A 115,343-nucleotide genomic window follows, 5' to 3' on the forward strand; every position below is an offset into this window, starting at 1 on the left:
ATGTCTTACGAGGATGTCTGCCGCGAGTTGAAAGCATGCTATGACGGCTACCACTTCGTGGAAAACTCAATCGGTATCTACAACCCTTTCAGTCTGTTAAACACCTTCCTGAAGATGAAGTTCGGCAGCTACTGGTTCGAGACGGGAACCCCCTCCTACCTGGTAGAACTACTCAAACGCCATAATTACGATCTATACCGTATGGCACACGAAGAAACAAATGCAGACATACTGAACAGCATCGACTCGGAGTCGACCAACCCTATCCCCGTGATCTATCAGAGCGGATACCTTACCATCAAGGGGTACGACCCTCGTTTTGGAATGTATCGCCTGGGCTTTCCCAACCGGGAGGTGGAAGAGGGATTTCTCAAGTATTTGATGCCCTTCTATGCAAATGCTGATAAAGTAGACTCGCCCTTCCAGATACAAAAGTTTGTAAACGAAGTGGAAACAGGCCAAGTCGACGCCTTCTTCCGCCGTCTTTCCTCTCTGATGGCCGATACGCCTTATAAGCTGGTGCGCGATCTGGAGCTTCATTATCAGAACATACTCTTTATCGTCTTTAAGCTGGTGGGCTTCTACGTCAAAGCGGAATATCATACCAGTGAAGGCCGCGTAGACCTGGTGTTGCAAACGGATAAATACACCTATGTGATGGAGTTTAAGTTCGACAGCACGGCCGAAGAAGCTCTTCGACAGATCAATGAGAAACATTACGCACGCCCCTTTGAAGCCGATACGACACGCACACTCTACAAAATAGGCGTCAACTTCAGCTCTAAGACTCGTAATATCGAGAAATGGCTGGTAGAAACAGTCGATCCGGCAGTTAACGGCAATCGAGACAGGGGCAAAGGTGACGGAGAGAGTAAAGAAATAAGATAAAAAGAATATTCACATAATTTAAGGGGGAGTATGACTACGATAGATCAGTTCTTGTAGAACTAGGTTAATAATGCTGACAAAGATAATGATAATAACCGAATTTACATGGGGTAAAATGTAATTTAATAAAAAACCTAAAACAATACTATAATCAGTCCTATATTACTTTTTACTTAATTTTCAAAGCCTTGAATTGCCATAGTTCTACAAGAACTAATATCAATTCAAGCCTATGCAAAACGTATTAAAAGGCTGGCTCATCGACAATACGGTGACCACAGATGATCTGAATGACAAGATCTTACAACTTGAATCGGCAGGTAAAGCAGACTTCGACGACATCATCGACGAGATGTTAAAGGAAGACACCGGACTGCGTATCGAAACACTTCGACACTCTGTTTCACTCTACAACCGCGTTGTTGCCCGCCTTATCCTAAGCGGATACAGCGTGAACACCGGGCTCTTCCGTGCCGTAGCAAAATTCCTCGGTGTCGTGGAAGGTGGCGTATGGAATAAGGAGAAAAACTCTATTTATGTCTCTGTCACACAAGACAAAGGACTGCGCGAAGAAATTGCTCAAACGTCAGTCAGCATCCTGGGTACGAAATCAAATGTGATGTACATTCTTGAAACAGAGGACCGCAAGACCGGACTCAAAGACGGTACGGCTACATCCGGACGTAACCTGATCGTGCGCGGTGCCATGCTAAAGATAGTTGGCAGCGATGCAGCAGTAGGCGTATCGCTGACCAACAGCGAAGGAGTCGTTACAAAGCTCGATGACGACATGATTGCTTCCAACAAACCGTCGGAACTGATGCTTCTGGTCCCTCCCGGACTTGCCAATGGCGAATATACGCTAACAGTAACTACACAATATTCTACAGGCACCACTTTAAAAGCTCCCCGCAGTACCACCACTTCCCTTTGGATAGGCGGTAAATCGGGTGGTGATGGTGGCGATCGTCCTGAGATAGAATAACAAAGACGGTCCAAGCCAAAGAATCAACACTCTATTCCGGGCGGGATGGAGTGTTGATCGCGACCGGAATAAGGTGTCAATCGCGGGCGGGATGGCCTGTCGATCGAATAACAATAACAACACTAATCATTAATATGAGTATAAAAGAATTTTTACAAAAAGGCATGGCACCCAGATTACAAAGTCTCTTGGTTGCTTTTTTTATGATGGTCACTGTGCAAGGAATGGCACAGAAAAACAATTCGTCGGGTGGTTCGTCTGCCGAAAGCAGAGCCGATTTGACAGTATCTAAACCTGTATTGCCGGTAAAAAAGCAAACGAAAGTCCCGCTTGAATCTTCCGGACAAAAGATTCTGACCCGCAGCGAAGGGGGGAATATCCTGAAAATAACTTCAGAAGGAACCAATACAGAATATGCCGATTGGCAGACGGCTATGGAGGCATTGAAGAGTGGAGACGAAATAACGTTATTGTCAAAAGTAATACTCTATGAAGCCTCCGGAGATAAGATGCCGGATAAATCTTGTACAATAAATGGAGATGGCAAGACTTTGGAGTTTAATACGAACGGTTTTGTAGGTAGCTGTAGTCTGCAGGAAGATGTTACATTTAAGAATATACATTTGGAGGCTGGGAACATTACTGCCAACGGGAAAAAGGTTGTGTTCGATAGCGGCGTAATCGTGAAGGATAATTGCGATGTATATGGAGGCGGAGGACTTGGAGTAGATGTTGAAACTACCTCCATAACCATCAAAGACGGAGCAACCTTGAGTTGGGTATATGGAGGTGGCTACGCTGGAAAAGTGACAGGCAATACGAATATCGTTGTTGAAGGAGGAACTGTAACTGCTATTTTGGGAGGGGGATATAATACCGAAGCCATAGTCGAGGGCAGTACGAATATAACAATCAATAATGCAACTTTTATTTCTACCGTTTACGGGGGAGGCAATAATGCTCCGGTAAAAGGAACTGCTAATATAAAAGTCGAAAACGGTAATGTAAATTATATAATAGGTGGTGGTCATAATACATCCGCAATATGTAAAAACACGAATCTTGAGATAATAGGCGGAACCTTCGGAAAAAATGATGAATATAGGTATAACGTGATGGGCGGAGGTTATTCAGCTCCCGTAGAAGAAAAAGCTACAGTTACGATAAGTGGCGGAACGTTCAATTGCTTTGTAACTGGTGGAGGCGGTTTTGATAACGAAACCACTGCCACCTGCGGCAGTACGGAACTGAACATAACCGGCGGAACATTTAACAAATGGACGTATGGTGGCGGTTGGGAATCGCTGGTGTTGGAGACAGCTACGGTGAAGGTGAGCGGAACTCCAAGTCTAGCTACTTTGTGCGGGGGAGGTGCACGGTCTACAGCTTCCTGCCAAAATACGGATGTACAGGTAAGTTCGAATATTGGTGGTTGGTTATTCGCTGGTGGTGAAACAGGATCTGTCAATGGTACAGCCAAACTTACAGTAACAAGCGGAAGTATAACAAAAAATATTTATGGAGGAGGTGCATCGGCGTCCTGTAACAAAACAGAAGTGACACTTTCAGGAGGAGAAGTCTCAGGCAGTGTTTTTGGCGGAGGTGAAAGTGGCGATGTTATCGAAGAATCTCATCTTACAATCTCCGGAACACCCACTATATCCGGAGATGTTTTTGGAGGAAGCCGAAATTCGGGAACAACCGTAGGAAGTACCCGTGTCGAAATATCCGGTGGTACTTTGGGATATATCAATGGTGGAGGATATCAGGGTGATGTCAACGGAGAATGTCATCTTACAATCTCCGGAACGCCTACTATATCCGGAAATGTTTTCGGAGGAAGTAACCAACTGGGAACAACTGTAGGCAGTACCCGTGTTGAAATATCCGGAGGTACATTTCAATATAATATCTTTGGCGGAGGTTGGGGTGTAATGTGCAGGGGGATACCCATGTTTCTGTGACAGGTGGAGCAATCTCATTTGATGTTTTAGGCGGAAGCTCGCAAGGGCAGGTATTTGGCAGCACGAATGTCGTATTTGACGGCGGAACTATAACATCCGGCAATATTTTCGGCGGAGGCTGGGGTGATAGTGATCTGGATGACGGATATAGTCCTGACAATGGTCGTGTTGGAAGTGTTAATGTAACGATTAATGGTAATCAGAATGAAGTTCTGTATGTATATGGTAATGGTTACTGCTCAAGCGTCACCAATGATATTAATATAACCGTTAATAGTGGCGATAATATCAATGTGTATGGGCTTTACTCTGACCAAAATTATGCTTTGCAAGCAGGCGGAGATGTAAACATCAAACTGAACGGAGGAGAAATCAGTATGGCAGGTTTGGTTGTAAATAATCTTATGGCAGAAAACACGATAGGAGGGAAAGCCTGCATAACGGTATCGCCCGATATTGATGCCACTAATTTGTCGGAGATCTGTTCAGGAAACCCCAAAACAGGTGTATTAAAAGATGCCACTTTCATTTTCAAGGATTGCGGAACCGCGGATAATCCGTTCGTAATGCCCTATAACTTGCAAGGCTTTACTACTGTCGAACTTAACAACTCGTATGTGAAAAGCCAAATTAATACAAGTCCCAAACGCAATACCGCTATCTGTCTGGATATAAACAAACCGAATACTTTGTTAAGTGACGGTTGGAGCCAGCCGGTTAAAATAGCCCCTTTCTCTGATAAGGCTATCACGACACTAGAAGACATGACGACACTGTTTGTAATAAAGGATGCGACTGAGTTACCCGACGGGAAGGTGTTCGAAGTCGATCCCAGTTCTCTGAGTAGTTACGGTTTCTTTCGGGTAGGTGATACATATCGGGTGATGTCGGGCGTTGCCGGAAATGATTTCTTACGTAGTGTTACTGTTGATCCTGCTATTTCCGGCGGTTCCTTATCTGTCAGTTGGAAGGAAACGAAGTTGTTTAGCGGCGATAAAGTACCGTTCCGTGATACGAACAATACGTCGATCGATAGCGAATTAACCATTGAAGTCGAGTCTTCAGAAGGCTATCTTCTGAAGGAGGGAACGCTGAAAGTCTATAAGACCGGTGACGAAAGCACGTTAGTGGCAGTAAACGATAATAAGTTTATTTTACCAGACTATGATGTAACGGTTACGGCAGAGTTCGCAAAGATTTCCCACCAAATAACTATTTTGCCTGTTGATAATGGAAGCATTACGGCTTCTCCGGGTACGGAGGTTGCAGAAGGTGTCGAGGTGGCTTTGACCGTCTCTCCTGCCGATGGTTATCGCCTGAAAAGTGGTTCTTTGCAAGTATATAAAACAGGGGATGCAAATACAACTGTGGCCTTATCCGGAACCTCATTCAATATGCCAGCTTATGGCGTAACGGTTACAGCAGAGTTTGAGCAGATCCCTCATCAGATAACAATTTCTTCTATGGAGAATGGAAACATTACGGCTTCTCCGAGTGTAGATATAACCGAAGGAGTCGAGGTGGCTCTGACCGTCTCTCCTGCCGATGGTTACCGCCTGAAAAGCGGTTCACTGAAAGTTTATAAGACCGGTGATGAAAATACAACTGTAGCCTTGTCCGGAACCTCATTCAATATGCCAGCTTATGGCGTAACGGTTACAGCAGAGTTTGAGCAGATCCCTTATCAGATAACAATTTCTTCTATGGAGAATGGAAACATTACGGCTTCTCCGGGAACGGAGGTTGCAGAAGGTGTCGAGGTGGCTCTGACCGTCTCTCCTGCCGATGGTTATCGCCTGAAAAGCGGTTCTTTACAAGTATATAAAACAGGGGATGCAAATACAACTGTAGCCTTGTCTGGTAATTCTTTTCGTATGCCGGCCTACGACGTGACCGTCATGGCTGAGTTTGAAGGAATACCAGCTCCACTCCCCCCTGTTTATTATACAGTTACTCTTCCGTCCGTAAAGGGAGCCACGACCGATCCGGCCCCAGGTGACTATGAGGTTGAATCGTCAGAGAACTTCCGTTTTTACTTGACATTGGATGAGGATTATAACCAATCCGAACCAATCGTCACGACCGATCGGGGAGAAACAATTACACCGCAGAGCAGTGACGGAACTTATATCGTGAAGTATATCCGTAGCGATGTCGAAATCTTCATCGACAGTGTGGTAAAAAATCCCGATCCGGTTGCCAACGAGACAGTCGATACCGGCGGTATCAAGATTTATACCGCCAACGGCTATCTACACATACAGGCTCCTCAGCCGGAACAGGTCCACATCTTCACCCGCGACGGACGCTTGCTGAAAGCTTTCCGGACTTCCGGCAATGAAGAACAGATAGCATTGCCAAAGGGTATTTATCTGATACGGGTAACGAATCAGTGTGTGAAAGTTGTTTTATAATAAAAGACAAACCTATAAAAAAGCCTCAGACCAAAAATCTGAGGCTTTTCTATTTATGAATAAATCGTTCTTATACCAATTTATGGATAACCAGTCCTGACCGCAATTTAGGTTCAAACCAAGTTGTCTTAGGAGGCATGATATTTCCGGTATCGGCTATATCCATCAACTGCTTCATTGTTACAGGATATAGAGCTAATGCCACTTTCATTTCTCCACTGTCTACACGGCGCTTCAATTCGCCCAATCCACGGATACCTCCGACGAAGTCTATACGTTTATCCGAACGCAGGTCTTTAATACCCAAAACTTCGTCCAAGATCAGGTTGGAAGAGATCGTCACATCTAGTACACCGATAGGGTCATTATCGTTGTACGTACCAGGTTTAGCTGTCAATGAATACCACTTACCATCCAGGTAGAGGGAGAAGTTATGCAGTCCCGTTGGTTTATATATATCCGTACCTTTTTCTTCTACGGTAAAATTCGTTGCCACTTTGGAGAGGAACTCTTCCTCCGTCAGTCCGTTCAGGTCTTTTACAACACGGTTATAGTCGATAATCGTCAACTGATTAGCCGGGAAGCAGACAGCCATAAAAAAGTTATATTCTTCATCCCCGCGATGGTTCGGGTTTTGTTTAGCCTTCTCCGCTCCTACCAAAGCTGCCGCTGCCGAACGGTGGTGACCGTCTGCTATATATAATGAAGGCATTTCTTCGAATAGTTCGGTGATGCGGGCAATATCTTTCTCTTCATCGATGATCCAGAAAGTATGACCGAAACCGTCCAATTCTGCCACGAAGTCATATTCCGGTGCATTAGCCGTATATTTCTTTACGATAGCATCCAGTTCGGAATTGTCAGGATAAGCAAAAAATACCGGTTCGATATTGGCATTGTTCACACGAACATGCTTCATACGATCCTCTTCCTTATCACGGCGTGTCAACTCGTGCTTCTTGATGTTGCCTTTCAGATAATCATCCACATAAGCGCATACGACCAGGCCGTATTGTGTATGTCCATTCATAGTTTGTGCATACACATAATATTGTTCTTTCTGATCCTGAACCAACCAACCTTTATCCTGGAACATCTGAAAGTTCTCGGCAGCCTTTTCGTAAACGGCCGGATCATGTTCGTCTGTTCCCACCGGGAAATCTATTTCCGGCTTGATGATATGGTATAAAGACTTTTCGTTGCCTTTCGCTTCTTCACGTGCTTCTTCAGAGTTCAACACATCATAAGGACGTGATGCGACATCTTTTATTAAATCTTTAGGGGGACGTATACCTTTGAATGGTTTTATTTTTGCCATGGTAGTAAATCTATTTGGTTATTATACATTCATATAGTAGTGAATGACACACCCCCTACCCCCTCTCGAGAGGGGAATTAGTTACTCTTTGTTTATACAATCTGGTGGTAACCATTCCCCTCTCGAGAGGGGGCAGGGGGTGTGTTATACTCCTATCTTATAAGAAACTTATTTATTAACTCTAAACTTCTCGTTACCGTTCTGCAGGAAGTCAACAATCTGTTTGGCAGCTGCGATACCTGCATTGATATTCGCTTCAGCAGTCTGGGCACCCATCTTTTTCGGTGTACCGAAATAGCGGTCCGGATATTTGGCAGCCAGGTCTGCATCGATAGCCGGCTTGATATCCGTGATATATTTAAAGTCAGGACGTTCTTCCAGCATCTTTGCCAGACCGGCTTCGTCGATCACCTCCTTACGGGCCGTGTTTACTACGATAGCGCCTTTAGGCATAGAGTTCATCAATTCAAAATTGATAGAACCTTTTGTTTCGGCTGTAGCCGGAATATGAAGAGATACGATCTGGCAAGTCTTGAACAGGTCGGCAGTGGAAGCAACCGCTTTTACACCATCCTTTTCAATCACTTCTGCCGGACAGAATGCATCATAAGCATATACATCCATACCGAAACCTTTTGCAATACGGGCTACATTACGTCCCACATTACCATAAGCCAGGATACCCAGCTTCTTGCCCATCAATTCTGTTCCGGAAGTTCCGTTATAGAAGTTTCTGACAGCATATACCAACATACCGAAAACAAGTTCGGCAACCGCATTGGAATTCTGTCCCGGCGTATTCATTACACACACATTGTGGGCAGTGGCAGCAGCCAGATCCACATTGTCATAACCGGCACCGGCACGAACCACAATCTTTAATTCCTTGGCAGCATCCAACACCGGAGCATCAATGATATCACTACGGATAATCACCGCATTGGCATCTTTCACAGCATCCAGCAATTGAGCTTTGTCCGTATATTTTTCCAGAAGAGCCAGTTCGTAACCTGCACCTTCAACAACTTCACGGATACCTTTCACTGCTATCGCAGCGAAAGGTTTATCGGTAGCAACTAATACTTTTGTCATAATCAATGCTGTTTTTCAAATTCTTTCATTGTAGCAACCAACGCTTCCACACTGCTCTTCGGCATTGCATTATAAAGAGAAGCACGGAATCCGCCTACTGAACGGTGACCTTTGATACCTACCATACCGGCAGCAGAAGCAAATTTATTGAATTCGTCTTCCAACTCCTTATATTCATCGTTCATTACAAAGCAAACGTTCATGATAGAACGGTCTTCTACGGCAGCAGTACCTTTGAACAATTTGTTACGGTCGATTTCATCATACAGGATAGCTGCTTTTTCAAGATTCATCTTTTCAATAACAGCAACACCACCTAACTCCTTATACCATTTCAATGTCTGCAAAGCGGCAAAGATCGGGAACACAGGAGGCGTGTTGAACATAGAGTCCTTCTTGATATGTGTATTGTAATTCAACATTGTAGGAATAGCACGGTCTACATGTCCCAAAGCATCTGTACGGACAATAGCCAATGTTACACCAGCAGGAGCCAGATTTTTCTGTGCACCGGCATAAATTACATCATATTTAGAGATATCGATCGGACGGGAGAAAATATCAGAAGACATATCGGATACCAGACGTACATTCAGATCAGGATCATAACGCATCTCCGTACCATAGATCGTATTATTAGATGTAAAATGGAAATAGTCTGAATCTTCTGCGACTGCATAACCTTTCGGAATATAAGTATAATTAGCTTCTTTTGAAGAAGCTACAACATCAACTTCTCCGAATAATTTAGCTTCCTTAATCGCATTAGAGGCCCATGTCCCCGTATCCAGATAAGAAGCTTTTTTGTTCAACAAGTTGAAAGGAACCATACAAAACTGCATGCTGGCACCACCACCCAGAAATACAACCTCGTAACCAGCCGGCACATCCAGTAACTCTTTGATCAAAGCTCTGGCCTCGTCGTTTACTGCAACAAATTCTTTACCTCTATGAGATACTTCAAGAATTGATAACCCTGTACCTGCGAAATTTTCAACAGCTGCTGCTGCATTCTTAATCGTGTATTCGCTCAGAATAGAAGGTCCTGCAGAAAAATTGTGCTTCTTCATATCAATTTCTTTTTAATGTTATATATTATTTAAGTAACGTGTTTTTCGAAAACAGGCGGCTAATGTACGAATTTAATTGAAATTTGAAAACTGAATAGTGAAAATTATTAGCAAAAAGCCACTTTTTCCACCCATCCGACAACTTTATTCCAGTTAATCATCAATTTTCAATTATTAATTGTCAATAATCAAAACCGGTCTCCCCATAATTTCCTCATATGTTCGACCAGTTTTTGCTCAGCCGGATTATTTTGCCCTTTCCAAAAGTGCTGATCCTGTACTTCCTTAGGCAAATAGACCTGTTCAACAAAGTTGTTTTTATAATCATGTGCGTACTTATATTCTTTCCCATAGTCCAACTCCTTCATCAAAGTCGTCGGAGCATTCCGCAAATGAAGCGGAACCGGGAGGTTTCCCGTACGTTCAACCAATGCCAATGCATCATTTATCGCCATATAAGCCGAATTACTTTTAGGGCTGCAAGCCAGATAAACCGTAGTTTCCGCCAATATAATCCGTCCTTCTGGCCAACCGATCTTCTTCAGGGCATCAAAACAGGCATTCGCCAGCAATAACGCATTCGGATTAGCCAATCCTACATCTTCCGAAGCAGAGATAACCAACCGGCGGGCAATAAATTCAGGGTCCTCCCCTCCTGCCACCATACGGGCCAGCCAGTAAATAGCTCCATCCGGATCGCTCCCCCTGATCGATTTGATAAAAGCTGAAATAATATCATAATGCATCTCTCCGCCTTTATCATAAGCTGCCGGATTTTCCTGTAACCGGTCAACGACTTTTTGATCCGTTATCTCGATCTTATCCGTTTCTTCTGCCGAAATAACCAGCTCCAGTATGTTGAGCAGCTTCCGGGCATCTCCGCCGGAATAACGCAGCATGGCATCTGTCTCTTTCAGGACAATATCTTTATCCTTCAGTACGATGTCCTCTTTGATCGCCTTATTTAATAATGTAAGCAAATCATTTTTATCCAATGATTTCAGTACATATACCTGACACCTGGACAAGAGCGGACGGATCACTTCGAAAGAAGGGTTTTCCGTTGTAGCTCCAATCAACGTCACCACACCCGTTTCCACTGCATTCAGCAAGGAATCTTGCTGGGATTTGCTGAAACGATGTATTTCATCAATAAACAAAATAGGAGATACCGTATTGAAAAAGCGATTACTTTTTGCCTTTTCAATCACATCACGCACATCCTTCACTCCCGAACTGATAGCGCTCAATGTATAAAAAGGTGCCTCCAGTTTATTGGAAATGATCTGTGCCAGTGTAGTCTTACCCACACCCGGCGGTCCCCACAGAATAAAAGAAGGGACACGACCTGCATCTATCATTTTCCTTAACACGGCTCCTTGCCCTACAAGGTGCTTCTGTCCGATATAATCATCCAGTGTTTTCGGACGTAATCTTTCTGCTAAAGGTTGATTCATCATGCAGACAAAAGTCGGATATTTTATTTACTTTTCAAAGTATAACCAGCTGAAAAATTCACTTACAAATAAATGTTTGAGAACAGAATTTTACAACAAAAGGAAAGCCACAGGGAGTCAAAACCAGAGCGACGCCCCATACAGGCTAACATTTTGTCAATAAAATATTAGAGAACCCAGAAAATTCCCCATAATATCCCCACGTTCCCTAATGCCATTATCCTATATCATTTAATACTTGACAAACTCGAAAGATCACGTACTACTGTCATATCCATAATATTACTGTATATCTCCGTCGTACGTACACTTTTATGCCCTAAAAGTTTCTGCACTGTTGTTATATTCGCGCCATTATATAATAATAATGTAGCATTCGTATGACGGGCAGTATGAAAAGAAACTTTTTTGTCTATATTCGCCATCTTACAAATTCGACGGAGTTGTTTGTTCACATTCGAATTTGAAGAAGCCGGCATATCGAACAAGGTCCATGGATTATTCTTATAACGTTCATAAATCGGAAGAGATTTTCCGTCAAACAATAAGAATAAGGGCAAACGAACATTAACATCCGTTTTGATGGATGAATAGATCAACCAAACCTTATCATCAATAATGAGGAAGTTCTCTCTCGTGATACTGACTATATCCGAAAAACGAAGTCCGGTATAGCAACTGAACAAGAACATATCCAATGTTCGTTGCAGCGTACGGCGGCCTCTCAGGTTAAGGCTTTCCAGCTGTTCCAATTCTTCCGGTGTAAGATGAGTTCGCTTGCTTTCCATATACTTGATCTTGTACTTACGGAAAGGATAGCGATGCAAATCAAACAGATCTTTATTGATTGCCAGATTGATGTAACGCTTCAAATGCTTCATATGTTTGGCAATCGTATTCCGGTGATATTTATTTACCAACATATAATGCTCAAGATCGCAAAGGAAATTAAAACTCAGATCATTAAAACTCACATCTGTTTTAAATGAGGAAAGAACCTGCAATGTCGAAAAATGATTCTTCAACGTTGACGGTTTCAGATTACTTTGAGTAATCTCATTTTTCATAAACAGAGAAAAAGAAGTCTGACCTGCTTCAGGTTTCTCTTTCAGATCATTCAACGAAAATTCCTTACCGGTATGTACAATTTCCAGTTCCAGCTGTTCTAATTCTGCAATAAAATTAGCCAGATACTGATTTAAAGAGTCCATATTAGGATGGTTCTTCACTGCTTTTCTCTTTGCATCCCACTGAAAAGGCTTGACATAGACCTTTGTCGAAAAATACTTTTTCTGCTTATTCAAGTACGCTTCTACCTGAACCAAAGCTTTACCTTCTGAGTTTAACTGCTTTTTGCGGTTAAATACCAAGTTATAAATTACTTTTTCCATGATATATATTTATTTTCTGAATGAAACACGAAGGAACAATAATTAGTTCTTTCTTATGTCTAAGACAAATTAAAAATTTGTTATTACTTATTTACCGGAGTTCCAAAGAGACAAAATCCCCACCTAGACTTGCCTTAAAAAACAATTGATCCGAATAACTCATTTCTACTATGAGTCTGCAAAGATAAAAGAGACTTACTAATCATAAAAAACAAAAAACAAGAAGAAGCTTTCCGAAATGGATACAAAAAAGCCTTTTTTACTTAATCTGTTCAGAAAGTGAAACACAAAGAATCTATTTTTTTGATGATTGAAAGAAAAAATAAAAAGTGTAGCGTTTACCAATATCCCCATTAAAGAAAACAGTTTTAGCCAAGTTGACAGCCGTGAGTGAAGTATTGAAGAAAAAGAGGTAGAACCACTCCTCTATACAGAGGATAATCAAAGAGTAAGAGTCAAAAGATGAAGAATGCATAAAACATAAATTTGTATGAATAAGCAGGAAATGAGAAACTGGTAGGCATCCGTTCGCCATACCTTGCCTATCCGTTGGAAGATAAGCGTATGTTTTTTTCCAAGAATACGTACGGCTTTTTCCCAGACTTAGCTGCGCTATCATGCCAGTACTACTATGTCATCTTGCTAGCGTAGTAGTGTCAATACCATTACCCCGGACAGATTGAGAGATGAATGTAAAAAGAAAGGCTGTACCGTAAAACATAATTACGACACAGCCTCTTATAATTTGTTACCAGTAATTTTATTTACTTATGATTCATTTTTACCGTTCAATCTTCAAAAAACCGATTCTGTATATTCTATCATATTCATAATATCCAAAGAGAATCCTTTATCGGATTAATATTGCGGATTCTGAATCAAAATAGAAGGAGCTAAGTCTATCTCTGCTTGCGGAATCGGTAATATTGTACGATAATCATTATATTTGATTTCTCCGACATATGGATTGACGACAGACTTTTTATTTCTCCAATAATCGAATGACATACTATTTTCTGCCATTAATTCAATACGACGTTCGAACAATATATCATCCAATGTTACACTTTTTACTTCTACATAATCTGAAATACGATTTTTACGCAATGTATTTACATACGAAACTGCATCCCCGTTGGTTTTCAATGCCGCCTCTGCTGCAATCAGGTAAACCTCGGATAAACGTATGATCTTAGGATTGTTTACATAAATATTATTGTCACGTCCCGGATATTTGGCTGGATATACTCCAGGGTTTGCACCCTCTTCTTGATTATCGATCAAACCAGAACGAATATCTTTAGGATTCGCAATCAAATATTTATACAAATCGCTGGATTCTTCAAAGGCACATTCTCCATAACCATCAGAAGAACAATAATAACCAACAGCATTACGCTGTGCATTATAGTTGGTAGTGATAGTCATTTCAAACAATGATTCGGTTGTGTAAGTCAATCCCCATGATTTCAAATAATTATCAATTGTATAAAGAGAGTATTCTTTACAAGCGATAACCTCGTTTGCATCTTTCAATGCCGCTTCGTTGTTTCCATAATAAAGATTTGCACGAGCACGAAGAGCCAGCGCAGCCCAATAGTTGATATGCCCGTTGTTTGCTTCTTTTGTCAACAAAGGAATAGCCGTATCAAAATCTTTCAAAATCTGGTCGTATGTTTCTTTCAATGTTGTACGTGGAGCAACATATCCAGGTTCATACACTTCAAGAGACAACACAAGCCCCGTATTACCTGCATTAATATCATCGGATATTGTCGGAATCTGGCAAAACATACGAGCCAGATCAAAATGAAGTAATGCGCGCCAAGCATACAACTGACCTTTATAATCATTGAATGTAGCCTCATCTTCTTCTGCCACGACTAAAGCATCGGCTGCAGCTAAAGCCTTATTTACATTAGCGATTGCTTTGTAAAAATAATAATAAGCCCAATCAGGAATATCATCTTTTTGAGTAATCGTGTAACGAGATAACGGACCAGCTTGATTGTTATTACTTAATGCTTTAAAATCCGAACCTCTCAAATCGGCATAGATCGCAAAATCGGCACTGTATGTCATACGGTCTTCTGACATCAAATAATAAATTCCATTTACAGCATTGCCAAAATCATCTAATGAAGTAATTGCCTCTTCAACAGGTAGAGATGTTGATGGGTTTTTCTCCAAGAAGTCGCTGCAAGATGTAAATATACTACTGATGAAAGCACCTATTAATAATATCTTTTTCATATACATTTCTTTCTTTTTAATTATAATTCAAAGTTCAAGCCAAACATAAATGATCTTGTCGGCGGTGTATCGACTTGCCGATAACCATTCACATCTACATCCGGGTCAATATAATCGCTTGCACAATAAATCAAGAATGGATTGTTGGCTTTAAAGAATACACGTAGGTTATTGATGTATTTCTTGGAAACAGGAACCTTATAACCGAATGTGATATCACGCATACGAATATTGTTTGTTGATTTAATTGTACGCGAAGAGAAGCGGTCTGACCGATATGGGTTGTTATATATCGGTCTCGGGTTGTCTACTACATCACCAGGAGCTTTCCAATAGTTTCCTGCAACCTCTTTTGACACACTGAAGTTTCCGATACGCATACCATCACTCTGTGACAAGAAATAAGCCGGATAATCAAACAAGCTCGCACCGGTTTGGAATGAAATCATAAAAGATAAATCAAAATTCTTATAGACAAACGTATTTGTCATACCACCAATCCAGTCCGGAATAGCTTTCCCAACAATCGTATTTCCGGCTTTTGTATAATAGTTCGTCACATTGCCATCTTTTACAACCTGACCGTCTACTACCGCATCACGGCTGTTTAATGAAGGATCAATGTAGAATTCTCCTAAACCAGTTTCCGGATTAACACCTAACCACTGTGGCAGATAGAATGTGTGCATAGATTCTCCTTCGCGGAGCAGATACATGTTACCATCACCATACATGATGTCATTACCTTCTGGCAGCGACTTTATTTTATTATTTTGTTTAGTTACGTTGAAATCGGTAGTCCAAGTAAAATCTTTTGTCTGGATATTGGTAGAACCAATTGTAAGTTCTACACCGTTATTTTTGATTTTACCAAGATTTTGCCAGTTAGTACTGAAACCGGTAATATATGAAGTCGGTACTCTAAAGAGCAAATCGGTTGTTGTCTTGTCATAATATTCAAGAGACACATTGACACGATTATATAAGTTCCAGTCAATGCCGATATTGAAGTTTTTGGATTTTTCCCAACCTAGATTAGAGTTACCTGCACTACCCCAATAAATAGCACTGGCATCACCATAACCGCCACCAAAAGAGTAAGTAGCCAAATTGGCATAATAGTCGCTGGGTAAGTTACCATTTGTACCAAAAGAGGCACGTAGTTTCAAATCACTGAATAGAGGATCGTCAGACAAAAAGTCTTCTCCACTAATTCGCCATGCACCAGAAACAGACCAAAAGTTAGCCCAACGGTTATTCTTTCCTAAGCGAGAAGAACCGTCACGACGGAAACTTCCAGACAGATAATATTTATTGTCGAAATCATAATTTACATTGGCTAGTACAGACATGATAGACGAACCGTATGTCGAACTTGATACGTTATAAGGTTGTCCGTTTGCCAATTCCGGAAGTTTGTCTGTCGAATATGATTTGGCTGAAGCCACGGTCAGCAACAGACTACGGTCTTCAATTTCGTAACCAACCAATGCACGGATGTTGTGTTTGTCGAAGTTGCCATTGTAATTTAAAGTGGTAGAGGATGTCATTGTCTTATTCGTATAGTCTGTTCGGTATCCTAAACCATTCAAAGAAGCCCCATTTACACTACTCGGCGCCCAAAATTCACGTTCCTTATTATCAATATAGTCATAACCAAAGATAGTCTTGGCAGAGATTCCATAAGGAAGAGAAACTTCCGCTTCAAAATTTGTCATACTTCGTAACATTTCAGAAGTAACCGTTTCTGCGTTAGGACCAGTTGATTCGCCTAACATCAGGTTGGGATTTGAAATATTTGATTTCAAACCAGCATTCGGATTATATGAACCGTCTTCCAATTTGTTTACAGCTGTTGGATCCATAGAATACAAGATAGAAAGAGGAGAGCTTGTTCCCATTCCTTGCTCCTGGTCATTTTGGTCGCGAAAACCATTGGTATTTGTGAATGATAACATTTGACGGGCGTTAACGCGTAGCCAATCGAAAGCCTGGTGGTCAATATTGATACGTCCGCTATAACGTTCAAAATCACTGCCGGCAACGATACCTTTCGTCTTATTGTATCCGAAACCGGTGTAGAATTTTGTTTTCTCATTACCACCGCTAATAGCAACTTGGTGGTCTGTGATCATGCCGTTTCTATATACTTCTTTTTTCCAATCTGTATCAATATCGGAATCATAATTCCAAAAGAAATCAGGCGTATTTTCGTCAGAAAAGGCATTAGCGTCTGCTTCGTTCATGCCGCCTCTGAATATTGCATAGTTCTTGATGCCTTCCCAATAGTATTCTTTTAATTCGGCTGCATTCATCAGGTTGTATTGATTTTTTACTGCCATATTGGTCCAGCCGGTTTCCATATTGTAGGTAATTTTTGTTTTACCTTGTTTACCCTGTTTAGTTGTAATGATTATTACTCCGTTGGCAGCACGGGATCCATACAAAGAAGCAGCAGCGGCATCTTTCAGTACCGTTAAGTTTTCAATATCATCCGGATTGATGGATGATAATACGGATTGAGATTTCAACCCGGAAGTCACATCATTGTTTACAATAGCAACCCCATCAATGACATACAGAGGCTGGCTGGAAGCACTGATCGAACTGATACCACGGATTTGGATTCTTTGGTCAGCACCAGGATCACCGGTTGATCCTCCGACACGAATACCTGCCACTTTCCCTTGTAAAGATTTTACAAAAGACTCTTTTTGTGCTGACAAATCCTCAGATTTGACAACAGAAGCAGATCCGGTAAAAGAAGCCTTTTTCGTAGTACCATACGCAACCACCATCACTTCATCAAGCTGTTGGTTATCACTTTCCAATACAATTTTTAATATTGGCTTAATTACAACCTCTTGGCTTTTCATACCGACATACGAAATCACCAGAGTCTTTGCAGAACTCAGTCGGTTATAATGCACTGATTAATAGCTATTTACAAATAGTAGACAATTCGGTTATTTTTGCTATAATAAGCTTATTCAATCTCTTTTTATCAAACAAACATATTATAAAATATCTGATTACCAGTTGTTTAATATTTTTATATACAAAAACAGGTAGAATTTGATATTATAAAACTAATACTCAAATTCTACCTAAAAAAGATAGGAATATCTAATTCCTGTATATAAATCGATAGAAAAAATTACTTGAATTCTCGTAAAAACTTCCGTATTGGAATTTGTTTTATTCCTTCATAAGAACTACCCTCCAGTTCATCCATTGTAATAACCATTTTGGGATAATTGTCTTTAATAGCCAATAGATTTCCGAATTCTCTTTCATGAGTTTTTGGGTCCATAACAGAGTAGGCTACCTGAACGTATATTTTTTCACCATCTTTCTCACCGACAAAATCAATTTCTCTATCTCCATCTCTTCCGACCGAAAGATTATAACCATTGACAAGAAGGTGATGGCAAACGATATTCTCCAATACTTGTCCTATATCGTTAGGTCTGAAAGGACGTATTGCGTGTCGTATGCCCAAATCTTCAAAATAATACTTTTCTCCGATTTGGAACTGGCGTTTTCCTTGAATATCAGCAGGTCGTAATCTTTTTACAAAATAAGCATTGTTTAAATAGGTTAGATATTCTAATATCGTCTTTGGAGGTAAATCAACACGTTGGGATTTAAGATATTCACTTATTTTATTTGCAGAAAACAGATTTCCTATCGTATCAGCCAGATATATGGTTAAGTCTTGCAATTGTCTGACATTTCTGATGTTATACCTATTTACTACATCTTTAAGAATAATCGTATCATAAATACTTCTGAGATAATCTGATACTAATAACTCATTGAAAGGGAGATTGATCAGATAGGGTAATCCTCCAAATTTGTAGAACTTCGTAAAAGAGTCAGAACTATCTTCCAGTTTGTGGAACTGTAAAAACTCGTTATAAGTAAGGCTGTATACTTTAAATTCAATATAACGGCCACTTAAATAAGTAGCCAACTCACCGGAAAGCATGTTCGCATTACTACCGGTACAATATACATCATAACTACCTTCCGCAAAAAAATGCCGTAGTGCTTTCTCAAAGTTTGTGATATCCTGCACTTCATCAATAAATAGGAAACATTTATCATTCAGATTATTACGTTTTTGAGTTACATAATTTACCAGATCAGAATAATCTTTTAAACCATCAAACTCGAATAATTCCTTATTGATATAAATAAAGTCTGAAAAAGGATATGACAAACGTATATAGTCCATTAACTGGAATATAAGAAAACTCTTCCCGACACGACGTTGTCCGGTCAGCACCTTTATCATCTGCGTATTTACAAATGGCTTGATACGATCAAGATATAACTCTCTTTTATAAAACTCCGGGATCTTCATAACCTATTACTTATAAGTAAAACTTTTTGCAAAAATAGTGATTTTATTTCGTATAAGGAATAAAAAGATTTCTTTTGAACAGAAAATAAAAAAGCGAGAATGTCATATAGTCATCCTCGCTTTTTATTAAATTATAATATAGATTATTTATCAAACCACATCGCATCCCATATTTTAGGTGAATCTTTTGGAGCATTCGGATTTGTGCTTAATTCGTCTGGAGAATATTCCCAACGACGAATCAAATCTTTAGATGATGCTTCTGCTGGTACAGTCAGAGCAGGAACTTCATTGCCTTGTGTACCGGAACGACGCCATTGAACAAACGCTTCAAGAGGTCTGTCCATCAAATCAATCCACTGTTGCATATGAATTTCGTAAAGAGCTTCACTTTCTGATAATTTAGACAAATCTGGTAATTTAGATAAAAATGTTTTTGTTGCTTCTGTATCTGCTTTATAATAGTTACATGCCGCCTGCACACCAGCCTGGAATAATTCATTCGCTTTAGCCAAATCTTTAGTTACACCGATACCACGGGCATACACTTCTGATTCCAAAAGTAATTGTTCCTGATAGGAATAAAGAACATCCGGACAATCTTTTCTATATAGATAGGAACTGATAGCTGATGAGTAAATATTTCCGTCTTCGTCATCTTCTGCATCCTGACGGGTGTCAAGAGCTCTGAATACACCATCATGTCCCGGATCGAAATAGCGTGGAATACGTGAGTCTGCGTATTTTTCCATTGGTTTAAATACATTGTTATGTGCAAAAAACATAGTATTGATACCTCCGGTATACTTTGCCAGAATTCCATATTTAGGATTTTCATTTCCTGCTGTTTCGGAATATTGGAATTCCATATTTCCTGCTGCAGAAGTGATCATTTTCTTTTCATCCATCATCTTTTTGATATCATCGGCTTTGCTGGGATCTGCATCCACCATAACCATTAATGTACGGAATTTAAAAGAATTAGCAATCGCTATCCATTTGGACATATCTCCCTTAAAATAAGGGTCATATTCGTCAATGCAGTTTTTATCATTGATATCAATCATTGCCAGTGCCTGGTCCAGCATATCAATAACACCATTTAAGACATCTTTCTGATCATCGAATTTCGGATATTTAATTTCTTTCTTCCATGCTTCAGAGAAAGGTACATCTCCATATATCATAGTTGTTTCATAAACCTGCATAGCTAACAGTATTAAACACTGTGCTTCTGCATTTTTATTTTCCGGAACACTATTTTGTGCTTGTTGTATGGCCAATTGAAGGTTGTTACCACATACGGAATAGTAACTAACCCATGTGTTTCCTAAGCTATACGTGCTGATAACATAATAAGCTTCGCCCCAACCACCATAATTGTCACCTCCGTCAGCTTGCGACTGAATGGATTGTGAGAAAGGAATGTAAGAGTCACCTCCAATACGATTACCGGACCAGTTAACAGCAGCATAGTTGAACAAATACCCTGCTTCCACTTTCTCTGCTGTATTCGGATTATTGTTTACATCTAACCAATCACTGCAACTGCTGAGTGTACTGCAAACAACCAGCAATAGAAGTATATATATATTTATTAGATTTTTCATTTTATTTACTGTTTAATTTTAGTTGAAATAATGAATTAATTACAACGTCAGTTTCAAATTAAATCCGAAGCTACGTGTTGCAGGAATACTGTTGAATTCTACACCTTCACCAATTTCAGCCGTACCAAAGAAGTTCGCTTCCGGATCAATATGGGGAACATGAGATTTGATCAACCATAAATTACGACCTTCAAATCCTAGATCCAAAGATTTGATAAAGAAATCCTTAAACCATTTTCTGGGTAATGAATAGGAGAACGTTAACTCTCTCAGTTTTACATAAGAAGCATCAAAAACACAGCCTTCTGTATTAGATGTTTTTGCCATATGACTCCAATAGTCCTGCATATTTTTAACAGGGACATCATTTGGACGGCTAGTTCCATCCGCATTCATAATAACTCCTGATTCAATGTATTGATCTTCACGTCCTACAGCTGTTTCAGCAGAGAGACCGAGTGATCTTAAAGAAGAAACTGTTCCTGAATAAAGACTTCCACCCTGGCGAATATCAATTAGGAAGCTAAGGTTGAATCCTTTATAAGAAAGACTATTATTGATACCCATTGTAAAATCAGGATAGATATCACCTAAACGAACATTGTTTTCTGTTTCACGTAAACCTGTTTTTTCGTTGATAATAAAGTTTCCCTGGTCATCACGTTTCCATCCTGTTCCATACAATCCGAATGACTCGCCAACCTGTGCCTTTACTTGTAAACCACTCCATCCGGAAGTCAATGTATAGTTTGTCATTCCTTCAGCCAACTCATTTACAGTTTGTTTATTAGATGCAAAGTTTATGTCCAAATCCCATTTCCAGTCACGTGTACGGACTGGGGTTAATCCAAGACTGATTTCAACACCATTGTTCGTTAATTTACCAGCATTGATATTATTTGTAAAATAACCGGTGGAACGAGGTACATCTATAGAAACAATCTGATCTGTTGTTACATTACGGTAATAAGTAGCATCTAAACGTACACGATTGTCAAAAAATCGTAGATCGGCACCAATTTCAAATGCAGATTGATTTTGAGGCTTCAGATCTTCCAGAGGGAAAATACGCGGTCCGGTAAAACCAACTAAACCATTATGTGGCAAAGTGTTTACAATACTATACTGCAAAAAATATGTGTTTACAGCTTTATACTGGAATGCCAACTGATAAGGTTTTTCATCGCTACCAACGTTTGCATAGTTTATACGGAATTTACCAAAGTTCAGGATGTCTTTATTTTCCATTAACTCTGTAAAAACAAAAGCGGCACTTACTGAAGGATAGAAATAAGAACGATTGTTGACAGGTAAAGTAGACGACCAGTCGTTACGTCCTGTTACATTTAGGAATGCCATACTTTTGTAACTGAAGCCCAAATCGAAATAAATACCCATAAGGCGTTTGATTTCGTAGTAGTTTACGGGACTTGTTGCTTTTGCATTTGTATAAGTATAAAGACCATCGACGATCAAACCATTTGCCAATGTATTGTTATTAGTCCATTCGCGCTGATTGATATTATGTCCGAAAATACCTTTGATTCCGAAATCATCAAATGTCTTTTCGTATGTAACCATCAAGTCGTTATTAACAATTCTATTAGCCAAGTCCCATGTTTGGAATTTACCTTCCATTTCGCCAACAGTTCCTTTTGCATATATTTTACGTCTGGTTTCGTTATAGAAGTCAGTTCCGGCATTGTTTGAGATAGTCAATCCTTCGAAAGGCTTATATGTCAAAATGATATTGCCGATGACACGATCCATTCTTGTCGTATATTTATTTTTGTTGATAATCCAATAAGGGTTATTACTTTTTCCGTCAGGATCCAGAGTAATTTGTTTTCCGTATTCGTCCACCCAATTGTTTTTAATATCGCGTGTATCAACAGTTCTTGGCAATCCATTTACCAGAGGCACTAACAAGTTCGGGTCGTTTGAACCTTGTGCGGCACGTCCTTTGGAATCATTACGTACGTATTGCGCAGAGACACGGGCTGAAAATTTTGAGTTGAAATCCATTCCGGCATTTACAGAAAAACTATATTTATTATAATCAGACTCCGGTATAATACCTTTCTGGTTAACAGAAGAGAAGCTGGTTCTAAAATCTGCTTTTTCACCACCACCGGCAACAGATACGTTATTGATATAACTCATACCTGTTTGGTAAAAGTCTTTTACATTATCCGGATATGCTTGTAAAGTTACTTTTTCTCCTTTATAGTTATTATATTGCATACCGTCGGCAGCAGCTTTAGCAATGTTCGGTCCCCAACCGTTCAAACTCTTAACGTTGTATTCTCCGTAGTTACCTTGAGCATATTCATTTTGGAATTCAGGTAATTTAGCTACGTTCTCAAATCGCGTAGAAGAATTTACGGTAATGAATGTCTTCATGTTCTTGCTACCTTTTTTAGTTGTGATAACAATTGCACCATCTTTTGCACGTGCTCCATACAACGCTGTTGCAGCTGCCCCTTTCAGGACATTGATAGACTCAACATCATCTGAACTGATGTCGCTGGCACGGTTACCGGCATCGACGTTTCCTGTGATATCATCAGGATTATAAGCGCCATTATCAATAGGTAAACCATCAACAACAAACAAAGGTGAAGAGTTCGTACCAATAGAGGAAGCTCCGCGAATTTGAATTTTTGCAGCTCCGCCCGCAGTACCAGAGGACTGTCCGATACGTACACCTGCAACTTTTCCGGATAAAGCATTTACTACATTACTTTCACGCGCTTTGGTAATCTCTTCTCCTCCTACGCTCGACACAGCATAACCCAATGATTTTTCAGAACGTTTAATACCGATAGCTGTTACAACAACTTCGTCTATATTTTGAGTATCAGAATTTAATCTGATATTCAAAACAGCCTGAACAGCGACTTCCTGAGTCTTCATACCCACGTACGAAATTACCAGAGTCTTTGCAGAACTTAGTTATTTATAACTGTCTGATTATCAACATATTAGTTTTAAATGAAATGTTTATTTTTCTGACAGTAAACTCCGATTTCAACAATGAAATAAATTGCACAACCAATACATATGTCTATAATACAGATTCTTACAGCTCCTGTATATTCAAAAGGTAGAATTTGATATTATAAAATATAATACTCAAATTCTACCTTTTAAATAATGAATTTAACTAAACTAACTAATGTTTTACAAGTCGTTCTTTATCCTTTAAATAGGTATTTTATTATCGTGAGGTTGTATAAATATTTTTCAACCAATACTCAAAAACAGGGTCCTGTATTTCTATTACGTTACCCGGAAGAATATCGATTAAATCTTTTTCCAAGGTGGCTTTTTTTAAGTTTTTGATATTTGCTGAAGTACCTAATTTATATTTTGCTAATACATCTTTGGATGAAAAGTTGACAACACTGTCTGCCACAGCTAATAAAAAGTTTATCTGTTTAGAACTCAACGTGTCTATTATATTTGCAAATAGCAGACTTAATTGACCTGTCAAACTTGAAAAAGATTCACTGATGATAGCTTCAGTACATATTTGGGGAGTTCTGAGCCAAACCTGCTGGCTTAGCTGCTGGACATAATAGGGGTGGTCTTTTACCTTGGCTGCTATGCTGTTACATAAATCTTCAGATATGCTTTTACCCGTATCTGTAAAGCGTGTAGAAATAAACGAAACCCAATCGGCTCTACCTATTTTGTGCAAAAACAGAATATCTCCGAATTTGTAAAAAGGCATGCTGTAATCATTAAAAATATCCAGCAACATATGCCGTTTGCTTCCATAGAGGCAATAGCAGACAGATGTCTGTTTTTGCCAATGAGCGCGTAACTTGCGCTGAAAAGCCAAAGGATCTTCATATTCGTTGATATTCTGGAATTCATCAATACATACGATTATTTTTTTTCCAGAGTCATTAGCTATGGCTTGCGGCAAATCCAGTATTTCATCATAAGTTAATTTATTATCCTTGAAAGTTATGCCAAATGAAAGTTCATAAGTCTGACTGGTATCTGATAATGAAATGATTGGAGCCAACTTTCCCAGATATCTTTTGACACCGGATACAAATTCTTCCCAAGCGGAAGTCGATACCTTTAACAGCGCATTTGCATAAGCAAGATAAAATTCTTCCTCCGTCCGACAATTGAAAATATCGACATGACAGATATAATAATCCTTACTTGAATTCAGTAACAACTGTGCTGTTTTATTGACTAAAGAAGTTTTTCCCCAACGACGGGGAGATATAATGACGGTATTAACCAGGCTGTTAAAATTCTGAGTAAGCAGTTTGACTTCTTGTTCCCTGTCTGTAAAATTTTCTTTGTCTGCTATGCGACCGTAAACAAATGGAGTATTCATATTGCTTCTGTTTTTGTGAACAGAACAAAAGTAATAGAAAAACATCTAATTAACTAATTTGAAATCGATCTATTTCAAATCAATTGATTAGATGCGGACTTTCTTCTCAAAAGTATCCTGTCTATTGGTCAATTTATCCCTATGTCTCTTTGATTACTATGCATACTAATTTAAATTACATCGGCAGGTAATCAATGGTTGATAACCATCAACCGATTGGTTCATAATTATCGGCCGATTGGCTCACAATTATCAACCATACGGCCGATAATTATCAGCCGCTGATTTCGTCAGCTTCCAATATAAGAAATAAAGCAATAAGTTGTTCATAAGCAAAGGAATAAATAATAATGTGTTACAATAAAAAAATAGGGCGTATCGTAATCGCCGATACACCCTATTCCTGTCTTTATTACTTTCTATTCTCAACGGCTTCCGCCTGCCCACCAAACGGGTTCAATGTAAACATATTGTCCGTCACCAAAAGCTGTTTTTATAGCCGGGTTGGCAAGAACATCGTCTGCACCGTATCCGAAGCGATACGGGAATCTGTTGGTATTTAACGGGTTCTTCAGTTCAACGAATTCTTCACCGGCGCCTTTCATACGGCGGTAATCGCAATATGCTTCGGTAGACTCGCCTGACGCTCCGAAGAATGACAGGTATTTCTGAATCATTGTTTCTTTCAGAGGATTGACTGCGAACAGAGGTTTTACGCTTTTTTCGAAATAATCTTCTGCAACATCTGCGCCCAGGTTTACTTCGCCGCCTACCCAATTCTCAGTAGCATCTATCAGCATGTTTTCTGTATTTGCAAATCCGGCAATTACTGCTTCTTTCAATGCTGCTTCCGCTTCGTTTTTTCTTCCTAACCGGCAAAGTGCCTCTGCTTCAAGGAATTTCACTTCGTGATAACTGATTAACTGCGTAGGAGTAGTGATTGCCCATAAGGCCATAGACATACCATAAATATTCTGTACTTCATCCGGAGTCCCGTTGGGTGCGAAATTGATACTTTCAATATCAGTAGCCTGGTCTCCACCGTATCCGTAAACAATATATCCTGTCGGGTCCGGTTCGATAAATGCCTGAGGTGCTCTCGGGTCATTTCTTTCTACGAACTTGTCTATCAGGCTTTCGCTGGCTGCAAAACTGTTACGGCTATAGCTGAAACCCCATAATGGGTTTACCTGAGAATCTCCATCGTAAATAGTTAATTTACATTCTTCGGCAGCAGACTTGAATGAGTTGTTTACATAAGTAAGAATATCTTCCAAATCTTTTGTCTTATTACTGCTCTTGTTAAGCAGACGCATTGTATAACGTGCTTTCAACGCATTTGCGGCCTTGTACCATGCACTGGCTTTACCGGAATAAATATAGTCTTTTGAACCGACTGCACCTGACAGACCTTCATCTTTGGCATTACCGCCGTCCAGAAGAGTGATGGCTTCGTCCAGATTCTTATGAATTTCAGTGTAAATAAACTCCTGTGTATCTATTTTCGGCTGCATATAAGCCGGAGTTCCGTCAGGATTCAAGATACCGGTTTCGGTGAAAGGTGTATCACCGAAGAAGTCCGTAACAATGGCTGCATTGTAGGCCAGATAAATTTTAGCAATAGCTTCAGTCACCACATTTCCTTGTTCGGAAGGGTCTTCCTGGCATTTCTGAATGGCTATTTTAGCATTTTTAATATTGGAATAAACTGTTCCCCAGACATTGTTATAGGTCGTTGCGATAGTCGGTTCCCCTGTGCGTACTTCCGCTCTGTACATCTGATTGCTGATGCCTGTTTCATGTTCCATGTAAACAGACGAGTAAAGAGAGAAGTCTCCGCCAACTACACCAAATCCGGTACTGACTCCCAGGTCTGTAATCAGAAACTTAGCAGGAGCATCTGTCGGGTTATTCGGGTTGTTATTAACCTTGTCCATCGCATCTTCCGTACAGGAAGTAATGCTGAATGCAGTCAGGAATGAAAAAGCTAACAGCTTTCCTATTTTATTTATTTTCATTTTGCGTACGAATTAAAATTTAACATTGACTCCAAAACCGTAACTGGCTGTTTGAGGCATTGAATAGTCTTCAAATGCACCAGACATGTTGTTGTTACCCTGACTGGCCTCCGGGTCCAAATCAGGAACCTGTGCCCAGATAAGGACATTTCTTGCAAAAACATTCAGAGTAACCTGCATCCAATTGCTTTTGAATACCGGATAACTTACTGCTACTTCGCGAAGTTTAATGAATGAATTATCATAAATTGAAGATTCATCAATATTATTCAGGATACTATAATATTCTTGCTGCGCATTTGCACCTGTAATGCCAATATCATTTTTTGTACCGTCTTCTTTATAACCATCAAAAATGATAGTTCCTTCACGATTTTCAGTTCTCTTGCTTACACCGTAGTAGTCTGCCAGACCGGATGTTCTGCTATACATTTGTCCGCCTTGCTTCCAGTCAAGTACTGCACTGATTGTACAATCCCACAGACGTAATGTCGTGTTGAAACCCATAATGAAGTCAGGCGATACTTTACCGATAACCTGTGCTTCACCGGCAATAGGAAGACCGTTTTCATCAACCAGACGATTGCCGTTAGCATCTCTCTTATAACCGACACCGTATATTACCGGATATTTTTCGCCGGCAGCAGCACGTACCTGCGGAGTTACATAACCTCCCAGGCTGATATTTTCCACACCCGGAGCAAGTTCGTCAACGTAATTGTCTATTTTTGTCCAGTTGAAACCGAAGTCCCAGTTTATGTCTCTCGTTCTGATCGGATTAAAAGACAAAGTGATTTCATGTACGTTCGTATGAAGTTTACCACCATTTGTCACTAGCTTGCCGGCTCCGGTCGATGAAGCCAGAGGCACATCGAATATCTGGTCTTTTACATTCTGACGAGAGAATGTATAATTTAATGTTACCAGGTTGTCGAAGAGACTCAGGTCTGTCCCCAGTTCATAAGAACGTGTATTCTGAGGCTTCAGATTCGGGTCGTAAATTTTGTAATAAGGCGTATAACCGTTACTGCCGTTAATCGGATACAAGATTGGAGTTAAAGAATAGAAACCTCCTCCGTATGTCGGTACAGAATAAAAGTTTTCACGGAAATCGCCGGCCTGTCCCACTTCTGCATAAGAAGCTCTAATCTTTGCGTGGTTAACGACATCGTTTTTCAGCGCATCCAGTTCTGTCAGGATAAAACCTGCAGAAACAGAAGGGTAGAAGAATGCACGGTTTCCGCGCGGCATGCTTGAAACATAGTCCTGACGCCCTGTCACGGTTAAATAAAGCATGTTTTTATAAGAAGCGGATACGTTTCCGAAGAATCCGACAGTTCTTTTCTTCCAGTGTTCGGATGAAGTGGACTGAGTCGTTGCATTGTCGATATGATTCCATCCCGGGAAGTTGTAACCTGTTCCGTATTCATAATATTTACCTCTGTTGCTCTGGATTACTTCGTTACCGGCAACTACATTCAATCCCCAGTCTTCGTTGATATTCCAGTCATAATTAATTGTCAGCAACGAGTTGTAGGTCGCATTGGTCCAACCGTAATTTTCGATTTGGCCTTTACCGCCTCCGGTGTTACTTCCGTAACCGTAGCTATCGACATAGTCTGTTGTATATGAATCGACACCGAACATATATCTTACATTCAATGTATGGTCTGTCGTACCAAACTTCGTTTTGTAGTTTGCATACGCATTACCAAAGAAACGGTTTGTATTTTCAGTAAATTTGTTATTATCCATCGCCCAATATGCCTGGTCGAATGCACCACGGAATGAGTTTTGTGTATAAGGGTCGCCTGCGATATGGCTAGGGATTCCTGCCAGGTCGTAGCTTGGAGGTGCGGAATAAACAGTTCTCAGCAAACCGTTACCCGAAGTAACTGCCTTATCGATTGCCGTAGTAATGTAATTACCGATGAATCCGGTAGTCCAATTGTCATGCAGTTTTGTTTCTGCACTTACTTTTACATTATATCTGTCCATACCTGTACTAGGAATGATACCATCCTGGTGAGTATTACCTAAAGAAACGGAATAAGAACTCTTATCCAAAGCCTGAGCGACATTTATAGAATTACTCCAGGTTACGCCGGTATCGAAGAAATCTTTGGCGTTGTCGTATGCCTGCGGTGTAGTCCAAGGGTCTAAACCTGCTGCGGCACGTTGAGGTTGATAATACATACCTTCATGATTTCCATATTCTTTAGTATATGCATTACTTGTATTTCCGCCATAAGTCGGATCATTAGGAAGGTCTGTAATTTTAGGTCCCCATGACAAACTGTTAGTAGGACTGTATTTTCCTGAAGCTCCCTGCGCATACGTTTTCTGGAATTCAGGGAGGCGTCCGATTACATCGAAACTCAGGTTAGAAGAAAAGCTAATCTGAGGTTTGCCTTTAGCCAGACCTTTACCACTTTTAGTCGTAATAACGATTACACCATTAGAAGCACGGATACCATACAAAGCAGAAGCTGCCTGACCTTTCAGGATATTGATGCTTTCAATATCGTTTGGGTCGATATCCACCGCACGATTTGCGAAGTCGGCACCGCTCACACTACCATTGTTCTGCAAATCCGTATCAACGTCAGGTGTACTTGTTACAGGCATACCATCAATTACATACAGCGGAGTATTGTCACCGGAGAAAGAACGTGCACCACGGATCGTGATTTGAGAAGACGCACCAGGCATACCGGAAGACGGCTTGATATCCAAACCTGAAACTTTACCCTGCAATGCGCCGGCTAAGTTTGAATTGGCGGCCTGAGTCAATTTTTCTCCCTTTACATCCTGGACAGCATAACCCAATGCTTTCTTTTCTTTAGAGATACCCATCGCTGTAACAACAACTTCATCCAGATTCTGAGTATCTGATTTTAAAACTACTCTTACATTCGGGGAAACGGGTACTTCTTGTGTAAGCATACCGACGTAAGAAACTATCAGTACTTTACCGTTAGAAGGAACTTCCAACGTGAAGTTACCATCATAGTCTGTCACTATACCGACCATTGTACCTTTCACAACAATCGACGCCCCAATAACCGGCAGCCCATCATCAGCGGAAATAACAGAACCTGCTACTTTCGTGTTCTGAGCAACCACAGTGCTTATACCTATTACGAGGCACAGCAGAATAAAAGTGAACTTTTTCATCATAAACACACATTATTTATTAAACTAATAGAATTTACCATATATATACAAGTGCAATATAATTAGATAGTTAAGTGACAAAATAAGACTTGTTAAGATTTTATTTAGTCTTTGCAGAACTTGGTATAAAATGCGTAAACGAATCTAAAATCAAGGGCGAAAGATTTAAAAGAAGTAACAGGATATACATGTGGGTATCTTTTCAATGTATTTTCTATCTAGCTAGAACAGAAATAGAAATGACTTTATTTACTACTCATTTTCAAAAAAAGAGGGATTTGACTGACTATATTTTTTCACAGAAAATTAGTAGCCGATATTTTTTGACTTGCTTTGCGTTTCAATCCATCATCTTTATTTGGGGGCAAATGAAACGAAAAAATCGCGAGGCTTTTCTACCGGGGTGGTCCCCAGCGGTTTTTAGGTCAAATAAATCTTAGCCTGAAGTGTAAAAGGCAAGGGGTTAAAAATAGATAATTTTAAATCGTCTGTTTGTCGGAAATCTTAAAATAACAGCAGCTGTTTCACTTCCGGAATACCCGATTTACTTGCTATTTTGTTAATTAACAGTCCTTTTTTTGTAAAAAGTTATTAGAATTTAGTTGTTATAATAAATTTATTATTACATTTGCGGTCTCTCAGGTATGTTTTATAATAGGTTTTTGGCAAAGTATTCACAAATATAGTGCAAATTAGTTATTTATAAGTTAAATAAAAAAGTGTGTCTATGAAAAAGTTGACTTATCTTTTGTTTTGCCTAATTTTAGGTATTGGGATGGCGACTGCTCAGACGACGAAGGTAACAGGTACTGTTATCTCGGCGGATGATAATGAGCCAATTATTGGTGCATCGATTGTCGTAAAGGGTACGATGGTCGGTACAGTGACTGATTTTGATGGTGCGTTCTCTTTGGATGTACCAAGTTCTGCAAAGACTCTGGTAGTTTCTTACGTGGGTATGAAGACTCAAGAGATCGAAGTAAAATCTAATTTAAGAATCCTAATGCAGACTGATAATCAATCTCTTGATGAGGTTGTTGTAGTTGCATATGGTACTGCGAAGAAAGAATCATTTACTGGTTCTGCCGAAATCATCAAAAATGAAAAGATCGAAAAGAGAACCGTCGCTAATGTTAGTAAAGCATTAGATGGACTAGTGGCCGGTGTACAGACAACATCGGGTTCCGGACAGCCGGGGTCTGGTTCTTCTGTCGTAATTCGTGGTTTCGGTTCTATCAAAGCATCTCAAAACCCGTTGTATGTGGTAGATGGTATTCCTTATGACGGTAATATCAATGCAATCAATCCAAACGATATCGAGTCGATGACTGTATTGAAGGATGCATCTGCCGGTGCGTTGTATGGATCTCGTGGTGCAAACGGGGTTGTGATGATTACAACTAAAAAAGGTAAGGATGGTGCTTTACTTGTCAATTTGAAAGCAAATTGGGGTATTGCTTCACGTGCTATCCCCAGATATGAGACAATGGATGAAAGAGGTTATCTGGAAACGATTTTCCAATCATATAAAAATGATCAGATTGCAAGTAACGGATTATCTCCTGAAGCAGCAAGTGTTGCTGCATTAACAGCTATGGGAAGCGGAGCTAAAGCGATCTTTGGTACTAACCAGATGTATAATCCGTTTAACTTTCCTATTGCAGAACTAATTGATCCGGTTACAGGTAAGGTCCGTTCTGATGCAACATTACGTTATCATGAAGATTGGATGGATGAAGCTACAGCAAACAATCCGTTACGTCAGGAATATGTATTGAACATGTCCGGTTCTCAGAATAAAACAAAATACATGTTTTCTTTAGGCTACCTGAATGAAGACGGTTTGTTAAAGACTACTAACTTTCAACGTTACACGGGTCGTATCAATGTGGATACAGAATATAAAAATTGGCTGACCGCTGGTTTGAGTACAAACTTTGCCCATACGAAGAGTAATACTTCTCAAACATCTACTTCTGCTTCATCAAATATTTTCTACTCGGCTCAATTGATGGCTCCTATTTTCCCTGTACATCAATTGGATGAAAATGGACAAATTATGTATGGCGCCGATGGTGCACCTATGTTTGATTATGGTTCAACTCGTCCCGCAGGAGCAAATGCCAATTTTAATAGCATTGCAACTTTGTTTGATGACAAATACGGAACAAACGACGATAACGTAAGTGGACGTACTTATATCAGTTTGGGTGATTTGAAAGACGGTCCCCTTCAAGGATTGAAATTGACAGCGAACTTCGGTTTTGATTATGTGAACCGAAATAACTTTACTTATTATAATCCTTATTTCGGAAATGCAGCCAGTGTAAAAGGTATGCTGGCCAAGTCTAACTATCGTTATTTCAGTTATACATTCAACCAATTACTGACTTATGATAGAAAGTTCAATGACAAACATCACATTGACTTTTTAGCCGGTCACGAATATTATGATTACGAAGTGAGTTCTTTGAGTGCAACCAAGTCCGGTTTCCCATTCGGAGGTATCTATGAATTAGCTGGTGCTACTACTATCACAGACGCTAGTTCTCTAAAGGATTCTTATACGATCGAATCTTATTTGTTCAGAGCAAACTATGATTATATGGACAAATATTATTTGTCGGCCAGCTTCCGTACAGATGGTTCTTCTCGTTTCAACAAAGATTATCGTTGGGGTAAATTCTGGTCGGTCGGTGCAAACTGGCGCATGAATAACGAAGCATTCCTAAGCGATGTGGACTGGTTGAATAATCTGTCAGTGAAGGCTAGCTATGGTGTTCAGGGTAATGACAACGTCGGTACATTATATGCTTGGCAATCTTTCTATGATTTAGGTTGGCCTAATGCCTCCATGAGTGGTGCATTAGTATCTTCTCTTGAAAACACGAATTTGAAGTGGGAACAAAACGGTAATCTGAACGTGGGTGTCGAAGCTAAAGTATTCGATCGTTTCTCAGCATCTATCGAATGGTACAACCGTAAAACAACGGATATGTTGCTCGATTACCCGATGGCTTCTTCTTTAGGTTTCGACAGTTATTTGAAAAATATCGGTAGCATGCGCAACACTGGTTGGGATATTACGTTAAACGGTCGTTTGGTCAACACGAATGATTTTACCTGGGACCTGACCTTGATGGGATCGACTATCAAGAATAAAGTATTGCATTTGGCTGATAAACCAGAAATCATTAGCGGAAACTATATCATAAAGGAAGGTGAAACGATTAACTCATTCTATACAGCAAAATCTGCCGGAGTAGATCCCGCGACAGGTAGCCAATTGTATTGGGTTTGGGATACGGATGAAAATGGCAATCCGGGAGAACCTTACATCTCTTCCAATATAAACAAAGCTACAGCTTCTAAACAGATTATGGGTAGCCGTATTCCGAATTTGTACGGATCATTCACAAACGATTTCAAATATAAAGGTTTCGATTTAAGCATCATGTGTACTTATTCGATCGGTGGTAAAGTGTTGGATAGCGTATATAATACCTTTATGTATGGAAACTATGTCGGACAAGCCAAACATAAAAACCTGGAAAGGGCATGGAAACAGCCGGGAGATATTACCGACGTACCTAAAATTGAAATTGGTAAAGCGTATCCTATCACAGACGCCGATTTGATCAATGCTTCTTATTTGGCGATTAAAAATATCACATTAGGTTATTCTTTGCCGACCAGATTGACAAAGGGAATGTTCATGAAAGAGATACGCTTCACGGCTACAGCCGATAATCTGGTGTTATTCTCTCATTTGAAAGGTATGGACCCGCAATATAACTTCAGCGGTGGTACTACATTTGTTTATACACCTTCAAGAACTATTTCTTTCGGTGTAGATGTTAAATTTTAAGCAGAACCAGTAAAATATAAATACGAAAAAAAATGAAAAAAGTAATATATATATTATCTGCTGTCGGATTACTTACTTTGGGAGCATGTAACGACCAATTGGAAACAAATCCGACCGATAAAGTCAGCGGAACAATTATATTTAGCGATGCCAATGGTGCTGAAACGGCGATGAATGGTATTTATCGTGCTACTTATGTAGCTGGTTGGGGTACAGGTTGGGCTGACGAAAATCCCGGATTTGTCGGTGTCTATTTAGCTGGCGATTTGATGGGAGAAGACCACCTGATGCTTGGACAAGGACAAGGCTGGTTTTATGAAGATTACCGTTTTAATGTTCGTCAGGATTATACACATAAGCAAGGACGTCCATATCAGTTCTGGAATCTTCATTATACGCTGATCTCAAATGCCAATTACATTATCGCCCAAGCACCGGATGCCGGAGGTGATCAGAATCTTTTAAACAGCGTTGTAGGACAAGCCTATGCCATGAGAGCACTCTCTTATTTCCAATTGATCCAGTTGTATCAACAGACTTATAAAGGAAATGAATCGGCTCCCGGAGTACCTTTATATACGGAACCGACTACAAGCTCATCTGAAGGTAAACCGCGTGGTACTGTGGAAGATGTCTATAAACAGATCAATTCAGATTTGGAAACAGCCATCTCGCTATTGAAAGATTGTGGTGTTGAACAAAAACATCCATCTCATATCGACTATTATGCAGCGAACGGAATCAAGGCACGTGTTTGCCTCGTTCAACAAAATTATGAAGGCGCACTAGCTGCTGCCAAAGAGGCTTTGAAAAAGCCGGGATTGCAAGCTGTTCTTCCTGTTAGTTCATTAACCGGATTTAATAGTGTAAAAAATGCCGATGTATTGTGGGGTGTAGAAGTTATAGCAGATCAAAGTCAACATTTCGCCTCCTTGTTCAGTCACATGGATGCTGATGCTGAAGGAATGTATGCTTCAGGTGCAGAAAAATGTGTTTCCAGTTGGTTATACAACAATATGCCCGAGACAGATGAACGGAAATCTTGGTGGAGAGGTGACCTGAGTGAAGACGAAATAGTGAGTGGTACATCTATGTTGCCTTATTGTCAGGTAAAATTCAAGTTTGCAAATGTAACCAGCCGTACCGGTGATTATATTTATATGCGCGGAGAAGAAATGGTGCTTATCGCCGCAGAAGCAGAATGTCACTTAGGACATTATGCTGAAGCACGGAAGCTAATTTCACAATTAGGAAGCGTACGCGACAGCAATTATGCGGTTCGTTTGGCAAAATTCTCCGATTCTAATTCTTATAATCAGAATACAGTAGCTCCGCTGCAGACTCTTATGGATGAAATCTTATTCCAGCGCCGTGTGGAATTATGGGGCGAAGTAGGACGTATATTCGATTTGCAACGTTTAAAACTGGGCTTCGATCGTGATTATAGCGGCTCTAATCATACCGAATTGGTTAAGAATGTAGATACAAATGCCGGTTCCAATGCGTTCATAATGACATTGCCCCAATCGGAAATAGACGGTAATGCCAATATCAGCGCATCCGATCAGAATCCATTCTAATGACATGTTTAATAATTAAGCAATAGAAATATGAAATCAAATATATTCAAATCGTTATCCTTGCTGATTCTAATGGCAATGGCATTCGTTGGTTGTTCAGAGCATGATGGTGTCGTTTACAGTGGAGACAGTGCAGTTTATGCTTTTGCCGGAGCTACACAGAAAGTCGAAATGTTAGCAACGGATGGAAACAAGATCGTTGTTCCTGTCTATCGCGGAACAACACAGGGAACTTCTACTCTTGAACTGACCTTTACTCCTGCCGAAGGAACTGAAGAGTTGTTTACATTGGAAAATCCAACTCTGACGTTCGAAGATGGAAAATCTGTTGCAGAAGCAGTTATTACTTATAAAGATATCAATTTATTGGGAGTAACAGACCAATATGTTTTAACTTTAGGATTTGATGAAGCTAAAGCCTCTCCTACTAACGTTAATTCTATCACGGTAAAAGCTCAACGCAAGTTAACCTTTAATTCAATAGGTACAGGAACGTTCACATCCAATATTTTCGGAGAATCCTGGCCACAGGTTATTGAGAAAGCTGTTGAAGCAGATGTATATCGGTTACCGGATTGTTATGTGGAAGGTTATCCCATCATCTTCTCAACAGATGCAAATGGAGAAATAGATAATATTGCAATACAAGAAACAGGATATAAAGATGATACTTACGGTATGACTTCTTTGTATTGTACCGGTACAGAAAAAGTTGGAAATAAATATAATATTTCGGCATTCTTTGTTGTCTACTTAAATGGAAAGTTAGCTCAATATACCAATGAAGCTGTTGAAATACTGGAATTTCCGGAATAACATATAACATACATTAATATGAAAAAGATACTGTTTTATTCTACTTAAGTAAGACAGTATCTTTTTTGTTTTCTATTGAATCAACAACATTTATAAACTTGATACAAATGAGAAAATTCTATTCATTAGTTTTACTGATAATCGCTGTAGCCTCTTCTCTCACGGTTTCAGCACAAGGTTTGAAAGGTTTTAAACTTAAAAACGGACTTTCTGTATATATATGGGAAGATAGTACGAAAAATGATGTGTTTGGTTTAGTCGGAGTAAAAGTTGGTGCGGTAAATGATCCGGAAGACTTAACAGGACTGGCACATTACCTGGAACACATGATGTTTAAAGGTACCCAATCGATCAGTTCTTTGAATTGGGAAAAAGAAAAACCTTTATATGAGCAAATCATTACCAAATATGATGAAATGGCCAATGAGCCAGATCCTGTAAAAAAAGAAGCTATCTCACTTGAGATTAATAAACTGACAGTAGAAGCTGCCCAATATACGGCCCCAAATGAATTTGCAGGACTGACTGAAAATATGGGAGGTAAGATGCTGAATGCAATGACCGGATATGATGAGACAATGTATTTTAGTTCGTTTCCTCCCTCACAACTATATAAGTGGCTCGATCTGAATTCAGAACGTTTTATCAATCCGGTTTTCCGTGCATTCCAGCCAGAATTGGAAACCGTTTATGAAGAATTTAACAGAAGTCAGGATATGCAAGGATCATTACAGCAGGATTTTATGTTGAAACATATTTTTCCCGGTCATCCCTATTCCAGGTCAGTATTAGGTTTACAGGAACACTTAAAGAATCCTCGTTTAGGAGGTTTGGTAGACTTCTATAATAATTGGTATGTCCCGGAAAATATGGTTTTAATTCTGGTCGGAAATGTCAAACTTAAAGAAGCAATGGGATTAATCAATGACCGTTTCGGCCGTTTAGAAGCTCAAAAAAGTCCGGAACGAAAAAGCTATCCGGAGATGGAGATCAAAGGTCGCACTGAATATAGTGCTAAAATGGGAGATTTTCCAACTTTAAGATTAGCTTTTAAAGGTGTTCCGACAGGACATACAGACGAACTGGCTCTTACTATTTGCATAAATATGTTATCCAACCGCAATCGTACCGGGCTACTGGATAAATTATCTTTGTCCGGAGATGTTCTGGGAGCAGATGCAGGCCTGATCAATTTTAAAGAACAAGGTCGTATATTAATACTCGGAATCCCTTATTACGATGTGAACCAGCGTCGTTTTGAATCAATAAAATCACTCGAGAAAATGTTGCTTGCAGAAATCTCTAAAATACAGAAAGGAGAATTTGATGAAGAATTATTTAACTCTGTCAAAGCTACTCTCATTCGTGATTTTGATCTTTCTTTCGAATCTTCCTATAATAAAGCGCAAAAAATATTATCTACATTCATTTGCAATGAAGACATTAGTAATGTATTGAATTATAAGGAAAAAGTAAAAACAATCAGTATAGATCAGGTAAAGGCGATTGCGAATAAATATTTCAATAAAAATTATATTGCCTTGAACTATCAACCGGGAAAAGCACCTAAAGCTGAAAAGTTATCCAAGCCCAAATATGACCCGATCAATCCGGAACGCGGAGTGATATCACAATATGCTGAAAAATTCCGTAAGCTACCGGTTCGTAAAGTTGATCCGGTTTATGAAAAGTTCGATGCTGTCCAGGTCAAGAAAGTCAATGAACGCTCTCGGCTATTCTATACACAAAATAAAGAAAATGCTATTTTTACACTGACTTTGAAATATGGAGTCGGAACTCATGAAATGCCACAGTTGCAATATGCCGTCGATTTGATGAACAATGCCGGTATTATGGGAGCTTATGAACCGCAAGCGTTAAAGCAGGAGTTCAATGCCCTAGGCGCAGTTTGTAATTTTGGTGTAGATGACAATTACCTTTATGTCTCTATGTCTGGTTACGAAGAAAATCTTGAAGCTTCCTGTAATTTGCTGACTCGTCAGATCCTTATGCCCAAACTTGATGAGAAACAATTAAATAATATGATTGGTTCTGCTTATCAGATGCGCGCTATCGAAGAAAAAAATGAAAATTTGTTGGAAGGAGCCTTACATGACTATTTACTGTATCAAAACAAATCCGAATATCTGGATCGTATGCCATTGGAAGATATTATCAATCTAACAATCAGCAGTCTTACAGGAGAATTCAATCGGGCCACAGATTATGAAGCAGAAATTCATTATGTGGGTTCAATGCCTTTCAATGATGTTTACGATGTTTTAAGCAAGAACCTTCCTTTGAAAGCTACAGAAAAGACAAGTAACTCACCTGTTGTAAAGGATCGTGTTCAATATAAAGAAAATACGATCTATTTCGTATCCGATAACGATGCATTGCAAAGCAAGATTTATTTTTATGTCGAAGGTAATCCTTTTAAGGTTGAAGATGACGTTTATTACAAAGCTTTCAACAAATATTTTGGAAGCGGATTCGGCGGATTGGTTATGCAGGAAGTTCGTGAATACCGTTCTATGGCTTATACCGCAGATGGTGGAGAAATCACGCCACCTCTGGCTAATAAAAATGCCTACTTCGAAGGATATATCGGTACCCAGGCAGATAAAACGATAGACGCAATTGATGTCTTTATGAATCTATTGACAGAAATGCCTGAATATGCAGACCGCATCAGTGGCATAAAAGATTATTTGAGGGAAGGTCTTCAAACGGCTAAACCGGATTTCCGTTCAAGAAGCCAAGTGTATGAAGCATGGAAGCGTTTGGGTTATACCGAAGATCCTGCCAAAACACAATTACCTAAAATCCAGAATTTATCATTTGAGGATGTTGTAAAATTCTATCAACAAAACGTAAAAGGCCGCCCGGTTGCTATCGGTATAATAGGCGACCCCAAACGAATTAATCTGGATGAGTTATCGAAATACGGAAAAGTCATTCGGATAAATAAGAACAAACTTTTTTCTTCCAAATAACAGAAAATCAACTAATATTACTAATAAAAAAGCCGCTTAAAAGCGGCTTTTTTTATTTAGCGAACTTCACATCTATCCCTTTATCCTCTTTCGCTTTCAGTCCTAACACCCTGCCACCGACTTTCACCTTTCCGGTAATAAACTCCGGAATATTATATGACATCATAAAACGGTCATAAAAGCCGGTATCTTTCTGAGGCAATAAAAACGGTTTGCATGCATTTCCTTTTTCATCTATATAAGCGATATAAGGACGTGTATATAATCCATCCATCCGGCGACTGCTAAATATAACCCAACGGCTATTGCTACTCCAGGAATGATAGCTTTCCACATCATCGCTATTCAATATATCTAACGGTATGCTTTCTCCTGTTGACAAATCCGCCATCTGCAAATCCGCATCTTTATGCCAGATTGAGAAATTTCCATAACCCGAGACTGTATACATTAAATATTTCCCGTCCGGAGATACCCGGGGGAAAGAAGCACTCTGACCTGAAACTGCTGCATTATATAAAGTATCTACCTTTGAACCGAAACTCCGGCTGTCAGGATCGAATCCGATAGCACATAAATTATATTTGATCTCTGAAAACTCTTCCGGAATAGGACGTGCCGGAGCCGTACAGAAATAAAGCGTTTTTCCATCCGGAGAGAATGTCGGGAAAGTTTCAAAAGCATCTTTGGAAAACAACTTAGCCGTAGTTACAATCTCATGTTTTTTCACATCATAGACAACAACGTCCGACGCCTCATCAAACACTTCTATACGGTTCCTGTCGTTGGCATGGAAACCCTGTTTGGTGTTGTTTACAGAAAATGCCACATATTTTCCGGAAGGATGCCAGGAAGGATAGACCAAAGAGGATATTGTCTGCTCGGTTTTCGTGTTCAGTTTTTCTATCTTATCGCCATCTATCAGAAGAGTTCCCGGATATGTTTCACGCATATGGAAAAGCATCTTATCCGGATTCTGCATGCAAAATGAATGACAATTCACACAGTTCCTGCCACTCATCTTATTCTCGATAATAGGCATCTCGGTATAATTCTCCAGGTTACGCTGATAAAGTCCCATTTTATTCCATAAAGTGTATCCCGGTGCAATCAGACGGTAAGCTATATAAGGATTGACCGGTTCTGCCGCCACATTCCATTTAACAGGAGCATATTCCACCCATTTCCCTTTATCTTTCACCTGAACAACAACCTTTACCTCATTTCCTGCCGCAGACGATAATAGTTTTTTCCATTTAGAAACAGGAAAAACGAACTGGTTATCCTTCGCCTTCACTCTTATCTGCTGATCCGAGAATGACAGAACAGCACGTGCATCTTCAACAGGAGTCTCCAAAGAGAAATTCAGCGGAGCGATATTTGCCGGTATCGTTATATCGGTGTAATCCGGGAAGATAGCAGGTCTTTCGCTTAACGTATCACTCACCTGAACCGAATCCGAACAAGAAAAAAACAAGGCCAGCAATGCTATATATTTATAATTTCCATTCATATCCCATTCCTTTATTTAAACATAAAATAAAACCAGTAAGTATCTCCGTAAGCCCTGCGCAACAGTCCGGGGAGGGCACTCTTATTATTCCGGTTCGCCAGAACCTGCTTCTTGTATTCTGCAAAACGTTGCATGACGGAGGGAGAAATATCAAAACGTTTCCAATAATCCGGTTCCGCTTCCGACAACGTGATCACTGCTTCCTGGAAAGACTTCGGCAACACAGGGAGCACCTCCGTTCCATAATAAGTTTCGACCAGTCCTTTGAAACCATCCATATTCTTTGCCAATAAAAGAAAGGCTCCCAGATATTCGATGGCCGCTTTATTTTCCGGATTGGCTTCAGCGATCATACGCATGTCTTTTTCGATATAGTTTATCTCTGAAAGATAGTTCTCTTTCGGTAAACATTTGCGCCTTGGTCCCAGCACCGGATCCTGCTCTACAGCAGCATCATTATATAAAAATTTACGATGTTCACCGGCCCATTTTTTATAATAAAATGTATTCTCCAATATATTCAGATACTTCTCCGCCACCGGATATTCCCCATAAATAATATTTGTCTGAACAAGTCTCTTTAACATACGGGGATTCCCCTCTCCTATGGCTGTTGCATATGCTTCAAAAGCCATTTCCTGAGCCATCGCCGGATTTCCCATGGCAAAAGCAATATCACTCAATAAAGAGGATATCTGCTCTGTTTTATTCCATCCGACCATTATTCCCTGCGGTCCTCTTTGGTCAAAACTGAATAAACGATCTGCCAACTCTCCTTTTTGAGATAATGCCAGATTCAAAAAACACATATTCAGATAATTAGTCAACGTGCCTTGACTGCTTTCCACTATTTTATCCCATTGTTCCGTCCTTGCATAATAGTCGAGTTCTTTCACTTTGGCTGATTTCTTATCTCCATATTCAGGTATTCCCCACCAGCATAATACAAATAAAAGGATTACCTGAAAGATTCCGCCGGCAATCAGGAGTTTTTTACTGGTATCTTTCTTCCTTTTCCTCAACAGAAAAGCGACAATCAGGATCAGAGGTAACGAAATCCATGAATAATAGATGACAGTTTTCGGTTCCAATGCAGTATGATAGTAAGCATCCGGCAAGAAAGCAAAACGATATTCCCCCAGCATCGAGAAATAGACACTGCAGACCCCGCAAAGAAGAGCGAGAACAACAGAAAATAACGACCAGTAAAACCGGGGAGTTTTATTAAAGAACTCATATACTACCACCGACAAAGCAAACAAACATGCTACAGACCCGGCCAGTCCATAAAGCAAAGGTGTTATAATGATCTCTGCTATCATCCGCCATTTGTCTGTCGATATACAAAGGCAGAAATACAAAGCACAAAGCATCATGTTGAATGCTATCGTTCCAAAAACTAGATAATTAAAATCAAAATGGAGGAACATAATCAAAACAATCGGGATCAGATAAAGCAGGAAACAATTCGTGTCCGGAGCGATCCGGCGAACAATCCCTCTCATTCCTAATCCGGTTAACAGCAACAGTCCCGCAGTAATTCCGGCACCGGCATAGGGATAGATAAAAAACTGCACCAAAAACTCAGATAAGGTTAATGCAAACCCACCAGGCATAGCCAGTTTCTCTGAAATATACTCACCGGTAAATTGAAATAACTGACTTTGTTCGATAAAAAAGAAATGGAACTTGCTATATTCCTGAAGAAAAATGAACAAAGCAGCCAATACAACCAACCAGAAAGCTGTGACTTTCAATTTCATGGTATTATATTTTAAGCATGTTTAATCAATTCAAAACGTTTATCAACACACGAAGGTAATTCATGCGGATAATGAGTGACGTAAATCAATGTCTTTCCCGGCCGTTCACAAAACTGCTCAATAATACGGGCAGCCTTCCGTTTATTACTGATATCGAGTCCGTGCAACGGCTCGTCCAGAATAATTAAATCCGGATCTTTCACAAAAGCCCGGGCCAGTAAAGCCAATCGTTGTTCTCCGGAAGACAATGTCAGGAACGAACGGTCCTTCAATTCTTCAATCCCAAATACACGCATCCAAGCCAAAGCTATAAACTGTTGTTCTTCCGTACATTTACGATACAATCCGATAGAATCAAAAAATCCGGAACCGACGATATTTAAAGTGGGCACATTCTCCATATAAAAGAGATGCATCTCCGGAGAAACATATCCTATCCTCTTTTTTATATCCCAGATACTCTCACCCGATCCCCGTTTCCGGTCAAACAAATATAAGGTATTTGCGTAAGATTGAGGGTTATCTGCATAAATCAAACTTAATAAAGTTGATTTTCCGGCACCATTGGGACCGAATAACGCCCATTTCTCTCCATTTTTCACCTCCCAGTCCAGTTCTTTTAAAATAGTGCGGCTACCATATTTAATGGAGACATGCTCCATACGGAACGTCACTTCATGGGCAGAGGGTTCTTTATTCGATGCGGGTAATGAAATATCCCCGGAATAACCGGGAAACAAATGTTCCAACAAGTCTGTCCGGCCCATGAAATCAGCACGTGTCTGAGAAGGATAAGGTGTACGGTTATAGACTGGCAGAACGTGAGTTATCATCTCCGGTATGTCATCCGGATTCGACAACAATAGAATAACCTGTACATTATCCAGCTTCGCCATTTGTTGTAGTAAATGAACCAACACATCACGCGAAGCCGCATCCAGACCGATAAAAGGATTATCCAGTATCAAAATACGCGGATGGTTCAATAAAGAACGGACGATAAGAAATTTACGTAGTTCCCCGCTGGAAAGAAAAATGAGTTTTTTAGGCAGCAAGTCCTCAATACCGAAAAATGAGAGTATCTGATGTAAATCCGTTGTACCGGAATATTCTTTCAAAATATCTTCTACAGTCGGCACTTCATCGGTTTCCGTTGAGTGCCAGCGTTGTTGGTAATAAGAATTCCGGCAATCAGCTAATGAGTAAATGTCTTTGAATGCTATACTTTTTATCAGGTTACTGATTTTGTCATCATAACTGAACGTCACCTCTCCCTCTTTCAATGCAAACTTGCGCTGCATCAGGTCAGCAATCAATGTTTTACCAGCTCCGTTAGGTCCGACTATTGCCCATTGTTCCCCTTCATTGATTTCCCAGCTGAATGGCTCTGCAAAACGCAGTTCCGGTAAACGGGTTACTACATTATTTATATTAACGATTGTTTTACTCTTTTCCATTGTTGTTAATTTGTCCCCCAAAGGTAAAGAGTTTATTTATAAAATTAAACATACCGGAATAAAAGGAACTATTAAAAGAAAGGGATCACTCATCCCGAGCAATCCCTTATTATATATACAGGCCTGGTATGTCTATGAAATTCTTACAAATTAGTTATTTTAATGCCTGCAATTTTCCTACTCAACTTAACGTATCTATTTACTATTTTTATCGTATTTACATTTTATTACATTTAATCCAGAAATCAGACACCAGCCTTTTCGAAACAAAAATAATAAAATAAAAGAAAACAGCAACAGAAAACAACATATTTCGCATAAATCAACCTTTTTTGCTATCATTCAAAAGACAGATATAAAATTAACCAGTTTTTACTCGCTTATTAAAATGGATTATCTATCTTTGGATTTCTAATTATTTTATCTTAAAATTCAATAACATGAAACGATTTTTTTATTTCTCAATTCTCTTTCTAGGCATCATCAGCACCCTTAGTGTTTCAGCTTCCGACAACAAATGGAAACCTCTGTTCGGAGAAAACCTTTCCGATGCCAGCTACAATCCTGAAGTTTGGAGTATGACAGGCGGTGTACTTGCAGCAGTGGAGGATGAATCCATTTGGACAAAGACCGAATATGAAAACTTTGAACTGGATCTGGACTTCAAAACCGACGTAGGAACTAATAGTGGCGTTGTAGTATATTGCACCGATACTAAAGATTGGATTCCCAATTCTGTTGAAATACAGATTGCCGATGATCATTGTGAAAAATGGGGAAACGGCAAACCTTATGAAAAGTGCGGAGCCATTTACGGCCACCTGGGTGCAAAACAAGACAAAATAGTAAAAAAGCCCGGCGAATGGAACCATATGCGCATCAGATGTGTCGGACAACGCATTAATGTTATCCTGAATGGTAAAAAAGTAACGGAAATGGACATGAGCAAATGGACTTCGGGAACAGTCAACCCGGACGGCAGTGAAATCCCCAGTTGGTTACCTAAGCCATTTGCAGAACTTCCAACAAAAGGATATATCGGATTACAGGGTAAACATGGTGATTCCCTGATCTGGTTCCGTAACGTAAAAATAAGAAGCATCAAATAATAAATGAAAAGAGGAAAGAGGAAAGTTCGAATATAACTTTCCTCTTTCCTCTTTTCATTTTATCAATAAACTTTCGTTCCTTTTCCCTGATGGATTTCAGAAGCCTGGGTTATAATAACCTCTTTCACCCCTGCATCGATTGCCTGAAATGAATTTTCCAGTTTAGGGATCATACCTCCCTGGATAATCCCCTCTTCTACCAATTGTTTAAATACCGTACGGTCTATTTCCGGAATAACGCTTTCATCATCATTCTCATCCCGCAATACACCTTTTTTCTCAAAACAGAAAACTAATGTTACATCAAAATGCTTAGCCAGTGCTTTTGCAGCTTCACCAGCAATCGTATCAGCATTGGTATTCAGCATATGCCCCTGTTTGTCATGGGTCAGCGGAGCCAATACCGGAACAATGCCCTGATGGATCAGAGAAGCCAGCAAATCTGCATTCACTTCTTTCACATCTCCCACAAAACCATAATCGACTTCAGCTACCGGACGTTTATCCGAACGCATTAGATTCATATCTGCTCCAGTGAGGCCTAGTGCATTCACATCTAACGCCTGCAAACCGGCCACAATATTTTTATTGACCAGGCCGCCATATACCATTGTTACCACTTTCAGTGTTTCAACGTCGGTCACCCTGCGGCCATTCACCATTTTACTTTCGATGCCTAACTGGCTCGCCAGTTTAGTTGCAGAACGTCCTCCGCCATGTACCAATGCTTTAAAACCTTCTATATGAGAAAAATCCCGAAGCAAACTTTTCAATGTTTCCTCTTCCTCAACGATCTTTCCGCCGACCTTGATCAGCGTAAGCTTTTCTTTATTCATATCTGATAAAATATTTTTGCGTCAAAGGTACAAAAAAACAAAAGATTTATATACTTTTGCACCTGTCAACGCGGTAGTAGCTCAGTTGGTAGAGCATTAGCTTCCCAAGCTAAGGGTCGTGGGTTCGAGTCCCATTTACCGCTCCCTAAAAACAAGACCTTAATAATAATCTCTATATACCCATCGAAACATGACAAAGAAAGAAGCAATCAAAATTTTTGAAGAAAAAAAAGTTCGTACTCTTTGGGACGATGAAACTGAAGAGTGGTATTTTTCTATAGTGGATGTAATATCTATTCTGACCGAAAGCATAGATGGTCGAAAATACTGGAACAAGCTAAAACAGAGGCTAAAAGAAGAAGGTAGTGAACTGGTGACAAATTGTCACCAGTTGAAGATGCCTGCTTCTGACGGAAAGATGCGCATGACAGATGTCGCCACAACTGAACAACTTTTTCGTCTTATCCAGTCCATCCCATCACCTAAAGCAGAGCCGTTCAAACTTTGGATAGCTCAAGTAGCAAAAGAGCGGCTTGACCAACTACAGGACCCGGAATTATCCATTGATCAGGCTATGACTGACTATAAACGTCTCGGCTATTCGGATAATTGGATCAACCAGCGCCTCAAAAGTATTGAAATACGAAAAGACCTGACTGATGAATGGAAACGTCACGGTCTACAGGAGGGAGTACAATTTGCAACCCTCACTGATATAATTACCAAAACATGGTCAGGAAACACGACTAAAGAATACAAGCAACTGAAAGGTCTTAAAAAGGAAAATCTGCGGGATAATATGACAAACACAGAACTTGTACTCAACATGCTGGCAGAACTATCTACCAAACAAATTTCCGAGGCTACCGAACCGGATACGTTCAATGAACACATAGATGTAGCAATGCAAGGAGGAGAAGTTGCCCGTAATGCCCGACTTGAATTAGAGGCAAAAACCGGAAAACAAGTCATTTCACCTCTGAATGCAAAAAACGGATTACGATTGAATAAGGAAAACAAAAAGCAGGATGAGATATAATTCAAAACATTTCATCCAAAAGGAGTGTTAATTCCATATAATTCCTACATTTGCGACTATTAACTGAATTTAAAAAGAAAAAGAAGATTTGCTATGTTGACAGTAATGATTTTTGTTTTTCTGATTGGATACTTATGTATAGCTTTAGAGCATCCGCTAAAGGTGAACAAAGCCGGAACAGCCCTACTGACCGGAACAATACTTTGGGTTTTATACACATTTGCTGCACCTGATCTGATCCCGACCGCATCAGCCGAAGAATTTAAAGAATTTCTAGATGCCTATCCGGCTATAGCAGATCTTCCTTTTGTAGAACAATGTACCCGCTTCGTCGTTGAACACCAGGTACTGGACAGTATCGGAGAAATTGCAGAAACATTGATTTTTTTGATTGGCGCGATGATTACCGTGGAGTTGATTGACGCTCACGGCGGTTTCATGTTTATCACAAACCGTATCAAAACCAACCAGAAAAAAAAATTATTACTACTGGTCGCATTTATTACTTTTTTCATGTCTGCCATACTCGATAACCTGACAACTTCCATCGTTATGGTTATGCTAATGCGGAAACTACTGGGGAACTACAAAGAACGGTGGGTATTCGGCAGCGTGATTATCATTGCTGCAAACAGTGGCGGGGCCTGGTCACCAATTGGAGACGTGACAACCATCATGCTTTGGGTCAGAGGAAACATTTCCTCATCCTCAACTATTCCACACCTGATTTTGCCCAGTCTGGTGTCAATGATAGTACCCGTTCTCATCATGATGCGTTTCCTTCATGGGAAAGTGACTCCGCCCGATGCATTTACCTATAATGAAAATGACAAACTACTCAAAGAATTAAGAACCAAAGAAAAACTCTCGATACTGATACTCGGCGTATTATGTCTTATATTCGTCCCTATATTTAAAACGATCACTCATTTGCCTCCGTTTATGGGTATCCTGATGGGAGTCGGTATTTTATGGATCTATACAGAATTAATGTATAAACGAAATATTGTCAATGAAGACCTTAAACTTCGTCTGTCAAAAATAGTGCGTCGTATAGACGGGGCAACCCTATTATTCTTCCTCGGAATCCTTTTGGCTGTCGACGCATTGCGGTGTAGTGGTGTATTGACAGATTTCGCTTTCTGGCTGGATGAAACTGTCGGAAATGTATATGCTGTAAACCTGATCATCGGTACTTTATCGGCCGTAGTTGATAATGTTCCGCTGGTAGCCGGAGCTATCGGCATGTATCCGGTTGCAACAGACGCTATCATCGCAACAGCAACAGATCCGACTTATATGGCAAACTTTGTTCAGGACGGAATATTCTGGCAATTCCTGGCTTATTGTGCCGGAGTTGGAGGCAGCATGCTGATCATAGGTTCGGCTGCCGGAGTTGTCGTGATGGGATTGGAACGCATCAATTTCATCTGGTATCTGAAAAACATATCCTTGCTGGCCTTGATCGGATATCTGGCCGGTGCAGGAGTATATATTCTTCAAAATGTAGTATTAGGATTATAAACAAGGGAGGCATACAATTATGTTATGGGATTTTATTCTGAGATTATTTATTGCCGGTATTCTTGGTGCCGTAATCGGTCTTGACCGGGAATACAGGGCGAAAGAAGCCGGCTATCGTACACATTTCCTGGTCTCACTGGGAAGTGCCCTTATCATGATTGTATCCCAATACGGTTTTCAGCAGATTATACAAGAAAGTAGTGTTTCGCTCGACCCCAGCCGTGTTGCGGCACAGGTTGTTAGTGGTATCGGCTTTATCGGAGCGGGAACCATTATCATACAAAAACAATTTGTTCGCGGACTGACGACTGCCGCAGGAATATGGGCAACAGCCGGAATCGGCCTGGCAATCGGTGCCGGAATGTACGACATCGGTGTTGCGGCAACCGTACTGACCCTGATGGGACTTGAACTGCTAAGTTATATCTTTAAAAGCCTGGGAATGAAAAGTTCGATGATTATTTTTTCCACCAATGAGAAAGATATCATAAAAAAGGTAACCCGGGTTCTGAACGACAAAGGCTACCTGCTCGTCTCCTACCAAATGGAAAAAGTCAGTCATTCAAACGTCGATACTTTCATTGTCACCCTGGTTATAAAGGCCAGGAAAAGTACGGACGACAACCAGCTGCTACTTTTCATGGAAGAATTTCCGGAGGTAACAGTTGAGAGAATTGAATAGAAATTCTTAAAACGGGGACAAGTTTTAGTATCTTTGTCCCCGTAATCATTTTATAACAGATACACATGAACATAATTTCTAAACTATTCAAGAAAGAAAAAGAGGAAACAGAAGCTACATCAAAAGGCTCCGTTGAAGAATTTGTAACATTAATCCGCGTATATTATCAGGCGGTAATGGCCGTACAGTTGGGTATTACCAATATTAATATGTTGTCGGATATGGCCCTTTTCAAACGGATGCTGAAAATTCCTACCCAAAATAACAAGCCAGGTATCGCAGAAAAGGCACGTGTCCGCAAGATATTAATGCAGGACTATGCCATGAAAGAAAGTTTCTTCAAGGAAATAGAAGCCTCAGTAAAAAAGAACTGTAAGTCGCAAAACGACATCAAATCATACTTTTTCCTTTTCCAGGGATTCTGTAATGACCTGTTCTCCCTGCTGGATAACCTGATGCAATGGAAGTTCCGTTTCTCCATGCTGGTAAAAAAATTATTATATAACCAGACAGCAAAAACAATCCATGAGATTGTAACCCGTTCGGAATGGAAAGAGGTCAGTGTCCAGAAAACAGCCTGGAGCATCCGCAAATACAAAGAGACATTAGGCTATTCGGAAGAATGGATGACCGATTTCGTTTACAACATTGTCCTTCTTGCCAAGGAAGATGCCAAAAACCAACGTAAAAAAGACAAATAAAATCAGACAGGTATGAAATATCTATTTTTAGAATATCCGAAATGCAGTACCTGCCGGAACGCAAAAAAATGGCTGGACGAACATAAAGTTGCTTATGAGGACCGCCATATAATCGACCAGCATCCTTCGGCTGAAGAGTTGACGGAATGGATAGGACGCAGCAAATTACCGCTGAAGAACTTCTTCAACACCAGTGGCCTTGTATATAAAGCCATGCAGTTGAAAGACAAATTGCCCTCCATGAGTGAAAAGGAACAGATAGAACTACTTGCTTCCGATGGCAAACTAATCAAACGTCCTTTGTTGGTAAGCGAGAATCAGGTATTGGTCGGCTTCAAAGCGGCTGAATGGGAAGAATCTGTAAAATAAAGAGTATATGAAAGGAATGGAAAACCTTACATATCAACCAGACGCTGCATATGTTGCAGCTTGTGGCCTGTATTGCGGTGCTTGTCGCAAATTCGTAAAAGGACAATGCCCCGGGTGCTGGGAGAATAAAAAAGCGGACTGGTGTAAAATACGGGCATGTAATATCGAACATAACTATAAAAGTTGTGCCGACTGCACAATCAGTTCTATCGATGAATGCAAGAAGTTCAATAACTTCATCGGAAAAGTATTTTCTATCCTCTTCCGTTCCGACCGTCCGGCCTGTATCAGAAGGATACAGGCAATCGGCTATGATGCTTTTGCCAGGGAAATGCACGCAAAAAAACAACAGACAATAAAACGATAACATATATCCCGATGGTCTCAGAATTACATCCGTTAGGTTTCTTTTTACCGGAGCAGACTAAATTGCTGATGTTGGGAAGCTTTCCTCCTCCGATGCAACGTTGGTCGATGAACTTTTATTACCCGAATATACAGAACGATATGTGGCGTATCCTCGGACTATTGTTTTATAGCAATAAAGAATATTTCCTTGAAACAAAGAAGGCGTTCAGTGAAGAGAAAGCCAAAGCCTTTTGCCGGGAGAAAGGTATCGGTATCGGCGATACGGCTGTCGAAATAATCCGGTTAAAGAATAATGCTTCCGATAATTTCCTGCAAGTGATAAAACCGATAAATCCGGAAGAAGTCCTGTCGCAAATACCCGAATGTAAAGCGATTGTCGTTACAGGGCAGAAAGCGATGGATACGATTTTATCGGTATTGCCTCCGACAGAAGAGCCGAAAGTCGGAACTTATTCAACATTCACCTTACTGGACCGGGTATTCAGGTTATATCGTATGCCTTCCTCATCACGAGCCTATCCGAAACCATTAGAGGAAAAGGCGGCGGTTTACAGAGGGATGTTTGAAGAGCTCGGAATATTATAAAAGAAAACCATTGCAAAAAATGCAATGGTTTTCTTTTATAATATCCATCCACATAGGATAAAATTTACCCGCAATGGAAATAAGTATTTACCAACCGAAGCATTCCTTCGGGGTCATTTTTCAAATCATCTCTCAGAGTAAAGTCGTTATAAGACTTCAGTTTTTTGATTATACCGTCTATCATGCTCGGGCTAAACACATTATATTTCTCAAAGACAGCCCGTTGCTTTTGCAAACGTTCTGCAGAAGCTGCACAACTGTCGGGTAATTGGTCCAATGTTTCCAGACGGGCCTTGTTTTCTTCCTGGTGGATATTCACATTCACGTACGTCTTTTCTGCTATCTCCAACGCATTTTCTATCTCGAAACCATGACGACAAGCGACAGCCAATCCAGCCAACAACTGATACAAATCGGCAGAACCATCCGGCGAACGCATCTCAACCGTCTGTTTCTGTGTCGTATCATAATGGCTTTCCGATTCCAAGGGGTTAGCTAATACACACATGTCTTTTTTTGCAGCCCAGCCTAAGGGGACACGTACCAATACCGAACGGTTCCGGTCGCCCCAGCAAACGTTTGTCGGAGCTTCCTGATGAGGAACCAAACGGAAGTAAGAGGTTGGATTCGTATTTCCGAACGCAGTAATCGAAGGAGCCAGTTGCATCATTCCGGCAATCGCTTTACGGGCTGTTTCAGACAAAGCACCGTCGGCCAACATCTGGTTTTTACCGTCTTTCATAATTCGCATATGAACATGCAAACCCGAACCGGCTTTTCCGACTGTAATCTTAGGAGCGAATGTGATATCCAGACCATAGCTATAAGCCAGATTACGAATTACCCATTTGGCAATCATTAACTGGTCGGCAGCTTCTTCCACTTTGGTTGGTAGAAACTCGATTTCGTTTTGCTCATATATCTTTCCGTTCAATGTAAAGTTACCGACTTCGGAATGGCCGTATTTAATCTGCCCGCCGGCCTGGGCAATATATTGCATGCACTGGGTACGGAATTCATTGAATTTAGCGAACGGGCCGGATTCATGATATCCGCGCTGGTCGGTTGCCGGGAATAATTCTTCCTCTTCCGCTATCACATAATACTCCAATTCGCCCATTGCCTGAAACTCCATGCCTGTTACTTCCGTAAAGGCTTTGCTTGCTTTATACAAGGTATATTCGGGAGAACTTTCCAACGGTTCGCCATCTTTATTGAAGAAGGAACAAAGCATAGTGATTGTCGGCAACTCGGCAAAAGGGTCGACGAAAGCTGTCCGGAAGCGGGGAATTACATACAGGTCGCTACTGCCGGCTTCAATAAAAGAGAACAGGCTGGAACCGTCCACACGCTCACCACAGGTAAGGATTGCATTCAGATAGGCTGCATTATTAATAACAAAATTCAATGTTTTCAGACGGCCGTCTCCTGCCGGATACATAAAATTGACCATCTTGATTCCTTTTTCGCGGATAAAAGAAATAATATCCGCCTTTGTAAACTCAGATGAAGGTTTCTGCAAAAATTCGACTAAAAGATTCGAATTCATTTCTAATTCGTTTTCCATGTTTTGTTGATTGTATTTATACAATATAGATTTAATTATATTTTCTATAAGGTTTCAAAGATAAAAAAAGATATGACGGTTGTTTCGCTTTTCGTTGGATTTTATCAGGTAAGTAAAAATAGAATTGCACTTTTTCTAAAAAAGCCTTGCATATTAAAAATAAAAACCTACCTTTGCACCCGCAATACGGAAGTAGCTCAGTTGGTAGAGCACTGGTCTCCAAAACCAGGTGTCGGGAGTTCGAGCCTCTCCTTCCGTGCAGAAGCGATACAAATTGTATCGCTTTTTTTATTCGGATAAATAGTACTTACAAAACATATATGCTTTGATTACGAAACATATATGCTTTGCGTACAAAAGTCCCTTATTTTTGAACCGGTGTTTAATCCGATAATATTTCCAGTCCGTTTTCACGCATCACGAATGTGTGTTCCCATTGGGCGGAAGGAAGTTCGTCGTCGGTTATTACCGTCCAGCCATCTTCTTCGGCAATATAAACACGATATGTACCCATATTAATCATCGGTTCAATCGTAAAGACCATTCCCGGGACCAGTAACATGCCGGTACCTTTACGTCCGAAATGAGTTACTTCGGGTTCTTCATGAAATTCCAGTCCTACCCCATGCCCGCACAAATCACGGACAACAGAAAAACCGTTCTTTTCCGCATGTTTCTGGATGGCATGACCTATATCACCTACAAAACCGAATGGCTTAGCTGCCTTCATTCCTATCTCCAGGCACTCCTTTGCCACACGCACCAGTTTCTCTTTTTCAGGAGAAACCTTGCCAATCATAAACATCCGCGAAGCATCCGAATAATAACCGTCCAGAATTGTCGAAACATCCACATTGATAATATCTCCTTCCTTTAATATCTCTTTTTCGCTGGGAATACCGTGGCAGACCACTTCATTGATGGAAGTGCACACGCTCTTCGGGAATCCTTCAAAATTCAACGGGGCCGGAATAGCACCGTGGTCAACCGTATAGTCATAGACCAGTTTGTCTATTGCGGCTGTCGACATTCCGGCTTTTATTTCCTTTCCCACTAAATCGAGAATACCAGAATTTACAACCCCGCTTCTGCGGATACCTTCAATCTGTTCTTCTGTTTTAATCAATTTCCGGGAAGGTACCAAATGACCTTTATTCTGGAGGTAGAGAATCTTTTTATCCAATTCGGTAAGTGGCTGACCTTTGATAAGTTGCCAATTGTTTCTTTTTCTCATAAATCTTTGCTGTTATCGTTAGTAATAACACAACAAAGGTACGTTTGTTTTTCTTCTTTTCGGAAAAAACGAGTTTAAAATGGATTTACACCAAAAAAGTTGGATAATTCCGACAAGTTTGTACTTTTGTACCAATAATGCTGTAGCCTTTAAATCTATTTGATTACATGCAATTATGCCAACGTTGACAGGGTTACTCAAGACACTCAGGCTGCTGGTGCTTGAAGCACTTTGATTAATCTATAAAAACGTTTGGTATGAATGCATTGGAAAGAAAATGGGTATGGAACCGCTTACAAAGCCAACCTAGCCCAACCAAATTTGAAGTACGTAGCAAACTACAGCCTCTTGTCACACAATTCGGATTAACTCTTACGGAAAACAAAATTTGTTTTCCTCAACCTCTGTGCTATCAACAACGTGCCATTTATGTTTGTGCCTGTTGTGAGAAACTGTATGAGAAAAGTATCCGGTTTTCCGATATTGTCTACATTAATAATAATGGTCAAAAGATATGTGTTGTATTGAGAACCGGACACGTGTTCTATTTTTTCAACGATTGCCAGTACTGGTACATTTACAATGCACTCGGTTACGGTAATCCGCACCTTATCACTGTATGGTGGTGGAAATTCACTGGAGGCTTTCTCCTCTGGTGGAGAAAACTGTTCCACAACAATCCCTCATCACAAAATACATAAATATAGGTAGTAGGAATAAGAAACGGAAAAATCTTGTATCTTTACCGATGTATAACATAAAACTTGGAATGCTAAATGAAAACGTCTTATTCCCACTTACCTGATTATGCAAAAAACGATTTGCAACAGATCGTCTCCTTAATACTGGAAAGAGTGCCCCATTGCGAAATGATTATCCTGTATGGAAGTTACGCCAGGGGAACATTTGTGGAATATGACGAACGGGATGAATTCGGCATCCTCACTTCTTTTATGAGCGACTACGATCTATTGGTAGTTACCAGTAATGAAGACGTTCGTGAGGTGGGACATCTGCTGGACACCGTGGACGATAAATATTACAAACGCCCCGACAACCAGGTCCCCATTCAATTTATCAACGATGATATAGAGAAATTGAACTCCGACCTGTCGGAAGGAAGATATTTCTATACCAGCATCCAAAAACAAGGGATTATGTTATACGATAGTGGAAATTACAAACTGGAACCTGCCCGGAAACTGAACTTTGAAGAGGTCAGGCAACAGGCACAGGAATATTTTGAGGAAAGCTTTAATAGTGGAAATGAATTCTTCGAAAATGCAAAATTTAATTATTCAAAAGGATGGTATAAAAAGGCCTCTTTCATGCTACATCAAACCTGTGAGAATTATTTCTATGCCTTACGTCTAGTTCACACCCTGAAGAACAGTAAACAACATAACTTGTCAAAACTGTTAGGTGCAACTCATAAATATTCACCTGAACTGCGGAAAATTTTTCCCCGAAAAATGAAGGAAGACAAACGATTATTTGAACTCCTTCGCTTAGCTTACGTAGAAGCAAGATATAATTCCAAATTCGTTGTCACCCAAGAAGAGATAGAAGCCTTATTTCCTAAGGTTGAGAAGCTACGCGATATAACCGAACAAATCTGTAAATCCCAAATCGAAGTATACAGACAAATGGGCAAATAATTTATTTCACATGCTGTTTATGTTGCATTCTTTCACAATGCATATAAATATAGCCAGTGGAAGTAAGAAACGAAAAAATCATGTATCTTTACCGAAATGTAATATAAAAACTTGGAATGCTAAATGAAAACGTCTTATTCCCACTTACCTGATTATGCAAAAAACGATTTGCAACAGATCGTCACCTTAATACTGGAAAGAGTGCCTCATTGCGAAATGATTATCCTGTATGGAAGTTACGCCAGGGGAACATTTGTGGAATATGACGAACGGGATGAATTCGGCATCCTCACTTCTTTTATGAGCGACTACGATCTATTGGTAGTTACCAGTAATGAAGACGTTCGTGAGGTAGGACATCTACTGGACACTGTGGATGACAAATATTATAAACGCCCCGATAACCAAGTTCCCATTCAGTTTATAAATGATGATATAGAGAAATTGAACTCCGACCTGTCGGAAGGAAGATATTTCTATACCAGCATCCAAAAACAAGGGATTATGTTATACGACAGTGGAAATTACAAACTGGAACGTCCCCGAAAGCTGAACTTTCAAGAGATCACGCAACAGTTCCAAGAGTATTTTGACGAGAAGTTTGAAAAGGCTGGTTATTTCCTAGATCATGCTTCTTTTGATTATGAAAAAGGAAGATACAATTTAGCTTCTTTCGATTTACATCAAGCCTGTGAGAATTATTTCTATGCATTGCGTTTAGTTCATACCCTGAAAAACAGCAAGCAACACAACCTGTCAAAACTGTTAGGTGCAACCCATAAATATTCGCCCGAATTACAGAAAATCTTTCCCCGAAAGCCGAAGGAAGAAAAACGATTATTTGAACTACTCCGCCTGGCCTATGTAGAAGCAAGGTATAATTCTAAATTCGTTGTCACCAAGGAAGAGATAGAAGCATTATTTCCTAAAGTGGAAAGGTTGCGCGATATTACCGAAGAAATCTGTAAATCCCAAATAGAAACGTACAGGCAGATGGGGCAATAGTTATAGATATATTCGTATATTTACACTATAAAAATCATATATAACAAATTAACCTATTAAAAATGATAGAAGCTCCGGAAGCCCTGATCCTGTCGGAACAATTAAATCAAACGATTAAAGGAAAGAGAATCTCTTTTGTCAGTGCCGGATATACCCCGCATAAATTTGTCTGGTATTATGGAGACCCTGCCGGTTACAGTGAAAAGTTACTCCATAAAACTGTCGGAGAAGCACATGCTTACGGAGGGTTGGTTGAAGTGGAAATCGAGGATGTAAGGTTACTTTTCGGAGACGGGATGAATATTTGTTATTATGCTCCCGGAAAAAAGTTGCCGGAAAAACATCAGTTACTGATTGCCTTCGAGGATGAAAGTTGTATCATGGGTTCTGCCCGAATGTACGGCGGAATCTGGTGTTTCCCCGCAGATTCTTTTGAATGCAATTTTTCCTCCTATCGTGATGGGGCACGAAGCAAACCGCAGGTACTTTCCGATGCTTTCAACAAAACCTATTTCCTGAGCCTGATAAACAGCGAAGAAAAACAAAAGAAAACAGCCAAAGCATTTCTGGCCACCGAACAAACAATCCCAGGTCTGGGAAACGGTGTTTTACAGGATATTCTCTTCAGGGCTCGTATCCATCCTAAAACACGCATCAGCACATTATCGGATAAACAGAAAGACACTTTGTTTCATTGCGTTAAAGATACGCTTCAGGATATTTATCTAGCCGGCGGCCGCAATTCGGAAACCGACCTGTTCGGTAAGAAAGGAGGTTATATTCCCACCTTATCTAAAGACACTGTCGGAAAACCATGTCCGGTCTGCGGAGAAGATATACGGAAAGAGAATTTTTTAGGAGGAAGTATCTATTACTGCTTCGAATGTCAGAAATAAGGTTAGCCGTAAGGTTCTATATCTTCACAAACCCAATCGGAAGTATGTTCTATTGTATAACGTAACTTTTCCGGTTTCTGATGAGTTCCAAAGAACATGGCTATTTTTATAGCACCATCTTCTATCCAGTAAACGATTTTTAAATTCGAATGCTGAAAAAAGTACGGAAACATTGAGGATAATCCTGCAATGTTGGTTCTATATATCCTAAACCCGGAAAATCAGTTAAAGCTTGAAGACAATCTTTTATCGAAAAGTAAATTTGATTGGCTCTTGATGTTCCATACAAAATCTGATTAAAATCTTTCAGTTCCTTTAATTGCTTTTTAGCCAACGGAGAGATGATACGTTTCAACTTTTTCATCTATTTCTAGCCTCCTCTTCAATGCCCCATTCTTTTTCCAATTCAGCAAAAACCTCATCGGCATCCAGCATCTTTCCGTTCCGGTCATCTTCCAACACCTGATCTATCAAACTACGAAAATGGGCTACCGAACGAATTTGCATACTTTCAGGACAGGATAATGGCTCACGCGCTCCTTGCTGATAAGTAAAAATCTGATCTTCCAAAGAAATCAGCAACTCCTCATCTTCTATCTGGCTGATCTGTTTTATCAGGTCTTCCCGACGTCTGTTTATTGAATTGATTGACATAATATAAACTATTAACGTGATTCACAAAAGTAGTAATAATATGATTCGATTCCGGATTTTTTTCCAAACCAATTCGTATGTTTGCAATATGAAATGGAAATATTCTTTTATCGTATTATTATCTGCTTTGATTGCCTGTAATAACAATACGGAATCTAAAGACAGTAAAGAGGTTAATGAAACATTGGAGACAATCTTCAACCGTAAAAGCGTACGCAAATACACTGAACGTCCGGTTGAAAAAGAGAAACTGGAGACACTGGTCCGTGCAGGAATGGCCGCCCCTTCCTCCAGAGACCGCCGTCCGTGGGAATTTATCATCGTAACAGACCGGGACATTCTGGATACAATGGGAAACGGACTCCCTCTGGCCCGTATGTTAAAAGAGACCAAGCAAGCTATTATCGTTTGCGGAGATACAGCGAAGTCCAATAATGCCTGGCAACTGGACTGTTCCGCTGCCGCACAAAACGTATTACTGGCAGCCGAATCATTGGGACTGGGAGCCGTTTGGACAGCCGCTTATCCGTATCCTGAACGCATGAAAGTAGTTCGGGAGGCTTTACACTTACCGGAACATATCGTTCCGTTGACTGTCATTCCGGTAGGCTATCCGACAGGCATTGAAAAGCCCAAAGACAAATTCAATAAGAAACAAATACACTATAACGGATGGTAAAAAAGACTCCCGGTGCTATCCTGCCGTCTGACAGGAAACACCGGGAGTTTCATTTATTGTTTAGTTCAGAGAGAGATCAGAATCCGGCATGTTCTTCCTTGTTCACCGACTGGTCCGAATCACGCTTCTTCTCGCCATTATATACCCATTCGATTTCATCTTCGTACGTCTTGCCATCTTTCACAACAACCGTCTTTACGATATTTTTACCCATATCGAGCGTAATGTTATCTATAATATAATGTACGGGCGTATAACCTTCACGGATACCGGTCAGTTCCTTTCCGTTCAGATACACTTTCGGCGTACCGATATTTGAATAAACAGTCACGGACGTTTCCTTTTTCTCACGGTCCCAGTTACGACGTTGCGTCAGATACAGTACAGGTTCTTTGCTCCAGTTTGCCTTGTACCAGAAATAAGAATCTTTCTTTATTTTACGGTCGAATGTTACCAGACCTTTCATATTACGTGCCGGAACACCGCCACGCACCCACATCGGAGCACAGAAATCAAACGTATTCCAAAGATAAGAAGCAATGATATACGGATGGGCAGCAATCACACTCCACTGATATTCGTGCGTTTTGGTAGCGAATGTTTCGGGATAGAACTCTTTCGTCCAGTTCAGCGCATCTCCCAGATATTCCGTCTGATGGTTCAGGTTGGCATCTGCACCATATTCGGTCAGCATCAGTTTCTGATGCGGATATTCTTTCTCCAGATTCTCCACCCAGGGTTTGATATCCTGTATTTTCTTTTCATACCAACCGAAATAACGGTTCATACCCTGAATATCGGCAACCAGGTTAACCGGATGCTCCATATGTCCGTATCCGTTCACCGAAACCGTATAACGGTCCGGGTCTTCCGTTTTAGCCAGGTCATGCAAAGACTGGGTCAGTTCTTTTGTATATTGGTGCGGCTGATATACCTCATTATGCAATCCCCACACATAGATAGAAGGATGATTGAAGCTCTGGCGGATCATTTCACGCAACTGGTTACGGCAGTTCTCTGCTTCCTGTCCGGTCACACGGTTTACAAACGGTATCTCCGCCCAAATAATCAACCCCAGGCTGTCACAACGGGAATACAGATAATCGGATTGCTGATAGTGGGCAAAACGAACGGTTGTCGCACCGACATCCATGATCGTAGCCAAATCGAAATCATGGTTTTCGTTCTTCAAGGCACTTCCCAGCCCCCACCAGTCCTGATGACGGGTAACACCATACATCGGATATTTCTCACCATTCAGATAGAAACCTTTGCCGGCAACAATTTCATATTTACGCAACCCCAACGGCTGTACCATTTCATCAATCACCTGTCCGTCTTTAATCAAACGGCTGACAACCTTATACAGATAAGGATTTTCACGTCCCTGCCACAAAGTCGGTTTCTTTATCGTAAAAGAAGATTCATAAGCCTGCTCACCTTGTGCCGACAGTTCGAAAGACTGGCTATGAGTAGCCACCTGCTTTCCTTCCTGATCGTAAATCGTATTCTGCAAAGTAACAGGAACGGGTTGTAGAGTTCCGTTGTCGAGCTTTACCTTCACTTTTACATCTGCCTGTTTCTTCGATACATTCTTCTGGGTGACATAAACACCGGGAGATGCACAATCGGTCACACTTATATTACACGGTTCAGTAACAACCAGCCACACCGGACGATAAATACCGCCATATACGCCAAACAAATTATGATTAACCGGGATCACATCGGGGCGTGATTTATTATCCGCTTTCACGATAATCTCATTCTCCTCTCCAGCCTTCAACAGCGGACTGATCTCACAGGCAAAAGCAGAATATCCGCCTTTATGGGAAGTTGCCAGCATGCCGTTCACAAAAACTTCTGCACAGGAGCCGACTCCCTCAAACCGTAAAAAGACACGCTTATCTTTCAGTTCAGCCGGGAAGAAATATTGTTTTTTATAATAAGCCGCCCCTTCATAAAAACTATTGGCCTGTACCTGCATATCTTTTGCATTCCAGGTATGAGGGATTTCAACTTCCGACCATCCCTTATCCCATTTCGGGGCATTGATGGCCAGTTCCTTTTCCGCCGGAGCTTTTTTAAATGACCAGCCGGAATTAAATGATTCGACTTTTCGGCCTTCCGCCTGCATGGTCATTAATCCCAGACAGGCTAATAATAAGGTTAAACTTAATACTCGTTTATTCATGATTTGTTAATTGAATGAGTTGCAAATATACTCCGGCATTCTTTTTTTCAGTAATAAAATCATCTCATTACCGATTAAGATTGTCTCTATTTACCTATAAAATCACTCAAAACGGATAAAAACCTCCTGGTCGAGTCCTCTTTTATGCTTATGGATCAGTCCTACCAACTTTTGAACTTCCGGCAACTCCAGACATTCGGGTGATAAGTTGAACGACTGCTTATCATATCTCTCCCGGCTTCCTCTATCCAACCACTCTTCTATATCATCCGGTACAAAATAATGAGCCTTCCCCGCCAGATAAGGTAAGTATTCATTACTGAAAACATTCAAACCTGCCGGATCAAAATCGCCGAAATGAAGATACGGATTCGGTATAGCAGCCAGCCAACGAATCAGGTCTTTGCTTTGTGTCTGAGGATAACGGCAAACAAACAGAGGCGTTATGTTATTGAACAGATAGGCTTGCTGACGGATATAACGAAAGTTCTCCGGATTCTCCATACCTACAACTGTCACTCCCGGATCAGGCACAAACGTTTCAAAATCGGAAATAAACAAATAACTACCCTCAACAGGTGAGACAACAAACGGTTTCTCGTTAAGCATAGATTGCAGTGGCTGGTAACAGTTCACACAGAAACCCTTAAAACTTCTTACCGGACGAATCTTTGTATCGCCTACCTGACGTGCTAAATCAGCACGGAGCAAGTCTTCCTTTTCCAGTGTTTCGACATAGAGCGATAGGTTACTTACATTGAAACGGTTGTAAAGAAAGTCATCGAGCGTAGCTTGATTCCTGACATAATAAGTTTTCCGACTCCCTTTCGGAAGGATTTGCAACACCTCTTCTTCCAGCAACAAAGCAGACAGTGCATTATTAAACTGGCTGGAAGGAAGCTTTTCTCCCCTCCCCAGCCGCTGCAATTTACGGGCATCCGCTAACGAGAGCTTCATGATTCGGCCTCCTTCCGGATCAAGCGTTTAACGACTGTGATATTCTGGCTGTCCTTATTTAATATATAGGTATAGCGATAATCCGTTGCCCGGTAGGAAGTAGGCGAACAATTGACCAGCAGGATATTGCGGCTGTTGGCAAAGTTGAGGATACCTTGTATGTTATTCGGATGCAACTTGCCGATCTCATCCATCATGCAATGCAGGCGGAAGTCGCTGAAACGGCGGGAGGCCTTTTCTTTGAACACATTGAGCAACATGATATTAATCATCGCCTTGACTAGCACATCCGTCCCGTCGGAACCCACATTGGCCAGTTTTTCCACCCATCCGCTGTCGTTATCGTTCTCCACGATGCGGAATTGCAGGTCGAAGGTGTCGGACAGGGTTAGCTCCTTCTCGCTCGTCAGTGATAATTCCTTCACCAGCGATTGCAGATAACCGACTGCCTTCCGGTTGTTCTCCTCCTGTTTCTCAGCAGAGCCGGAGAAAAGGTCGAAACTTCCCAAGCTAAAAAGATGCTCCTCATTGAAATCGCGTATGGTCTGCATCAACTGCATGATCTTATTCTCACTCGGCATGGCACGAAGGGCGATGCTTTTGATTACTCCGGCAAAGTTGCGTTCCACAAAATCGTCGTTGATATCGTTGATCACCTTCTGTATAGCTCCTTCCCGCGACATCATATCCGAAACTTCCTTTCCGATCTGCCGAATAATATCGGTGTAAGCCTTATTGGAACGTTGCTCGAACTCGGCGATCTTGTCGTTGTCGATAAAGTCAGTCAGTTCAGAAGCGAAATCCATAAAATCATCCTGAGTCGTCAGGCGGGTACGGAAATGGAAGGTGTTCTGTTCGGAGAAATTGCCGGTGAAGCGGTTCACAGCCTCCCGCAAGTCTTTTTCCCATTCTATGATACGGTAATGGTTACGGATCAAGTCCTCTACCAGTATCTTACAACGCTTCCCCGTTTCCTTTTCCGCACCGGACAGCAGTTCGACCGGGCAGTCCTCCTGCTGGCAGAATTCTTTTGTCCGGCGGATATCCTCCCTCAGTTCCTCCAACGAACGGTTTAGGTCGTCCAGGACAGTCCGCTGTTCGCCCGCTTCACGAACCAGTGACAAACGTTTCTGTTCGTATTTCTCTTGTTCGCCGGCCAATTCCTTTTCTTTCAGTTGCTTGTCGTTACGAAACTCATCCATCCGGTCGATCAGTTCTCGTTTATCTTTGCGATATTCGATCACCAGCGTCCGGTTATCTTCTATGAAACGCAGTTCGTTTTCCAGTTTCCCGATCTGATCCGTCACCATCGTTATCCGGGAAGTATCTGCGCCTTCACCGGCCAATTCTTTGGCATACTCTTGTTGCAAGGCAACCAATGTTTCTTTCAGTTTTATTCCGGCAGCGGCAATTCCGGCATGTAACAAAGCAGTGGCAGTTTCCACCTGTTCCGTTTCCTCTTTGACCCGTTGCCGGAACTCTTTCTCTTTGGCTTTGATCCGTTTATCCAGGACAGCAATCGATTTCTGCCATTCCTCTTCCGCCTCCATTCGTTGAGCGGTGACACAGCGTACCTGCTCTTCCACCTGTAGTAACAGGACTGCCTTCTCGTCTGCCGCCTTTTGCTGCCAGGTGATCAGCGCTGCCGCCAATTGCTGCAACTTCTTCTGGTGTTGTTCGTTGCGGTAATCCAGGCGGATCACTTCTTCCTTGTCCGCTTTTATCAAAGGCTGGTATTTCTTTTTGAGACGGACAGCCTCTTCTTCTTTGCGGACAGACAGGTCGTTGAACTGCTTTTTCAGTTCCTGTAACTGTGTCCGTAACTCCTGCTGTTCCTCTTCATATTCGCCAATGGTCTTCACCACTTTGCCGATCCCCGACAAATCAAGTTTGACACCGTAGAGTGTAGCGGATATCTTTTCCATCAACTGCGGACTGAGTCCGGTATGGAACAAGACCTGCTTCTCGTCGATCACCTTCCCGATCGTGTCTTCCCATCTGGGATATTCACGGTTCAGCCACTCATAGAGTGACCCCTGCCGGCTCTTCAGAAGAGTTGCAATCTCAGCGATATGGCGATCAGCCTCCTCTATTCGGCGTGACAGTTCTTTTTGAGCGGAAGCCGTTTCGCGTTCCAATGCTTGTCCTTCCAGCTCCCATTCGCGGGTGGTGCTTTTTATACGGCGGTTGCAAGTTTCTTTCTTCAGCATATCTTCCTTGATCTCTCCTTGCAACGCTGCTTGCTCTTCTTTACAGCTGCGAATTTCTTTTTCATAGAACACCTGATGGCCAATCTCCACTTTCCGGATCGCCAACGCAGAAAGTTCCTCCTTCTTCCGGTCAATCTTTCCGTGGGCGCTGTTCACCTTTTCTTCCTCCTGCTCCTTTATTTCGCGGATCAGTTGTTCCTGTTGTTTGAGAAGTTGCTCTTTCTTCTCAAAGAGCCGTTGTTGCAGACCGATCACCTCCGTCTCTTTGGTATTTTTGAATGTCGTGAATTGAGCCTTCTCCTGCTCTTCCAGCAAAGCAAACTTCTGGCGGATATGTGTAAAACGGTCTGTCAGGACACGCAACTGTTCTTCCAACCCAGCCTTTTTACCCGCGACACTTTCACGAGCGTTTACCCGTTGTTCAATCTCCGTGATATTCAGTTGTTCATATCGTTTCTTCTGTTCACGGGCCTGCTGCAACTTTTCGTTCAACTGTTTGATATCGGATACGATCTGTATTTTCTTCTCTTGGTATTTATTCGCCAGTTCGCTCAATTGCATTTCCGTCTTTCTCAACTTTTCCTGTTGCTCGGAAAGATGTCGTTCACGAACGGGAAGTTCTTCGCCGGCAAGACGATAAGCAAAGTTCAGTTCGTGTGACAGTTCCTTCCGCTCCTGTTCATGGTAAAGCAACGTACGATGCACATCGATGACTTTCTCCGCCTGTTTACGTACCAGTACATTTCCGTTCCTGTCCTTTGCATGCCACAGGCTGATGTCCTTATATTCTTCCTCGAATCCTTTGAGATGATCAGCATATTGACTCAGATCAATCGTCGCATTTTCTTCGCTCAGTGACATGATGATCGTATCTTTAATAAATGAGGCTTCCAGTTTTGAATTAAGGAAGACATTCTGTATCGTACGAGGAATATTCTGATACTGGCAGCTTTCGGTGATGGCAAACTTGCGAAACTCGGGCGGCAGTCCCTTGTTATTCCCGAAGATGATATTCCGGTATTCTTCGTATTTCTCGATCTTTCGGCTATAATACACCTTACGCCCCAATGCTTCGCGTATCTGATCCCAACCGTCGAAGGCACGCCCCTCCGGGGAAATAAAGAAATCCTTGTCGTAGGCAATATCGAGGAAACGAAAACAGGCACGTCCCTGCGAACGGAACGCCATCACCAGATAACAACCCTCATCGCGCTTTACTTCGTAGATCACATATGAATTGGCATACGGGAAATAGTATTCGTCGAAACTTTTCTTCTCTTTCGAAATTCCCAGTTTCATCTTATCCGCATTATAGAAAAAGAGCAAGGCACGCAGCACGGTACTCTTCCCCACTCCCTGGGTTCCGATGAAATGTACATTGCCGTCGACTGGGATATCGGCATAATTCACCCGGGCGCTGTTGATAAAAACAATTCTATTCAGGTATCTCATTTTGCGTTTCTTCTGGTATATTGATACAGGTTACTAATTCTTCCAGATAATTAAAAGCAGCTACAACCTTATAGGTCGATGTGATCTCGTTCTCCAACTCGATGAACCCGTCACGTTTCAGATCGTTCAGTACCTTTTCGAGTATCTCGTCCTGCTTCTCCTTTCCCGTATATTTCTTTAGTCCGCCGAGCTTCTCCTTCAGCTCCGCATCCAGTTTGAGACGCACCAGAATATCGGACGGCTGGAAACGGAAACCGGGGGCAAATGCATTATCATACGTTTTGACAAAGTCGAGCACATCGATCCACCGCATGGCGATTTCCAGCTTACGTTCCAGTTCGGCACGGGTTTCGCGGCGGGCAAAATAATAGTACTCGTTGCCGCCTTCGAGGAAAAAGTTGATCGAAGCGTAATGTTCATAGAGTTCCGTAAGGTTCCCGTCTATCTGGTTGTAAAGCTGGCGGATATGCGGATCGGTACTATCCGACGAGATAAACCCACCCTTGCTCAATAACTCGAATATTTCAGCTGTCTGTTTAATCATAGTTCATATTTATTTAGGATACACCAAAGTATATTCGACCCCATAGGCCGAAGCATACCGGTCAGTGACCGAACAATCGTCGTAATACTGGGAGATAATCTGGCAGTAGAAGGTGATACGCTCGTCAATATCTACCTCTTTCGGAAAGTGGTAAGTCATCACGAAAGTGAACAGGTCGCTACCCGAAGCCAGAAACGCGTTCTTCACCTCTTCCAGATTGATAAATATTTCTTCCGTCGTCTGCGTCACAAGATAATCACCGGCAATGTTACCAGCAATCTTCTTCGCCTGGCGGCCATTTTTCTTCACACGGACAAATACTTTACGGATACTTTCCACCACATCGTCGCCGCTGCGCAGATAATCGACCGACAAACGAAGCGGATAAGTGGGCGACGGCTCGAAGCAAACGGGATCTTTGGCTACCAGAACTTCGCGGATATTCGTCTTGCTTTCCAGCTCAAACTGGTCTTTCAGGTATTTCAACTGGCGAACTTTTACCAATATCCGGCTCTGATACTCGATTTGGTTCAAATAACTGATAATCTGTTTCTGGATCTCGATCAGGTTGTGGCTGCATTCGTAAAACTGAAGTCTCAGCATATCAGTAATATGCCCCAGTTCCTCATCCGTAGCAATACAGAAAAAGGCTTCCTCATTTCCGTTGATAAGTTCCTCTGTCGTCCGGATCAACGCTTCAATACCTTCGCGCTTTTCATCGAGGCGCACCAGCTTCTGTTTCTTTATCTTATAATTGGGTTCGCTTTTAAAGGTATTATCAACATTCCGTTTCAGGTCGATCACATTGCGAAGAGTGGTGACGGCGATGTTACGCAGTGTCCGTTTGATATTCCGCAGATAGCTGTATCGCTGTGTCTCGTTGTTTTCCTGAAGGAAATAGGATATCGTATCTTTCAGATAAGTGATATGTTCATGGACGAACGAAATATTGATCTCCTCGTTCACCTCCAGTATCTGTTCGAAGAATTGCAGATAGGAATCTTCCAGTTCGAGAAACGAACCGTTCTCCCTGACGACCTCCGAATCGACCAGTTTCCGGATGCGTTCTTCCTTATAGTCCACCAAAGCCAGCGCATCCTCATAACGAAACGAAAGTATCTTCCGCTTCGCAAACAGCTCTTTCAACAACCGTTGTTCGCGACTAAGCGTTTTGAGGAGTTCTTCTATAGAATGAAATGCAGGCATAGGGGTATGATGTTTTTAATTAATTGATCTTAATTCGTTAGATTGTACCACCATTTTCGATTGTACCACCATTTTAAGTGGTACAATTGATTAAGACGTGCCAACGTCCACGTGTTCCACCCTCACGCTTAATGTACTCTTTATTCTGTAACTCCTTTATTTCTTTCTGAACAGCCGATTTGTTTATAGTAAGTACGTCAGATAATTCACGCACCGTAATCTTAGGGTTAGAAGATATCTGCTCTATTATTTTTTCAGTAACAGGTCTTCTGAACAAAATGACTTCACCATTCATATACCACAATTTACCGGAATGCCGGTGAATAATTTTAAGTTCGATATCAAGTTCCTCCTCCAAAACATGCTTCATATAATTAATAAACGGCTTTATTTGTCCAAACGAAGCCTTAGCACCTTCGGCTGGGATGGAGCCGACAGCCGCATCCGCTGCACTTAGAGCACGTAAATAGTTCGCTTTATCCTTTGTTTTAATTACAATCATTGGGTAATTATGACGGGAAAGAATGTAGTTCACCATCAATCTGGCTATACGACCGTTTCCGTCCTCAAAAGGGTGGATACGAATATACCGATAATGGAACACGGCTGCCAACTCTATCGGAGACATCTCTCCGGCCACTTCCGCTTTATTATACCATTGTACCAAATCATTCATTAAAGCCGGTGTTTCTTCCGGGGAAGCATATTCAAAAGACTCTCCGGTAACGGTTATTACGGAATTAGGACGAGTTTTATAACATCCGGCATGAATGACGTACGAAGTCGTTGTCCCATCAGGCAATCTGCGATAAACAGTATAATCTTCGCGTAAAAGAGTATGATGAAGTTGGCGGATAAAGGTTTCCGTCAAAGGATGAATCTTTTCTGCAGCTTCTACTTGCATCATTTTCAGGCCGACATTATGTGCTTTCATTTCTTCCAAGTCTTTCATGTTGGCTTCGCCGATCACTTTCCCAAATAGCAATAAAAGTTCTGTCTGGCCATAAGTCAGCGTATTTCCTTCCATATGATTGGAATTATAGTTGAATTCCAACATGAATTTCTGATTCAAACGAATACTGTCTTCTTCTTTCAATGGCTGCAAAGATAACCATTCGCCATAAAGTTTCTCTATATTGTCCATAACCGTTCCTTTTTCAATCTCCTGATTCGTTCTTTCGGATACAGTTACCGAAGAATCCCCAATAGTTGAATTCGCTTGCAACTGAATTGCAAATCTAATAAAATAATCTTATTCCCCCATTGCCACCACCAGTTATTGATAATCGTCCTGCCATCTTTTCCTTTAAGTCCCCAAAGCAGACGACGAAAACAGAAAAGAGTATCCTATTGATACTGGTCAAAGACAAAGAAAGTGTACTACAGATATTCAATCTCTTCGGGAAGCTGCTGGACGGCAAGTAGGAGACAATAAAAAATATCCCCTTCAAAGATACAGGTTGTCCCTATATTAAGTATCTTTGGTGCTGAAGAAAAGATTGTCCGACGGATGTCGAACAGTTAGCCGACTCTTGTCAGACAGCTGTTCCACCTCCGTCGAACAGCTGTTTTACAGGGGTCGGACAAACCTTTTGTACCGATATAAGTAAGATTATATCGGTTATAATTGAGATTATGTCCGGAACAAGGTTGATTACAACCAGGATATCACACTTAAACAACACTGCCTATGTCAGCCACTTATAACCTATTTAAGAATCCGGGGAAGGGAGATAATCTTCATGCTCGTCAGGTAAACCAGTACACCGTGCGCATCGATGCGCTTTGCGAAGAGATTTCCCAGATCAGTTCTTTCTCTTCTTCGGATGTAAAAGGAGTGCTGGAAGCACTGAAAAGCCGGATTGCCTTTCACCTGAAATATGGGGATATCGTCGAACTGGAAGGGTTGGGTACGTTCAATGCCTCCCTGAAATGTCCGTCTCTGCCCACAGAAAAACAGATCACACCTCATCTGGTGAGGTTCAACAAAGTAGTGTTCCGCTGCTCCAACGAACTGAAGAAGGAGTTGCGTTATATGAAAGTGGAACGGGCCGACGAACCAAGCCGTCTGAAAGGATACACGGAAGAGAAGCGGAAAACGAATATATTGAATTACATACAGCAAAACAACACGATCTCTACCCTCGAATGCCGTTCCATCAATGGTTGCTCGAAGTATATCGCCTTGAAAGATCTCCGGACATTGTTGGATGAGCAAAAGATTGTCCGTTTGGGGTATCGCGCCAATGCACAATATGGCCTAAAAACCAGGGAGGAATAAATATGGGAGTTATCTACAGACTGATGCTTACCCTGATCCTGTCCCTGCACCTCATCACTATATATGCAGAAAACGAAAACCCTTTCTTTTTTTCCCATCTCGGTGTTGAAGACGGGCTTTCGCAGGTATCTATTCTCAGTATATTTCAGGATTCGGAAGGATACATATGGTTCGGGACACGTAACGGAGCAAACCGTTACGACGGTTATGAATTTAAAGTATACCAGAACGAAGTAAATAACCCGGCATCGATCAGTGACAATTATATCCGTAAGATAAGTGAAGACAAAGACAAAAATATATGGATAGGGACTTCCAACGGAGTCAATTGCATCGATTACAGGACACAGCAGATTTCCCGCTTCTATCCGCAGGCCATCAATCCGCAGATAACAACGAATGCTGTCAATAACTTTCTCCGCCATGCAGACGGTGAGTTATATGCTTTCACCACACGGAGCATATTAAAATGCAATTCTGACAAAACTGTAGAGGAAATGCCCTATCTGACAGAAATGAAATCACCGATCCATTCTGTTGCCCAGGATAGTGACGGAGATATTTTCATCGGAACAGAAGATAAAGGACTGTACATTTTCACTTCCGGCTGGAAGCTGAAGAAACATTATTTACCGGACAGTTCTAATAATCAGCAAACATTACCCATCAGTACAATATCGGCCTTATTACCGGGACCCGGTAATACTGTTTTCATTGGTACCAATGAAAACGGATTGTGCCTCTACAATAAAAAGGAGCAGACTTTCACCCGTTTGAACACGGATAATTCGGGGTTAAACAATAATTCAGTCCGCCACCTCACCGTATTGAGCAAGGACTCTGTCTTGATAGGGACTTTCAGAGGACTGAATATACTAAACACCCAAAACATGATTATCACTCCGATCAACATGGATATGAAGGCAAAAGGAGCACTCAGCCATTATTCCATCCATAGCATGCTGATCGACCGTGACCAAACATTATGGGTAGGGACCTACTCGGCCGGAGTCAATTATCACAGTCCTTTTTACAGGCCAGCTTCCTTTATCACCACCAACTCTTTTGCCGGTATTATTGGACAAGGACGGGAAGACAGCAACGGGAATATGTGGTTCGCAACGGAAGGGGCCGGATTACTTTACTATAATCCACGCACCGAAGAACAAAAACTCTACCCCATCAAGCCTTTACAGGCCGGGAATTATGAAATAAATATCCTTAAATCCATCTTGATACAAGGAGATTCCATTCTATGTTCCACCCACTTCGGCTCAGTCTATCTCTTTTCCATCCGGAACAAGCAGTACAAAAAAATACATGATTATAAATATAATGACATCAATACATTATATATAGACAACAAACAGCGGCTGTGGATACCAACCAATACGCCCGACCAAACCGTCATGGCCGATAAAGAAAAAACAACGAGTTATTTTAATGTAAACGGTCATAAAAAACAATTCAGGGGAATCTGTCTGATTAAAGAGCTGGAACCGGATGTCTTCTTATTCGGAGCAATATCCGACAGTGTTTTTGTGTACGACATGAACAAGGAAACGGCTACCGACCTTACTTCCCTGCTCCAGAACGGCGATAAGAGAAAACGGTTGGGAAGTATATCGGGTGCCTTGAAAGATGACAACCAATTCATTTGGATAGCCACTACGAAAGGAGGTCTGTTCCGCCTCGACAGCAACCTGAATCTGATACAAAACTACCAGAAAGAAAACGGGTTATCAGAAAGTTATATCAATTCACTTTCGATCGATAAAAACGGAGATATATGGGTCGTTACCGGTAAAGAATTATATAAGTTAAACCGTCCTGAAAACAAATTCGAGCTGGTAAAACCGGTCGACAGTCCGACACAGGAATACTCATTATATGCAAACAATTGTGTTTCAAACGACGGGACCCTCTATTTCCCGGGGAACCAGGGTATCCTGGCCATCAACCCGCAAAAAGTAATAACAAATCCGAACAGACCTCCTGTCTATGTCACCTCACTACTGATAAACAGTCAGGAAGACCCGGAAGGCCTGCCGACTTACCAGGAGTTATTGCCTTTGCAATATAATAACACCATCACGTTAAAAGCCAGCCAGGGTAATATCACCATCCGCTATTCAGCCCTCAACTTTATCCACTCCGAAGACAACTCATATGCCTATATGATGGAAGGGGCCGACCATAACTGGCATAATATCGGCAACCGTCGGGAGGCTTACTATAGTAATTTGTCACCCGGTAAATATACCTTCCGCGTAAAAGCAGCAAACAACGACGGTGTCTGGAATCCGGAAGAAGCGGTATTACATATTACCGTAAACCCTCCTTTTTACAAAACATGGTGGGCTTATTCACTCTACCTATGTATCTTATCGTTAATTATTACGCTAATTATCCGTTGGCAACATCGTAAACACGAACGAGAACGGGAGGAAAAATACAGACAACTGGAACAGGAACGAATGAACGAACTGCATGAAGAACGCATGCGGATGTTCACCAACTTTTCCCATGAGTTAAGAACTCCCCTCACATTAATCATCAATCCGCTGAACGATCTTCTCCAACGGGTAACTTTCTCACCCGAAGTAAAAGACGCTCTGCAACTGATTAAAAAAAATACGGGCCGGATGCTGCTGCTGGTAAATAACCTGATGGATATCCAGAAATATGAGGCCGGCAAGACGATCCTTCAAAAGACCCGGTTTAATTTCTCTTCCTTTATGAACGAAATGTATCGTTCATTCGAGAGTGTGGCAACCAACCGGGAAATCACTTTCAGATTAGAAAACAAGTTACCGGAATCATTCTTCACTTGCTATGACGAAGCTGAGATCGAAAAAGTCTTTTTCAATCTGCTGTCCAACGCTTTCAAATTCACTCCTTCCGGAGGGCAGATCACCATCACGATCCGACAGATAGCACAAAATGACTGCGAAGGCTTACCGGTTTTTCCTGAAGACGAAGCATCGATACTGATTGAAAACAGTTATCTCTTTATCGAAATAACAGATACCGGAAAAGGATTCAATCAAAAAGATGCAGAAAAAATATTCGAACCGTTTTACCGGGCGAAAGGAGATATTCATAAACAAGTCTCGGGCACCGGTATCGGACTCAGTCTGACCCGTTCCATCGTCCAACAACACCAGGGATGTATCTGGGCGGAAAGCATCGAAGGAGAAGGAACTCATTTCATGATACTCTTGCCGGATACGGAAAAACAGAAAGTGCAGACTGACGAAGTCCCTGCATCACGCCCATCGGAAATCAGTAAAAAGGTAGCTTTGCTGGTTGAAGAAACGGAAACCCACAATAAGCAAATCATCTTGTTGGTAGACGACAACCAGGAAGTTTTGGAATACCTGGAACAACAACTCCAGCACGATTATATTGTCATGAAAGCTATCAACGGCAAGGATGCCCTTGAACAGATAGACAAGACTTATCCTCATATCGTCATCAGCGATGTCATGATGCCGGAAATGAACGGACTGGAGCTATGCCGGAGGATCAAAGAAGATCAGAACTTCTGCCATATCCCGGTAATCTTATTAACAGCCAAGTCGATGGTTTCTCAAATCGAAGAAGGACTGGAGGCCGGTGCGGACGACTATATCGTCAAACCGTTCCATGTCTCCTTGCTGAAAGCCCGTATAAAGAACATCCTCTCACTCCGGGAGAAAATGAAGAACCTATACGGAGAATCTTTGACTTTGAAACAGCTCGGTGTGGAAAAGCCGGAAGAAGACAACGACTTCCTCAACCGGTATATAGAAATTGTAAAAGCCAATATATCCAATCAGGAACTGGACGTCTCCGTCATCTACCAGGCGCTGGGTATGAGCCGGGCAAACTTTTACCGGAAGGTAAAAGCCGTTACAGGCTTATCTCCTATTGAACTTATCAAGAACATACGCTTGGAAGCCGGAGCCAAACTACTTAAAGAATCGAACATAAATGTTTCTGAAGTAGCCCAGCATATCGGCTTCAGCAGCCGTTCTTATTTCGCCCGGAGCTTCAAAGCGGTATACGGAATGTCGCCTACCGAATACCAGGAAAGTAAATAAAACGGCATAGTAATTCTGCTTATCAGCAGCCTGAGACATTTATACTCTCTTTTGGGATAATCGTACTTATCCGGAAACAGGTTCTTTTATTCTTTTGGCGTTGTTAATTTTAATAGAAGAACCTATGTATTCAATGTCATTAAAACACATGGCTGCCCTGGCTAGTCTCAGCGCCGCCACTTTGTTGCCCGGAAATCTGAACGCACAACCGGCACCCGTTCCTTTTACTGAACAAAACACGGCTACGCCGGACAAGCAGGAAATCCTTTCCATTGCCCGGAAGGTAGCCGACTGGCAGATCAAGGAGTTTTCCAATAACAAATATGCCGTCAAAGAGCCGAAAGGCTGGATAGCAGGCGCCCTTTATATGGGAATGTTCGACTGGGCGGAACTCAGCGGTGACAATCAGTATTTCGACTGGCTGAAAAAAGTATTCAACCGCCAGCACTGGCAGGTAGCCGACCGTATGTACCATGCCGATGATGTTTGTGTTTCGCAAACCTATATCGATATGTATACTAAGTATAAGGAAGACAAAATGCTCCTCCCCACTACGGCACGTATCGACTGGGTTATCAACAACCCGTCCAATGGCGGTCTGGATATCGACTATAGCAAACCGCTTTCCTACGAAAGATGGTCATGGTGCGACGCCCTATTTATGGCTCCGGCTGTCTATACCCGGCTGTACACACTTACCGGAAACAAAAAATACATGATATTTGCCGACGCTGAATTCAAAGCGACCTACAACCATCTGTATGATAAAGACGACAAACTATTCTTCCGCGACAGCCGTTATTTCGGCCAGCAGGAGGCCAATGGGAAAAAGGTATTCTGGGGACGCGGTAACGGTTGGGTTATCGGCGGACTGGCTGAGATATTAAAAACACTTCCGGCCGAAGATACCGAATACCGTCCTTTCTATCTCCAATTATTCAAGGAGTTAAGCGAAAGCCTCACCAATCTGCAAAACAAAGACGGCTTCTGGCACGCCAGCCTCCTCGACCCGGACAGCTATCCTTCACCCGAAACAAGCGCCACCGGATTTATCGTTTACGGACTGGCTTACGGTGTCAACCAGGGATACCTTCCGGCAGACAAATACTTTCCGGTTATTCAAAAAGGATGGAATGCACTCGTTTCTGCGGTTGAACCGGACGGCAAACTGGGTTGGGTACAACCGGTTGGAGCCGACCCGCGAAAAGTGACCCGCGAGATGACGGAACTATACGGAACCGGAGCTTTCCTGATGGCCGCCTGCGAGATGTATAAATTTAACAAATAAAACCATATAAAATACATGTTTTTTAGCTTATCGAGACAAAAATACACCATTTTGAGACGTTTTTGCCCACACACCAAACCCGCTTTTTATTCTTTTGACAAAAAATTAGTGACATAACTTTATTTTCACAACTTAAATTATTACAAGTATGAACAAATCTTACAACGCCCTCCCTCCTCAAAAGAGGAAGGCAGCAGGGAGAAAGAGCAGATTTCTTTCTTTATTAATCATTCTTCTTACATCTTTATCCGTGCAGGTATTTGCACAAGATGTCAGAATAACTGGTACTGTTATTGGAGAGGCCGACAAATTTCCGATTATCGGAGCAAACGTATTGGTAAAAGGTACTACTATCGGTACCATTACCGATGTAGATGGTAAATTTTCTCTTGATGTCCCTCAAAACGCAACCCTGGTAGTCTCTTACATCGGTTGCCAGACGCAAGAGATTAAAGTGACAGGAGCTAAAACATTGAACATTGCTATGAAAGACGATGCAATTGGATTGGAAGATGTTGTTGTTATCGGTTACGGTTCACAGAAAAAGTCTGACCTTACCGGTGGGATTGTTGCCGTAGGAGAAGAAAAACTCCAGATGGTAACGACCAACAACCTGTTGGACAAACTTGCCGGACAGGTAGCAGGTCTGAACATCACGACAAGTAAAGCCAGTCCGACCGAAGACCAGACACTGCGTGTTCGTGGTGAAAACTCACTGACTGCCGACAACGCTCCGTTGGTTGTATTGGATGGTATCCCTTACAGCGGTTCGCTGGGTGACATCGATCCGAACATCATTGAAAACATGTCTGTACTGAAAGATGCCTCTTCGGCAGCGATCTACGGTTCACGTGGTTCTAACGGTGTTATCCTGATCCAGACTAAAAAAGGAAAGAAAGGTGCCGCCTCTGTTTCCTACAAAGGTCAGATCGGTTTCTCACAGCCGGAACGTCATATCAATATGATGAACGGTACGGATTACATCAAGTATCTGCAAGCGCAGTATGCAGTATGGAAAGGCATTGAAAACCCGACCGTCGATGACGTATTAAGAGCGATTGAAAAAGAAAACTACCAGAATGGCATCGAAACGGACTGGCAGGATATGATCTTCCGTACAGCCCTGACTAACAGCCACCAGATCAGCATTTCCGGAGGTACGGATGCAACGACTTATATGGCATCTATCTCCCGTCTGAATCAGGAAGGAGTTGTTAAAGATACCGGCGTAAAACGTACGAATATATCTTTGAATATCACCCAGAAACTGGGTAGCTGGCTGACAGTGGGTATGGGAACCCAAGCAATCCAGAAAGATTACGGTGGCATACAGGCCGGTATCTCCGATGCTATGCTTCAGTCTCCTTACGGTAAGATGTACAACTCTGACGGTTCTATGCGCGACTATCCGATGGATGAAACATTACACCCGAACCCATTCGCCAACGAAAAAGCAACCAGCGATAAGGTGACCCGCAACATTTTCATCTCTACTTTTGCAGAAGCAATGTTGCCGGTAAAAGGTTTGTCTTTCCGTACAAATTTCGGTTACAACTACCGCTCTAAATTCGAAGGTGAATATTACGGACGTAATACCCTGACCGGACGTGCACAGAACGGTTCTGCCAAAATTTTGAACCAGCATTACTGGGATTATACCTGGGAAAACCTGTTGAAGTACAACCGTGAATTCGGGAAACATAAGATCGATGCTACAGCCTTGTTCAGTATGCAGCAAACCAATACGCAGCAATCGGAACAATCCGGTACGAGCTTCGTAAACGACGATTCCGAATACCATAACATGGCGGGAGCAGAAAACAACAAGACACTCAAGTCCGAACTGACCGAAACAGCAATGTTGTCATACATGTTACGTGTTAACTACAACTATGCCAACAAATATCTGTTGACTCTTACCGGACGTTCCGATGGCTATTCCGCTTTCGGTGAAAACAATAAATATGCATTCTTCCCGTCTGTAGCCGGAGCATGGAACATTTCACAAGAAGATTTCATGGAATCGACTGCCGACTGGTTAAGCATGTTGAAAGTACGCCTGTCATGGGGTTCGAACGGAAACCAGGCCATCAAGGCTTACCAGACACTGGACCGTCTGTCGCTGACGACTTATATCTGGGGTGACAAAGGAACGACAGTCAACGGCGCATTTCTGCCTTACGACGGTGTCGGCAACCCGAACCTGAAATGGGAAACAACCCGTACGATCAATGCCGGTATCGACTTCAGCTTCCTGAACAACCGCCTGTCCGGTAATATCGACTTCTATGTTGCCAATACGTCCGACCTGTTGATGAAACGTACTGTTCCTATCATGAACGGATACAACTCAATCATGGACAACGTGGGTAAAACCCGCAACACCGGTGTAGAAATCGTATTAAACTCCGTAAATGTTGAAACAAAAGACTTCCGTTGGGGATCTACTTTCAACTTCGCCCTGAACCGCGATAAGATCATCGAACTGCGTGGTGACGGCAACGACGACTTGACCAACAAATGGTTTATCGGCGAACCGGTAAGAGTACATTACGATTACGATGTAATCGGTACCTGGCAGGAAAACGACCAGTTTGTTATAAACGGTCATACAATCTCCTGGGATGCAACTCAGAAAAAATACCTGAACGAAGATGGCGTTGAATATCAGAAAGGTGCAGCACCGGGTTCAGCCAAACTGGCGGACCGTGACGGCGACGGTGTGATTACCGCAAAAGATAAAAAGATCATCGGCTCCAAACTTCCGAGTTTCACCATGTCTCTGGGTAACACGATCAATTATAAGGACTTCACCTTCTCATTCCTGTTCAACGGCGTATTCGGCGTGACTAAGGAAATGCAAGACTACAACTTTGAACGTTGGGGACTCGGATACAATTACATCGACGGTATGGATTACTGGACACCGGAAAACCCGACCAACGAAATGACCTCTCCGGGTTATGTACCTTACGACAAACATACATTCTATAAAAAGATGAATTATGTTCAGTTGAAAAATATCACACTGGGCTATAATATCCCGCAGACAGCTTTAAGCAAAATCGGTATTGCCGCTCTGAATATAAATGCAAGTATCAATAATGTATGTACATTCAGCAACGTGAAAAATGCATTGAACTATGATGGTACGGATACAAATGCGAATATCATTTACACCTATCCGACCGCCCGTTCATATATGTTAGGTTTAAATCTTACTTTCTAATCAATAAATGAATACAGATATGAAAAATATATTGAAAGTTGCCGCAGCAACATTTTTACTACTTTCAGGAACTGCGTGTTCCGACTTCCTGGATGAAGACCTGAAAAAAGAATTGGCACCGGATAATACCTACACCAGTACTTATGGTTTCCAGGTGGGTGTAAACGGTCTGTATGGCTGGGCCCGTTCCGAGTTCAACACATGGGGAGGCGGTACGGCTTCGCTAAGCCAGGCTTGTCCGTACGAAGCATTCCAGGTGGCGACCGATATCGTTTATACCGGTCATAAAGACGGTTCCCTGCTTCCATTCGAGAACCTGTCTTATACATCTTCCACGACATTCGTCGAAAACTACTGGAAATGGTCGTACGGCCTGATTGCCAACGTAAACGAATTGCTTACTTATGCCGATAAAAATGAGAACTGGACTGCTCCGACCGATAAAGCCGGTTTTCAGGCAGAAGCCCGCTTCTTCCGCGCTTATGCTTACCGCTACCTGACTTATCTGTATGGTGACGTTCCTTATGTAGATAAAATCGAAGGACAATTCCGCACTGACTTTACACGGACACCGAAAGCGGAAGTGCTCGGACATATGATAGACGATTTGAAGTTTGCTTCAGAGAATCTGCCGGAAAACCCGGATAATATATCCGACGTCGGCAAATTGACGAAATGGGCAGCCATCCACCTGTTATCGGAAGTTTATCTGATGGCCGGAGAATATGCTAAAGCAGAAGAAGCAGCCCTGCAGGTTATCAATTCAGGTTATTTCCATCTGATGAATGAACGTTTCGGTGCACAGAAAGACCAGCCGGGCGATGTATTCTCAGACATGTTCCTCGAATACAATCAGAACCGTACATCCGGTAATATGGAATCCATCTGGGTTATGCAGCTTGAATACGACACCAACGGCGGTGGCGGCAAATACGAAGACTGGACAAAACGTGCATGGGTTCCCAAATACTGGAACGAAACAGGTTTTACATTATGTGACTCATTGGGTGGACGTGGTCTGGCTCAGATCGTTCCGTTCAAATGGTGGATCGATGAAGATGGTTTCTATACAGCCAACGATGTGCGTAATTCAAAATACAACATTAAGAGAACCTGGTATTATAACAACCCTGAAACACCGGAATTGCTGGGTAAGGAAGCGCCTGTTACGGAAAGTACATGGTCAAAATGTACCATTTATCCGGTTATCACGAAGTTCTTCTATGGAAAGACCGATGACAGCCCGAGTTATGAAGGAAACAACAAAGACCGTATGAAATTCCGTCTGGCAGAGACCTATCTGCTGTTGGCTGAAGCCCGTATCCGTCAGAACAATGCCAGTGGTGCCGCCGAAGCGATCAACGTAGTCCGCAAACGTGCCGGAGCACCGGACATCACAGCATCACAAGCAACAATGGACTTCCTGCTGGATGAACGTATCCGCGAATTGGTTGGCGAAGAACTGCGCCGTCTGACATTGGTTCGTACCGGTAAACTGGTAGAGCGTACCAGAAAGTACAACTCTTACAGCAACAAAATAGACGAACACCATGCTTTATGGCCGATTCCGCAGACAATCATCGACTCCAATACAGGAGCTGATTTCCCACAGAACACTGGTTATTAATCTATAACCGATAAGGGACATTTACAGACAATGTACTTGTCCCTTATTATTTATTAAAATTTATGTATCATGAAACATTTTCTAGTATTTTTATCTCTCCTCTCCACATTCAGTTTATCCGCCCAGGATTGGCTGATCGACGGTTCCTCTTACAAATCGACAGCACAAACAACCCACGATGGGAAACGTCTCGGATTAACGAACGGCCTCCTTCGCCGTACATTCCTGCTTGCTCCCAATGCAGCGACCATCGCCCTTGACAACCTGATGACCGGGCAAAACGAGCTGCGTGCCGTCCGTCCCGAAGCCTTACTTGTCATCAACGGAAAAGAATATCCTGTCGGAGGCCTGACCGGACAGCCGGTCAATAACTTCCTGACAGAAGAATTTATCAACAATATGCAGGCTTGCGATTCAGCATTCATGTTGGTAGACTATCAGATAAGCGAAAGCAAAGAACGCTTCCCCTGGAAACCCAACAGCCAATGGATATCCAACTTATACCCCTGGCCTGCCCCGGGAAAACGGATCACCTTCAATTACCAGGCTCCGGCAACTGCCCCTCAGGACTGCAAAGACCTGAAAATACGTGTCATTTATGAACTGTACGACGGTGCCCCTATCCTGGCCAAATGGATCGAGATCGACAATAAAGGAACAATGCCTGTTACACTCGATTCTTTCAAGTCAGAAATACTCGCTTTGGTCGAAACGGCTCCGAAAGTACATTACGGCGAACCGCATGAAGTCCGCATGATGGCACAGGAAGCAGGTGCTTACACAAAAGATTTCCGTAAACAACCCGTGCAAACCGATGCGCCGCGCGATTATATCGACCGCTTCACCCAACTGTTCGTCGTAACCGACTATGCCATGGGCGGCGATATGGAAGCGATGAAAGACAATCCGGCTGTCCGTTGGGTATTCGATCATCCGGAATACGAATTTACCGGTATCCGCTATTATGGTCAATATAAACCGGCACGTCTGGAAGTCACTCCCCTACTCGGTCCCGGTTTGGAAATCAAACCCGGCGACACCTTTGAATCCTGCACGGCTTTCGAAATGCTGCGTGATGCCAGCGACCGGGAACGACGCGGACTGGCAGAATGTAAATTCTGGCGTATGATGGCTCCCTGGACACAGGAAAACCCTATCTTCATGCACGTCCGCCAATCGGACAGCGAAGCGGTGAAGCAAGCCATCGACCAATGTGCCGCCGTTGGTTTCGAAATGGTCATTATGACTTTCGGTAGCGGATTCAAAATCGAAAATGACTCAGCCGCCTATCTGCAACGAATGAAAGAACTTAGCGACTACGCTGCCGGGAAAGGTATTGCCATCGGCGGTTATTCCCTCCTGGCAAGCCGCGGAGCTAAAGAACAAGATGCCGCAATCAGTCATAAAACCGGAAAACCGGCCAAAACACGCGAAGAAGGCAGCCGCTTTGGCGTATCTCCCTGTATCGCATCCGATTGGGGAGACACCTACTTCCGTAAATTACAGAACTTCTTCACCACCACCGGAATGAATGTCTTCGAAAACGACGGTTCATATCCCGGCGACCCTTGCGCCTCCACTTCACACAGCGGTCACAAAGGCTATCTCGACTCCCAGTGGAAACAGTGGAAGAAAATCAACCGATTCTATCGCTGGTGTCGGGCAAAGGGGGTTTACCTGAACATCCCCGACTGGTATTTCCTGAGCGGCTCCAATAAAACACCGATGGGATATGTAGAGACCAACTGGTCGCTGCCCCGCGCTTATCAGGAAATTATCGAACGACAGAATATCTATGACGGAACCTGGCAGAAAACGCCCAGCATGGGTTTCATGTTCGTTCCCCTCACCCAATATCACGGAGGAGGCGAAGCGGCCACAATCGAACCGTTGAACGAGCACCTCGACCATTACGAAACGCGTCTACGGAACCTCTTCGGGGCCGGTGTGCAAGCCTGTTACCGTGGTCCGCGCCTCTACGATACGGAAGCGACCAAAGAACTGGTCAACCAATGGGTGGCTTTCTATAAAAAATACCGTCAGATACTCGACTCCGATATCATCCACCTGCGCCGTCCCGACGGACAGGACTGGGACGGCATCATGCACGTAAATCCTTCATTGAAACAGAAAGGATTCATCTCAGTGTATAACCCGCTGGATGTTCCCATCCGCAAAGAGATCAAAATACCTCTTTATTACACCGGACTGACCGACAAAGTGACTGTAAAGGAACAGGATCAGAATGTGCAGGTATATGTATTGGAACGTGACTATTCCGTTACAATCCCCATCACAATACCGGCAAAAGGATACAATTGGTATGTTATTGAATAGGTTTTGCATATAATTTGCATATAAAATAGAATAATCATGAATAGAAACAACACATTAACCAGGCAACTGCTTTTTTGCCTGTCTTTCGGACTGCTCCCTTTGCTGAATGCAAACACAAGCAGTCTACAGGCATCAAAGCCTGATGCCCCCAAAAATCAGAAGAAAATATATCAGAAAGGTTGGATCGATTTCAACAAAAACGGAAAGAAGGATATATATGAAGATCCTTCGCAACCTATCGACAAACGGGTGGAAGATCTCCTTAAACAAATGACAGTCGAGGAAAAGACCTGTCAACTGGGAACGATCTATGGATACGGAGCCGTCCTTAAAGATACACTGCCGACCGATGAATGGAAAACCCGTATCTGGAAAGACGGTATCGGTAATATCGACGAGCACCTTAACGGAGAATGGAAACGCACTTCCCTTGACTTTCCTTACTCCAATCATGCTGAAGCAATGAACAAAGTACAGGCCTTTTTCGTAGAAGAGACACGCCTGGGTATTCCCGCCGACCTGACAAACGAAGGTATACGCGGACTGAAACATGAAAAGTCCACCTTCTTCCCCGCCCAGATCGGACAGGGTTGTACCTGGGATAAAGAACTTATCTACGAAATCGGACGCATTACCGGTGAAGAAGCCAAAGCATTGGGATATACCAACATCTATTCCCCTATCCTCGACCTGTCCCGCGACCCCCGCTGGGGACGTACCGTAGAAAGTTACGGCGAAGACTCTTACCTGGCAGGAGAATTAGGACGCCAGCAAGTATTGGGTATCCAAAGCAACCGGGTTGTTTCAACACCGAAACACTTTGCTATCTACGGCATACCGGGCGGTGGCCGCGACTGCTACTCACGAACCGATCCCCATGCCTCTCCGCAGGAAGTTCACGAACTGCATCTGGAACCGTTCCGCATCGCTTTTCAGGAGGCAGGCGCTTTGGGAACGATGTGTTCACATAACGACTATAACGGGACTCCGGTCAGCGCCAGCCACTACCTGATGACTGAGCTGCTGCGTAACCAATGGGGGTTCAAAGGCTATGTCGTTTCCGACAGTTGGGCAATCGACAAAAACGTAAAATTCTACCATATCGTAGATACCGAAGAAGAAGCGGTTGCCAGTGAACTGAACGCCGGATTGAACGTCCGCACCTTCTTTGAGCAATCGGAAGTATTCATCGAAGCGTTGAGAAGGGCTTTACAAAAAGGACTGGTAGAAGAAAGTACCCTGGATCAGCGCGTCCGTGAAGTACTCTATGTAAAATTCTGGTTAGGACTTTTCGACGATCCGTATGTAAAAGACACCAAACTTGCCGATAAGATCGTAAACAGCGACAAGAACCGGGAAGTGTCTCTGCGTGCCGCCCGCGAATCCATCGTTCTTTTGAAAAATGAGAACAACACCCTCCCGCTGTCGAAAAACCTCAAAAACATTGCAGTAATCGGTCCGCAAGCTGACGAAGTCAAATCACTGACCTCCCGCTACGGCTCTCATAATCCGAATGTGATAACCGGCCTGCAAGGTCTGAAGAACCTGCTGGGAGAAAATGTAAACCTGATGTATGCCAAAGGGTGTAATGTCAGGGATAAGAATTTCCCGCAAAGTGATGTGATGTACTTCGAACTGAGCGATAAGGAAAAGGAAGAAATCAACGAAGCCGTAGAGATTGCTAAAAAAGCCGAAGTTGCTATTATATATGTAGGAGACGATTTCCGCACGATCGGTGAATCCAGAAGCCGCGTGAACCTGGATTTATCAGGCAGACAAAAAGAACTGGTCCGCGCCGTACAAGCCACCGGAACTCCGGTCGTACTGGTACTCTTCAACGGACGTCCGGTTACACTGAACTGGGAAGATGCCAATCTGCCGGCTATCGTCGAAGCCTGGTATCCGGGGGAATTTTCCGGTCAGGCCGTAGCCGAGGTATTATTCGGTGATTATAACCCCGGCGGTAAGCTATCCACGACTTTCCCGAAGTCGGTCGGACAAATCCCTTGGGCTTTTCCTTTCAAGCCAAATGCCACCGGCAAAGGTTTTGCCCGCGTAGACGGCGAACTCTATCCGTTCGGTTACGGACTGAGTTATACCACTTTCGAAATCAGCGACCTTCAACCATCTGCCACAAAAATCGCGGACGGAGACACCCTGACCGTTACATGCAAAGTGAAAAATACAGGTTCGGTAAAAGGGGATGAAGTCGTGCAGCTTTATCTGAATGACGAGACATCTTCCATCTCCCGTTTTGAAAAAGAGTTATGCGGCTTTGAACGTGTCGCACTGGAACCGGGTGAAGAAAAAACGGTTACATTCAAAGTGAACCGCCGTGCTTACGGTATGTATAATGATAAGAATGAGTTTGTGGTAGAGCCTGGAAAATTCTTCCTGTTTGCCGGAAACTCATCCAAGTCAACCCCTTTAAACGCAGAATTTTATGTGGAATAGATTACTTATAAGCCTGTTGCTGCTCTTGGGCAGCCAGGCTCTTTTCTCCCAAACGTGGCTGAATAAAACGGATAAGGATATTCTTCTTTATATCTCAGAAAACAAAGAACGTATAGAAGACAGCAAACAAACGGAAACACTTTTCACCCTGACTTGCCAGGAGGAAGATGAGCTGGGCCGCTTATTCAAAGTATCCTATCGCTTCAATTTAGAAAAAAATGTATGCATATCCTACGAACGTCTGCTGCCGATCCATCGTTATTGGGCAACAACGTTGCTGGAAGAGGCCTCCTTGCAGGAAGCCGATGCCTCCGGAGAAGAAATTGACGTAGACGGAGAGACATTGAATACTCTCTATACCTTCGACAACTTCCGGATACAGGTTTCATTAAAAAACGACCGATTATCCTTACTTTATACGCTACCAGATAAATAAATTCCAAGTAATCCCCTGTCTCTTCGTGCAGACAGGGGATTTTTATATCCAGCCGTTTATACTGAATATCTCCCCTTTCATCCATTTTACCGTAACTATCTCTTGACAACGCCTCATTGATTTTGTATATTTGTTACAACCTCTTTTCATAAAGACCTAGGTGTAAATCAATTTAGAGGTACGTCTAAATCAATTTACACCTACCTCTAAATTTAATTAGACGTACCTCTGATTAAAAAATGATTGAGAGAATATCAGAGAAACATCATATTCAGTTTAAACAAAAATCGTATTAATAGTAAACAAACATGAGCATCATTTACAAACCAAGAAAGATGGTATGCACCATCCCCGGCAAAGAAAAAACAGGTTACTTTGCTGCAAAAGCGGTCTCTTCCACAATCGACCTGAACAATTTATGTTATCGCATCTCCAGTAACTGCACGATCACCTCTGCCGATGTCAAAGGAGTGATCGAAGCCCTCCTGACCCAATTCGAACTGGAGCTACTGAGCGGCAAAAATATCAGGTTCGGAGATATCGGGACGTTCAGTGCCTCAATCACCAGCGATATTGTTGAGAATAAAGAAGATTTGAAACCTCAGAAGGTCCGCATTAAGACAGTTACGTTCCTCCCGTCTACCCGGTTGAAAAATAAACTGAAAACAAAAGCCCGGTTCATGCGGTTACGCGATTTTAACAGGAAATACAATGGAGTAGACGAAGAATAAACAAAAAAATACATATCTTTGCTTCCGACAAATCAATGGTTTCGTGGATTTATTCCTAAAAAAAGCCGATGAAATATGACGAAGAACACACTAGTATTATTTCTTTTATTTTTATTTCCATATCTATTCCAATCTGCCAACAGTAAAAATACTTCCCCTTATTTTTTTACACAGATTGGGGTAGAAGATGGATTAACACAGGGTACCGTTACCAATATCTATCAGGATACGGACGGATATTTGTGGTTAGGAACCCAGGGAGGATTACACCGATATGATGGATACGAGTTCAAGGTGTTCAAAAATAATCCGACTGACTCCTGCTCATTAACAGATAACAACGTACTCGATATCGGAGAAGATAAGAATAAGAATATCTGGGTGATTACAGATAACGGCGTGCATAAAATCACACATCAAACAGGAAAAATCAAAAGATATTATGTAAAAGAGACCCGATTCATGCATTGCTGCATGCTCAGTCAAAGCGGAGACTTTTTCCTTGCCGGAGAAAAATTCATCTATCAATACGATGAGCAAGGCGATTCGCTTGTTTTTAAAGACTGGCTGTCATCCACTCCTATCGCTTCGAATATAAAAGGACTTCAGGAAGATGAAGAAGGGAATCTTTATATAGCAAGTTCATCAACCGGACTTGCAGTCCTGAACAAACAGAGGGAAGTCATACGTTTTTACCAACATGAACCGGAAAATCCGTCTTCGCTGATAAAAGGAGCGATCCGCAGATTATTTACCGACAGCCGGAAAAGGTTATGGATACTTTCCGAAACAGCCGGAATCTGCTATCTTGATAAAGAAAACGAACGGTTCGTCCATCTGAATACGGATAACTCAGCTTTAAGCAGCAATGTTGTCCGTGCAATAGCCGAAACCGATTCCAATACCTTATTGCTCGGAACCTTTTCCGGACTGAACAGGGTAGATATGCAGACATTAAAAGTCACTCCCTATAAATTCAATCCGGATGAACCCGGTACATTAAGCTATTATTCCATACACAGTCTCCTGAAAGATAATACAGGTGCATTATGGGTAGGAACCTGGAAGGGACTGAATTATTACAGCCCGGTCAGAACACAGTTTTACCGGATCACGCCCCGTGAATTTACCGGATTATTAGGAATGGGCAAAGAAGACAGTGACGGAAATATCTGGTTCGCAACTGAAGGAGCCGGACTTTTTTGCTATAATCCAAACACGCAAAGCCAGCAATTTTATCCTAAAAAGTCTCCTTACAAAAACAATTACAATTCAAACATCTTTAAATCACTACTTATAAAAGGCGACAGCATTATCTGTGCTACGAATCTGGGATCCGTTTATCTGTTTTCACGTAAACGGAAAGATTATCGCCTGCTCTATGATTACCAGTATGGAGATATTTATACTCTACTGAATGACAGTAAAGGCAGACTATGGATCCCGACAAATTCCAAAACAGGATTAGTGCTTATCGATAAAGGCGAACAGATCAATCAGTTCAAGGTAGACGGAAAAAGCAGAAAATTCTTTTTTGTTACAGCAATAAAAGAAATAGAGCCGGATGTTTTTATTATGGGTACACTCAGCCAGGGACTCCATAAATATGATATGAAGAAAGAGACACTTAAAACGATCTCTTCGGCAGAACTGAACCTACCCGAAAACGTGAAGCCGGGAACTGTCAGTACGATCCTGACCGATTCATTACAAAATATATGGGTTTCATTTTTTGGTTATGGCATCTTTCGTTTTGACCGTGACCTCAACCTGATCAAACATTATACAGTTGAAGACGGTGTAACAGATGGCTATATCTATTCAATGGTAAGCGACCGGAACCAATCTTTATGGGCATTATCCGAAAATGATTTATATTGTTATAATGCAGAAAAAGATTGCTTTGCTCCCATCCGTAACGAAAGCCACCGGGCATTGGAATTTACGTTACATGCAGGAACGACCGACACAAAAGGTACTCTTTATTTTCCCGGAAATAAAGGCATATTATGTTTTAATCCGTCCCGGATGGAGAAAAACACTTATATCCCTCCCGTATATCTGACAAGCCTATCCATAAATAATAATCCGGTAGAATTAGGGGACACTCAATCCCTCCGGTTAAAAGCGGATGAAACCAATATAGCAATCGGATATACGGCTCCAGACTTTATCTCACCTAAACAAAATCAATATGCCTATCAAATGGAAGGGGTAGAAAAGGAGTGGAACTATGTAAGGGGCAGAAGGGTCGCTTATTATAGTAATCTCTCCCCTGGTACTTACAATTTCAAAGTAAAGGTCTCAAACAGTGTAAATTTGTGGAATCCACAGGAAGCTTCCCTAAGCATCACAGTCACCCCTCCCCTTTACAAAACATGGTGGGCTTACATCTTGTATATCATCACAATAGGTACTATTATATGGAAGTTTATATACCATCAGAAAGTACGTCACGAACTGGAAAGCAGTATCCGCTTCAAACAGCTGGAACAGGAAAAAATGAAGGAATTACACGAGGAACGTATGAGATTATTTACCAACTTCTCACACGAACTACGCACTCCTTTAACACTTATCATCAATCCGCTCGAGGATATGTTGCGCCATAGTTCCTTCTCTACGGAAGTCAAAAACACGTTGCAACTCATGCGTAAAAACACACAACGTCTGCTCTTACTCGTTAATAATCTGATGGATGTGCAAAAATATGACTCACAGAAAATGGTACTTCAAAAAGAGAAATTCGATCTATCCGTGTTCGTTCAGGAGTTATATGAGTTATTCGTCCCGGTAGCAAAAAACAGGAATATCACTTTTACCCGGAAAAATGAATTGCCGGTAGATTATTGTGTTTATTATGATCGTCAAGAAATTGAAAAAGTGCTGTTTAACTTACTTTCAAACGCCTTTAAGTTCACCCCGGAAAAGGGAACAATTGAAATTATATTGTCTGTACTTTCAAGCGAAAATGACATAGTTCGTGTGAAACTATGTCAAAATCGGCATCTATCAGAAGACTACTATTTACACATACAAGTATCTGATAATGGGGAAGGTATCACATCTGAAGATATTGAAAAAATCTTCCAGCCATTCTACCGCTCTTCACAAGATTTACATCATCAGATTGCAGGTTCGGGTATCGGACTTAGTTTAGCACGTTTCATAGTAGAACAACATAGTGGAATAATCTGGGCGGAAAACATAGTACCAACCGGAACATGCATGCATGTTTTACTTCCTCTCCCCGAAAAGCCAGTAAGTAATCCGGTCAAACAGACAGAATCCTCCCCCCTGATGAATGTGCAGGAGTTTATTCCTTCCGAAAAAAAAGAAACACCGGTTATCTCACAAACATTGCTTTTAGTAGAAGATAATAAAGATGTGCTGGATTATCTGGAAAAACAATTTGAAAATGAATATAAGGTGCTGAAAGCAGAAAACGGAAAAGAGGCACTTACACAAATAGCCATAAAAATACCCGAACTGATTGTCAGTGATGTCATGATGCCCGAAATGGACGGACTTGAACTGTGCCGTCGGATCAAGCAAAATCCGCAAACAGCCCATATACCGGTCATTCTATTAACAGCCAAAACAATGCCTTCGCAAATCACCGAAGGATATAATGCCGGAGCTGACGATTATATCATAAAGCCATTCGATATAGGCCTATTGCAGGCACGTGTGCGGAATTTGCTGACTTCACGAATACAGATACGGAAAAAATATGAGAAAAAGATCGATCTGAATGAACTCGGAGTCAAAACATCTCCGCTTGACGAAGAGTTCCTGAAACAATATACAAATATTGTGAAAGCAAATTTCTCCAACCCGAAACTCGATATTGATATGATCTGCAAAGAAATCGGTATGAGCCGCGCAAACTTCTACCGAAAAGCGAAAACACTTACTTCCCTCTCTCCGGCTGAGATGATCAAAAATCTGCGTCTAGAAGCGGCAGCCCAGATGTTGCGTGAAACAGATTTAAGTGTCAGTGAAATTTTGGAAAAAGTAGCATTCAGCAGTAGCGGATATTTTGCCTCCTGCTTTAAACAAGTCTACGGAATGCCTCCAAAGGAATACCGAAAAGTTAATTCGACAGGAAAATCAATGAGTTGACACAAATCTTACCATCATTGATATGAAATTAACCTTTCATGTAGGATAATACGGACAATTTTGCCCTCGAGTTAATTAATAAGAGTTAACCATTCATTAATATTATTCTATATGAAGAACAAAGTTTTAATCATGCTGATGGGCTTTTTCCTTTTTGCCCATCAATTGTTCGCCCAGGACGTAAGTGTGTCCGGTAACGTAAAAGATGAAAAAGGAGAAGCTTTGATTGGGGTTTCCATCCAAATAAAAGGAACCCCCACTGGTAACATCACCGATATAGACGGTAACTTTACGCTTTCGTCTGTGCCCGCAAACGGCGAGTTGGTATTCTCTTACATGGGTTACGAAACCCAGACTATTCCGGTAAAAGGAAAATCAGTTATTAATGTAGTATTGAAAGAAGACTCACAGGCCCTCGATGAAGTGGTCGTAGTCGGTTTCGGTACACAAAAGAAAGTTAATTTAACTGGCGCTGTCGCTTCAGTCGGTGCTGAAGTATTGGAAAACAAACCGGTTGCCAATGTCGGCCAGGCATTGCAAGGAGTTGTACCCAACCTGAACGTATCGGCAACAAATGCATCGCCAAATGCATCGCCTTCATTCAACGTACGTGGGGGTACTTCCATCGGCTTGGATAGCGATGGAAAAAAATGGGAAATCAAGAACGGTAGCCCGCTGATCATCGTTGACGGTATACAGGTGGACACAGACTATTTGAACATGATGAACCCGAGCGACATAGAAAACATTTCTGTCCTGAAAGATGCTTCTGCTTCCGCCATCTACGGTGCACGTGCAACTTATGGTGTAATGTTGATTACAACAAAATCGGGAAAGAACGATTCCAAGGCAACCGTTACTTACAACATGAACCTGCAATGGAACACGCCGTCGCATATCCCGGATATTCTGGATGCCTATACCATTCAATTGGCAAAAAACAAACAAGCTGAAATGACAGGAGGTACAGTCACTCCCTGGATGGAAACATTGCTGGCCGCCAAAAAGAAATACATGGAAGATCCCAGACCTGAAAATGCATGGATCTACAATGAAGGCAGTACGACCAATATGACTTGGGTTGCTAATATGAACCCGTATGAAATAGGAGTAAAAGACTGGACGCCGTTGCAACGTCATAATATTTCTATCAGTGGAGGTTCTGCCAAGACACATTATTACATTTCTTTAGGCTATCAACGCCAGGAAGGTATGTACACAATCAACACCGATGTACAAAACCGCTATAACATCAACATGAACCTGAATACAAACATTAACAAATGGTTGGATGTTGCTACCAAAATTTCTTATAATACAAGTAATTATAATGAACCTTACATGAATTACCAAAAAGGTAAAGTATGGGAAGCTATGAAAAATGATCCGGGACGTAATATGAACATGCCTATCAAAACAGGTCCGAACGACCCGATTCCGGATACATGGACCGATAACATTCTGGGTTGGTTGGCTTATGGAGCAACACAAAGTACAAAGAATACAAATACGGTATTTAACATTACTCCCACTCTCACCATTTGCCCGGAATTAAATGTAAAAGCAGAGTTAACTTATCGTCCTACAGAATATTTTCAGAAACGAGTAATACCCATCCGTAATTATGTCGTTGACAACTGGACTACTACAATTAATTCACATACATATCCATCTACAGTAAGAGAAGAAACAAGACATTCCGATTATTATACAATCAATGCATACGCAAATTTCAACAAAGCATTTGGCAATCATAATGTATCAGGTGTAGCCGGTTTCAACCAGGAATGGTATTACTATCGCAAACTGTATGGAGAAGCCGAAGACATTTTGACAAACGACCTGCCGACTTTAGGCATGACGACAGGTACTCAATACACAGGAGACAATGAAGAACATTGGGCCATACGTGGTGCTTTCGTTCGTGCTAACTACGACTATGCAGGACGTTACCTGTTTGAATTTAGTGGCCGTTATGACGGAACTTCTCGTTTCGGACATAACACCCGATATCAATTTTTCCCATCTTTCTCTGCAGGTTGGAGACTTTCGGAAGAAAAATTCATGGCTAATACCCGCAACTGGTTAGACAATCTGAAGATTCGCGGATCATGGGGTTCACTGGGTAATCAGAATGTAGCAAACTACGCTTATATAGCCAGTTATGGAGCAGCAGGTTATATTTCATGGGTTATGAACAATGAGCAGATCAAAGGTATGAACCCGACAGGTATCATTGCCAGTGACCTTACTTGGGAAACTGCCAGCACACTCGACTTCGGTGTAGATGTAACAGCATTGAAAGGTCGATTGGATGCTTCTTTCGACTGGTATACCCGCCGTACAACAGATATCCTTATGAGCGGGACAAAACTCCCGGCTGTATTAGGAGCATCTGTTCCAAAACGTAACTCCGGTGAATTGAAAACAAACGGTTGGGAATTAAGCTTGAAATGGAGAGATCAATTAAGTAATGGCATTCGTTATGATATTGGTCTGGTATTATCTGATTATCAATCAGAGGTTGTTAAATTTACAGGCAATCCAAACGGCTTATTGAGTACTTTATACGATGGTATGAAGATGGGTGAAATTTGGGGATATGAAACAGTTGGTATTTTACAAGAGGACGATTTCACTATTGATGAAAACGGTAAATATGTATTAATTGGTCCAGACCAGTCTAAGGTACACAAAACCTTATACCCAGGCGATATACGCTATGCTGATTTAAATGACGACGGTGAAATCTCTAATGGAGATAATACACTGGAAAATCCGGGTGACCGCCGAATCATCGGTAATTCTACTCCGCGTTTCCAATATGGTATCACCGGTAATATTTCGTGGAAGAACTTAGATTTGAATATCTTTTTCCAGGGTATCGGTAAAAAAGATGTTTGGATCAGCGACAACGTATTTTGGGGTGGAGACACTGCCGGTAACTGGGAAATGTATAATAACTCCTGGACACCGGAGCGCACCGATGCCAAATATCCAATGTATGCCGGACGTATTTCCAGTACGACTCAGAGCGGTTACCTGTTCAATGCAGCTTACCTCCGTTTGAAAACATTAGCGCTGGGTTACACTTTGCCGAAAGCATGGGTAAACAAAGCAAAATTATCAAATGTCCGGTTAAGTATCTCCGGTTACAACTTATTTGAAATCACTCAAATTCCGGACCTGTATGACCCGGATCAAATCTCATCCGCTTATCCGATGATGCGTTCTGTTGCATTCGGTCTGCAAGTAGGTTTCTAAATAACACAATTCTAAACACGATATTATAAATTATGAAATTAAATATTAAGAAATATATGCTGGCACTCGGCATAGCCGTCACGTTGCTGCCAGGTTGTAATGATGATTTCATGGAACGTTATCCGTTAGATGAAATTACCGATGAAAGTTTCTGGAAATCGGAAACAGACTTAAAGATGATGCTGAATAGTTTATACCCGCTTTATATCATCGGACATAAAAGCGGTTGGGCAGATTCTGATACCTATCCATTCGGTGTTACTGGTAGTCCACTTATGTATGCAGATGTATACTCTGATAATTGCGTAAGAACAGGATCTGAATTTAGTAGCTTAGCTGGCGAATTAGTTGTTCCGACAGGTGCAGGTGAAAGCACGGGATGGTATTGGTGGAATCTACGTAAGGTAAACTTTTTCCTTACACATTACGACAAAGCTGAGTTAAGCCAGAAAAAGAAAAACGCTTACGCTGGTGAAGCCTATTTCTTCAAAGCATGGGAATATTATAAAAAAGTACTCTATTTCGGCGATGTACCTTGGTTGACACGTGACTTAAATGTGGATTCGGAAGAATTATATGCACCACGTACACCCCGTGCAGAAGTGATGGACTCTGTTTTGATGTGTATTAATAGAGCGATAGAATGGTTGCCGGCAAAAGCAGATCAGGAAGTGGACCGTTTAAATAAAGATCAGGCTAATTTCTTGAAAGCACGTATTTGTTTGTTTGAAGGTACATTCCGCAAATATCATACAGAATTGGGATTACAAGATTCTGCCAACAAATGGTTGGAAGAAGCAGTAAAAGCTTGCGAAACATTACTTGGTAAATATTCTCTTTACAATATCGGAGAAGATACTTACTGGAAAATGTTTGCTGCAATCGACTTATCAGATAATCCGGAAGTTATTTTAGCTCGTACCTACCTTGAAAATAAAGTCGGACATGCTGCTCAACGTTATTTCAATCAAAATAACGCCAACCGTGAATCTATGGGAGTAACACGAGGTCTGATTGATGAGTATCTCTGTATTGACGGTCGCCCTATCTATACAGGAGGAAATGAAGGTAATTATGAAAAAAATCCGAACTTCCTTGGTTACGGAAAATGGACTGAGTTGGAAAACCGTGATCCCCGTTTAACGCAAACAGTATGCCGTCCGGGTGAACACGTTACAATATATAAAGCCGGTATTGTTGATAAAGAACTAAACGGCATCACATACCCGGGACTTAGTTATTCGCAAAGTAGTTCTACCGTGACAGGTTACCGTGTTATCAAACATTGGATGGGAGATATCGTTGAAGAAGACCGTTTATATAATGGTATTCAGGCTGCCATCGAATTTCGCTATGCAGAATTGCTTTTAAATTATGCGGAAGCTAAATACGAACTGAACGGGACCCTTTCACAGTCTGATATAGATTTGACAATTAATGCTTTACGTGAACGTGCAGGCTTTGATTTTTCAAAATATCCCACAGCTAAATTAACTGTTGGTAAGGAGCCTGCCGACCCTCGTCTGGATAAGATATATGCAGAAAAGCTTGATTATACGGTTAGCCCTTTACTACGTGAAATTCGTCGTGAACGTCGTATAGAGTTGGCTATTGAAAATCACCGTTACGAAGACTTAATGCGTTGGAAAGCCGGTAAATTATTGACAGTTCCTTTGCGTGGCATGAACTTCAACGCTGTAAAAGATTTGTATGATGGAAGTCACACAGACAAACCCGAAATAGCAGTAAAAGTAGAATTAGGTAAAACTGTATTTGCAGACAAAGACGGATTTATCATCTGCTATCCAAAAAGTCCGTATAAAAACACAATCAACGGTACACTTCCTTGGGATGACTATCGCTACTACTGGCCTATTCCGAAAGAAGAGTTAATTATGAATCCGAATTTAGTTCAAAACAAAGGTTGGGAAGACAAATAATTTTGATACCTACTTAATATTGTAAAGAGGCTATCCGATAATTCGGATGGCCTTTTTTCTCTTCTGAAAAAACATATGCCTTTTCCACCCTCATTTCCTCCTTCCGAGATAATAGTGATCGCATTTGATACAATTTTATATGTTCCCGTACACAATTTAGGCATACATTTGTTTTGTACAATTGAAATAGAATAACTTTAACATATCATGAACATGAAATATAAAGCATATTTATGCTCTTTCCTGTTAACTTTCCCAATTCTGGGTAAGGCTTCAGCCGAAGCTGATTCGTTGCGTCAGATACAGATAAGCCGGTTGCAAGAGCAAGTCAACTGGGTAAACCCGGAAGCTATACGCGCTTATCTGGACGATACAAAATCATCCTTGGGAGACAAAGCAACCGGACTCTATCAAAAGCTGGAAGAACTGGAAACGTTACTTCCCCGGGTAAACCGGCATTTATCTGAAGACACCACCCGGCAGACCATTGCCGAAGCAGAAAAACTGCTCGCCCTCAAGCGGGAAATCATACTGGCTAATCCGCTACTCGACGTAGACAAAATCCTGATAGCCCGTTATCGACTGGGAAATAAGGCACGCAAAGCGATGGGACCGTCGCTCGGGACCTCCGTTGCCAACTATAATTCTCTATTCTCCAGCCGCCGGAAAGGATATGATGCAGAAATCAGCCAGCTTTCAAATCTTCGCGGAGACATTCAAAGTAAAACGATCTATAAGCCGGAAGCGGATGTACCCATCTCAGATATACAACTGCACTGGGATGCAGACCGGCTGTTGTTTTCCTCCCTTAATGAGAACCGCCAGTGGCAAATCTATGAAATAAACACAGACGGAACGGGCCTGCATCAAAAAGTAGTTGTCGATGAACCGGACCTCGAATTTTGCGACGCCAACTATCTGCCGGACGGCAAAGTGGTGGCCACCTGTAATATTGGTTATAACGGCGTCCCTTGCGTACATGGGGACGATGTCGTTGCCAATCTCGTTTCCTACGATCCGGAAACAAAAAATATCCATCGCCTGACATTCGACCAGGACGGGAACTGGGCGCCGATCGTCATTCCGAACGGCCGCCTGATGTACACCCGCTGGGAATATACTGACCTGACACATTATTTCTCCCGCATTGTTATGCACATGAATCCGGACGGGACAGAAAACAAAGCACTCTACGGAAGCGGTTCCTATTTCCCGAACAGTACATTCGACATGAAACCGCTCTCCAAATACAACAGCCGTTTTGTCGGTATCATCTCCGGCCATCACGGAACAGCTCGTTCCGGCCGGCTGATTATCTTCGATCCGGCCAAAAGCCGTAAAGAGGAAAAAGGAATGGTCCAGGAATTACCTTTCAGCAAACGCCCGATCGTCCCGATCATCAAAGACGAACTGGTGGAAGGTGTATGGCCGCAATTCATGAAGCCTTATCCTTTGAATGAAAAATATTTCCTGGTGGCCTGCAAACCCGGTCCCGACGCACTTTGGGGAATCTATCTGGTGGATATATTCGACAACCTTACCCTGATCACCGAGCAGGAAGGCGAAGGCCTCACCGCCCCCATCCCATTGAAAAAAACGGAAACACCGCCTATCATCCCGTCGAAAATCAAACCGGGAGAGAAAGAGGCTACCGTATTTATACAGGACATCTATGAAGGTGAAGGCACACAAGGCGTCCCGCGGGGAACAATCAAATCGCTCCGCATCTTCGCCTACGAATATGCCTATATCCTCGCCCCTTCCGACCATGATGCACAGGGTATTCAGAGCGGATGGGATATTAAACGTATTCTCGGTACCGTCCCTGTTGAAGAAGACGGTTCCGTCATGTTCAAGATACCGGCCAACACGCCTGTCTCTATCCAGCCACTGGATAAAAACGGGGCCGCTATCCAATGGATGCGAAGCTGGCTGACCGGTATGCCCGGCGAGATTGTCTCCTGCACGGGTTGCCATGAAGATCAGAACACGATTGCCATGCCTAAACGCACAATCGCCTCCACTATCCTCCCGCATAAACTGGAAATGCCCGAAGGAGGCGTCCGCCCGTTCACCTTCCGCCTGGAAGTGCAACCGGTACTGGACCGCAACTGCGTATCCTGCCACAATGGAACCATCGCCCAGCCGGACTTCCGGAAAGACCAGATGGTCACCTATAAACGTGGCATCCTGACAAAGCTGGAACGCCATTACGACCAGAGTTATCTGAACCTCCACCCCTACGTATACCGCCAGGGACCGGAATCGGATATCTATGTGCTTCGCCCTTACGAATATTATGCGAATAACAGCGAACTGATCCGTATCCTGCAAGCAGGTCACCACGGAGTAAAAATACCGGCAAAAGACATGCAGACCTTATACACCTGGATCGACCTGAATGCCCCCTATTTCGGAGCATTCACCCAACTGGACCTGAAAAAGGAAGCTCCCCAGAACCAGGTAGAACGCCGCATGGAACTGTCAGAGAAGTACAGTGGCGTACGTGTCGACTGGCAACAGGAGATTAAGGATTATGCAGCATGGCTGAAAAATAAGGAAAACAACGAAACAGACGGTACTACCGGAGCGACTTCGTCAACCGAAGCCAACGCAGGTACAACCAAGGACAAAAAGAAAACGAAAACAATTAAAGTCAAAGGTTTCCCGTTCAGCCAGGAAGAGGCCGTAAAGAAACAGGCCGAAGCCTCCAAGTCCCCACGTCAGCTGACTGTTGCTCCGGGTATCACACTGGATATGGTCTGGATTCCTGCCGGTACTTTTGCGATGGGTGACAATAACGATCCGTCTGCCTCACCTGCCTTCAAAACACAGGTTAAGGAAGGTTTCTGGATGAGTACCACCGAAATCACGAACGAACAATTCGGTGCCCTGTTCCCCGAACACGACAGCCGGTATATCGGTCAGACCTGGAAAGATCATACGACTCCCGGTTATGCCGCCAATTTACCGAAACAGCCGGTAATCCGTGTGAGTTGGGAGGAAGCGAACGACTTCTGTAAAAAGCTGGGAGAGAAAAATCAATGCCGTATCGCCCTTCCGACAGAGACACAATGGGAATGGGCCGCCCGTGCAGGATCGGCCGGTGACTTCTGGTTCGGTGACCGTAAAACAGACTTCGGCATCTACGAAAACCTGGCAGACAGTACGACTGTCGACCTGGCCGTCACCGGTGTAAATCCCAAACCGATGCGTCCCAACGATCCGATGCGCCAGTTCTGGGACTTCCTGCCGAAAGAGTTGGGAGTCAACGACCACCATCTGATATCGGCCGATGTCGCTTCCATGAAACCGAATCCCTGGGGATTATACGACATGAACGGTAACGTAGCAGAATGGACCCGTTCCGATTACCTCCCCTATCCTCTCAAAGAGAAAACGGAAAAGGTCAAACCGGAACAGAAGGTCGTACGCGGAGGCTCCTGGCGTGAACGCCCGAAGTACTCAACCTCGGCCATCCGCAAGGCTTATTATCCGTGGCAACGCCCGTTCAATGTAGGGTTCAGGGTTATTGTTGAAGAGTAGAGCCAATCATATCACCTCCAAATAGCTTCTTCCATTCCCGGCACGGTTCACACGAATCTGTACCGGGATACGTTCCGTCATCTCCTGTACATGTGAGATTACTCCGATCTTGCGGCCTTGTGTACGGAGGCTTTCCAGGGCATCCATGGCAATCCGGAGGGTATCGGCATCCAATGAGCCGAACCCTTCGTCGATGAAAAGGCTTTCTACCTTCATCCGGTTGGAAGACAGGGAAGACAGCCCAAGCGCCAATGCCAGCGAAACTAGAAAAGATTCGCCACCCGACAAGCTGTGCACCGTACGCACCTCATCGCACATATCACGGTCGATAACCTGCAAAGCCAGCGTTTCAGGCACCCGTTCCAATCGGTAACGGCGGCTCAGGTCACGCAACTGCACATTTGCATAACTTAGCAATACATCCAATGTATATCCCTGGGCGATACGACGGAACTTGGCACCATCGGCCGAACCTGCCAGGTCATTCAGTTTCGCCCAACGTTCACTCTGCTTACGGCAGGCTTCGAGTTCTTCCTGCTGACTGGCTATCTTCCGTTTGTTTTCAGATTGGGTACGGAGCCGGAAAGCATATTCATTCTTTTCCTGGGTGATACGGGGAAGAAGAAGTTCCAGCACCTCCCCTTCATGAGTCCGATTCCAGGATTCTGACCAGTCGGACAAAGCCTTTTGGCGGACCAATAAATCTTCCGACGCTTTTTCCAGGTCGCGGGCAATCTGGTCGGAGATACCCCGCAACTGATCGGCAACACCCGACTGCTCCGTCTGAACGGCTTGCAGACGTTTCAGGCGCTCTTTCAGTTCCTCTTTACGACGGTTGTAATCCTGTTCAACCTGGTCGGCCGGCTTACCGGAAAGCAGTTTAGAACGTTCGGCCCGGAGCGCGGTAAGTTCAGAACGGTTCTTGTCGTGACGCAGGGTAGCCTCTTCTACTTCTTTAGTCAGCGAAGGGAGGAAAGAGGCGTACGATTCGCATTCGGCTTTTTGGGCACTCTGCTCCCGTTGCAGTTGTTGCAGTTTTTCCGTATTTTCATGCCACTGGCGGGCAAAAGTGGTTAAGGTATCCCGGAAAGAGTCCGGGTCCTGTTGCCAGGCTTTTTGCCATTCGTCATTCCCGAAAAGGCGGTTGGCGGCGGAGAGTGACTTCTCCAGCGTCTCCCGGCTTTCCACACGAATCGCTTCTTCACGGGTTATCTGCGTCTCAGCCAGTTTCTGACGTCCCTGCAAATCTGTACGGATATGGTCGGCCTCGGTAAGCTCCTTATGCAATTGCAGGAGTTGCTGTTGAAGCAGGCTTAGTTGCTTTTCATTGGCGGTATAGGCTGCTTTACGGGCATTCAATTGCTGGATTTGTAAAGTCATTGCAGCAATGGCCTGTGTGATGGGATTTTCACACACCCCCTGCCCCCTCTCAAGAGGGGAAAGGTTACCATCAGTTGCAACAAGGGGTATCCGGCTCCCCTCTTGAGAGGGGGCAGGGGGTGTGTTACCCTCCATTACCGGATGATGCGTACTCCCGCAAACCGGACAAGGTTTCCCTTCCTGCAATTTCTCCCGCAACTCCAAAACATCCCCGCTAACAGCCTGCCGGGCCTGTTCCACCAACAGATTCTCACGTTCCACACGAACAGCATCCATCTGTTTATCTAGTTCAGTTATATCGGTTTCTTTTTGGGTTTGTTCCAATTTAACTTTAGCATCTTCTGTCTTTCGCAAAGCCAGTTGTTTGCTTTCTATTGTGCGCTGAACAGTGACAAGTTGTGCAGTCTGACGTTCCGCCTCCCGTTTAACGGAAGTGATTGTTTTCACGGCCTTTTCCATTGTGTGGCGACTTGCGGAAGCTGCATCAAGATGCAACAGCAAAGCAGCCAACTGTTCAGCTATACTCTCCTTGCTACGATACCGTTCGCGCCAGTCGCTTAACCGCGTAATCTCGACCAAGCTTTGTTGTTGTCGGGTCCGGGCGGCTTTCAGTTTATCCTCTCCCTCCTTCTGCCGCCGGAGCACATCCCGCAGGCGGGTTTCCGTTTCTTTCACCGAACGGGTTACCTCATCGAGGCGCACGTCCAGTTCACGGGCTTGCTGCAAGTCCTGTTGCAAGGCTTTGAAGTCTGCTTCGGAACGTTGTTCATCCTGAATACCCTGTTCGTACTCTTTACGGGCGGTATTCAATAGTTCCGTAGCCCGGAGCAGTTTGGCGGCAGCCTCTTTCTGCTGAACCTGCCGGGATTCTATCTGCTGTCCGGTAGATTTAACAGCCTCCTGCAAAGCCTGTTGTTCTGCTTTCGCCTTTTCCAGGGCGGACAAAGCGGCTTCCGACTCTTTCAGCCGGGTTTGCAGTTCCTGTTCCGCTTCTTCCGTCAATAACTCGATTCCCTGGATACGGGCCTGTACCTTATCGTAAGCCTCTTTGGCAACGGCATTCTTTTCAAAAATCAGGCGGGAGATCGAAGAATAAAGTTCCGTGCCTGTCAGCTTTTCAAGCAGCGACGCTTTTTCTCCCTGCTCCGCTTTCAGGAAAGTGGAGAAATCGTTTTGCGCCAGCAGGACGGAACGGGTAAACTGTTCGAAGGTCAGACCAATCAGTTCTACCGTACGCGCCTGCAATTCCGAACGGGTTCCCTGCTCTTCTTCTTCCTTATCTATATTATATAAGGTAACGCGGGGACTCTGCAAACGTCCGTTCTCCTTGTCGCGGGCACGTCCTACCGACCAGCGCGAACGATAGCGGTGACCGTTCAACGCCAGAAAGTCGACTTCCGCATATCCCGAAGCCGTCCCTCTTCGTAACAGGAAACGGGGATCGCTCTGGGGAAGCACCTCCTCATTCACATCCCGCAGTCTCACATTATTCTCTTTTGCCTGGTCCGTACGCGGCGTACGGGCAAACAAAGCCAGGCACATGGCATCCAATATCGTAGACTTCCCGGCTCCCGTCGGTCCCGAAATGGCAAAGATTCCGGCAGACAACAAGGGTTCGGCCGTAAAATCAACATCAAAATCTCCTTCCAACGAGGCCAGGTTACGGCCCCGTATCGCTAATATCTTCATAAAGAAACCTCCCGCATTACATCGTTGAACAATGATTCGATATCTTCCGGCAACTCGCCGCCATACTTACTGGTAAAGGCATGTTTCAGCATATCCAGCGGAGCGATACGTTGCAAATCGTTGTAAGACAACGGACGGACCGTATCCGCCTCCTCCCGTTTCGGATAAGAGGGGACGATAGAAGTCAGGCGGACCGCTTTATCGGCCAGCGCCTCTTCTACGCGGTGGCGGAATCCCGGGTCGGGCTCCGTCAGCAACACACGCACCTCCACATACGGCCAACGAGCCGGTTCGTCGCCCTCCTCCTGATTAGCAACAGGCAGTCCGGCAAGCTGTTCAACCACCTCCTCCGGCGATGCAGGCTGCTCCGGAATCCGATGCAAGGCGGCAAACAAAGGGACAGGCAGCGGTTCGACATCCGACAGGCATCCGTTTTCCACCGTAACGGCAACGACCTGGTGGCGGTAGTTCGTTTCCGAAAAAGACATCGGCAGCGGACTACCGGAATAGCGCAGGTTCTCCCTGCCCCCTATCCGCTGCGCTTTATGGATATGCCCAAGCGCCGTATAAGCCAACCCTTCATCGAATGTATCCGAAGAGACGGATTCCAGACCGCCCATAATGATGCGCTCGCTACGGTCGTCGTCCGACAGTTCGGCCCCGGTAGCGTGCAGATGGCCCATGGCGACCAATGCCTCACCGGGCTGCCGCCGGGCATCGGCGAAATCATAGAGCTGGCGGTACATGCGGTTTATACCGGCTATATATGTATCATGCCCCTCCTCCGGAGCCGGATAATCTCCCTGACGCAGATAAGGAACGGCGAGACACCAGCCTTCCCGCTTTTTCTCCTTATTATATAAAGGTATCACCAGGGAATCGAAATCAATCTCTCCGCTTTCCGTCCGCCGGATAATCCCGACAATGGAGGTATTCAACTCTTCCAGCAAAGGAATCGGAGATTCCAGCCGTGCAGCCGAATCATGATTGCCGGCAACGACAATAACCTGCAAATGCGGATTGCGCCGGTTCGCCTCTTTCAGGAAATGAAAGAAACGGCGTTGCGCCGAAGCGGACGGGTTGGCTACATCGAACACATCACCGGCAATCAACAGGACATCCGTCTGCTGTTCCGCCAGAGTATCCACCAGCCAGTTCAGAAAGGCATCGTGTTCTTCCTCCCGGTCGTAACCGAAGAAAGTCTGGCCGAGATGCCAGTCGGCAGTATGTATAATCTTTAAAGACATAGTTTGTATATCTTGTTTCCGTTAAAATGAAGATTCAAAGATAAAGGATAATTCAGACATATACAGCCTGGCGGTGACTTTATATAAACACAAAAATAACTGCTGGTATTGCATATCACAACTGGATTCCTTTCATATCACAGTTGGATTCCGTTTGTTTCACAGATGGATTTCTTTTGTATCACAGCTGTGAAACACAAAGAAGATCGGATGAAAACGCCAGTGGCTCGGGAGGTAATCCGTTCTGTCTGCCGGGTAAACGGTTGCATCCCGGCAGACAAATCCAGCTATCTCCCAAGCATTTAGTTCTGTAACCGAGAAGTTATGGAATTGTCTTGGTAATGAAAAACAGCAGTAACCGGTTCGTAATCCGGGCGCCCTACTTTTGCAGCAACAAAAAGGAACAAATTTATGACAAATTTTACTTCTGACTCGCGTGTAGGACGTGTGCTCCTACTCCCGGCCGGATTATTGGCTTGCAGCTTATTTACCCCTTTTACCGTAACTGCAAAGAATGACATTCCGGTAACAATCTCCCAGCAGGTTCGAACGAAGATACAGGTGAACGGTACCGTTACCGATGCGACCGGCGAACCACTGATCGGAGCGACCGTTCTCGAAAAAGCCAGCGGTAACGGAACGATTACCGACGTCGACGGAAATTTCAGCCTGGCAGTCCCCTCCGATGCCGTATTATCGGTTAGTTACATCGGTTACAAACCACAGGACATCGTAGTCAACGGCAAAACGACTTTCAATGTCGTGCTGGAAGACGACTCCGAGAAACTGGAAGAAGTGGTCGTTGTCGGCTACGGCGTGCAACGCAAGGTGAACCTCTCCGGTTCCGTAGACCAGATTAATGCCAAGCAACTGGAAGCCCGCCCAATCACGAACATTTCAAAAGGTTTGCAGGGAATGGTCCCCAACCTGAACATCGACTTCACCAGCGGCGAACCGGGACAGGCTGCTAAAATCAATATCCGTGGAGAAGCCTCCATCAACGGTGGTAGCCCGCTGATCCTGATAGACGGCGTCGCCTCGGATGCCGAAGAACTGAACCGGTTGCTCCCGGAAGACATCGAAACCCTTTCGGTGCTGAAAGACGCCTCCTCCGCAGCCATCTACGGGGCGCGTGCCGCCTTCGGTGTCATCCTGATAACCACGAAACAGGGTAGCAGCGACCGCATCCAGGTAAGCTACAATAACAACTTTGCCTGGAAACGCCCCTCTATCCTCCCTAACAAAACTTCCGACCCTTATATCTACCTGAAACTGAAAAACATCGCCGTACTCAACACTCCCTGGAGTTCCGGTCACGTCGCCAGCGACGAACGCCTGGAATGGGCACGCCAGCGCTCCGACAATCCTGACGGGACCGACCCGGTACGCCTCAACCCGCTCGACGAAACGCAGTGGGAATATATGGGAAACCGCGACTGGACACGTTATTTCCTGGATAAGAATACATTCAGCAATACACATCAGCTATCGGTCTCCGGCGCCACCGAGAAAACGAAGTTCTACCTTTCCGGCGGTGTGGACGATGAGAACGGTATCCTGGCCGGTATCGTAAAGAATGACAACTACCGCCGCTACAGTATGCGAGCCAAGGTCAGTTATAAAATATGGGACTGGCTGACGCTCTCGAACAACACTTCGTTTGTCGCCACCAACCGCATCAAACCGAGTTATCTTTCCAGCCGCGGCGAACCGTATATCGACAGCAACGGCATCCGCCAGAAAGGGAACGGCGACTCGAACATGAGCATCTTCTACGACCTGGCTCCCACCGACTGGGACAAGAACCCGGACGGAACCTGGGCAAACAATGCCGCCGGTATCGCCATGGCCCAGCTGGTAGACGGCGGCGAAGAAACAAGCAAATACAACCGCCTGCAAAGTACGTTCTCCGCCGAGATGTCTTTCTGGGAAAAGATGCTGACGGTAAACGCCAACTTCACTTTCATGAAAGGAAACGAAGATTACGACTGGTTCAAAAACAAATATGTAATCGGATACGGGCCGAACGATATCCGCGAGCTGGGAGACAGCAAAGCCTACAAAAGCACGACCAACGATTATTACAGCGTACTGGAACTGTTTGCGACCTTCAACAAGGCTTTCGACAAACATTATGTGACCGGTATCCTCGGTTTCAACCAGGAATACAACCGCTGGAACTGGTACAAAGCCGAACGCGAAGGAATCATCTCGACCTCACTCCCGTCCATCGGACTGTCGTCGGGCGACCAATTCGTCAGCGAGCAATATGCCGACTGGGCCATCCGCGGGCTTTTCTTCCGTGCCAACTATACGTATGACAACCGTTATATCTTCGAAGTGAACGGGCGTTACGACGGAACATCCCGTTTCCCAAAGGAAAAACGTTTCGGGTTCTTTCCTTCTGCTTCCGCTGCCTGGCGCGTGGATGCCGAACCGTTCTTCGAATCTTTCCTTTCGACCGTCAGCCAGTTGAAGGTGCGCGCTTCATACGGTTCGCTGGGTAACCAGCTTGTCGGGGAATACGGTTATATCCCGGCCATGAGTTCACAGCTGGGTAATTACATCATCAACGGCAAATTGCAGCAGGTGGTAACCCCTCCTTCGCTGGTTTCTCCGGATTACACCTGGGAGGAAGTGCGTACCCTGAACGGAGGTCTCGACCTGGCTTTCCTGGATAATAAACTGACAGCCACTGTCGATGTGTACCGCCGCGACACCAAAGGAATGCTTACGCTGGGTAAAGAACTTCCGGGCGTACTCGGCGCCAGCGAACCGAAAGAGAATGCCGCCGACATGAAAACAACCGGTTGGGAGCTGACAGTCGGCTACCGCGACCAGTTCCAGCTGGACGGCAAACCGTTCAACTGGGGTGTCAAATTCATGCTCTCGGATAACCGTTCGTGGATTACCCGGTTCGACAACCCGAACGGGAGCCTTACCCAATATTACCAAGGACAGGAACTGGGCGAAATATGGGGATTGCAAAGCGACGGTTTCTTCCAGAGTGAAGATGAAATCAAGAACCTCGACCAGTCGTCCATCATCCCCTGGGGTGCTCTGGAAATCGTCAACGGATGGCCGAAATATAAGGACCTGAACGGTGACAAGAAAATCACCAAGGGAAGCGTCACCGTAGGTGACCCGGGCGACCTGAGTGTCATTGGAAACTCTTCTCCCCGCTTCCGCTTCGGGTTCAACCTGAATGCCGAATGGAACAGATTCGACCTGTCGGCCTTCTTCCAGGGGATTGCCAAACGCGATTATTATCCGATGAGTTACCTCTATTGGGGATTCTACCAGCAGCCGTATGCCGGCGGCCCCGAACACCTGTTCGACTTCTACCGCCCGACAACCGACAGCGATGTGGATATGGCCAAACACTCACAGTCCTATATCAATGCCGGGCTGGCAAACCAGAATCTGAATGCCCGTTATCCGGTGCTCCAGTCATGGCTCGCCGACAAGAACCTGGGTACCGATATCGACCAGTCAATGGGCCTGGCTATCCCGCAGACCAACTATTTGCTGAACGGCGCTTACCTGCGTATCAAGAATATCACGCTGGGATATACTCTGCCATCCGAATGGACCCGGAAGGCGCATCTGAGCCGGGTACGCGTATTCGTCAGCGGCGATAACATCTTCGAATGGAGTGCTCTGAAGAAATATTTCGACCCCGAAGCCGTTACCGACGAATCCAACTACGGTTATGTCTATCCGTTCAACCGCCAATACTCATTCGGCGTCAATGTCACATTCTAATCATCAAAAAAAGCAACAATGAAAAAAGAGTTATATTACCTGGCAACGCTTCTTACGTGCCTCGCATCTGCCTCCTGCAACGACAATTTTATGGAACGCCATCCGCAGACGGAGATTGGCGTAGACAGTTACTTCAATACGGAGCAGGACTTGAAAATGTATTGTTACAACCTGTACGACTTCCCAAACTTCAACAATTACACAGCCGATGCCGGAACCGACAACCAGGCAACGACAGACGTTGTGGAAGTAAAGAACATCATGATTTCGACCAACGCCAATTCGACAACGGTGAGTTCCGGATGGGACTGGGAGAAATTACGCACAATCAATCTTTTCCTCGATAACTGCGAAAAGGCTACCGTAGCCGAAGACGTGCTTGCCCATTACCAGGGAGTAGCCCGCTTCTTCCGGGCCCGTTTCTATATGGACAAGGTAAAACGTTTCTCCGACGTGCCCTGGTACGACAAAACGCTGACTACCTCAGACGAAGACTTGTACAAACCTCGTGACTCCCGCGACGTTGTCATCCAGAAGATATTTGAAGACTACCGGTTTGCCGCCGAGCATGTGAAGACCGGCCAGGAAACAGGCGCCGTGGATAAATGGGTAGTCCTCACCTATATGGCACGCCATGCGCTGTACGAAGGTACCTATCGCAAATATCACGACGAACTGAATTTGCAGGGTTCAGCCAACACCTATCTGAAAATAGCCGCTGATGCCGCTCTCCAAATCATGAACGAAGGAGGCTTCAGTATCTATACGACCGGCGATACGGATAACGATTACCACACCTTGTTTGAAAGCCCCGACCTGAGCAGCAATCCGGAAATCATTCTGGCCACTTATTTCGACAGAAAGATAAAAGGGAATGGCTTCTGGGCTTTCATGTTCGGTAATTATATCCCTTGCCCGACCAAAGATCTGGTACAATCTTACCTGATGAAAGATGGTACCTACTACTCCGCCCAGCCGGGTTATGAAACCAAACAGTTCGTGGAAGAATTTCAGAACCGCGACCCGCGTATGTGGCAGACACTCGCCTGGCCGGGATGGGAACTGATCAACACGATGACCTATGCCCCGGGAGCCGGCATCTATGTGCAGAATCTGAACAAGAACTTCTCCGGCTACCACCAAATCAAAGGTTTCATCAATAATAAGGACGAGGATTATTACCAGGGCATCGACTACCCTGTACTGCGTTACGCCGAAGTACTGCTAACCTATGCCGAAGCCCGTGCCGAACTGGGTGAATTAACCCAGGACGATTTGGATAAAACAATCAACAGCCTCCGTTCGCGTGCCGGCATCCCTCCCCTGAAACTAAATCCGGCAGCCGACCCGGTCATGCAGAAAGCCTTCCCTGGCATCTCCTCCACCTTACAGGAGATACGCCGCGAACGCCGTGTCGAACTGGCCCTCGAAGGTTTCCGCTACGATGACCTGATGCGCTGGAAATCCGGCAAATTACTGGAAAAAGAACCCGAAGGCCTCTACTTCCCTTCCTTAGGCAAATTCGACCTGACAGGCGACGGAGTAGAAGATATTTACCTGATTCCTTCCTCACAGGATATCCCCGCTGAAGCGGATAAGGAAACCAATTCGCTGGGTAAAAAGCTGGTATATTACAAAACCGGCACAATCGATGACACGAATGCGACTGTTTACCTGGCCGAAGGGACAAAAGGAAATATCCTGACGATTAAAGACATGGGCACCTTCCAGGAACCCAAATTCTATTACCGCCCCGTCCCGAAACACGAGGTCGACCTGAATCCGGCATTGGCTCCGCAGTTGTTCGGGTGGGAATAAAACAAGTGATACATAGACATAAGATAATAATACTAAAAACAAGAATATATGAAAACGACAAATGTATTAATCGCCTTATCATTCATGGCGGTAAGCGTATGTAGCCATGCACAGGATGCGCTACCCAAACAAATAAAAGCAGGAAAAGAGCGAGTGAAGGCACGCAAGGAAATCCGGTTACCCGAAATAGACGGATATAACCTGTTGAAATGTGATTTCCATATCCATACAATCTTCTCCGACGGCATCGTATGGCCGACATTGCGGATACAGGAAGCCTGGGAAGAAGGTCTCGACGCCATCGCCATCACCGACCATATCGAAGGGCAGCCGGCGCGTCCCGGTGTAGAAAAAGGAAATCATAATTATTCCTTCGACCTGGCAAAAGAGGAAGCGGACCGCCGGGAAATCATCCTGATAAAAGGGGGCGAAATCACTCGCTCGATGCCTCCCGGACATCTGAACGCCCTGTTTGTCAAAGATGTAAATGCGCTCGACCAGAAAGATTACATGAAAGCAATCGAAGAAGCCCACAACCAGGGTGCCTTCATCCAATGGAATCATCCGGGATGGGGTGTCGACTCTATCCTATGGCACGACGTACACGAAACGCTCTACCAGAAAGGCTGGCTGAACGGCATCGAAGTATTCAACGAATTTGAATGGTATCCGGTCGCCCTGAACTGGGTAAACGAAAAGAACCTGACCTTACTTTGCAACACCGATGTACACGACGTAATCGAACGCTTATATGATTTCCGCACCACCAGCCACCGTCCGATGACGCTTGTCCTGTCGAAAGACCGCACGGAAGAAGGAATCCGCGAAGCTCTTTTCGACCGCCGTACCCTGATATGGTTCTATGACACTCTGATGGGAAAAGAAGATTTACTGCAAAAGTTCTTCGAGGCTTCCGTCGAAATGAAACCGGTCCACCACTCCACCCCCGAACGTTCATACCGGAGTATCGTGAACCATACAGATGTCCCCTTCTTCCTCCGGAAAACAGATAAGAACGCAAACGGTTATCCGGAAACAATCAAAATACCCGCCGGAGAAACGATACTTGTCATACAACCTAAAGCAAACAGCAACCAATCGGTGTCTTACCTGGTCGAGAATATGATTATCAGTCCGGAAAAGAGATTAGAGGTCCGGCTGTTCTAAGGTGTTACCTCAAATTATCTGTTTTAAATATTTCAATAATTATCAGATTTGAATGAACGTAACGTCGTTGGTAAGGGCGGTTAGCGAACCGCCCTTACTGTTCAATTTTCCAATTGCCCTTTATTTCTTATGATATTATCAAAATTAAACCCCTATCTTTGCAGTCTCAACAAAAAACTCTCTTATGAATTGGTTGCAGGAAGCTTTTTTAGAGCCGACGATGTTGCAGGCTGTTATAGTTATCTCGCTGGTTTCGGCCGTGGGATTATTCTTGGGAAGACAGAAGATATTCGGTATATCGCTGGGGATCACCTTCGTATTCTTTGCCGGAATTCTGGCCGGACATTTCGGGATTGTTGTCAATAAAGACATGCTGAACTTCGCACAGAGCTTCGGTTTGATTCTGTTTGTCTACTCTTTAGGGTTACAGGTCGGTCCGGGTTTCTTCTCCTCTTTAAAGAAAGGCGGAGTAGCCATGAACATGATGGGATTGGGCGTCATCCTGCTGGGATTGCTCATGACCCTTGTTTTCCATTGGACAACCGGTGTTTCGTTGCCGAATATGGTCGGCCTGCTTTGCGGAGCCGTTACCAACACACCGGCTCTGGGTGCTGCGCAACAGGCTTTATTACAGGTAGAACCGGCCGATTATAAGGAAGTAACCGATATGGCACTGGCTTGTGCCGTTGCCTATCCTTTGGGAGTCATAGGGGTTATCCTGGCTATTATCCTACTGAAAAAAGTGTTCGGAGACAAGAACCTGGCGGACGATAAAGAAAAACATAATACCAAACCCAACATCACCGAATTCCATATCAGCAACCCAGCTATCTACGATAAAAGCATCAAAGATATTATGAAGCTGACGGAGAAACATTTTGTGATTTCCCGCGTGTGGCGTAACGGAAAAGTAAGTATCCCTACCTCCGACACCGTACTGCATGAAGACGACCATCTGCTGATTATTTCCCATAAATCAGATGTCGAAACCATCAAAGTGCTTTTCGGAGAACAGGAAAACGTCGACTGGAACAAAGAAGATATCGACTGGAATGCAATCGACTCGCAACTGATATCCCGCCGCATCGTCGTTACCCGCAACCGGGTAAACGGCGTAAAGCTCGGTTCGCTCCGACTACGTAACCTGTACGGCATCAATATCACCCGTGTGAACCGTGCCGGTATCGACCTGGTTGCCGACTCGGCCCTCCATCTGCAGATTGGCGACCGCCTGACGATCGTCGGTGAAAAGAATGCAGTCAACAATGTTGGTAAAATACTAGGCGACGAGATCAAACGCCTGGATAACCCGAATCTGCTGGCGGTATTTATCGGTATCTCACTGGGGTTCTGCTGGGGTCCCTGCCGATCATGTTGCCGGGGATGACTACACCAATCAAATTGGGTATTGCCGGCGGCCCCATTATTGTCGGTATCCTGATGGGTGCTTTCGGTCCGCGTTTCCATCTGACTACTTATACGACCATGAGTGCCAACCTGATGCTACGCCAATTAGGTATCGTCATCTATCTGGCCGGGCTTGGGATTGATTCAGGAGCCCATTTCTTCGAGACCGTATTCCGGGCGGAAGGGGCTTTATGGGTCGGACTAGGTTTTCTGCTGACGATTGTCCCTGTCCTGATTGTCGGTTTCATCGCTTCCCAGTTCTTCAAACTCGACTATGCGCACAACGTCGGGATGCTCTGCGGCAGTATGGCAAACCCCATGGCCCTGACCTATGCCAATACAACGGTCGAAGGCGACGAACCATCGGTTGCCTATGCCACGGTCTATCCTTTATCCATGTTTATCAGGGTGATATCGGCACAGTTAATCATTATGTTATTTACATAAAAAAGGGGGAACTTTCATTCCCCCTCCCCATAATATAATCCGTATCGATTATCCTTTCACAATTTCTTCTTTCTCTTTATCCCAGTACATCGTACGTCCTTCCAGATAAGCATGTGTTCCCATATGGGCAGTCATCGCTTCCTGGAATGCGGCATCAATATTACAGCTCGGCTGTTTATTCTGACGGATACATTCCAGCCATTCACGAATATGCAGGTGGGTCGTGTCGTAACGTTTACCGCTTACATAGGTGTAAAGCAAACCGCGCTGGGCAAAATATAATTCAGTTGGCGACGTAATAGCATCCACCGAATTCTGTCCCGGCACATAGGTATAGAACGGTTCGTTCGGTTTGATGATCCCCTTGTCCATCTTCTCCTTGTAAATTTCGGACGCCGGATCCGCCTTCAGCGTAATCGTATTGGACAATTCCATCTGGGCATCATGTCCCATAATGACCTTTCCACGCGGACGGTTGCTAGCCAATGTAGCACTGTACAACATCGTCATATCCCGGTCGGGGAACTCGAAAGTAGTCTGCAAGACGTCAGGTACCGTACGTCCGTCCTTGAAGTAATAGACACCACCCGACGAAGTAGCCGAATGAGGGATACCCACTCCGAATATCTGGTTGATCGCATCGTACTCGTGTGTCAGCAGGTCACCGCTCAAACCGGTACTGTAATCCCACCAGCAACGCCAGCGGAAGAAACGTTCCAAGCTGAATTTATCACGGGGATCAGGACCGATATACCGTTGCAGGTTGTTCGCTGTCATATAATCGGTATATTCCTTGATGCGTTCTTCCGGTCCTTCGAACTGTTTCCAGTCGATTGTGTCGGGAGAAGCGCCGTCTATCAGCGGATATACCCACGCCCCGTTCGGGTCGTTACGGTTGGTACATACTTCGATCAGCGATACTTTGCCGATCAGGCCTTTGTCGATGATCTCCTTGGCACGGATATAACTGTCGGTCTGACGTCCCTGATGCCCCAGCTGGAAAACGATGCCGGTTTCTTTTACCACCTGGCGCACCTGATAAGTCTCAGGAACTGTCCACGACAACGGTTTTTCCACATAGACATGCTTTCCGGCTTTAGCTGCTTCCATCGCCATCGTACTGTGCCAATGGTCGGGAGTTGCGATAATAACTGCGTCGATGTCATCGGCCGCCAGCAATTCTTTATATGTTCTGTAACGTTTCGGGCGTTTACCGAACTTTCCGTTCGAACCTTCGCGATGAATATTGGATGCCGCCAAAACAGCCGCTTCACCATACACATCGAAGATATCGCATACGCCGGTTACTTCGATATTCAAATCATCCTGCTCCTGGAACTGCTCGTAACGCTTGTCCTTGCTATCGTTCTTCGCCCCTTCAATCAGGCCGTCGATCCAGGAAGGTTCGGCAAAACCGGCTGCACGCATCAGCTGCTTGCCACGGATACCGAAACCGATCATTCCGATACGAATCTTTTTCCCGTCCGGCTGGGCAGGAATCATATAATGTTCTTTATCAAACTTAAAGGCACTACCCAGACTTTTCGACTTTTTGTCGTACGTCTGTTTCTTGTAGACACCATAACCCAGTGCCCCCAATACCGGAATGGTAGCCAACGCCTTCAGGGCATTACGACGTCCTTCAGACTGAGGCCCTGATTTTCTTTCGGAGTATTATTATTGTTTTCTGTTGCCATGATATTACATTAATTTGAGTTTAGACAATAAGGGAATCGCTTTTTTCAGATAGCGGTCCAGCCCGATAATATGAGAGGTGGGAAAAACCAGCAATACAGCCAGCGCCGCCATCTCTACCAGATTCTTGTCTATCCACAGATAAGACCCTTCGAACGGCATCATATATTGTGCCCCGATAAACGAAGGATGGGAAAGGTAATAAAATGCAAGCAATATCATCGCCCCGATAGAAGAGAGTTTGCTGAAAGCACCGGTAATCAGTCCGAGACCGATTAACAACAGCGCCCATTCGTTCAGCGCATTAACCATGTTCATCATGGCCGGATCACTAGCCAATCCGGCGAAAAAGTCAGACATAAAACCTTTGGAATCGAGGAGGTAAGGAAGCGATGTCCATTTGGGATTCAGGATCTTCACCAGTCCTTCGTAGGCAAAATGCCAGCCAATGAATAATCGCAGTACAACCATCGCGGTCAACTGCGCAGAAGTGTAAGAATCTTTTTGTATCATTTCATGTATTTGATTTATCGCCGCAAATATAGGGATAAAATCCGGAGAACAAAGGATTTGAAATACTGATGATACTAAAACTTTCTACATTTTACCAAAATTTTACTATTGTCGGCCTGGGTAGTAGCAAAAAGATATACATCTCCACCATCCATGATCTTTGTGCGTTTACGCAATTCTTCTACGGATAGAGGGAAATTACGGACAGTGATATTTGCACGGGGTATTTGTCCGGATATTCCTTTGCAGAGTTTCCCGGTAAAAGGGAATACCTCCTCTACAACAAAACTCCTGCCCGGAAAAACAGCTACTCCTATATCTGAGGTATAAAGATGGCTGCTCGTATGCAACTTTTCCAATCCGAAACGGGTAGCGGTACTTTTAAAGGCACCGGCTTTCAGCAACGAGGAATTGGGTTCATAGAGATAGTTTTTTACCTGACCGGACAGATGTAACTCTTCCCGACTCTCATCTTGCAAAGTAAAAATAAAAGATTCTTCCTCCCCATTGCCTGTATAATTAATGCAATGAATAACCGGAGAAGTTACGGACGCATCTCTTTCCACAACAAAAAGCAGTTCCTTACATTCGTTCTTTACCGACAACACATGGACTTCCACAGTTCTGGGTAAAAGCTCCAATGTCAACCGTATATCGGCCATAGGAGATAACTTTGCAATCACTTTCGGCGCATGGCGGAAGAGTTCCGGCAACAAGGCCGGCAGGTCGGGTTCACAATCCTGCAAAGCAAAAACCCGTTTATTCCCTTCGCCGCGACGGGCCGGGTCAATATAAAAAACATCGGTTCGGGGCAGTTGGGATATTAACATTGTGCTATCCCCTTCCATAACCGTTATATTGTCGACACCCAATGCTGAAAAATTATTACGGGCAGCCTCGCAATAAGCAGGGAAACGTTCTATATAAGTTACTTGGCGGACTTTCCGGGAGAAGTAATAACTGTCAATTCCCAGACCACCGGTCAGGTCGCACAGGGTTTCATCTTCCTTCACCAAACGCTGTTTGTAGGAAGCCGTCTG

69 protein-coding genes, 2 tRNA genes and 1 pseudogene (2 of these 72 running past the window's edge) are annotated in these 115,343 nt (G+C 43.1%); 40 read left to right on the forward strand and 32 right to left on the reverse strand.

The window, feature by feature from the left end; translation table 11 throughout:
- The 4 genes from C825_RS20595 to C825_RS20610 all read left to right on the forward strand — a co-directional run.
- Positions 1–888, forward strand: the 3' portion of a protein-coding gene (locus C825_RS20595; protein ID WP_010799987.1) for a PD-(D/E)XK nuclease domain-containing ATP-binding protein. 732 nt of this gene lie to the left of the window's left edge; the window shows 888 of its 1,620 coding nt (coding positions 733–1,620); its start codon lies beyond the left edge, outside the window; its stop codon occupies positions 886–888.
- Between the two features lie 232 nt (positions 889–1,120).
- Positions 1,121–1,873, forward strand: a complete 753-nt coding sequence (locus tag C825_RS20600) for a DNA-binding domain-containing protein (protein ID WP_010799988.1) — start codon at positions 1,121–1,123, stop codon at positions 1,871–1,873.
- Positions 1,874–2,037: 164 nt separating this feature from the next.
- Positions 2,038–3,837, forward strand: a complete 1,800-nt coding sequence (locus C825_RS20605; RefSeq protein ID WP_250690608.1) for a hypothetical protein — start codon at positions 2,038–2,040, stop codon at positions 3,835–3,837.
- Positions 3,834–6,251 (forward strand): InlB B-repeat-containing protein, encoded by a 2,418-nt coding sequence (locus C825_RS20610; RefSeq protein ID WP_250690609.1) that lies wholly within the window; start codon positions 3,834–3,836, stop codon positions 6,249–6,251. The genes C825_RS20605 and C825_RS20610 overlap by 4 nt, the downstream gene beginning before the upstream one ends.
- Positions 6,252–6,321: 70 nt before the next feature.
- Here C825_RS20610 and C825_RS20615 read toward each other — a convergent pair whose 3' ends face one another.
- From C825_RS20615 to C825_RS20675, 13 genes are all read right to left on the reverse strand, one after another.
- Positions 6,322–7,569: a DUF1015 domain-containing protein gene (locus C825_RS20615; protein ID WP_010799990.1), complete on the reverse strand. Its 1,248-nt coding sequence runs from the start codon at positions 7,567–7,569 to the stop codon at positions 6,322–6,324.
- 168 nt (positions 7,570–7,737) lie between these two features.
- Positions 7,738–8,661 carry an NAD(P)-dependent oxidoreductase gene (locus tag C825_RS20620; protein ID WP_010799991.1) on the reverse strand — a complete coding sequence of 308 codons (924 nt, stop codon included), beginning with the start codon at positions 8,659–8,661 and terminating at the stop codon, positions 7,738–7,740.
- 2 nt (positions 8,662–8,663) lie between these two features.
- On the reverse strand, positions 8,664–9,731 hold the full coding sequence (gene serC / locus C825_RS20625; RefSeq protein ID WP_007652645.1) for a 3-phosphoserine/phosphohydroxythreonine transaminase: 1,068 nt from the start codon (positions 9,729–9,731) through the stop codon (positions 8,664–8,666).
- Positions 9,732–9,919: 188 nt separating this feature from the next.
- The gene (locus tag C825_RS20630; protein WP_010799992.1) at positions 9,920–11,191 is read right to left on the reverse strand and encodes a replication-associated recombination protein A; all 1,272 of its coding nucleotides are present in this window, start codon (positions 11,189–11,191) and stop codon (positions 9,920–9,922) included.
- Positions 11,192–11,415: 224 nt separating this feature from the next.
- Positions 11,416–12,579 (reverse strand): site-specific integrase, encoded by a 1,164-nt coding sequence (locus tag C825_RS20635; protein ID WP_007652640.1) that lies wholly within the window; start codon positions 12,577–12,579, stop codon positions 11,416–11,418.
- A gap of 858 nt (positions 12,580–13,437) precedes the next feature.
- Positions 13,438–14,832, reverse strand: coding sequence for a RagB/SusD family nutrient uptake outer membrane protein (locus C825_RS20640; protein ID WP_010799993.1), 1,395 nt, complete (start codon positions 14,830–14,832; stop codon positions 13,438–13,440).
- A 20-nt stretch (positions 14,833–14,852) separates the two neighbouring features.
- Entirely contained in the window at positions 14,853–17,747 is a 2,895-nt protein-coding gene (locus C825_RS20645; RefSeq protein ID WP_255217671.1) for a SusC/RagA family TonB-linked outer membrane protein, read from the reverse strand.
- A 242-nt stretch (positions 17,748–17,989) separates the two neighbouring features.
- Complete coding sequence (locus tag C825_RS20650) at positions 17,990–19,201, reverse strand: ATP-binding protein (RefSeq protein WP_010800000.1); 1,212 nt, start codon at positions 19,199–19,201, stop codon at positions 17,990–17,992.
- Between the two features lie 143 nt (positions 19,202–19,344).
- On the reverse strand, positions 19,345–20,811 hold the full coding sequence (locus C825_RS20655; protein WP_010799999.1) for a SusD/RagB family nutrient-binding outer membrane lipoprotein: 1,467 nt from the start codon (positions 20,809–20,811) through the stop codon (positions 19,345–19,347).
- A 39-nt stretch (positions 20,812–20,850) separates the two neighbouring features.
- Positions 20,851–23,748 carry a SusC/RagA family TonB-linked outer membrane protein gene (locus tag C825_RS20660; protein ID WP_082150488.1) on the reverse strand — a complete coding sequence of 966 codons (2,898 nt, stop codon included), beginning with the start codon at positions 23,746–23,748 and terminating at the stop codon, positions 20,851–20,853.
- 283 nt (positions 23,749–24,031) lie between these two features.
- Positions 24,032–25,174, reverse strand: coding sequence for an AAA family ATPase (locus tag C825_RS20665; RefSeq protein ID WP_007652634.1), 1,143 nt, complete (start codon positions 25,172–25,174; stop codon positions 24,032–24,034).
- Positions 25,175–25,599: 425 nt separating this feature from the next.
- Positions 25,600–27,192 carry a SusD/RagB family nutrient-binding outer membrane lipoprotein gene (locus C825_RS20670; protein WP_010799996.1) on the reverse strand — a complete coding sequence of 531 codons (1,593 nt, stop codon included), beginning with the start codon at positions 27,190–27,192 and terminating at the stop codon, positions 25,600–25,602.
- 12 nt (positions 27,193–27,204) lie between these two features.
- Positions 27,205–30,372, reverse strand: a complete 3,168-nt coding sequence (locus tag C825_RS20675; protein ID WP_010799995.1) for a SusC/RagA family TonB-linked outer membrane protein — start codon at positions 30,370–30,372, stop codon at positions 27,205–27,207.
- A gap of 724 nt (positions 30,373–31,096) precedes the next feature.
- On the opposite strand from C825_RS20675, the gene C825_RS20680 reads away from it, so the two are divergent.
- The 4 genes from C825_RS20680 to C825_RS20695 all read left to right on the forward strand — a co-directional run bounded on the left by C825_RS20680 (position 31,097) and on the right by C825_RS20695 (position 39,629).
- Positions 31,097–34,237, forward strand: coding sequence for a SusC/RagA family TonB-linked outer membrane protein (locus tag C825_RS20680; RefSeq protein WP_228100084.1), 3,141 nt, complete (start codon positions 31,097–31,099; stop codon positions 34,235–34,237).
- A 32-nt stretch (positions 34,238–34,269) separates the two neighbouring features.
- Positions 34,270–35,817, forward strand: coding sequence for a RagB/SusD family nutrient uptake outer membrane protein (locus C825_RS20685; protein ID WP_010800002.1), 1,548 nt, complete (start codon positions 34,270–34,272; stop codon positions 35,815–35,817).
- A 30-nt stretch (positions 35,818–35,847) separates the two neighbouring features.
- Entirely contained in the window at positions 35,848–36,633 is a 786-nt protein-coding gene (locus C825_RS20690; protein ID WP_010800003.1) for a hypothetical protein, read from the forward strand.
- A gap of 107 nt (positions 36,634–36,740) precedes the next feature.
- On the forward strand, positions 36,741–39,629 hold the full coding sequence (locus C825_RS20695; protein ID WP_010800004.1) for a M16 family metallopeptidase: 2,889 nt from the start codon (positions 36,741–36,743) through the stop codon (positions 39,627–39,629).
- 52 nt (positions 39,630–39,681) lie between these two features.
- Here C825_RS20695 and C825_RS20700 read toward each other — a convergent pair whose 3' ends face one another.
- The 3 genes from C825_RS20700 to C825_RS20710 are packed head-to-tail and all read right to left on the reverse strand — an operon-like array spanning position 39,682 to position 44,362.
- Complete coding sequence (locus tag C825_RS20700; protein WP_010800005.1) at positions 39,682–41,142, reverse strand: TolB family protein; 1,461 nt, start codon at positions 41,140–41,142, stop codon at positions 39,682–39,684.
- A gap of 11 nt (positions 41,143–41,153) precedes the next feature.
- Positions 41,154–42,905, reverse strand: coding sequence for a DUF6057 family protein (locus C825_RS20705; RefSeq protein ID WP_010800006.1), 1,752 nt, complete (start codon positions 42,903–42,905; stop codon positions 41,154–41,156).
- An 11-nt stretch (positions 42,906–42,916) separates the two neighbouring features.
- A complete protein-coding gene (locus tag C825_RS20710; protein WP_044215155.1) occupies positions 42,917–44,362 on the reverse strand; it encodes an ATP-binding cassette domain-containing protein in 1,446 nt (481 codons plus the stop codon).
- 440 nt (positions 44,363–44,802) lie between these two features.
- Between C825_RS20710 and C825_RS20715 the strand changes: the two genes are divergently transcribed.
- Complete coding sequence (locus C825_RS20715) at positions 44,803–45,471, forward strand: 3-keto-disaccharide hydrolase (protein WP_010800008.1); 669 nt, start codon at positions 44,803–44,805, stop codon at positions 45,469–45,471.
- A 62-nt stretch (positions 45,472–45,533) separates the two neighbouring features.
- Here the strand turns inward: C825_RS20715 and argB are convergent, their stop codons facing one another.
- Complete coding sequence (gene argB, locus C825_RS20720) at positions 45,534–46,307, reverse strand: acetylglutamate kinase (protein ID WP_007652612.1); 774 nt, start codon at positions 46,305–46,307, stop codon at positions 45,534–45,536.
- A gap of 70 nt (positions 46,308–46,377) precedes the next feature.
- Here argB and C825_RS20725 point away from each other — a divergent pair.
- The 8 genes from C825_RS20725 to C825_RS20760 all read left to right on the forward strand — a co-directional run bounded on the left by C825_RS20725 (position 46,378) and on the right by C825_RS20760 (position 51,576).
- Positions 46,378–46,450 (forward strand) — tRNA-Gly (locus C825_RS20725).
- 47 nt (positions 46,451–46,497) lie between these two features.
- The gene (locus tag C825_RS20730) at positions 46,498–47,346 is read left to right on the forward strand and encodes a BRO-N domain-containing protein (RefSeq protein ID WP_010800009.1); all 849 of its coding nucleotides are present in this window, start codon (positions 46,498–46,500) and stop codon (positions 47,344–47,346) included.
- A gap of 93 nt (positions 47,347–47,439) precedes the next feature.
- A complete protein-coding gene (nhaD, locus tag C825_RS20735; RefSeq protein ID WP_010800010.1) occupies positions 47,440–48,870 on the forward strand; it encodes a sodium:proton antiporter NhaD in 1,431 nt (476 codons plus the stop codon).
- Between the two features lie 19 nt (positions 48,871–48,889).
- Entirely contained in the window at positions 48,890–49,552 is a 663-nt protein-coding gene (locus C825_RS20740) for an MgtC/SapB family protein (protein WP_010800011.1), read from the forward strand.
- Positions 49,553–49,617: 65 nt separating this feature from the next.
- Complete coding sequence (locus tag C825_RS20745; protein ID WP_007652608.1) at positions 49,618–50,253, forward strand: DUF8491 family protein; 636 nt, start codon at positions 49,618–49,620, stop codon at positions 50,251–50,253.
- A 12-nt stretch (positions 50,254–50,265) separates the two neighbouring features.
- Positions 50,266–50,622 carry an arsenate reductase family protein gene (locus C825_RS20750; RefSeq protein ID WP_007652607.1) on the forward strand — a complete coding sequence of 119 codons (357 nt, stop codon included), beginning with the start codon at positions 50,266–50,268 and terminating at the stop codon, positions 50,620–50,622.
- A gap of 7 nt (positions 50,623–50,629) precedes the next feature.
- On the forward strand, positions 50,630–50,989 hold the full coding sequence (locus C825_RS20755) for a DUF3795 domain-containing protein (protein WP_007652606.1): 360 nt from the start codon (positions 50,630–50,632) through the stop codon (positions 50,987–50,989).
- Between the two features lie 11 nt (positions 50,990–51,000).
- The gene (locus C825_RS20760; protein WP_010800012.1) at positions 51,001–51,576 is read left to right on the forward strand and encodes a uracil-DNA glycosylase family protein; all 576 of its coding nucleotides are present in this window, start codon (positions 51,001–51,003) and stop codon (positions 51,574–51,576) included.
- A gap of 64 nt (positions 51,577–51,640) precedes the next feature.
- On the opposite strand, the gene C825_RS20765 is transcribed toward C825_RS20760, so the two are convergent.
- Positions 51,641–53,143: a glutamine synthetase family protein gene (locus C825_RS20765; RefSeq protein WP_007652603.1), complete on the reverse strand. Its 1,503-nt coding sequence runs from the start codon at positions 53,141–53,143 to the stop codon at positions 51,641–51,643.
- A gap of 186 nt (positions 53,144–53,329) precedes the next feature.
- Here C825_RS20765 and C825_RS20770 point away from each other — a divergent pair.
- Positions 53,330–53,402: transfer RNA gene (locus tag C825_RS20770), tRNA-Trp, on the forward strand.
- A gap of 123 nt (positions 53,403–53,525) precedes the next feature.
- Here C825_RS20770 and map read toward each other — a convergent pair.
- Positions 53,526–54,377, reverse strand: a complete 852-nt coding sequence (gene map / locus C825_RS20775; RefSeq protein ID WP_010800013.1) for a type I methionyl aminopeptidase — start codon at positions 54,375–54,377, stop codon at positions 53,526–53,528.
- 257 nt (positions 54,378–54,634) lie between these two features.
- Here map and C825_RS20780 point away from each other — a divergent pair, with 257 nt between their 5' ends.
- The 4 genes from C825_RS20780 to C825_RS20795 all read left to right on the forward strand — a co-directional run bounded on the left by C825_RS20780 (position 54,635) and on the right by C825_RS20795 (position 57,936).
- Positions 54,635–55,078 carry a hypothetical protein gene (locus tag C825_RS20780; protein WP_010800014.1) on the forward strand — a complete coding sequence of 148 codons (444 nt, stop codon included), beginning with the start codon at positions 54,635–54,637 and terminating at the stop codon, positions 55,076–55,078.
- Between the two features lie 75 nt (positions 55,079–55,153).
- The gene (locus C825_RS20785; protein WP_010800015.1) at positions 55,154–56,035 is read left to right on the forward strand and encodes a HEPN domain-containing protein; all 882 of its coding nucleotides are present in this window, start codon (positions 55,154–55,156) and stop codon (positions 56,033–56,035) included.
- A 123-nt stretch (positions 56,036–56,158) separates the two neighbouring features.
- A complete protein-coding gene (locus tag C825_RS20790; RefSeq protein WP_010800016.1) occupies positions 56,159–57,040 on the forward strand; it encodes a HEPN domain-containing protein in 882 nt (293 codons plus the stop codon).
- Between the two features lie 62 nt (positions 57,041–57,102).
- Positions 57,103–57,936, forward strand: a complete 834-nt coding sequence (locus C825_RS20795) for a hypothetical protein (RefSeq protein ID WP_010800017.1) — start codon at positions 57,103–57,105, stop codon at positions 57,934–57,936.
- Between the two features lie 139 nt (positions 57,937–58,075).
- Here C825_RS20795 and C825_RS20800 read toward each other — a convergent pair whose 3' ends face one another.
- On the reverse strand, positions 58,076–58,300 hold the full coding sequence (locus C825_RS20800) for a type II toxin-antitoxin system RelE/ParE family toxin (RefSeq protein WP_007652598.1): 225 nt from the start codon (positions 58,298–58,300) through the stop codon (positions 58,076–58,078).
- On the reverse strand, positions 58,297–58,590 hold the full coding sequence (locus tag C825_RS20805; RefSeq protein WP_007652597.1) for a hypothetical protein: 294 nt from the start codon (positions 58,588–58,590) through the stop codon (positions 58,297–58,299). Before C825_RS20805 ends, C825_RS20800 begins: the two co-directional genes overlap by 4 nt.
- A gap of 88 nt (positions 58,591–58,678) precedes the next feature.
- On the opposite strand from C825_RS20805, the gene C825_RS20810 reads away from it, so the two are divergent.
- Positions 58,679–59,269 (forward strand): nitroreductase family protein, encoded by a 591-nt coding sequence (locus C825_RS20810; protein WP_044215156.1) that lies wholly within the window; start codon positions 58,679–58,681, stop codon positions 59,267–59,269.
- A 76-nt stretch (positions 59,270–59,345) separates the two neighbouring features.
- Here the strand turns inward: C825_RS20810 and C825_RS20815 are convergent, their stop codons facing one another.
- The 6 genes from C825_RS20815 to C825_RS20840 all read right to left on the reverse strand — a co-directional run bounded on the left by C825_RS20815 (position 59,346) and on the right by C825_RS20840 (position 68,976).
- On the reverse strand, positions 59,346–61,406 hold the full coding sequence (locus tag C825_RS20815; protein ID WP_370686664.1) for a glycoside hydrolase family 2 protein: 2,061 nt from the start codon (positions 61,404–61,406) through the stop codon (positions 59,346–59,348).
- Between the two features lie 159 nt (positions 61,407–61,565).
- Positions 61,566–62,420: a DUF7281 domain-containing protein gene (locus C825_RS20820; protein ID WP_010800019.1), complete on the reverse strand. Its 855-nt coding sequence runs from the start codon at positions 62,418–62,420 to the stop codon at positions 61,566–61,568.
- Positions 62,417–66,082 (reverse strand): ATP-binding protein, encoded by a 3,666-nt coding sequence (locus tag C825_RS20825; RefSeq protein WP_010800020.1) that lies wholly within the window; start codon positions 66,080–66,082, stop codon positions 62,417–62,419. Before C825_RS20825 ends, C825_RS20820 begins: the two co-directional genes overlap by 4 nt.
- Positions 66,066–66,626: a condensin complex protein MksE gene (locus C825_RS20830; protein WP_010800021.1), complete on the reverse strand. Its 561-nt coding sequence runs from the start codon at positions 66,624–66,626 to the stop codon at positions 66,066–66,068. The genes C825_RS20825 and C825_RS20830 overlap by 17 nt, the downstream gene beginning before the upstream one ends.
- A 9-nt stretch (positions 66,627–66,635) precedes the next feature.
- The gene (locus C825_RS20835) at positions 66,636–67,832 is read right to left on the reverse strand and encodes a hypothetical protein (protein WP_010800022.1); all 1,197 of its coding nucleotides are present in this window, start codon (positions 67,830–67,832) and stop codon (positions 66,636–66,638) included.
- Between the two features lie 73 nt (positions 67,833–67,905).
- The gene (locus C825_RS20840; protein ID WP_010800023.1) at positions 67,906–68,976 is read right to left on the reverse strand and encodes a Fic family protein; all 1,071 of its coding nucleotides are present in this window, start codon (positions 68,974–68,976) and stop codon (positions 67,906–67,908) included.
- Positions 68,977–69,522: 546 nt separating this feature from the next.
- On the opposite strand from C825_RS20840, the gene C825_RS20845 reads away from it, so the two are divergent.
- From C825_RS20845 to C825_RS20905, 13 genes are all read left to right on the forward strand, one after another.
- Complete coding sequence (locus tag C825_RS20845; RefSeq protein WP_007652583.1) at positions 69,523–70,113, forward strand: HU family DNA-binding protein; 591 nt, start codon at positions 69,523–69,525, stop codon at positions 70,111–70,113.
- A gap of 2 nt (positions 70,114–70,115) precedes the next feature.
- Positions 70,116–74,198 (forward strand): hybrid sensor histidine kinase/response regulator transcription factor, encoded by a 4,083-nt coding sequence (locus C825_RS20850; protein ID WP_010800024.1) that lies wholly within the window; start codon positions 70,116–70,118, stop codon positions 74,196–74,198.
- A gap of 124 nt (positions 74,199–74,322) precedes the next feature.
- Positions 74,323–75,486 (forward strand): glycoside hydrolase family 88/105 protein, encoded by a 1,164-nt coding sequence (locus C825_RS20855; RefSeq protein ID WP_010800025.1) that lies wholly within the window; start codon positions 74,323–74,325, stop codon positions 75,484–75,486.
- 148 nt (positions 75,487–75,634) lie between these two features.
- Positions 75,635–78,715, forward strand: a complete 3,081-nt coding sequence (locus C825_RS20860) for a SusC/RagA family TonB-linked outer membrane protein (protein WP_007652578.1) — start codon at positions 75,635–75,637, stop codon at positions 78,713–78,715.
- A gap of 19 nt (positions 78,716–78,734) precedes the next feature.
- Positions 78,735–80,342, forward strand: a complete 1,608-nt coding sequence (locus C825_RS20865) for a RagB/SusD family nutrient uptake outer membrane protein (protein ID WP_007652576.1) — start codon at positions 78,735–78,737, stop codon at positions 80,340–80,342.
- A 69-nt stretch (positions 80,343–80,411) separates the two neighbouring features.
- On the forward strand, positions 80,412–82,679 hold the full coding sequence (locus C825_RS20870; RefSeq protein WP_010800026.1) for an IolE/MocC family protein: 2,268 nt from the start codon (positions 80,412–80,414) through the stop codon (positions 82,677–82,679).
- A 36-nt stretch (positions 82,680–82,715) separates the two neighbouring features.
- On the forward strand, positions 82,716–85,133 hold the full coding sequence (locus tag C825_RS20875) for a glycoside hydrolase family 3 C-terminal domain-containing protein (RefSeq protein WP_010800027.1): 2,418 nt from the start codon (positions 82,716–82,718) through the stop codon (positions 85,131–85,133).
- Positions 85,123–85,569: a hypothetical protein gene (locus tag C825_RS20880; protein ID WP_007652571.1), complete on the forward strand. Its 447-nt coding sequence runs from the start codon at positions 85,123–85,125 to the stop codon at positions 85,567–85,569. Before C825_RS20875 ends, C825_RS20880 begins: the two co-directional genes overlap by 11 nt.
- 308 nt (positions 85,570–85,877) lie before the next feature.
- Positions 85,878–86,300 carry an HU family DNA-binding protein gene (locus C825_RS20885; protein ID WP_007652569.1) on the forward strand — a complete coding sequence of 141 codons (423 nt, stop codon included), beginning with the start codon at positions 85,878–85,880 and terminating at the stop codon, positions 86,298–86,300.
- 75 nt (positions 86,301–86,375) lie between these two features.
- The gene (locus tag C825_RS20890; protein ID WP_010800028.1) at positions 86,376–90,425 is read left to right on the forward strand and encodes a hybrid sensor histidine kinase/response regulator transcription factor; all 4,050 of its coding nucleotides are present in this window, start codon (positions 86,376–86,378) and stop codon (positions 90,423–90,425) included.
- A gap of 111 nt (positions 90,426–90,536) precedes the next feature.
- Positions 90,537–93,689: a SusC/RagA family TonB-linked outer membrane protein gene (locus C825_RS20895; protein WP_010800029.1), complete on the forward strand. Its 3,153-nt coding sequence runs from the start codon at positions 90,537–90,539 to the stop codon at positions 93,687–93,689.
- 32 nt (positions 93,690–93,721) lie between these two features.
- Positions 93,722–95,629 (forward strand): RagB/SusD family nutrient uptake outer membrane protein, encoded by a 1,908-nt coding sequence (locus C825_RS20900; RefSeq protein WP_010800030.1) that lies wholly within the window; start codon positions 93,722–93,724, stop codon positions 95,627–95,629.
- Between the two features lie 213 nt (positions 95,630–95,842).
- A complete protein-coding gene (locus tag C825_RS20905) occupies positions 95,843–99,175 on the forward strand; it encodes an SUMF1/EgtB/PvdO family nonheme iron enzyme (RefSeq protein WP_044215172.1) in 3,333 nt (1,110 codons plus the stop codon).
- 6 nt (positions 99,176–99,181) lie between these two features.
- On the opposite strand, the gene C825_RS20910 is transcribed toward C825_RS20905, so the two are convergent.
- Both C825_RS20910 and C825_RS20915 read right to left on the reverse strand, forming a co-directional pair.
- Positions 99,182–102,244, reverse strand: a complete 3,063-nt coding sequence (locus C825_RS20910; RefSeq protein ID WP_010800032.1) for an AAA family ATPase — start codon at positions 102,242–102,244, stop codon at positions 99,182–99,184.
- Complete coding sequence (locus tag C825_RS20915; RefSeq protein ID WP_007652560.1) at positions 102,241–103,491, reverse strand: exonuclease SbcCD subunit D; 1,251 nt, start codon at positions 103,489–103,491, stop codon at positions 102,241–102,243. The genes C825_RS20910 and C825_RS20915 overlap by 4 nt, the downstream gene beginning before the upstream one ends.
- Positions 103,492–103,902: 411 nt before the next feature.
- Here C825_RS20915 and C825_RS20920 point away from each other — a divergent pair, with 411 nt between their 5' ends.
- The 4 genes and pseudogenes from C825_RS20920 (at position 103,903) to C825_RS20935 (ending at position 112,095) form a co-directional block, all read left to right on the forward strand.
- Positions 103,903–107,256, forward strand: a complete 3,354-nt coding sequence (locus C825_RS20920; protein WP_010800033.1) for a SusC/RagA family TonB-linked outer membrane protein — start codon at positions 103,903–103,905, stop codon at positions 107,254–107,256.
- A gap of 18 nt (positions 107,257–107,274) precedes the next feature.
- A complete protein-coding gene (locus tag C825_RS20925; protein ID WP_010800034.1) occupies positions 107,275–109,074 on the forward strand; it encodes a RagB/SusD family nutrient uptake outer membrane protein in 1,800 nt (599 codons plus the stop codon).
- A 48-nt stretch (positions 109,075–109,122) separates the two neighbouring features.
- Positions 109,123–110,241, forward strand: coding sequence for an Sb-PDE family phosphodiesterase (locus tag C825_RS20930; protein WP_010800035.1), 1,119 nt, complete (start codon positions 109,123–109,125; stop codon positions 110,239–110,241).
- A gap of 184 nt (positions 110,242–110,425) precedes the next feature.
- Positions 110,426–112,095 (forward strand): annotated as a pseudogene (locus C825_RS20935) (putative transporter).
- Between the two features lie 48 nt (positions 112,096–112,143).
- Here C825_RS20935 and C825_RS20940 read toward each other — a convergent pair.
- From C825_RS20940 to C825_RS20950, 3 genes are all read right to left on the reverse strand, one after another.
- Positions 112,144–113,712: a Gfo/Idh/MocA family oxidoreductase gene (locus C825_RS20940; RefSeq protein WP_250690610.1), complete on the reverse strand. Its 1,569-nt coding sequence runs from the start codon at positions 113,710–113,712 to the stop codon at positions 112,144–112,146.
- Positions 113,713–113,796: 84 nt separating this feature from the next.
- Complete coding sequence (locus C825_RS20945; protein WP_007652543.1) at positions 113,797–114,303, reverse strand: DoxX family membrane protein; 507 nt, start codon at positions 114,301–114,303, stop codon at positions 113,797–113,799.
- Positions 114,304–114,377: 74 nt separating this feature from the next.
- Positions 114,378–115,343 carry the 3' portion of a THUMP-like domain-containing protein gene (locus C825_RS20950; RefSeq protein ID WP_010800038.1) on the reverse strand. It continues 222 nt past the right edge of the window, so 966 of the gene's 1,188 nt are visible here — the last part of the coding sequence; its start codon lies off the right edge, out of view — the gene reads right to left on this strand; the stop codon is at positions 114,378–114,380.

This window comes from Parabacteroides sp. ASF519 (assembly GCF_000364265.2).
Lineage (GTDB): Bacteria > Bacteroidota > Bacteroidia > Bacteroidales > Tannerellaceae > Parabacteroides > Parabacteroides goldsteinii.

Bases quoted from the DNA above. Each gene is read 5' to 3' on its own strand.
- C825_RS20875 (WP_010800027.1), top strand. From the start codon at position 82,716: ATGAATAGAAACAACACATTAACCAGGCAACTGCTTTTTTGCCTGTCT.
- serC (WP_007652645.1), bottom strand. From the start codon at position 9,731: ATGAAGAAGCACAATTTTTCTGCAGGACCTTCTATTCTGAGCGAATAC.
- C825_RS20760 (WP_010800012.1), top strand. From the start codon at position 51,001: ATGGTCTCAGAATTACATCCGTTAGGTTTCTTTTTACCGGAGCAGACT.
- C825_RS20930 (WP_010800035.1), top strand. From the start codon at position 109,123: ATGAAAACGACAAATGTATTAATCGCCTTATCATTCATGGCGGTAAGC.
- C825_RS20640 (WP_010799993.1), bottom strand. From the start codon at position 14,832: ATGAAAAAGATATTATTAATAGGTGCTTTCATCAGTAGTATATTTACA.
- C825_RS20800 (WP_007652598.1), bottom strand. From the start codon at position 58,300: ATGAAAAAGTTGAAACGTATCATCTCTCCGTTGGCTAAAAAGCAATTA.
- C825_RS20710 (WP_044215155.1), bottom strand. From the start codon at position 44,362: ATGGAAAAGAGTAAAACAATCGTTAATATAAATAATGTAGTAACCCGT.
- C825_RS20750 (WP_007652607.1), top strand. From the start codon at position 50,266: ATGAAATATCTATTTTTAGAATATCCGAAATGCAGTACCTGCCGGAAC.
- C825_RS20825 (WP_010800020.1), bottom strand. From the start codon at position 66,082: ATGAGATACCTGAATAGAATTGTTTTTATCAACAGCGCCCGGGTGAAT.
- C825_RS20835 (WP_010800022.1), bottom strand. From the start codon at position 67,832: ATGCCTGCATTTCATTCTATAGAAGAACTCCTCAAAACGCTTAGTCGC.
- C825_RS20795 (WP_010800017.1), top strand. From the start codon at position 57,103: ATGATAGAAGCTCCGGAAGCCCTGATCCTGTCGGAACAATTAAATCAA.
- C825_RS20900 (WP_010800030.1), top strand. From the start codon at position 93,722: ATGAAATTAAATATTAAGAAATATATGCTGGCACTCGGCATAGCCGTC.
- C825_RS20915 (WP_007652560.1), bottom strand. From the start codon at position 103,491: ATGTCTTTAAAGATTATACATACTGCCGACTGGCATCTCGGCCAGACT.
- C825_RS20780 (WP_010800014.1), top strand. From the start codon at position 54,635: ATGAATGCATTGGAAAGAAAATGGGTATGGAACCGCTTACAAAGCCAA.
- C825_RS20840 (WP_010800023.1), bottom strand. From the start codon at position 68,976: ATGGACAATATAGAGAAACTTTATGGCGAATGGTTATCTTTGCAGCCA.
- C825_RS20820 (WP_010800019.1), bottom strand. From the start codon at position 62,420: ATGAAGCTCTCGTTAGCGGATGCCCGTAAATTGCAGCGGCTGGGGAGG.
- C825_RS20815 (WP_370686664.1), bottom strand. From the start codon at position 61,406: ATGCAGGCGGAAGGCCGAAAAGTCGAATCATTTAATTCCGGCTGGTCA.
- C825_RS20670 (WP_010799996.1), bottom strand. From the start codon at position 27,192: ATGAAAATAAATAAAATAGGAAAGCTGTTAGCTTTTTCATTCCTGACT.
- C825_RS20905 (WP_044215172.1), top strand. From the start codon at position 95,843: ATGAAATATAAAGCATATTTATGCTCTTTCCTGTTAACTTTCCCAATT.
- argB (WP_007652612.1), bottom strand. From the start codon at position 46,307: ATGAATAAAGAAAAGCTTACGCTGATCAAGGTCGGCGGAAAGATCGTT.
- C825_RS20880 (WP_007652571.1), top strand. From the start codon at position 85,123: ATGTGGAATAGATTACTTATAAGCCTGTTGCTGCTCTTGGGCAGCCAG.
- C825_RS20925 (WP_010800034.1), top strand. From the start codon at position 107,275: ATGAAAAAAGAGTTATATTACCTGGCAACGCTTCTTACGTGCCTCGCA.
- C825_RS20885 (WP_007652569.1), top strand. From the start codon at position 85,878: ATGAGCATCATTTACAAACCAAGAAAGATGGTATGCACCATCCCCGGC.
- C825_RS20910 (WP_010800032.1), bottom strand. From the start codon at position 102,244: ATGAAGATATTAGCGATACGGGGCCGTAACCTGGCCTCGTTGGAAGGA.
- C825_RS20740 (WP_010800011.1), top strand. From the start codon at position 48,890: ATGTTATGGGATTTTATTCTGAGATTATTTATTGCCGGTATTCTTGGT.
- C825_RS20650 (WP_010800000.1), bottom strand. From the start codon at position 19,201: ATGAAGATCCCGGAGTTTTATAAAAGAGAGTTATATCTTGATCGTATC.
- map (WP_010800013.1), bottom strand. From the start codon at position 54,377: ATGAGAAAAAGAAACAATTGGCAACTTATCAAAGGTCAGCCACTTACC.
- C825_RS20810 (WP_044215156.1), top strand. From the start codon at position 58,679: ATGAAATGGAAATATTCTTTTATCGTATTATTATCTGCTTTGATTGCC.
- C825_RS20685 (WP_010800002.1), top strand. From the start codon at position 34,270: ATGAAAAAAGTAATATATATATTATCTGCTGTCGGATTACTTACTTTG.
- C825_RS20830 (WP_010800021.1), bottom strand. From the start codon at position 66,626: ATGATTAAACAGACAGCTGAAATATTCGAGTTATTGAGCAAGGGTGGG.
- C825_RS20705 (WP_010800006.1), bottom strand. From the start codon at position 42,905: ATGAAATTGAAAGTCACAGCTTTCTGGTTGGTTGTATTGGCTGCTTTG.
- C825_RS20715 (WP_010800008.1), top strand. From the start codon at position 44,803: ATGAAACGATTTTTTTATTTCTCAATTCTCTTTCTAGGCATCATCAGC.
- C825_RS20630 (WP_010799992.1), bottom strand. From the start codon at position 11,191: ATGATGAATCAACCTTTAGCAGAAAGATTACGTCCGAAAACACTGGAT.
- C825_RS20865 (WP_007652576.1), top strand. From the start codon at position 78,735: ATGAAAAATATATTGAAAGTTGCCGCAGCAACATTTTTACTACTTTCA.
- C825_RS20665 (WP_007652634.1), bottom strand. From the start codon at position 25,174: ATGAATACTCCATTTGTTTACGGTCGCATAGCAGACAAAGAAAATTTT.
- C825_RS20855 (WP_010800025.1), top strand. From the start codon at position 74,323: ATGTATTCAATGTCATTAAAACACATGGCTGCCCTGGCTAGTCTCAGC.
- C825_RS20755 (WP_007652606.1), top strand. From the start codon at position 50,630: ATGAAAGGAATGGAAAACCTTACATATCAACCAGACGCTGCATATGTT.
- C825_RS20890 (WP_010800028.1), top strand. From the start codon at position 86,376: ATGACGAAGAACACACTAGTATTATTTCTTTTATTTTTATTTCCATAT.
- C825_RS20600 (WP_010799988.1), top strand. From the start codon at position 1,121: ATGCAAAACGTATTAAAAGGCTGGCTCATCGACAATACGGTGACCACA.
- C825_RS20785 (WP_010800015.1), top strand. From the start codon at position 55,154: ATGAAAACGTCTTATTCCCACTTACCTGATTATGCAAAAAACGATTTG.
- C825_RS20765 (WP_007652603.1), bottom strand. From the start codon at position 53,143: ATGGAAAACGAATTAGAAATGAATTCGAATCTTTTAGTCGAATTTTTG.
- C825_RS20920 (WP_010800033.1), top strand. From the start codon at position 103,903: ATGACAAATTTTACTTCTGACTCGCGTGTAGGACGTGTGCTCCTACTC.
- C825_RS20730 (WP_010800009.1), top strand. From the start codon at position 46,498: ATGACAAAGAAAGAAGCAATCAAAATTTTTGAAGAAAAAAAAGTTCGT.
- C825_RS20895 (WP_010800029.1), top strand. From the start codon at position 90,537: ATGAAGAACAAAGTTTTAATCATGCTGATGGGCTTTTTCCTTTTTGCC.
- C825_RS20790 (WP_010800016.1), top strand. From the start codon at position 56,159: ATGAAAACGTCTTATTCCCACTTACCTGATTATGCAAAAAACGATTTG.
- C825_RS20635 (WP_007652640.1), bottom strand. From the start codon at position 12,579: ATGGAAAAAGTAATTTATAACTTGGTATTTAACCGCAAAAAGCAGTTA.
- nhaD (WP_010800010.1), top strand. From the start codon at position 47,440: ATGTTGACAGTAATGATTTTTGTTTTTCTGATTGGATACTTATGTATA.
- C825_RS20620 (WP_010799991.1), bottom strand. From the start codon at position 8,661: ATGACAAAAGTATTAGTTGCTACCGATAAACCTTTCGCTGCGATAGCA.
- C825_RS20805 (WP_007652597.1), bottom strand. From the start codon at position 58,590: ATGTCAATCAATTCAATAAACAGACGTCGGGAAGACCTGATAAAACAG.
- C825_RS20655 (WP_010799999.1), bottom strand. From the start codon at position 20,811: ATGAAAAATCTAATAAATATATATATACTTCTATTGCTGGTTGTTTGC.
- C825_RS20860 (WP_007652578.1), top strand. From the start codon at position 75,635: ATGAACAAATCTTACAACGCCCTCCCTCCTCAAAAGAGGAAGGCAGCA.
- C825_RS20605 (WP_250690608.1), top strand. From the start codon at position 2,038: ATGGCACCCAGATTACAAAGTCTCTTGGTTGCTTTTTTTATGATGGTC.
- C825_RS20845 (WP_007652583.1), top strand. From the start codon at position 69,523: ATGTCAGCCACTTATAACCTATTTAAGAATCCGGGGAAGGGAGATAAT.
- C825_RS20675 (WP_010799995.1), bottom strand. From the start codon at position 30,372: ATGATGAAAAAGTTCACTTTTATTCTGCTGTGCCTCGTAATAGGTATA.
- C825_RS20850 (WP_010800024.1), top strand. From the start codon at position 70,116: ATGGGAGTTATCTACAGACTGATGCTTACCCTGATCCTGTCCCTGCAC.
- C825_RS20695 (WP_010800004.1), top strand. From the start codon at position 36,741: ATGAGAAAATTCTATTCATTAGTTTTACTGATAATCGCTGTAGCCTCT.
- C825_RS20700 (WP_010800005.1), bottom strand. From the start codon at position 41,142: ATGAATGGAAATTATAAATATATAGCATTGCTGGCCTTGTTTTTTTCT.
- C825_RS20615 (WP_010799990.1), bottom strand. From the start codon at position 7,569: ATGGCAAAAATAAAACCATTCAAAGGTATACGTCCCCCTAAAGATTTA.
- C825_RS20945 (WP_007652543.1), bottom strand. From the start codon at position 114,303: ATGATACAAAAAGATTCTTACACTTCTGCGCAGTTGACCGCGATGGTT.
- C825_RS20870 (WP_010800026.1), top strand. From the start codon at position 80,412: ATGAAACATTTTCTAGTATTTTTATCTCTCCTCTCCACATTCAGTTTA.
- C825_RS20745 (WP_007652608.1), top strand. From the start codon at position 49,618: ATGAACATAATTTCTAAACTATTCAAGAAAGAAAAAGAGGAAACAGAA.
- C825_RS20690 (WP_010800003.1), top strand. From the start codon at position 35,848: ATGAAATCAAATATATTCAAATCGTTATCCTTGCTGATTCTAATGGCA.
- C825_RS20680 (WP_228100084.1), top strand. From the start codon at position 31,097: ATGAAAAAGTTGACTTATCTTTTGTTTTGCCTAATTTTAGGTATTGGG.